The organism is Sphingopyxis sp. EU05-FHT14B03, from assembly GCF_058790875.1.
On sequence record NZ_JBYTDC010000003.1, the window covers coordinates 330,290 to 439,835 of the forward strand.

Here is a 109,546-nt window from a genome sequence, read left to right on the forward strand (position 1 = left end):
TCGACCCGTTCCGCAAGATGTGCCTGCTCGAAGGGCTCGACGAGATTTCGATCACCGAAAAGAGCGACGCCGCGATCGGCGACTATGAGAAAAAACTGGCGCAGGACCGGCCCTGGCTGCAACCTTCGCTGTAACACCCCCTGTGAGGAGAAGATGATGAAGGCTCTCTTGTCGACCGCCACCGGCGGCCCCGAAACGCTGGCCATCGGCGAACTGCCGCGCCCGACCGCCGGCGCCGGGCAGATCGTGATCGACGTGAAGGCCTGCGCGGTCAACTTTCCCGACGTGCTGATCATCGAGGACAAATATCAGTTCAAGCCCGAACGCCCCTTCGCGCCGGGCGGCGAGGTCGCAGGACTCGTGGCCGAGGTCGGCGAGGGCGTGACCGACTTCAAGGTCGGCGACCGCGTGATCGCGGGCTGCGGTAACGGCGGCATGGCCGAGGCGATCGCGGTTTCGGTGCATAATGTCTATCATTTGCCCGACGGGCATGACTTCGCCGAAGGGGCCTCGCTGCTGATGACCTATGGCACCAGCATCCACGCGCTGGTCGATCGCGGGCATATCAAGGAAGGCGACACCTTGCTCGTCCTCGGCGCCTCGGGCGGGGTCGGCATCGCGGCGGTGGAACTGGGCAAGGCGTTCGGCGCGCGCGTCGTCGCGGGGGTGTCGAGCGAGGACAAGGCCGAGATCGCACGGGCCGCCGGCGCCGACGAAGTCGTCGTCTATGGCCGCCAGCCGTTCGACAAGGACCAGTCGAAGGAGCTCGCGAACAAGTTCAAGGAGGTCGTGGGGCCGAACGGTGCGAACCTCGTCTATGACGCGGTCGGCGGCGACTATGCCGAACCCGCGCTGCGCTCGATCGCGTGGGAAGGCCGCTATCTCGTCGTCGGTTTCCCTGCAGGCATCCCGCGCCTGCCGCTCAACCTGACGCTGCTCAAGAGCTGCGACGTCGCCGGCGTCTTCTGGGGTGCCTTCGTCGCACGCGAACCCGTGCGCAACCGCGGCAATATCGCGCGGTTGTTCGCTTTGTGGGAGCAAGGCAAGATCCAGCCGCGCGTCACCGGCACCTATGCGCTGGCCGACGGCGGCCAGGCGATCGCCAAGCTCGGCGACCGCAGCGCGGTCGGTAAGCTGGTCGTGACCATCTGAAATATCGCCCCGACCCGGCGCTGACCGAAGCGCTGCGTGCGCTGGCGGCGAGCGGACGGCTTGCGGTGCGCGTCACCCCCGGCGCGAGCCGCGACACGGTGACGATCGCGGACGACACCGTGCACCTGCGCGTCACCGCGCCGCCCGCCGATGGCGCCGCGAACGCGGCGGTGCTGCGACTGCTCGCCGCCGCGCTCGACGTCGCGCCGCGCAACCTTTCGCTGCTGCGCGGCGCGAGCGCCCGGATCAAGCTGATCGGGATCGCGCCGGACTGATCGCGATCGATTTTTTGCGGGTTAACGCTTTGTCAGTGGCTCCCGGCTATTGAGCAGGGTGTGATACTAGCGCTTCGAGCGCGTTAGACAGGGCAGGGAAGATGGCGACTCGCCGTTCGATCGGGGAAGATACCGCCGCGGGCATCGCGAATATTTCGCGCACCCGCCGTGCGCAGCTCGTTGCCGAGTTCGAAGGCGATCTGGGCATCGACTACAAAGCCCGCGCCAAAGCGATCGCCGACGCGCACCGCTGGCAGGTGATCAAGACGATCATCGTGTGGACGATCGCGCTGATGTTCTTCCTGATCGCGTGCCAGAAGCTCTGGATCATGGGCCAGGCGGTCGACGAACCCTTCTCCGACCTTAATTTCTTCCATGGGTGGTTTGGGGGCTGACGCCCGGTCAGGATTTCCCTTCGCGGTTCGTTCAGAATCGATCGGGCGTACAAAATGCCGATCGCGTCAGGTCATCGCGATGCGGGTGCTTCGAACAGCGCAAAATGCTCTGGCGTCATGTCAACCTGACGTTCAAGCGGGACGAAGCTTCGCTCCAGCGATTCGGGCGTAAACATGGCGGCATCGGGCGATTCGCGGATGACCCCGGTTGCCCAGTTTCTTAACGTCGGCTCGCCCGGCCTATCGTCGGCGGCAACAAATTCCGACTGGATCAATATCCCCGCCGGATCGACCCAATAGCGGCGCGACAGGCCACCCTTCGTCAGCACGACGACATCAAGATCGCCATAGGGGCTGGGCAGGCGTCCGTCATAGGCCAGCGCCGGAGCGCCCATCATGTCGATCCCGCACGCGGTTTCGGCGGCTTCGCGGCCAGACAAGGTCTTTCCCGAAATCAGCGAGCGATGGTGCCCGGTCATCGCCTTGCAGTCGGCAACGATCCGGTCGAGCGGCGATTCGACGCGGTGCAGCGACCCGCGATGGAATTCGGCCGCCCACAAGGAATATATCCGGTCTTGCTGCCGGGATATCGTCCACAGGAAAAGCGAATAGTCGCTCGTCGGCGCCTTGGTGCGCGCGACGACTGCCTCTGCCGACGGTTCATCCTGCGCCTGCGCTGGCAGGGAGCAGAAAGCCAGGACAGCCGCGGTCCAAAGGCCTCCTGCGACCCGTGACATCAATAAACCCGCGCCTTCGGCTTGATATATTCGGCGTCGTCGGTGAGCGTATATTCGTGGACCGGGCGGTAATCGAGGCGGACGCCGCCGCCCTTGCCGCCCCAGCCGTCGAACCAGCTGATGCTGTGCTTCATCCAGTTCGGATCGTCGCGGTTCGGGAAATCCTCGTGCGCGTGGGCGCCGCGGCTTTCCTTGCGGTTGAACGCCGAGTGCATCGTCACCGTCGCCTGGCTGATCAGATTGTCGAGCTCGAGCGTTTCGATGAGGTCGGTGTTCCAGATCAGGCTGCGGTCGGTGACGCCAATGTCGTTCATCCGCTGATAGGTCTTGGCAAGCTTGTCCTTGCCCTCGGCCATCAGTTCGTCGGTGCGGAACACCGCGGCGTGCATCGACATCGCGCGCTGCATTTCGTCGCGGACAACCGCGGTCGGCGAGCCGCCATTGGCGTTGCGGAAATGATCGAGACGGCCGAGCGCGAGGTCGGCGCTGTCCTTGGGCAGCGCGGCCTGCGCGGCGCCGGGCTTGATGATGTCGCGCAGCCGGTGGCCGGTGGCGCGGCCGAACACGACAAGGTCGATCAGGCTGTTCGAGCCGAGGCGGTTCGCGCCGTGGACCGACACGCACGCCGCTTCGCCGACCGCGAACAGGCCGGGGACGACGGTATCGGGATTGCCGTCCTTCAGCGTCACGACTTCGCCATGATAGTTACAGGGAATGCCGCCCATATTGTAATGGACCGTCGGCACGACCGGCAGCGGCTGGCGCGTCAGGTCGACGCCGGCGAAAATCTTGCCGCTCTCGGTAATCCCGGGCAGGCGCTCGGCGAGCACCGCGGGATCGATATGGTCGAGGTGCAGGTAGATATGGTCCTTGTGCGGACCGACGCCGCGGCCTTCGCGGATTTCGAGCGCCATCGAACGCGACACGACGTCGCGGGACGCGAGGTCCTTCGCGGAAGGGGCATAGCGTTCCATGAAACGCTCGCCTTCGCTGTTGGTGAGGTACCCGCCCTCGCCGCGTGCGCCTTCGGTGATCAGGACGCCGGCGCCATAGATGCCGGTCGGGTGGAACTGGACAAATTCCATGTCCTGCAATGGCAGGCCGGCGCGCAGCACCATGCCGCCGCCGTCGCCGGTGCAGGTGTGCGCCGAGGTCGCGGTGAAATAGGCGCGGCCATAGCCGCCGGTCGCGAGCACGACGGCCTGCGAGCGGAAGCGGTGGATGCTGCCATCCTCCATGCACAGCGCGATCACGCCGCGGCACACGCCGTCTTCCATGATCAGGTCGAGCGCGAAATATTCGACGAAGAAGTCAGCGTCATATTTCAGCGACTGCTGATAGAGCGCGTGGAGCATTGCATGGCCGGTGCGGTCGGCCGCGGCGCAGGTGCGTTGCACCGGCGGGCCTTCGCCCATATTCTGCATATGGCCGCCGAACGGGCGCTGGTAGATGGTGCCGTCCTGGTTGCGCGAGAAGGGCACGCCGGCGTGCTCGAGTTCGTAGACCGCCTGCGGCGCTTCGCGAACCATATATTCGATCGCGTCCTGGTCACCCAGCCAGTCGGACCCCTTGACGGTGTCGTACATGTGCCAGGTCCAGTGGTCGGGCGAATTGTTGCCGAGGCTGGCGGCGATGCCGCCCTGCGCCGCGACGGTGTGGCTGCGCGTCGGGAACACCTTGGTGATGCAGGCGGTCTTGAGTCCCGCCTCGGCGCTGCCCATCGTGGCGCGCAGGCCCGACCCGCCGGCGCCGACGACGACGGTGTCATAGATATGGTCGATGATCTTGTAAGCTTCGGTCATGTCACATGCCCCCCGGGCCGAGCGCCATGGGCGCCAGTGCGATGCGGGCGATCGTGAAGATCCCGAATGCGGCGCCGCCGATGGCGTAGAAATTGAGCGCGACGAGCGCGAGCAGACGCGTCGCTTCGCCGTGGACATAGTCCTCGATCAGCACCTGCAGCCCGAGGCGCAGATGGACGAAGATGCTGACCACGAGCAGGATGAGCGCGAGCGCGACCATCGGCTGTGACGCCCAGCGATGCACCGCGGCGAAATCGCCGAGGTTCAGGCGCAGGAGCGAGACGACGAGGAAGCCGACGAGCAGCAGATTGCCGAGCGCGGTCAACCGCGCCTGCAGCCAGTGGTGCGAACCATGCTGGGCCGAGCCGAGGCCGCGAACCTTGCCGAGATGCGTGCCGTTGCCCATCAGAGTGCGCTCCCCAATATATAGAGCCATGTCGCGGCGGTCGCGAACACGCCCGCAGCGATCACCACGGTCGACCACAGCTTGTTGGTCTTGAGTTCATAACCCGCACCGGCGTCGAGGACGAAGTGGCGGAGGCCCGAAAACATATGCTGGAAAAAGGCCCAGGTCAGTCCGACCAGCACGACCTTGCCCAGGATGTTGGTGATCGTGTGGAAGATGCCGGCATCAGGGCTGGGGTCGTGCCAGACGCAGGCGACGAACGCCGCATAGGCCTCGGGCCCCGCCGCGATGGCGTAGAGCCACCAGAGGAACATGCTCGCGCCGACGATCGCCAACCCGTCCCCGCTCGCGCGGTGGAGGATCGAGACCGTCATCGCGGGTCCCCATTTATAAACCTGCAAATGCGGCGAGAGCGGCCTGCCGCTCGGTTCGTTGCCAGCCATATCAGCCCCGTTTCTGACTCTAATCGGTCGATGGGCGCCGGTTTAGCGCCATGGCCGCGATATGCAATTGCTTAGGAGCCTTTGTTGCACGGCGCGGGAATATTTGCGACCCGGCCGCCGTTAGAGCCGGAGAAACGGTGATCGGCAAGGGCAAAAAGGGGCCGATGTTCATCCAATCGCCAGCCCGCTCCGACGATTGACCGGAATCGAGCCATGTCAGGCAAAACGCGCCTGAGCACCCTTTGTGTCGAGCAAAGTCGGGACATCCATCAGTAGCGCACGGCCTCGGGGTGTCTCGACTTCGCTCGACACGAACGGGAATGGGAGACGGCCCTCTCCCAACCCGGCAGCAGAAGTCATATCTGAAGCTTGTTCAGCCCCGCCAAACGGACGGGCGCCTTACTTGATCTTCCCGCGGTTGGCGTAGAGCAGCGCGGCGAGCACCGCCGCCGACCCGATGCCGATGCCGGCGGCCGCTGCGGCGGTTTTCCAGCCGGCCTTCTTGCCGGTTCCTGTCGCTTCCTTGTCGGCGGCTTCGGTCGCCTCTGCGGCTTCCTTTTGCGCCTGAAGTTCGCGGGCGGCGCGCAGCACTTCATTTTCGCTTTCTTCGCCGGTGCCAGTTTCGGGGAGGTCTTCCTGGGGAGTCATGGCAGTCTTACGTCCTTGTTCTCACAGCAGTGCCTGCTCCACAGGCACATAGTCCGTCCCGACCGCTTCGGCTACGGCTTCGAACGTCACCTTACCATTCCAGACGTTGAGTCCCTGCGCAAGATGCACGTCGCGTTTCAGCGCCTCTTTCCAGCCCAGGTCGGCGATGCGCAGCGCGTGCGGCAGGGTGACGTTGTTGAGCGCATAGGTGCTGGTGCGCGCGACCGCGCCGGGCATGTTGGCGACCGCATAATGGACGATGCCGTCGACGACATAGGTCGGATCGGCGTGGGTCGTCGCATGGCTGGTTTCAAAGCAGCCGCCCTGGTCGATCGCGACGTCGACGAGCACCGAACCCGGGCGCATCGTGCCGAGCATGTCGCGGGTGACCAGCTTGGGCGCCTCGGCGCCGGGGATCAGCACCGCGCCGATGACAAGGTCGGCCTCGGCGACGCATTCGGCGAGGTTGGCGCGATTCGAGAAGCGCGTCTTGGCACGCGCCTCGAAAAAGGTGCCGACGCGTTCGAGCACTTCGGGATCGCGATCGAGGATGGTGACGTCGGCGCCGAGCCCCGCCGCCATCTGCGCCGCGTTGAAGCCGACGACGCCGCCGCCGATGATGCAGACCCTGCCCGGCGCCACACCCGGCACGCCGCCGAGCAGCACGCCGCGGCCGCCGTGCGCCTTTTCGAGCGCGGTCGCGCCGGCCTGGATCGACATGCGCCCCGCGACCTGGCTCATCGGTTTCAACAGCGGCAGGCCACCGTGCGGGCTGGTGACGGTTTCATAGGCGATACAGACGGCGCCCGACGCCATCAGGTCGCGCGTCTGGTCGGGGTCGGGGGCGAGATGGAGATAGGTGTAGAGAATCTGCCCGGGGCGCAGCATCGCGCGCTCGACGGGCTGGGGCTCCTTGACCTTCACGACCATGTCGCAGGTCGCGAAGATTTCCTCGGCGGTCTGGACGATCTCGGCACCCGCCTCGACATAATAGCGGTCGTGCGCGCCGATGCCTTCACCGGCGCCGGTCTGCACGAGCACGCGGTGACCGTGGACGTGGAGCTCGCGCGCGCTTTCGGGGGTCAGGCCGACGCGATATTCGTGATTCTTGATTTCCTTGGGGGTGCCGATGATCATGCGTCGCTCTCCAATACCGGGTGGCCGCCGATCGCGTCTCGCGTTGCCGACGACTCTCTGCCGCCGATATAGCAGCTTCGCCGCGCGAGGTGCTTGCATATCATGGTCCATTCCCCGACAAGCGCGCACAAATTGTGCGCGAAATCGCCTTGGAGCGCTTCATGTTGGATCGGATCGACCGCAAGCTTCTCGACCTGCTGCAGCGACAGGGGCCGCGTCCCGCGGTCGAGCTCGGCGAAAGCGTCGGCCTGTCGGCGTCGGCGTGCCACCGCCGCATCCGCGCGCTCGAGAGTGACGGGATCATCGCCGGCTATGCCGCGCGGCTCGACCCCGACAAGATCGGCCTCGGGCTCGACGTCTTCGTCGACATCAGCCTGACCTCGCAGAGCGAGGAAGCGCTGACCGCGTTCGAGAGCGCGGTGAAGAGCTTCGACGAGATCCTGGAGTGCCAATTGCTGTCGGGTGCATCGGATTACCGGCTGCGCGTCGCGGCGCGCAATGTCGCCGACTTCGACCGGCTGCACCGCCATTGCCTGTCGCGGCTGCCCGGCGTCGCCGCGATGCACAGTGCCTTCGCGCTGCGCACGATCAAGGCGTTCGAGGGCTATCCGGTGCGCGGCGAGGGCTGACGCGCATTTTTTTTCGCGGCGCTGGTTAACGCCGAATTTACCCCTTCCCCACATAGATCGGTCATGATTTTCGCCGGTGACAGCGGACGGCAGCGCCGCGCGCCACGAACGATGTGAGGGAAGCAGGATCATGGTGAAGGAAAATCCGATTCATAAGCAGCAGATTGATCCGATCCTGATGTCGGATCGCTTCCCCTTCTATGATCTCGATGGCCAGCTGGCGGCCGATGGCGCCGAAATCGCGGCGATCGTCACCGGGCACGAGCCCGAGATGGCGCGCGCTTACTGGGATGCCTTCAACGGCCTGTCGCTCGTCGAACGCAAGGTCGAGGGCGACCTGCTGACCAGCTATATCGCGGGCAGCGCGAAACATATGCGCGAGAAATATGCCCATGCCGACGGCCAGGCCGCGGCGACGATCGCGTGCCAGAACACCCATATGGCGCTGCGCGTCGGGGTGCCGCTGGCATCGGTCCTGTCGTGCATCGGCGAGAGCCAGCGGCTGGCCTATCATTATGTGGTCGAGGCCTGCGCCGGCGATGCCGCGCGGCTGACCCGGCTGTGCGCGGCGATCAACCGGCTCGCGCTGCTCGAATTCGACATCATGGAAACCTATGCCGAGAAGCTGAACCGCGCGGTCATTTCGGGCGAGCGATTGGCGCTGGCCGGCGATTTCGACCAGTCGATCGCCTCGCTGGTCCAGGAAACCGACGGCGTGCGCCGCGAACTCGCCAGGCAGGCAGCCTCGGCCGACCATGCCGCCAAGGGCATGATCGCCAAGACGAGCGAAGTCGCCGCGGCATCCGAACAATCGGCGATCGCGATGCGCGAAGCCGCCTCGACCGCCGCGGGGCTGATCCGCGCGATCGAGGATGCGCGCAGCGAGGTCGAAGCCAGCTCGCACGTCGCGATCCGCGCCTCCGAACAGGCGGGCGAAGCCGTCGCCATGTCCGAAGCGCTGTCGCACCACGCCGAATCGATCGAATCGATCCTCGGCCTGATCCGCGAGATCGCGGGCCAGACCAATTTGCTCGCGCTCAACGCCACGATCGAGGCGGCGCGCGCGGGCGAATCGGGTCGCGGCTTTGCCGTCGTCGCGCAGGAGGTGAAAAGCCTCGCCAACGAAACCGCGCGCGCGACCGACGATATCGCCGGCAAGATCACGGCGATCCAGCAGGCGACCAGGGGTTCGGTCGCCGCCAACCAGTCGATCCAGGCGACGATCGTCGAGGTCCAGCATTCGGCGCAGCGTATCCGCGACGCGATGGACGCGCAGGCGCAGACGGTCACCTCGATCACCGCCGCGGTCGACGAAACCGCGCTCGCCGCCGATTCGATGTCGTCGACGATCGCCAGCATCCGCAACGATTCGGGCATGGTCGCTGGCGAAATCAGCGTGCTCAGCGACGAATTCGCCAAGATGGGCGAGCGGCTGCAGTCGCTCGAACAGGCCGCGAGCGAGTTCAGCCGCCGCGTCGCCTGACCGGCGTGCCGCCCTCATGCTTGGCAAGGTGACGGGGTCCGCTTAAGGGCGGGCCATGCAAACCCATATCTTGATCAGCGGCGCGAGCCGCGGCATCGGCGCCGCGATCGCCGAAGCGCTGGTTTCCGACACGGCCAAGGTCGTCGCGCTGTCGAGCGCCGACGGCGACCTCGCCGACCCCGACGTGCCAGGGCGCATCTGGAACCGCGCGCTTGCAGAGCTCGATGGCCGCATCGACGTGCTGATCAACAACGCCGGGGTGTTCGAGGCGAACCCGATCGACTCGGACGACGCCGGCTGGCTCGCCAACTGGAACCGCACGCAGCAGATCAACCTGACCGCGAGCGCCTTATTCTGCCGTTTGGCGGTGCTGCACTGGCAGCAGCGGAAGTCCGAGGGCCGCATCGTCAATATCGCGAGCCGCGCCGCGCATCGTGGCGACAGCCCGGCGCACTGGCATTATGCCGCGTCGAAGGCGGGCATGGTCGCGATGACAAAAACGATCGCGCGCGCTTATGCGAAGGAGAATATCCTCGCCTTCGCCATATGTCCCGGCTTCACGATGACCGGCATGGCCGAGGAGTATCTGGAGAGCCGCGGCGGCGACCAATTGCTTGCCGACATTCCGCTCGGCCGCGTCGCGATGCCCGAGGAAGTGGGCGAAATGGCGCGCTGGTGCGCGATCGACGCGCCCGCATCGATGACCGGCGCGGTGCTCGACGTGAACGGAGCCAGCTATGTCCGCTAGAATCGCCATCCTCGCCGCGCTGGCGCTCGCCGGCTGCACGCCGCAGCGAACCCCTGCCCCCGCCGCGCCCGCTCCGACCGGCAAGGCGCTCGCGACCGCGTGCGAAGGACGCGACGGGTGGAGCGACGCCGCGCCGCCGGCGAAGATTTTCGGCAACACCTACTATGTCGGCACCTGCGGCATTACCGCGCTGCTGATCGCGACCCCCGACGGGCTGGTGCTGATCGACGGCGCGACCGCGGAGGCCGCACCGGGCATCCTCGCCAATATCCGCGCGCTCGGCTTCGACCCGAAGAATGTCCGCACTCTGCTCTCGAGCCACGAGCATCTCGACCATGTCGGCGGGTTGAAGGCGCTGCAGGATGCGACCGGCGCCGCGGTGCTGGCGCGGCACGAAGCGGTGGTGACGCTGACCAGCGGCGAGCCCGAGGCGATCGACCCGCAGCGCGGTGCGATCCCGCCCTTCGCCGGGGTCAAGGTATCGCGCGAACTCAAGGATGGCGAGCGCCTGCCGATCGGCGACATCGGGCTGACGATCCACGCGACCCCGGGGCATACGCCGGGCAGCACGAGCTGGACCTGGCGCGCGTGCGAGGCCGGCGAGTGCCGGACGATCGCCTATGTCGACAGCCTGTCGGCGGTGTCGGCGGACGATTATCGCTTTTCGGACCACCCCGACTATGTCGCGATGCTGCGCGCGACCTTTGCCAAGGTGCCGACGTTGCCGTGCGACCTGCTGATCACTCCGCATCCGTCGGCGAGCAACCTCTTCGATCGACTCGCGGGCGCGGCGCCGCTGGTCGACGCGAGTGCGTGCAAGACCTATGCCGAGGGCGCCGCGAAGCGGCTCGACGACCGGCTGGCGAAGGAAGCCGCGGCGAAATGAGCTGGATCGTCTCGCTCCCCTGCACCCGCGCCGAGGCCGAAGCGCTGTCGGGCGACATTCCCGAACTCGACACACGGCCCGATGCCCCCGTCGTGGTGACGCGCGAGATCGACGAGGATGCCGGGCAGTGGCAACTCGACGCCTATATGGACGAGCGGCCCGATGCGGCGCTGGTCGAATTGCTGCAGTCGCTGGCGCCGAGCGCCAAAGGCGCGAAGCCGGTGATCGAGGAACTGCCCGAGGAGGACTGGGTCACCCTCTCGCAACAAGGACTCGAGCCCGTGCAGGCGGGACGATTCTTCGTCCACACCAGCAGCTTTGCCGACCGCGTGCCACCGGGCAGTACATCCTTCCTGATCGACGCGAGCCAGGCGTTCGGCACCGGCGGGCACGACACCACCGCGGGTTGCCTCGCGATGCTCGACCTGATGGCGCGGGAGGGTGGCGTGCCACGTAACATCGCCGATATCGGCACCGGCACCGGCCTGCTCGCCTTTGCAGCCATGGCGCTGTGGCCGCGCGCACGGATGATCGCATCGGACATCGATCCGGCGAGCATCTTCGTCACCAAAGACAATGCCGGCATCAACGGCGTGCCGCTGGGCCGCGGCGGCGGGCGGCTGGCGGTCGCGGTCGCGCCCGGGACCGACCATCCCGCGATCAGGCATCGCGCGCCCTATGACCTCGTCATCGCGAACATCCTCGCGGGGCCGCTGATCACCCTCGCCCCCGATATCGCGAGCGTCACCGCGCCGGGCGGCCATGCGATCCTGGCCGGGCTGATCGCGCGGCAGATGGAACCGGTGCTGACCGCCTATCGCGCGCAAGGGTTTCGCCTCGCCGCGCGCGGCGGCAGCGCCGAATGGCCGTGCCTGCTGCTGGTCAAGCGCCGCCGTTACGGTTGGCGGCGCAAGGAGCGCGCCTTTCACCGCGCCAGCCCGTCGGACGCGAGTTTCGGGAGCTGGTAGGGCGCGTACTGGAAATCCCCGCGTAATTTGTTAGGCTTGGCACCGCGTTACCGGGAGACCTGCCATGAGCCTGATCGCCGCCCTCGCCCTGCTGGCCGCCGCCGGCAGCGATCCCGACCCTATCGTCGTGACGGGAACCCCGATCACCACAGCCAAGGAACGGAAACGCGCCGCCGAATTTGTGCGCCGCGCCGGTGTGGCCCGGCTCGAGCCGGTCGCGCGGTGGATCATGCCGATATGTCCGCGCACGGTCGGGGTCGATGACGCGGTCGCGGCGATCGTCGACAAGCGGATTCGTGCGGTCGCGGCATCGGCGGGCGCGCCCGTCGCATCGGGTGCGTGCGTCCCCAACATCGCCGTCATTTTCACCGACGATGGCGAGGGCCTGACCCGCGCGATCTTCGCCAAATCACCGCGACAGGCCGCAGCGCTGTCGCCCGTCGTCCGCGAACGGCTGGTCGAGGGCGATGGCGCGATCCGCTGGTGGTACAGCACCCGCGACGAGAGCCGCGACGGAATGCCCGCGGCGTCCGGGGTGGTGCGGCAATATAACAGCAGCATCGTCAGCACCCAGGTCGTGCGCGCGCTGCGGTCGGCGACGGTGATCATCGATGCCGAAAAGGCCGACGGGACCCTGCTCGACTCCGTCGCGTCCTATGCGGCGATGGTCGCGCTCGCCGAATTGAGCAGCAGGCCGCCGCCACCCGAGGATTCGATCATGGCACTGTTCGACGGCGAGGCGGGGCGCCGCGAATTATCGGACAACGACGCCGCGCTGCTGCGCGGCATTTACAGCCTGCCGCCCGACCGCGAAGCCTTTCAGCATCGCCGTCGGCTGGTATCGGAGGTCCGCAAGGACCGGGATTGAGAGTCAGCCGCTCTTGGCGAGCGCATAGTCCTGCGTGCCGCGCGTGATCACATCGTCCGCGACCAATATGTCGGCGATGGCGATCGGCGGCAGCGCGTCATTGGCGGCATAGAGCGGCGCGAAGTCGGTGTTCACCGTGGTATCGAGCAGCTGGTCGAGGCTGTCGATGACGAAATAATTCTGCTGGAAATCGTCGATCCGGTAGTCGGTGCGCATGACGCGGGCGAGGTCGAAGCCGATGCGGTTCGGGCTGTCCGAATCGAGCGCGAAGACGCTTTCGGCATAGCTCGACACGATGCCGGCGCCATAGATGCGCAAGCCCCCCGCTTCGCGGATCAACCCGAATTCGACGGTATACCAGTAAAGCCGCGCGAGCTGTTTGAGCGCGTCGAATTTCAGGCTGCGCAGCCCGCCCTCGCCATAAGCGACCATATAGTCGGCGAATATCGGGTCGGCGAGCATCGGGACATGGCCGAAGACGTCGTGGAAGACGTCGGGTTCCTCCAGATAGTCGAGCTGCTGCGGGGTGCGGATAAAATTGCCCGCGGGGAAGCGCCGGTTGGCGAGATGGTCGAAAAACACCTCGTCGGGGACGAGCCCTGGCACCGCGACGACCCGCCACCCCGTCGCCGCCATCAGCCGCGCGTTGAGTTCGCGATAGTCGGGGATGCCCGGTTTTTCGAGCCGCAGCACGTCGATACCGCGCAGAAAGGCTTCGGACGCGCGGCCGGGCAGCATCGCCGACTGGCGCGCGAAGAGGCGGTCCCACATCGCATGTTCGTCGGCGGTGAAGGCGTCCCAGTTCTGAGCGATCGTCCAGTCGGCCGCAGCGCCGGGCGGCGGGGTTTCATGGACGTGGGTGAAGCCGTCTTTCATGGGACACGCCTAGCATGAAAAGGTTTCAAATGAAACCGTCTCCGTCGAGCCGCAGCAGGCGGATATGGCCATAGCCGCGTTCGACCTGCCCGGCGCCCGCCAATATACGCAGCGCCGCGCCCAACGTCACGCGCGACACGCCGAGCAGGTCGGCGAGCTGCTGCTGGGTCGCGGTGATCCGATCGCCGCCGGCGCTGTCGGACGCCATCGCACGCAGCATCGCGAGCAACCGATCGGGGGTCGACAGCCGCCGTTCGGAATCGATGATGTCGAGCGTCGACGCTAGCTGCCGCGACAGACTGCGCAGCAGCAGCTCGGCCCAGCCGACGTCGGCGGCCATCAATTGCCGCAGCAACGGCCGGTCGACCGCGACGAGCCGCGCGCTGCCGCTGGCGAGCGCGTCGACCTGTCGCGGCACACCGGTAAAAAAGGCCAGTTCGCCGAACATGTCGCCGCGCCCCATCACCCCGAAATGGGTGAAACCACCGTCCTCGGCAAAGCGGCCGATCGTCACATGTCCGTCGACGACCGCCCAAAAGGCGTCGCCCGGATCGCCTTGATGCTGGACGAACTGGCCGTCGGCAAAATCGCGCACGCGCGCACTTGCGATCAGCTGAACCAGCTCGTGCGGCGACAGGGTCGATCGCTCGGCCATCGCAAAATGATAAGTTCTTTGCATTCCGGGTCGCGACACTGTGGCAAGGTCGGCGCCATGGCAAGCAACGACTTGCCGATGGCCATGGGAGTGCCGCGACATGCAGCTGACAAGCGCCCAATCGAGTCTGGTCGTGATGGCGATCTATCTGAGCTTCGCGCTGCTCGAACTCGCCTGCACCCGATTGTTCGCCAAGGACGAACAGACGCGCCACGACGGCATCCTCGAAGTCGTCAGCACCCTGATGCTGCTGGTGGTGACGCAGCCGCTGATCCTGTTCACGGTCGGTGCGATCGGCCAGGCGCTGGTCCCACAGTACGCCAATGCGCTGGCGGGCATTCCCTTCCTCGCCGCGCTCGCGCTGTTCCTCGTATTCGAGGATATGATGCAATATTGGTGGCACCGTGCGAGCCACGGCTTTTCCTGGCTCTACAACCTCCATCGCGCCCACCATAATGCGCGCTATATGAGCGTCCGGCTCGTCTATCGGAACAACATCCTCTATTATGCGATGATGCCGAGTATCTGGTTCGCGGGGATTCTGGTCTATCTTGGACTCGGCTGGTTCTATGCCGGCTATCTGGTCGTCAAGATGGCCGTGATCATCGGCGCGCACAGCGATTTCGCGTGGGACAGGCCGCTGTACCGGATCAAGGCGCTGTCGCCGCTAATGTGGGTCGTCGAGCGCGTCATCAGCACTCCGGCGACGCATCACGCCCACCACGGCCGCCACCTCAGCGACGGCGCGGTCCATTATAAGGGAAATTTCGGCAATTTGCTGTTCTTCTGGGACGTGCTGTTCGGCACCGCCAAGATCACCCGCAGCTATCCCGTCAGCTATGGCGTCGAAAACCTGCCCCCGGCGACGCTGGGCCAGCAACTGCTGTGGCCGATCTTTCCCGAGAACAAGGATATGGACGCCGATATCCCGGGCGCGGTGCCCCGGTCAGCCATTCCGCAGGTCGCGGCGGGCTGACCGGAGGTACCAAGCGGCGTGTCAGAAGCGCGCGCGGATGCCCGCCGACACGGCGCGCCGTTCGACGGGATAATAGATCGCCGAGGTCGGGGTGACGACGATCGCCGCGCTGATGTCGCCGATCGCCTTTTTGCCGGTGACATTGCGGACGTCGACAAAGGCGTCGATGCCCTCGGCCACGCGCGCGCCGCCGGTGAAGCCGAGCAGCGCATAGCCGGGCGTGCGCACCAGGTTGCGGTAATCGGCGAAGGGGCCGTCGGGAACCCATTCGAGGTTCGGCGCGATGTGCAGCGCATCGGTGCCGATCCGCAGTTCGGCGCGATAGACATGGTTCGGCACCACCGGCAGGCGATTGTTCCTGAACTGGCTGTCGCCCCGAAAACGGAAATCGCTGTAATTGTATATTTGCCGCAGCCGCAGCCATGGTGCGGGGTTGAGTTCGAGCGACGCCTCGATCCCCTGATGCAGCGTGCGGTCAGCGTTGAAGGTCGCGGCGGGGATATCGCTGCCGGTCGCGAACTGCAGCATTTCGCCCGTCAGCGTCGCGCGGTAGGCGGCGATGTCCCATGCCGCGAAACCGATCGTGCCGCGCGTGCCGACTTCCGCGGTCCAGGCGCGTTGCGGGCGGATGTCGGACACGACGGCGCTTGTCGGCGGGGATCCGACCGTCTGGAAAACCTCGCCGAAGCCCGGGAATTCGGCCGAGCGACTGTAGTTGGCGAAGACCTGGATGTGGTCGGCGGGTTCGAAGAGCAGGCCGAGTTTCGGCGAGAAGGCGTCGAAGTCGATCCGCCCGTCGGTCGCGGCGGTCGCCGAAAAATCAACCCGCCGCGCGCGCCAGCCGTCGGCATAGACGCCGCCCGCGACAAGCGTCAGCGCCTCCACCGGCCGCACGCGCAGCTCGCCATAGAGGGTTGCGGTCTGTGCCTTCTGGTCGGCGTCGAAGGTCAGCGCACCGCGCCGGCCGCCATTGTTGACGAACTGGCGGGCATCGGTGCGGCCACGCCGGATTTCGCCGCCGAGGGTGACCTCGACCGGCCCCGTCGCATAGTCGAGCCGCGCAAAGCTGCCGATATCGGTCGATTTCTGGTCGATGAGCTGGAAGATCGGGTGATGCAGCGACTTGGCGTTGACGAAGCCGCCGACGTCGAGCTTCACCGCGCCGAAATCTAGGCTGGTGCGGTTCTGGAGCCGCAGCGAGTCGATATCGCGGCCCTGATCGCCCGCGACGGCGCCCGCATTCGCCTTGCCCGGGGTGGTCAGCGCCTCGGCCTTCGTCAGCGCGCCGGGGAGTTGCTGGTTGATATTGTTGATGCTGGCATAGAAGCGCGTGCTCACGACGCGGCTCAGTTTCAACCCGACATTGCCCTGAAAGCGCAGACTGCGCCGCTTTGCATGGTCGCGGTCGCCATCCGAGGTGTCGGCGCTGATCGCGCCCCATGCGTCAACGCGCTCGCTGGCGACGCCCGCCGAGACGAGCCCGCGCACGCTGTCGAAGCTGCCGACATCGCCGCGCAGGTAAATCCCTTCGGCGGTGCGCCCGGTCGGGGTCACGCCATTGACCGCGCCGCCGAGCGTGCCCGAGCCGAAGCGCAGCGCGTTGGCGCCGCGATAGACCTCGAGATGGTCGAAGAAGATCGGTTCGAGTTCCTGGAAATCGCCATTGTCGTCGGCGAGGTTGATCGGCACCCCGTCCTGCAGCAGCGTCAGCCCGCGCATGTGGAAGCCGCGCGACAGCCCCGAGCCGCGGATCGAAATCCGTACCTCCTGCCCGTAACGCGGCTGGAGATAGACGCCCGGCGAGAAGGCGAGCGTGTCGCGCAGCGACATGATCGATTTGTCCGCATAGTCCCGATGCGTGACGACGTCGACGCCGCCGGGGGTGCGCGCGGCGCGTGCTTCGGCATCGTCGGTCAGTTCGGGCGCGGTGACGATGATCGTCTGGTCTTCGCCCGCCTCTTCGGCATGGCTGGCGGCGGGGACGAGCGAGAGGACGAGCGCCAGCAACGGCGCCGCCCGATGGGTACGGCTGTTCATGAAATTTCCTTCGCTTGGGATACAGGCACGCGCCGCGCCGCGCGGGATGCGCGGACGGCAATTCAGGCTGGATCAGACGAAGGCGGGTGGTCCGGTGCTCGGCGGCAGCGGCGAGGCGATGCCGGGGGCAAAGCCGAGCGACGGGATCGCGACGGGCGACGGCTCGAGCGCGACCGGCGCGGTCGGCAGCGCGGGTTCGGCGGGGACGATCGGTGCCACCGCGAGCGCGCCCCACGGGCAATGCTGCTGCGGCTCGCCGTCATGGCCGGCGATTTTCTCGATCGGGATCGTCATCGTCGCGCCCGGATTGGCCGGGTCCGAACAGACGCGCACGGTGATCGTCCCCGACGCGTCGGTCTCGATCATCCAGCCCGGCGCGACGATGATGCGCGCGGCGAGCGCGAGCAGCAGCGGCAGCAGGAGAAGGATGCCCGGACGGCGAAAGGCGGCGAGGAGGCCCATGCGGCGGGCCTTATGGCGACCGCTGTGCAGTGACAAGTGGCCTCGCATTATCAAGCGCGTCATTGCGAGCGGAGCGAGGCAATCCAGAGCAGTTGCCGCTCACTCGGGATTGCTTCGCTTCGCTCGCAATGACGAAGATTTATTCGGCCGGCGTCTCGTCGGTCTTCTTGCCCGTGCGCGTCCACGGGTAGAGCAGCTGGCCCCAATAGTTTTTCGGCACATCCTCGGGGATGCCGTAGTTTTCGGGCCAGCGGTCCTTGGGCAGATGAAAGGTGCCGAACAGCTTGTCGATCCACGGGAAATGGATCGCGAAATTGACGTCGAACGCCTCACGTTCGAGGCCGTGGTGCCAGTGGTGGAAGCGCGGGGTCGCGATCCAGTGTCCCAGCCGGTTGAAATTGCCGCCGACATTGGCGTGGAGCAGCGACGACCAGACATAGACGAAGCCGATATAGGCCTGCATCACCGACGGCGAGAAACCGAGGGTGAACAAAGGCAGCGAGGTGATCGCGCGGAGCAGGATGATTTCGATGAAATGCATCCGCGACCCCGCGAGCCAGTCCATCGATTTCGCGCTGTGATGGACGGCGTGGAAGCCCCAGAGGAAGGGGTAGCGATGGAAGGTGCGGTGGAAGAAATATTGCACCACATCCGACGCGATCAGGACGATGACGAATTGCACGGCCCACGGCAGCGAAGCGACCCCGGCGCGGAAGGCGTCCCAGCTGTTCGTATGCTCGTTGACGAACTGCTGCGGCGCGAGCGCGAGGAAGCCGAGGACCTGCACGAACATCGTGCTGACCAGGTAGTAGAAAAGATCCTCGCGCCATTCGGTGCGGAACAGGCGTTGCGCGCGGCGATGCGGGAAGGCGCGTTCGAGCGGCGCGAACATGAAGCCGGTGATCAGCAGGTTGACGACGAAGAAGTCGAGCCCGAAGAAAATCCCCCAGTCGCGGGTCTCGGCGGGCTGGACATTGGCGCCGCCGATCAGCGCGGCGGCGAGCGCGATCATCAACGCGGTGGCGCCGAGCACCTTGCGCGGGCGGAGCAACAGGCTGAGCAGCGCGAGGCCGTAGCTCGCAAGCAGGATCAGGTGGACGACCCCGCGAAACCCGCCCCAATTTTTGACGATCGCCAGTTCGGGGGTAGCGAACCAGTCGGGAAAACGCAGCGCGATCACCAAGCCGAATCCGACGACCGCGAACAGCAGCGCGAAAAAGCCCGACAGCCAGCCGCTGCCGAAGCGCCGCACCTCGGTATGCGATTCGAGATCGCGCATCAGGGCGTTCAGATAATCACGTTTGGCCATGTTTCCCCCTCACGGCATTTGGGCCGCGCCGTCTGTGATGCCGCGCACCGGTTAAATATCCTCCCTGTGGCGAAGCCATGGGGAGGTGGCAGTGCGAAGCGCTGACGGAGGGGCAGTGACACGACGTCGCTGGCCCCTCCACCACTTGCTTCGCAAGCGGTCCCCCTCCCCATCGCTGCGCGACAGGGAGGATCATTATCCCGCCGCCGCGACGATCGTCGCCCAGTCGGCTTCGTCGATCACGCGGATGCCGAGCGCCGCCGCCTGCTTGAGTTTCGATCCCGCGCCGGGGCCCGCGACGACGAGGTCGGTCTTGGCGCTGACGCTGCCTGCCGCCTTGGCGCCGAGCGCTTCGGCCTGCGCCTTCGCTTCGTCGCGGCTCATCGTCTCCAGCTTGCCGGTGAAGACGATTGTCATGCCCGACACCTCGCTCTCGCGCGTCTCGACGATGTAGGGCGGGGGCGACACTTCGCCGAGCAGGTCGTCCCACAGGTCGCGGTTGTGCGGTTCGTGGAAAAAATCGCCGAGCGCTTCGGCGACCGCGGGGCCGATGCCGTCGGCGCGCACCTCGAGGATCGCCTTGATCGCCTCGAGCTTGCGGGTGCCATATTTGCCGTCGGATTCGCCCTCGCCCTGCGGGTTCGCGTCGAGCCAGCCGTGCAATTCGGCGGCCTTTTCGGGCAGGCGCGCGATGTCGCCGAGCCCCTTGAGCAGGTCGCGCGCGGTCACCGCGCCGACGTGACGGATGCCGAGGCCGAAGAGCAATCGCGCCGCGTCGGGCTGCCGCTTCGCCTCGATCGCGGCGAAAAGATTGTCGACCGACTTTTCCTTCCACCCCTCGCGGGTGAGCAGTTCGGCGCGATGGTTTTTCAACCGGAAGATATCCGCCGGCCCCTTGTCGAGCCAGCCGAGGTCGAGAAATTCCTGGATGCTTTTTTCTCCCAGCCCCTCGATATCGAGCGCGCCGCGGCTGACGAAATGGCGCAGGCGCTCGAACTTCTGCGCGTTGCAGATGAGGCCGCCGGTGCAGCGCACATCGACCTCGCCCTCCTCGGCGACCGCTTCGCTGCCGCAGACCGGGCAATGGTCGGGGAAGATATACGCGGCGCGCTCTTCGGCGCGGGTGAGGTTCTCGACAACCTGCGGGATCACGTCGCCGGCGCGCTGGATGACCACGCGATCGCCAGGGCGCACGCCGAGGCGGCCGATCTCGTCGCGGTTGTGGAGCGTGACGTTCGACACGACGACGCCGCCGACGGTCACCGGCACCAGCCGCCCGACCGGGGTCAGCTTGCCGGTGCGCCCGACCTGGATGTCGATGGCTTCGAGCGTCGTCTGCGCGCGTTCGGCGGGGAATTTATGCGCGATCGCCCAACGCGGCGCCTTGGCGACGAAGCCCAGCCGCGCCTGCCAGTCGAGCCGGTCGACCTTGTAGACGACGCCGTCGATATCATAGGGCAGTTCGGCACGCTGGCGTTCGATATCGCGATAGTGGGCAAGCACGCCCTCGACGCCGTCGAAGCGTTTCAACAAGGGCGACACCGGGACACCCCAGCTTTCGATGAGCCGCATCATGTCGAATTGCGTGGCGGCGGGCACGGCACTGACCTCGCCCCAGCCGTGCGCGAGGAAGCGCAGCGGGCGCGAGGCGGTGACGCTCGCATCCTTCTGGCGCAGCGACCCCGCGGCGGCGTTGCGCGGGTTGGCGAACTGGCGGACGGTGGCGGGGTCGAACGCGACCTCGCGCTGCGCGGCGAGCGCCTGGCCTTCTTCCATCAGCCGCGCGTTGAGCGCGGCAAAGTCGGTCTTGGCCATATAGACCTCGCCGCGGATCTCGAAGACGTCGGGGACGTCGCCGTTCAGTTGCTGCGGGATATCTCCGATCGTAGCCACATTGGGCGTAACATCCTCGCCGACGCTGCCGTCGCCGCGCGTTGCCGCCTGCACGAGCTGGCCCTGTTCGTAGCGCAGCGAACAGGACAGGCCGTCGATCTTGTCCTCAGCGGTCAGCGCCACCGTTTCGCCTTCACCGAGGTTGAGGAAGCGCCGCACCCGCGCCGCGAACTCGTCAACGTCATCACCGCTGAACGCATTGTCGAGGCTCATCATGCGCTGGGCATGGGTGACCTTGGCGAGCGGCGACGCCTCGACCGCGGCGCCGACCGTGTTGTTCGGGCTGTCGGCGCGGACCAGATGCGGGAAGGCGGCTTCGAGTTCGGTGTTGCGGCGGACGAGCGCGTCATAATCGGCGTCCGAAATCTCGGGCGCATCCTCGGCATGATAACGTTTGCCATGATAGGCGATCGTTTTCGCGAGGCGCATCAGTTCGTTGGCGGCGTCGGCTTCGGTGGTCACGGCGATTTCAGGGCTTCCACAAAGGCAGGGTCGGAAAACACCTGCCGCACAAGCAGCGGGTAGAGCGCATTATACTGGCGGAAAGCCTCGGGTATAGCGAGGGCGCCGATAAAATCGCCCTTCCACGTCGTCTCGACGCGATAATCCTTCGCAAAGCGCTCGGTCCCCTCGCGTATCACCGAAACCCGCACGCCCAGCGCGGCGCGCGTTTCGCCGGCGCGGCTTTCGATGAGGCGACCGGCAATCGCAACCGGAGCGCCAGGATCGAAACGGTTCGCCGTCCGGAGCTCATTTTCGAAACTCAGTCCCAGAAATTCGGCGAAACTCGTCCCTTTCGGCGGGCTCATCGTCGAGCCGCGGATGACGACGGTGCGCGCGACCGGCGCGGCGCCGCCGGCATCGACGAAGGCCCCCACGGCCATCGGCGGCACGTTCGCCGCGCGCAATATCTTCAGCGTTTCGATCGACGGCGCCGTTTCATCGATCCGCGCATGGACGCAGCCCGCGAGCACCAGCATGATCGCGGCGACCCCGAGTGCCCGGACCGATCCCCTCGGCATGGCTATTGCGGAAACGCCGGGTCGGACACGAGGTTGTTGACGCCATGGTCGGTCGCCTGGCGGACGACGGTCTTCACCGCTTCGGTGACATTCTTGACCTGCGTCCCCGGAATCTCGACGTCCTTCTTGCCATATTTCATGTGTAGCGCGTGCTGGACGAGCGTCTTGATCGAGGATGCGCCCTCGCCGGGAAGATATTCGAAGGTGACGTCGTACCGGTCGGTCGCGACGACCCCGCCGAACAACCCGAAACCGAGCCCGGCGCCGAAAGCGTCCTTCTTCGCCTTGTCGAGTTCCTTCTGCGGCACGATGTTGTTGAAGGTGATGCTGAGCACCGCGCCGCCGGCGACGGGCGCCTCGGCGACTTCGCTGAACGCCCCGGTGCCCTTCAACGACTCGATGATCCACGGCTTGACCTCCTTGGTCGCGCGCGGATTGGGTTCGCCGTTGCGCTGAAACTCGAAGATCAGCTGAACCGGCTTCGGCGTCGCGGGGGTCTTTTTATCCTCGGCCTTCACATCGCCGAGCGTATTGTCGACAAACCATTTCGCCGCCTGCGCCGCCGTCGGCGCGATGAGCAGCATCAGCGCCGCGAACGCCGACAAGAGTTTGGCGCGCCCCGACAAAAAGCGATTCAGCATGATAGATCCCCTTCCCCAATACAGGATCGGATAGCAGCGCCGCCCAAATCGGCAAGCCGCTTCGCGCCCGCGCAACGCGGCAGCGTCAGGGCCGCGCGGACGTGACCGGTTTGAACTCGACCCGCTGGCCGAAACCCGCGATCATCGGGCGCGCCCGCTGGATCGCCGCCTGCGCCGCGGGAAGCCGCAACGACGCCGCGTGTGCCTCCCGGCTGTCCCACAGTTCGACGATCCAGATCGCGTCGGGGTTGGCGCTGTCCTCGCCGACCAGATAGGCGATGTTGCCCGGCATCGCGCCGGTCCCCTCGGACAGGATCGCGGCGAGCGCCGCGCGCTGGCCGGGCTGCGCGATCATCTGGCCGATCAGGCCATATTGCGGGTCGGCTTCTTCCATCATGGCCTCCAGGGCGCGCAGCTTCGTGATCGGCAACAGCGCCGCCGCCGCCGCGGCGAGCGCGATCAGATGCTGGCGCCGGTTCACCGCGCGATCGCCAGCACATGGATTTCGCGGCGGATGCGAAACCCCAGCGATTCATAGAGCGCGATCGCGCCCGCATTGTCGGCATAGCTGTGGAGGAAGGGCGTCTCGCCGCGCGCGACCATCGCGCGCATGACATGGCCGATCAGCGCACGCGCCAGCCCGCGGCCACGGCAATCCTCCCACGTCGACACGCCGCTGACCTCCGCCATGCCGGGCAAGAGGATGCGCTGGCCCGCCATCGCGAGCAGGCGGCCATTCTCGCGCACGCCGAAGAAGGGGCCGTAGAGATGCGTCTTCGGCCCCCATGGCCCGGGCTTGGCATGGTCGGCGAGCACCGCCATTTCGGCGGCGTCGGCGTCGCCGAGCGCGATGATCACAGGTTCGTTTTCGCGCCGGGCGGGCGGGGGCCCCTCGGCGACCATCTGCGTCAGGACGGCGCGCTTCTCTTCGCGCGTGCCGGGAGGCAGCGGCCAGGGCTCGCCATCGACGATCCACAATTCCTCGCCGACGGGACAGTGCGCGGCGAGTGCCGCCTGCGCGGCGGGACCAGTGTCGGCGGCGATGCCGAACACGCCATAGCCGCGGTCGATCCGCACCGCCGAACCGGGGTCGCCCTCGGCCAGATGCGCCTGCCGTCCGGTGAGCATGTTCCAGACGGGGCGGTCGAGGGGGTGGGTGATCGCCCTCATAAGGCAAAGCCGACCAAGGCCACCGACGCAGCAACAATCGCAAGCCCGATGAAAACCATAGCCTTCCCAACATCTTGCGACCGAAAACGCCAGAGCCCGATAAACAACGCCGCCGCGACCGCGATTACCAGTTCGGGGATGCTCGACAGCCAAAAGCGCTGCGGGTCGTAGGTCTCCGGATGATAAAAGGAATTAACGGCATCCCAGACATAGCGGAACAGGAAAAATGGCAGTGGAATCAGGAGCGCGAGGACTATTCTGCCCGACTGAATGAGGCGAAGGGCGTTCCCCCGCCGCGTCATGCAGCGACTTCCAGCAACCGCTCGGCCTGCGCCCTTGCCTCGTCAGTCACTTCCGCCCCCGACAGCATCCGTGCGATTTCCTCGCGCCGCGCCGCTTCGTCGAGCGCGCGGACGCCGGTGCGCGTCACCGTGCCCTCGCTCGATTTGGCGATCAGGAAGTGCGCCGCGCCCTTGGCCGCGACCTGCGGCGAGTGCGTGACCGCGAGCAGTTGCTTGCCGGCACCCGCGAGCCTTGCCAGCCGCTCGCCGATCGCGCTTGCCACCGCGCCGCCGACGCCGCGGTCGATTTCGTCGAAGATGATCGTGTCGGCGCCGCCCTCTTCGGCCAGCGCCACCTTCAAGGCGAGGATGAAGCGCGAGAGTTCGCCGCCGCTCGCGATCTTGATCAAGGGCGCGAAGGGTGCGCCGGGGTTGGTCGAGATCAGGAACTCCACGCGGTCCATGCCCTCGGCACCCCAGCGTTCGGCGGGCAGGCGCTCGACCAGCGTCTGGAAGCGCGCGGCATCAAGCTTGAGCGGCACCAGTTCGCCCGCGACCGCCTTGTCGAGCCGCGCCGCCGCCTTGCTCCGCGCGTCGGACAGCGCGGTCGCGGCATGGGTGTAGGCCGCGGCTTTCGCCGCAACCTCGGCCTCCAGCTTCGCGAGGCCCTCGCTGCCGCCCTCGATCGCGTCGAGCCGTGCCGCGAGGTCGCCCGCGAGGGTGGCGAGTTCGTCGGGCTGGACATGATGTTTGCGCGCCATCGCGCGCAGTTCGAACAATCGCGTTTCGGTCTCTTCGAGCCGCGCCGGGTCATATTCGAGCGCGCGCGCCGCCTCGTTCAGCCGTTGCTCGGCCTCGTCGGCCTCGATGATCGCGCGGTCGAGCCCGGCGAGCGCCTCAGCGAGCAAGGGATGATCACCCGCGAGCCGGTCGAGCCGCCGCGCCGCGGCGCGGAGTTGCGCCGGGCCGCTGTCGCTGCCCTCGAACGCCGCCATGATCGCGCCCATGTCGCCGGCGATCCGCTCGCCCTTCTGCATCGCGCCGCGCGCTTCGGCGAGTTCGGCCTCTTCGCCCGGCTGTGGCGCCAATGTCGCGAGTTCGGCGACGCAGTGGGTCAGCCAGTCGCGATCGCGCTCGGCCTCGTCGAGCGCGGCGCGAGCGGCGGCGAGACGCATTTCGGCGCTGCGCCATTCGCCATGCGCCGCAGCGACCGCCGCACTGTCGCAGCGACCATAGGTATCGAGCAGCGCGCGATGCCCCGCCGGCGCCAGCAGGCCGCGATCGTCGTGCTGGCCGTGGATTTCGACCAGATGCGCCCCGACTTCGCGCAGCAGCGCCGCCGAGCAGGGCTGGTCGTTGAGGAAGGCGCGGCTGCCGCCATCGGCGCGCAGCGTGCGGCGGACGAGCAAGGGTTCGCCGGGTTCGATCCCGATATCGTTTGCGGCGAGCAGCGCGGCAAGCGGGGTGCCGGGTGCCGGCGCGGCAAAGCTCGCGGTTACCTGCGCCTTGTCGCTGCCCTGGCGGACCAGCGCGCTGTCGGCGCGCGCGCCAAGCGCCAGTCCGAGCGCGTCGAGCAGGATCGACTTGCCCGCGCCGGTCTCACCGGTGAGCACGCCGAGCCCGGCCGCGAAATCGAGGTCGAGCCGTTCGATCAGGACGATATTGGCGATGGACAGGGCCGTCAGCATGACCCGCCCTTACATCAGAACAAAAAGCGAATCCACGCCCCGCGCGTCACGCGGAAGGCGCATTCTTTTGCATCAGCTGATAGGCGCGCTCATACCATTTGCTGCCCGGATAGTTGGCGCCGAGCACCGCGGCCGACTTCTTCGCCTCCGACGGCACGCCCAGGGCGAGATAGCATTCGGTCAGGCGATAGAGCGCCTCGGGGGTGTGGCTCGTCGACTGAAACTTCTCGGTCACTTCGCGGAAGCGGATCGACGCGGCGAGCCAGTTCGAGCTGCGCTGGTAGAACCGGCCGATTTCCATTTCCTTGCCCGCAAGATGGTCCTGCACCAGATCGACCTTGAGCCGCGCGTCGGCGGCGTAGCGGCTGTCGGGATAGCGCCGGATCACTTCGCCCAAGGCGGCGAGCGCCTGCTGGGTGATTTTCTGGTCGCGGGTGACGTCGCTGATCTGCTCATAATAGCTGAGCCCGATCAGATAATAGGCATAGGGTGCGTCCTTGTTGCCCGGGTGGATCGACAGGAACCGCTGCGAAGCCTCGATCGCCGGCGCATATTCGCGGTCCATATAATAGCTGAACGAGCTCATCAGCTGTGCGCGGCGCGCCCAGGGCGAATAGGGATGCTGGCGCTCGACCTCGTCGAACAGCGCGGCGGCGAGGCCATATTGGTTCCGGTCGAGCCGGTCCTGCGCCGCGCGGTACAGCGTATTGACGTCGCGCGCGACATAACGCGTGTCCTTTTTGACGCCGCTGCCCCCGGCACAAGCGGCCAGCAGGGGGGTGATCACAAGGGCGGCGGCGAGCAGGCGCGTCGAGGCGCGCAGGGTGGGACGCTGAGTCATGGGCGCGGTATAGCCACAGCGCGGATGAACGCAAAATAAATGATGGGGGTGTCGGCGCGGAATTACGGCGCTTTGACCACGCAACCCGCCGGCACGTCCGCGGGTGCCGGAACGCGGCGTGCGGTCTTGATCGTCACCATCGGGTCGAGCATCTGGCCCTGCATCACCCCCTCGCCCGCGGTCGGCGAGACCGGCGCGGCGAAAATCTTCTCCGCGACATCGGCGCCCGCGACGACTTCGCCGAACACCGCGAAGCCCGCGCCGTCGCCGCCGGGCGCATCGGCGTCGAAACCCTTGATGTCGCCGAGCAGCAGGAAGAAGTCGCTGGTCGCGTCGCCGGGGTAGAGCCGCGCCATCGACAGCGCGCCCTTGCAATTGGTGAGTCCGGTCGTCGTCGTCGGTTCGTGCGCGATCGGCGCGAAGTTGGTGCGCGGGTCGCCGCGGTTGCCCGCCTGGACCAGCTGGTTCGCCGGACCCCAGTTGCGCGTCGCACGATAGAATTTGAAACCGTCCATGCGCTTGCCGTCGACATAGCGCAGGAAATTGCCCGAGGTGATCGGCGCGCGCTTGTCCTCGAGCCGCACGACGATCGTGCCGAGGTCGGTGGTAAGTGCGACAAAGGGGCGCGTATCGACCTCGACCAGCGGTGCGGCCGGGCCGGCGATGGGCGGAATCGGCGGCGGCAATTGCGTCGTCTGGGTCGGGACCGTGGCGGGCTGGGCCGCAAGCGCGAGCGCCGGAAGGATCATCGTCAGCATCGCGCCAGCATAAGCGAAAAACCATCACGCTGGCGACCCCCTTCGCAACGGCGGGTGGTGCGCGGATCAACATATAAAGAAATCTTTATATGCGTATTGACAGCTCGCCGGTCGGAGCTATTCTAGGCCGGTCGAGGTTCCCCGCGTCCGGCAGGACATGGGGCTAAGACGGGAAGCCGGTGCGCCTTTCGGGGCAAGGCCGGCGCTGCCCCCGCAACTGTAAGCGGTGAGCGGTGGTCGATACGTGTCACTGGTTCGGCAAGGAACCGGGAAGGCCAGACCCCCGCGTCGATCCGTGAGCCAGGAGACCTGCCTCGTCAGATAACGTCCTCCGGCGGGGTGTCCGGTCTGGTCGCATGCATGGCTGCGCCCGGGCTTGTCCTGCCGGACGCATCGGCCGTTGCTTGTGGTCCGGCCCGTCCCTTGCCCAACGCAAGGTTTGAAGACATGGCCATCTCCGTCGCCACCCTCGGCTTCCCCCGCATCGGCCCGCGCCGCGAACTGAAATTCCTGCTCGAAGGCTATTGGGCGGGCAAGAAGGACGAAGAGGAATTGCGCGAAGGCGCCGCCGCGCTGCGCGCCGCGACCTGGGCGCGCCAGCACGCGCTGGGCGCCGATATCCTGCCCTCGGGCGATTTCTCGCTCTACGACCATGTGCTCGACACCTCGGCGATGGTCGGCGCGATTCCGGCGCGATACCGATGGGACGGCGCTGCGGTCGGGCTCGGCACCTATTTCACGATGGCGCGCGGCACGCAGGGCGGCGCCGGCCATCAAGGCTGCGCCCACAGCCTCGACGCGACCGCGCAGGAAATGACCAAATGGTTCGACACCAACTATCATTATATGGTGCCCGAACTCGAAGCGGGGCAGGTCTTTCGCCTGTCGTCGACACGGCTGGTCGATGAGTTTCTCGAGGCCAAGGCGCTCGGCTATCACACCCGCCCCGTATTGCTCGGGCCGGTCAGCTATCTGATGCTGGCGAAGGGGCGCGGGGTCGAGCCGCTGTCGCTGCTCCCCGCGCTGCTCCCCGTCTATGCCGAAATCCTGACCGCGCTTGCCGATGCCGGCGCCGACTGGGTCCAGGTCGACGAACCCTGCCTCGTCCTCGACCTCGACCATGCCCAGCATGCCGCCTTCGCCGACGCCTATGCGCGGCTGGCGGGCGCCGGGGTCAAGCTGATGCTCACCACCTATTTCGGCGGCCTCGGCGAGAATCTCGGGCTCGTCGCGGGACTGCCGGTCGACGGCCTGCACATCGACCTCGTCCGCGCGCCCGAACAGCTCGGCGCGATCTGCGCCCGCGTGCCGAAGGCGATGCTGCTGTCGCTGGGGGTGATCGACGGACGCAATATCTGGCGCGCCGATCTCGATATGATCTTGGCGCGCATCGCGCCGATCGCCGCGACGCGCGATATCATCGTCGCGCCGTCCTGCTCGCTGCTCCACACGCCCGTGGACCTCGCGCTCGAAAAGCGGCTCGATCCCGAAATCGCGCAATGGCTGGCCTTTGCGGTGCAGAAGATCGGCGAGCTGGCGACGATCGCCAGGGCGCTCAACGAAGGCGAGGACATAGTGGCCGAGGAGCTTGCCGCCGCGCGTGCCGCCGCCGGGACGCGCCGCAGTTCGCCGCGCATCCACGACCCGGCGGTACAGGAACGCATGGCGGCGATCGACGCGGCGATGGTCGAGCGCCGCTCGCCCTTCGCCGACCGCCGCGCGTTGCAGCACGACCGGCTCGCCCTGCCCGCCTTTCCGACGACGACGATCGGCTCCTTTCCCCAGACCCCCGAGGTTCGCAAGGCGCGATCGGCGCATAGCAAGGGCGAGATCGACGATGCCGCCTATGCCCAATATCTGCGCGTCGAAACGCGCGCCGCGATCAAGTGGCAGGAGGAAATCGGGATCGACGTGCTGGTCCATGGCGAATTCGAGCGCAACGACATGGTGCAATATTTCGGCGAGCAGCTGGCGGGATTCGCCTTCACCCAGAGTGGCTGGGTGCAAAGCTATGGCTCGCGCTGCGTGCGGCCGCCGATCCTCTATGGCGATGTGTCGCGCCCGGCGCCGATGACGGTCGAATGGTGGCGGTATGCGCAGGACCAGACCGACCGGCCGATGAAGGGCATGCTGACCGGTCCGGTGACGATCCTGAACTGGTCGTTCGTGCGCGACGACCAGCCGCGCGCGGTGAGTTGCCGCCAGATCGCGCTCGCGATCCGCGACGAGGTGCTCGACCTCGAGCGCGCAGGCGCGGCAGTGATCCAGATCGACGAAGCAGCCCTTCGCGAAGGCCTGCCGCTGCGCCGCGGCGAATGGCAGGCCTATCTCGACTGGGCGGTCGAGGCGTTCCGGCTGTCGGCGTCGGGGGTCGCCGACGACACCCAGATTCACACCCATATGTGCTATTCGGAGTTCAACGACATCATCGCGTCGATCGGCGCGATGGACGCCGACGTCATCTCGATCGAGACCGCGCGCTCGCAGATGGAGCTGCTCGACGTCTTCGCCGACTATGCCTATCCGAACGAGATCGGCCCGGGTGTCTATGACATTCATTCGCCGCGCACCCCCGCCGAGGGCGAGATGACGCAATTGCTGAAACTCGCGAGCCAGCGTCTGCCCGCCGAGCAGATCTGGGTGAACCCCGATTGCGGGCTCAAGACGCGCAAATGGGACGAGGTGCGCCCCGCCCTCATCGCGATGGTCGCCGCGGCGCAGCGGCTGCGCGTCAAGGGGGCCTATGATGCAGCCTGATGGTTCCCCTGCGGTCCGCGTCACCGCGATGCCCGCCAACGCCAATGTCTATGGCGATATCTTCGGCGGCTGGCTGATGGCGCAGATGGATCTCGCCGCCTCCTCGGTCGCGTCGCACCATGCGCGCGGTCGGGCGGTGACGATCGCGGTGGAGGGCATGACCTTCCACCGCCCCGTCTTCATCGGCGACGAGGTGTCGGTCTATGCCCGGCTGCTCAAGGTCGGGCGCACCTCGATGCAGGTCGCGGTCGAAGCCTGGGCGCGCGACCGCCATTCCGACGACGCGAACAAGGTCACCGAGGCCAATTTCGCCTTTGTCGCGATGGGTCCCGACCGGCGACCGCGCGCCGTGGCACCGCTCGGCTGAAGGCCATACCATTCCATATTCAACCAACAGGTTGACAATTGGGATCTGCGAATCATATTTAACCACATGGTTGAACATGATTCGCAGACTCTCGACACGATCTTTCACGCGCTCGGCGACGCGACGCGGCGCGCGATGCTGGGCGAACTCGCCACGGGCGAGCGCTCGGTCGGCGAACTCGCCGAACCCTTCGCCATGTCGCTCGCCGCGGCGTCGAAGCATATCAAGGTGCTCGAAGCCGCAGGGCTGATCTGCCGCGAGGTGCGCGGGCGGACGCATATGTGCAGCCTCGATCCGGCGCCGCTGATGAGTGCCGACCAGTGGCTCGGCATCTATCGCCGCTTCTGGACCAGCCAGCTCGATACTTTGGAAGCGCTGCTGCGCGCCGAAGATGCCGCCCCGCCCCCGCCGAAGAAACCCCTCCCCGGGAAAGAAGGAGACTGACGATGACCGACATGCTTGCCGACGCCCCCTATGGCGTGCTCACCGAACCCGCGACGCTGACGATCGTGCGCGTCCTGCCCGGTCCGATCGAGCGCGTCTGGTCCTATATCATCGATGGCGCGCTGCGCCGCCAATGGCTTGCGGCGGGCGCTATGGAGGAAAAGGTCGGTGCGCCGGTGACGCTGACCTGGCGCAACGACGAGCTGACCGATCCGCCGGGCGAGCGGCCCGAGGGCATGGGCGCCGAGCACAGCATGACGTGCGAGGTGATCGAGATCGACCCGCCGCGCAAGCTGGTCATCAGCTGGGGCAGCACCGGCGGGGTGACCTTCACCCTCTCCGAAAAGGGCGACGAGGTGCTGCTGACGTTGGTCCACAAGCGCGTCGAGGACCCGGCGGTGCTGCTCAACGTCAGCGCCGGCTGGCACGCGCATGTCGACGTGCTGGAGGCAAAGCTGCGCGGCACGGCGGCGAAACCGCATTGGGACAATTGGGCCCAGTTGCGCACCGCTTATGCCGAGCGCTTCGCGCGCTGATCCCCGCCTTCGCGAGATCGGAACGGGGCCGCCGCGTGCGGCCCCTTTTCTTCTGGCTATCCGTGCCGCCGATCCATATCCACAATAGAGCAACGGATAAGGGTCGATGATGAAGCGCAAATGGAAGATCATTTCGGCCGTCGTCGGCGCGCTTGTCGTGGTCGGCGGCGGCGGTTTCGCCTATATGCTCACCCGCGCACCGTCGCCCGCCAAGATCGCCGACGCCGGCGCGACCGGGCAGCGGATCAATGCGAACGGCATCTTCGCCAATTATTATCCCGCCGCCGGGGCGGCTCCGCACCCCGCGATCCTGTTGCTCGGCGGGTCCGAGGGCGGGCTGGGCAAGGACATGCAGGCGGCGGCGTTGCTGCTTCAGGCCCAAGGCTTCAGCACGCTCCAGCTTGCCTATCACAACGCGCCGGGCAAGCCCGCGAAGCTCAAGAATATCCCGCTCGAGGATTTCACGCGCGGTCTCGACTGGCTCAAGAACCAGCCCGGGGTCGATGCGTCGCGGCTGGGTATTATCGGCTATTCGAAGGGTGCCGAGGCGGGACTGCTCGTCGCGGCGCGCACCCCGGGCATCCGCGCCGCGGTGCTCGGCATGCCGTCGAGCGTCGTGTGGGACGGGATGTCGGGCGAGAATTACCTGCTCGGCTCGTTCAGTTCATCGTGGAGCGCCAACGGCAAACCCCTCCCCCACCTTGCCTATAAGGGCCAGCCCGATGCGCGCGGACTGATGCCGGTGTTCGAGAACGGCCTCAAGGACCTCGACAAGAATCCCGCCGCGATCATCCCGGTCGAGAATTTCAAGGGCAAGCTGATGCTGGTCTGCGGCGAGGCCGAGAAATTATGGCCGAGCTGCCCGATGACCGACCAGATCGTCGCGCGCGCGGCGAAGGCGGGCGGACCGCAGACCGTCGTGCTGCGCTACAAGGATGCCGGGCACGGCGTGATGGGGGCGCCCTTCACGGACGACGCCGCGCGCGCGAACTGGAGCCAGATGGGCGGGTCCAAGGAGGGCAATGCCGCGGCGCGCGCGGACAGCTGGCCGAAGATCGTCACGTTCCTGAAAACCGAACTCGAGATGCCCGCGCCGGCGCAATAAGCGCGTCAGGCAGCCCATTCGGCCGGGTCGGTCTCGTCACCGATCAGCGCGAGGCCGTGCGCGATGGAAGTCAGTTCGCCGCCGGTCGCGATGCGCTCGGCGCCGAAGCGGCGGTCGAAGATCGCGCGGATCGCGGGGATCAGCGACGAGCCCCCGGTGAGAAAGATGCGATCGACGGCAGCGGGTTCGACGCCCGCCTTGGCAAGCGCGCTATCCATCGCGGCTTCGATGCTGCGGAGGTCGCCCGCGATCCAGCTTTCGAAATCGGCGCGGCGGATCGCGGCGGTGATATCGACCCCGCCGCCCGCGAAATGAAACTCGGCCTCCTCCGCGCTCGACAGCGCGCGCTTGACCCGGCCCACCGCGTCGTAGAGCGGAAAGCCCTGCTCATGCTCGATCAGCGCGATCATCCGGTCGATCCGGTCGGGTTCGAGCGCGTCGCGCTGCAGGCGGCGCAGTTCGTCGATCGTGCGGCGGTTGCGCATCAGCGCGAGGCGCGACCAGTCGGCAAAGTCGGAGAAATAACCGCCGGGGATGTCGAGGATCTTGTCGAACGAACGATAATGGCTGCCCTTGCCGAGCAAAGGCAGCACCAGCCGGTCGACGATATGGCGGTCGAACCGGTCGCCGGCGATCGCGACCCCCGACGAGGCGAGCGGCACACAGCGCCGCGGCGCGCCCGGCTCCGCGATGCGGACGATCGAAAAGTCGGTGGTGCCGCCGCCGAAGTCGGCGACGAGGATCGTCGCGGGTTCGGTCAGCCGCGACGCATAGCTGTGCGCGGCGCCAAGCGGTTCGTGGACGTAGAAAAGCTCGACGCCGAACTCGGCGAGCATCGCGTCGTAGCGCTGGCGCGCGAGCGCCGGGTCGGCCCGGGCACCGGCATATTCGACCGGGCGGCCGACGATGACGCGGCGCGGGCGCTGGTCGAGCGCGCCGCCGGCATGGGCGACGAGCCGCTGGAGGAAGAGCCGCCCCATATCCTCGAAGCGAAACGGCTTGCCCCAGATCAGCGCGCGTTCGAACAAGGGACTCGCCGCGACGCTCTTGAACGACTGGACGAAGCGGCTGTCGAGCGGCGACTGGAGATATTCGGCGATCGCCCACGGCCCCGCCTCGGACGCGACCCCCTGCCAGGCGCGCTCTTCCTCCCAGAAACAGAGCGCCGAGCGGAACACGGGGCCGGTCGCCTCGTCGCCCGCAAAATCGACGAGCCGCGAACCACCCTGTCCGTCGGCGAGCGCGACGACGGTGTTGGTCGTACCGAAATCGAGGCCGAGCGCGGTCGCGGCCATATTGCTGTCCATGATCTATCCTGTGCAGGGTCGGGGATGTCGCAAGGGGCGGCGCCTATTGCACAGGCGGCCGGGTGGGGCAAGCTGCCGGCGTTCGCCGCTTCGGCGATTGAAAGGCCAAGCGCACCAGCATCGCGCGAGCGCGCGCCAGCTGTCGGGAACCTACAATTCTGCCAAGCGGAACAATGACAAGCGGGCGCCATCTTTTGAGGGAGTTTGTGCAATGATGCTTGGGGTTCTGCGTTCGACGATGCGAATGGCCGCGATACTGGTCCTGGCGGGATCGCCCGTGCTGGCCTCCGCCGCCGACAAGGCGGCGGGGTGGCGCAATTGGGCCGACCGCGGCGAGCGCATCGTCGCAGCGATCGGCGCGGTGAACCCCGGGCAGCTCGATGGCGCTTGCGACGGGGTGACGGGGACGGTGATCGGCCAGGGATTCCAATTCCCCTATTGGGGCCAGCAGTTGATCGGTGTGTGCCGCGTTTATCGCAGCCTGTTCAGCCACCTGAAGGACAATAGCACGACCCGCAGCGCCAAGAAGAGCGAGTGCAAGGAGCTGAAACAGGTGCGCGGCAATCTGGCCAAGGCCACCGATGTCGCCGAGGAGCCCCGCGCCCTGCCCGTAGCGCAGGAACTCGTGGTGCTGATCGAAGCGATGCAGGATGTATATTGCACCTGACGATCGGCGCTGCGAACCGACGCGACCGGCAAGAAAAAGGGGCCGCTCTCGCGGCCCCTTTCCTTGTTCCTGTTCCGAAGAACTTAGTCCTTCAGGAAGTCGGGCACATGCCCCTGATCTTCCGGACCTTCGCTGCGTTCGCGGCGCGGGCCCCGATCGCTGCGACCTTCGCCGCCGCCGTCGCGACGCGGACCACGGTCGCGACCGCCGCCACCGTCGCGGCGCGGGCCGCGATCGCCACGGTCGCCGCCGTCACGGCGCGGACCACGATCGCCGCGGGGCTCGCGGGGTTCGCGCGCCGGGCGGGTATCTTCGAGCTCGGCGCCGGTTTCCTGGTCGACAACGCGCATCGACAGGCGAACCTTGCCGCGCTGGTCGATCTCGAGGACCTTGACCTTGACTTCCTGGCCTTCGCTGAGGACGTCCGAGACCTTCTCGACGCGCTCGTTGGCGATTTCGCTGACGTGGACGAGACCGTCCTTGCCGCCCATGAAATTCACGAACGCCCCGAAATCGACGAGATTGACGACCTTGCCGTCATAGATCTTGCCGACTTCGGCTTCCTCGACGATGCCGCTGATCCACTTGCGGGCCGCCTCGATCTGGTCGAGGTCGCTCGACGAGATCTTGATCAGGCCTTCGTCGTCGATGTCGACCTTGGCGCCGGTGGTGGCGACGATCTCGCGGATCACCTTGCCGCCGGTGCCGATGATGTCGCGGATCTTCGACTTGTCGATCTGCATCGTTTCGATGCGCGGGGCGTGCGCCGACAGTTCGCTGCGGGTTTCGCCGAGCGCCTTGGCCATTTCACCGAGGATGTGCGCGCGGCCTTCCTTGGCCTGGTTCAGCGCGGCCTCGAAGATATCGCGGGTGATGCCCGCGATCTTGATGTCCATCTGCATCGTGGTGATGCCTTCGGACGTACCCGCGACCTTGAAGTCCATGTCGCCGAGATGATCTTCGTCGCCGAGGATGTCCGACAGGATCGCATAATCCTTGCCTTCGAGGATCAGGCCCATCGCGATGCCCGAGACGGGGCGCTTGATCGGCACGCCGGCGTCCATCATCGCGAGCGAACCACCACACACCGACGCCATCGACGACGAGCCGTTCGACTCGGTGATGTCGCTGGTGATGCGGATGGTGTAGGGGAATTCGTCCTTCGTCGGCAGCACCGCGTGCAGCGCACGCCAGGCCAGCTTGCCATGGCCGATGTCGCGGCGGCTGGGCGCCCCGAAACGGCCGACTTCGCCGACCGAATAGGGCGGAAAGTTATAGTGCAGCATGAAGTTCGAATAGGACAGGCCGTTGAGCCCGTCGATCATCTGCTCGCTTTCCTTGGTGCCCAAGGTGCAGGTCGCGATCGTCTGCGTTTCACCACGGGTGAACAGCGCCGAACCATGCGCGCGGGGCAGGAAGTGCGTTTCGGCGAGGATGGGACGGATCTGCGTCGTCGTGCGGCCGTCGATGCGCTTGCCGTCCTTGAGGATGGCACCGCGAACGATTTCGGCTTCGAGCTTCTTCATCAGCTTGCCGGCGGCCATCTGGTCCTGCGGCGCGGCGTCGGCGAAAGCGGCCTTGGCGGCGGCGCGCGCTTCGTTGAGCGCGCTCGAACGGGCCGATTTGTCGGTCAGCTTGTAAGCGGCGGCGATATCCTTGCCGATCAGCTTCTTCAGCTTGTCCTTCGCGGCCGACAGGTCGGCCTGCTCGGCCATGTCCCAGGGATCCTTGGCAGCCTGTTCGGCGAGCTTGACGATCGCCTTGACGACCTCCTTGCACGCGTCGTGTGCGAACAGGACGGCACCGAGCATGATTTCTTCCGACAGCTCATTGGCTTCGGACTCGACCATCATCACCGCGTCGTAGGTGGCGGCGACGACGAGGTCGAGATCGCCGGCGGCGACCTGTTCGTCGGTCGGGTTCAGAATATATTCGCCATCGACATAACCGACGCGCGCGGCGCCGATCGGGCCCATGAAGGGCACGCCCGAAATGGTGAGCGCGGCCGACGCGGCGACCATCGCGAGGATGTCGGGCTCGTTGTGGCCGTCATAGCTCAGAACCTGGGCAATGACGTTGATCTCGTTATAGAAACCTTCGGGGAACAGCGGACGAATCGGACGATCGGTCAAACGCGAAACCAAAGTTTCCTTTTCGGTCGCACCGCGTTCGCGCTTGAAGAAGCCGCCGGGAATGCGGCCCGCGCCCGAATATTTTTCCTGATAATGGACGGTGAGCGGGAAGAAATCCTGCCCTTCCTTGACCGTCTTGGCAGCGGTGACCGCGCACAGGACGACGGTTTCGCCAAGCGTCGCGACAACCGCGCCGTCGGCCTGACGGGCAACCTTGCCCGTTTCGAGGGTCAGCGTTTCACCGCCCCACTCGATCGATACTTTTTTCACGTCAAACATGTGATTTCCTTTGCCCGCCGGGCCCTATGCCGGGCGGGGCCTCTGTTCCGGGCAATCCGGCCCGGGGCGGTGCGGGGCGCTTTTATGCCCCAATGGCGGTCCCGCCGGATGCGGGAGCGGCCCAGTGGCGTCGCGCATTTTTGCGGACAGCCAATATGACAGCGGCCCCGGAAATCCGGGGCCGCCAGAAACTCTTATTTACGCAAGCCGAGCTTGGCGATGATCGCCTGATAGCGGGCCTCGTCCTTCTTCTTCAGATAGTCGAGGAGGCTGCGGCGCTTGTTGACCATCATCAGCAGCCCGCGGCGGCTGTGATTGTCCTTGTGGTTCGCCTTGAAGTGACCGGTCAGGTTGTTGATGCGGTCGGTCAGGATCGCGACCTGGACTTCCGGCGACCCGGTATCGCCCTTGGTGCGGGCATTGTCATTGATGACTTCGGTTTTACGCTCGGCGGTAATCGACATATATCTGTTCCTCGAACATCATGGCTTAAAGATTGAAGCCGCGCACGACCTTCAGCGTTCCCGCCAAAGCCTCGATCAGGGCGATCGGACGATTGTCGTCGTCGCGTCCCCAATAGAGCCCGTCGTCCGTAGCTACCCCGGTCCAGACACGACCCTGACGGATCGCCCCTGCCGCTTCCGGGGAAAGGTTCAGAGCCGGGATGTCGACCAGCCCTGCCTCGAGCGGCAGAATGACTTCTGATTGCGCGGCGCCTTGGCCGAACGCGTTCAATTTGTCCAGCGAAATCGCCTGTTCCAGATCGAACGGTCCGGCCTTGGTGCGGCGGAGCATCGTAACGTGGCCGACGGTGCCGACCGCATGCGCGATGTCGCGCGCCAGGCTGCGGATATAAGTGCCCTTGGAGACGTGCGCGGTGAGGGTGATTTCTTTAAGCCGCGCTCCCCCGTCATCGTCACCCCGGACTTCATCCGGGGTCCATGCTTCCGTCGCCGCAATGGATGCCGGATCAAGTCCGGCATGACGAAGGGAATAGATCGTAACGCCCCGCGCCTTCATCTCGACCGCTTCGCCCTTGCGCGCCAGGTCATAGGCCCGCTGGCCGTCGATCTTGATCGCGCTGTACGCTGGCGGCACCTGTTCGATCGGCCCGGTGAAGCGCGGCAACACCGCCGCGATGTCGGCCAGCGTCGGCCGCACGGCGCTCGTCGCGACGACTTCGCCCTCGGCATCGAGCCCGTCGGTCTGGACGCCGAAGCGGATCGTGAAGTCGTAGATCTTGCTCGCGTCGAGCATCCGCCCGCACAGCTTGGTCGCCTCACCGAGCGCGATCGGCAGCACCCCGGTAGCGAGCGGGTCGAGCGTCCCCCCATGGCCGACCTTGACCTTGCCCAGCCCAGCCTCGCGGCACACGCGCTTGACCGCGCCGACCGCCTGCGTCGAGCCGAGCCCCAGGGGTTTGTCGAGGATGATCCAGCCGTTCATCGCCGCGCTCTATGGCGCGGCGCCGCCAGCGTCAATTTGACTCGGCGGCTTTCGCGGCGGCCTTCGCTTCCTTGGCCAGCTTCAGCCGCTGCTTGCGCGGCAGCGGCTTTTCGGCGGTGACGAAGGAGGTGAAAGCGCAGCGTTGGCCGCCCACGATGATCGCGCCGAACTTGTCGAGCCGTGCGGTGCCGCGCGTGTCGATCGCGATCGCCTGAACGAAATCCAAATCGGGGCAATAGCCGGTGAGCTTGGCATAATACCAGTCGCGGCGCTGGTCCTCGATCCAGATGCCGTCGTCGCCGTCAGCCTCGAAATTGCGGACGGTGCCATAAGCGGGAAAGGCGATGCTGGCCTCGACGCCGATTTCGCGCGGCGCCTCCGGCTCGGCGGCCGCCGCTGCCGAAAGGGGGAGCAGCAAGGCGGCCAGGGAGAGTGCGAGTTTCTGTTTCATGATGGCATCCCCCTAACAGGCCGAGTCTGAACCGGTGCTGACCCTAGCGCACCACCCACTCATCCGCGAGCAGCGACCAGAGCGCGGTGTCGCGCACATATCCGGTCCAGGTGATGCGTTCCGAGCGCAGCGTACCCTCCTTGGTGCAGCCCAGTTTCGCGACGGCGGCCTGGCTGCGCGTGTTGCGCTCGTCGATGCGGAACTCGATGCGGCGGATGCCGACCGCGAAGGCATGGTCGAGCATCAATTGCTTCACCCGCCCGTTGAAACCCGTGCCGCGCGCATCGGGATGGATATAGGAGTTGCCGACCTCGACCGTCTGCGCGGACATGTCGGGGCGCAGCCAGGCGGTCATGCCGATGAGCCTGTCGCCGTCGAAGATCGCATAGGGCATGCGGCCGCCCTTGCCGATCAGCGCATCGAAGCTCGCATCGAAATGACCGGGGCCGAAGCTCGACGAATAGATCGGCCAGATATCGGCATCGGCGGCGCACGCTATGCGCAGCGCGTCGCGATGCTCCTCGGCCAGCTTGACGAGTTTGAGGTCGCCATCGGCGAGTTCGACATGGAGGCGGTCAAGCATCGGTCAGCTCCGCGGCCTCGCGCCGTTTCGCCATGAAATGGCGCCGGCACATCGCGACATAGCGGTCGTTGCCGCCGATCTCGGTCTGCGCGCCCGCGACCACCGCGCGGCCGGTTTCGTCGACGCGCAGGTTCATCGTCGCCTTGCGCCCGCATTCGCACACCGCCTTCAGCTCGACGAGCGCGTCGGCAATGCCGAGCAGGGCGGCAGACCCGGGGAAGAGCTCGGCCGAAAAATCGGTGCGCAGGCCGTAGCAGAGGATCGGGATATTGGCCTCGTCGGCGAGCGTCGCGAGCTGGAACACCTGCGCCTTGGTCAGGAATTGCGCCTCGTCGACGAGAACGCAGGCGAGCGGGCGCTGGCGGTTCTCGAACAGCACCGCGGCGGCGATGTCGCTGTCGGGATCGAATTTATGCGCCTCGGCCATCAAGCCGATGCGGCTCGTCACCTGCCCCGCGCCGTACCGGTCGTCGAGCGCCGCGGTCCACAGCATCGTTTCCATGCCGCGCTCGCGATAGTTAAAATCCGCCTGCAACAGCGTCGTCGATTTGCCGGCGTTCATGCTGGCATAGTAGAAATAGAGCTTGGCCATGGCGCCCAATAGCGCGGGCGCCGGCCTTGCACCAGTTGTCAGGATCTAAAGCGCGAGCCGCCAATGCTCGCTCTGTTCGGGCTTGCCGAATTCGTCGTGGGTCTCGACCTTTTCGATGACGAAACCAAGATCCGCATAGATGGCGCGCGCCGGTGCGAGGACCGTGTGCGTCCAGAGCACCAGTTCGGCATAGCCCGCGCCGCGCGCGAAAGCGATGCAGCGCCCGACGAGATCGCGGCCGAGACCATGGCCGCGCGCCGCGGCGTCGATATAGAGCAGGCGCAGCCGCGCCACGCTGTCCGACTCGGCGACGAGGAAGACGCTGCCGAGCAGTTCGCCATGCCGTTCGGCGACCCAGCATTGTTCGCGGCCGGCCTGAAAATCGCGAACGAAGCGGCTCGTGATCTCACCGACCAGCACCTCCATCGCATCGCCCCATCCATAGGCGTGGCGATAATAGACCGCCTGTTGCGCAGTGATCAGGCCCATGTCGCCCGGTCGCCACAGACGGACCGTCGGCGGCGGCAGCGGCGTACCCGCCAGCCGTGCCTCGATCCATGCCAGTCGCTCGGCAAGCCCGGCCTGCTCGTCGCGCGACAGATGCGCGAGCGTTGCCGATGTCGACGCCGCGGTGGTGCGATCGAGGTCCGAAAACAGCGCCTCGCCCGCGGCGGTCAGCCGGATCGGATGCTCGCGCGCGTCGGCACCGCGCGTCCGCGCGATCCAGCCCTGCTGGGCAAATCGGCGCAGGATGCGGCTGAGATAGCCGGGGTCGACCGACAGCGTCTCGACGATCTGCTTCGAGACGATCGGCTGCCCCGTCGCGATTTCATAGAGGATGCGCGCCTCGATCAGCGACAGCTCGCTGCCCATATAGCCGGGGCCAAGCACCCCGGCGAAGCGCGTGTAGAAGCGGTTGAAACGGCGCAGCGCGGCGGTGGCGGCGTCGGGTGCCGGCGCCTGATCGTCCGGCTGGGGGAGGTTGACCGATGGCATGGCGATTCGATGCGCCAGTTATTTGACGATGTCAACTAAATGGCGCGGACCACCCGCTTGACTCCCCCCGCCCCCCTGCCATGCTGCGCACAATTAACGCAGCACAATCAGTGGGGAGAGCTGCCGATGCGCCTGATGCCGATCAGCGATGCGATGTTTCTGGTGGGGGAAAGCCGGGAGATGCCGATGCACATCGGCGGCATCAACCTTTACACCCTGCCCGACGATGTCGACGAGACCGACTGGCTGAACGAACAGCTTGCGCTGCTCCGCCAGTCCGAAGGTCTGCGGCGGCCGTTCAGCGAAGTCTTGAAGCTGACCGCGCTCGGCCAATATGGGCCGATCCGGCTCGAACCCGATCGCGATATCGACATGCATTACCATGTCCGCGCCTCGGCGCTGCCCAAGCCCGGCCGCTATCGCGAGATGTTCGAGCTCGCCTCGCGGCTCCATTCGGGGCTGCTCGACCGCACCCGTCCTTTGTGGGAAATCACGCTGATCTCGGGCCTGCCCAACCGGCAGATCGCGACCTTCAAGAAAATCCACCACGCGCTGATGGACGGCGCGGCGAGCATCCATTTCTATAATTCGATGCTGTCGCCCGACCCCAAGGAACGCCGCACCGCCTCGCCGCTCTCGGTCGAGGCCTATGAAGCCTATAAGCGCAAATTCCCGCAGCCGAAAAAGGCGCCGCGCCCCAGCCTGACCGACATCGCCGCGATCGGCGATTTCCTGAAGGAGCAATGGGGCAACAGCGTCGGGGTGACCAAGGCGCTCAACCAATATGTCGCGGCGATGGTCGGGCTCGGCGGCGAGGGGCTGGTCACGCCGTTCGCGGGCGTGCCGCGCACCAGCTTCAACCGCAACATCACCGGCGCGCGCCGCTTCGTCGCGCAGAGCTGGTCGCTCGAACGCGTACGGCGGGTCGGCAAGGCCTATGACGGCACGATCAACGACGCGGTGCTCGGCATGTGCGCGGGGGCGATGCGCAAATATCTGCAGTCGCTGAACGAGCTGCCCGACAAGCCGCTGAAAGCCATGGCGCCGGTGTCGATCCGGCCCAAGGACGATATCGATTCGGGCAATTCGGTCGCGTCGGTGACCGCGAACCTCGCGACGCATATCGACGACCCGGCGACGCGCATGGCGGCGATCCAGGAATCGATGAACTCGGCGAAGGCGCAGCTGCGCGCGATGACCGCGTCGCAGATCCAGCTCTATACCGCGATCACCAGCTTTCCGATGATGCTCACCGCGCTGACCCGCACCGCCGACAAATTCCCGGCCTATTCGGTGACGATCTCGAACGTCCCCGGCCCGCGCGAGCAGATGTACTGGAACGGCGCGCGCCTCGACGGCATGTACCCCGCGAGCATCCCTGTCGACGGCATGGCGATGAACATCACCCAGGTGTCGAATTTCGAGAATATCGACTTCGGCATCACCGCGTGCCGCCGCAGCGTGCCGCACGCGCAGCGGATGATCGATTATCTGGAAGAAGCGCTGGTCGAGCTGGAGGCGGCGGCAGGGATCAAGGCGCCGAAGTCCAAAACCTAGACCGTTCGCATCGAGCGAAGTCGAGATGCCCCTCGGCTTGGCGCTGTCTTTCGGGGTGTCTCGACTTCGCTCGACACGAACGGAGATCAAGCGTCGCTGTGATCTTCAGGGGCAGCCAAATCCCGGGCCACCTTGGGATCGCGCAGCAATTTTTCGATGTGGCTCGCCTCGTCGAAGCTTTCGTCGCTCAGAAATTTCAGCTTCGCGGCATATTTCATGCGCATCTTTTCGGCGACGCTCTTTTGCAGCCAGGCGGTGTTGGTGCGCAACGCCTTGAGCACCGCCTCCTCCTCCTTGCCGAGCAAAGATTTGATGAACACCGTCGCGTGGCGCAGGTCGGGCGACATGCGGACTTCAGTGACGCTCACCGGATGCCGGGTGAGCACATCGTCATGGACGTCACCGCGCGCGAGGATTTCGCTGAGCAGGTGGCGCACCTGTTCGCCGACGCGCAGCGCGCGGACCGAGGGGCCTTTGTCCTTTTCGGTCTTCATCGCCTAACCCTTTGCCTCTTCGTCCAGTTTCGCGACGATCCGCGCGATCGAGCGCATGTTACGCGCGGTGCCTTTGCATCCCAAGCGCCTTTCGATGAAGGCGCCGGTCAGCTTGCTGTCGGCGACGCCGTCGCCATAGTCGAGGAACAGCATGCGCTTGCCGAGCGCCAGTTTCTCGCCCCCGCGGCCAAGATGATCGCCAACCAGCTGCTCGAACTGCGCCGGTGTCGGCTGATCACTCAGGAACATCGTATGGACGAACTTGTCCTCGTTCGTGCCCGCGAACGGATTGTCCGAAATCGCCGACGCCAGTTCGTCCCGGTCGCGCACGAGCACCGCGCTCGTCATGTCGAAACGGTCGTCGACCATCAAGCCAAGCTTTTCCTCAAGCCCGCGCGTCGGCCGCGCATCATGGTCGAACAGCACATTGCCGCTTGCCACGACGGTCTCGACATTGCTGAAGCCCTCGGCCTCGAACGCCGAGCGCAGGTCGACCATCTTCAGCCGGTTGCCGCCGACGTTGATGCTGCCGAACAAGGCGACGTAACGAGCGATATCGAGAGCCTCACACAAGGAAATAGGGATGCGCGGCCTGCCAAAGACCGTGCCCCGCCACCACAAACACCGCGCTCAGCCCCGCGCCGAGAGGAAGGCACCCGAACAAGCAGCCGTCGCCGAGGCATCCGAGAGCCTCGCGCTCCCACCCTGCCTCGTCGCCGTCCTGCTGGTCCCTGCCTTCCCCGGCCATGCCACCTCGCCGTTACAGCGTCCGTTCGCGCATCTCGACTTCGAACACTTCGAGGTTGTCGCCGGCCTTGATGTCGTTGGTATCCGACAGCACGACACCGCATTCCAGACCGGCGCGCACTTCGGCGACGTCGTCCTTGAAGCGGCGGAGCGACGCGATGGTCGTTGCCGAGACGATGACGTCGGCGCGCGTGAGGCGTGCGTGCAGCCCCTTGCGGATGACGCCTTCGAGCACGAGCAGGCCCGCAGCCTTGTCGCGCTTGCCGGCCGGGAAGACGTCCTTGACCTCGGCACGCCCAACGACGGTTTCGATCCGCTCCGGACCCAGCTCGCCCGCCATTTCCTTCCGGATCTCGTCGGTCAGGTGATAGATGACGTCGTGATAGAGGAAGCGCACTTTTTCGCGCTTGGCGATCTCGCGCGCCTTGGCGTTCGGACGGACGTTGAAGCCGATGATCGGCGCCTTGGTCGCCGCCGCCAGCGTCACATCGCTTTCGGTGATGGCGCCAGCACCCGAATGGAGCACGCGAACGCGGATCTCGTCGGTCGACAGCTTGTTGAGCGCATTGACGATCGCCTCGACGCTGCCCTGCACATCGCCTTTGATGACCACCGGATACTGGATGACATTGGTCTTGTCGGCCAGCGCCTCGAACATGCCCTCGAGGCTGACCGGTGCCTGAACGGTACGCTTGCGGGTCGCCTGTTCCTGGCGATAGGCCGCGACTTCGCGCGCGCGCGCCTCGTTCTCGACGACGGTGAGGATGTCGCCCGCCATCGGCACACCGCCGAGGCCGAGCACCTCGACCGGCATCGACGGACCGGCGGTCTTGATCTGCTGCCCCTTGTCGTCGATCAGCGCGCGAACGCGGCCGCTTTCGGCGCCGCAGACGAAGATGTCGCCGACCTTGAGCGTGCCGCGGCGAACGAGAATCGTCGCCACCGGACCGCGGCCCTTGTCGAGCTTGGCCTCGATCACCGTGCCTTCGGCGGCGCGGTCGGGATTGGCCTTGAGCTCCATGATCTCGGCCTGCACCGCGATCGCTTCGAGCAATTTGTCGAGGCCGGTCTTCTTGAGCGCCGACACTTCGACATTCTGCACGTCGCCGCCCATTTCCTCGACCACCAGCTCATGTTCGAGCAGGCGTTCGCGGACGCGTTGCGGGTTGGCGCCTTCCTTGTCGACCTTGTTGATCGCGACGATGATCGGCACGCCGGCCGCCTTCGCATGCTTGATCGCCTCGATCGACTGCGGCTTGAGCCCGTCGTCGGCGGCGACCACCAGGATGACGATGTCGGTGACGTTGGCGCCGCGCTGGCGCATTTCGGTGAACGCCTCGTGACCCGGGGTATCGAGGAAGGTCACCAGGCTGCCGTCGGGGGTCTTCACCTGGTAGGCGCCGATATGCTGGGTGATGCCGCCGGCTTCGCCGGCCTGCACATTGGCGCCGCGCAGCGCGTCGAGCAGCGAGGTCTTGCCGTGATCGACATGGCCCATGATCGTGACGACCGGTGCGCGCGGCTTCAGATGATCGGCATCGTCGACATCCTCATCGTGGCGGATGTCGATATCGCCTTCGCTGACGCGCGTGATCTCGTGCCCGAATTCGGTGACGAGCAGTTCGGCGGTGTCCTGGTCGATCGTGTCGGTACTGGCCGACGGGACGCCCATCTTGAACAGCGCCTTGATCAGGTCGCTGGTCTTTTCGGCCATGCGGTTGGCCAGTTCGGCGACCGTGATGCTTTCGGGCACGACGACTTCACGGACCTGCTTCTCGCGCGGGCCCGACGAGGTGGTGTGCGAGCGCTTTTCCTTTTCGCGGGCGCGCTTCAGCGCCGCGAGGCTGCGCGCGCGGGCGCCCTCGTCGTCGTTCAGCGCGCGGGTGACGGTCAGCTTGCCCGACTGGCGGCGGTTGTCGGCGCCGCGGTTCGCCTTGGGTTCGGGGCGCTTGGGTTCGGGACGCTTCGGCGCCTCGACCGGGGTGAAGCGGCGCGGCGCGGGGGCCGCGCTCGGCGCGGCGCGCGGCGCGGGCGCGGTTGCCGGTGCGGGTGCGGGTGCCGCTTCGACTTCCTCGGCCTTGGCGACGGGCGCTTCCACGGCGGGCGCCGCTTCGACCGCGGGCGCGGCGACGGGTTCGGCCACCGGCGCTTCGGCGCGGGCCTTTTGTTCCTCGGCGGCGCGGACGCGCGCGGCCTCTTCGCGGCGGCGCGTTTCTTCCTGCGAATTCATGCGCGCCTCTTCGGCCTCGCGCAGCAGCTGCGCCTGGCGTTCCTGGCGCGACATCAGGCTGTCGTTCTCGCTCGCACGCTTCGGCGCGGGGGGAGCTGGCGCAGGGGCCGGCGCAGGGGCGGGCGCAGGCGCCGGAGCGGCCTGAACCTCTTCGACCACCGGCTCGGGCGCGGCTTCGCCGGGACGACCGAGCACGCGGCGACGCTTCACCTCGACCACCACCGTATTGCGGCGGCCGTGGCTGAATTGCTGCTGCACCTGTCCGGCCTCGACCGTCCGCTTCAGCCCCAGGGGCTTGCGGGTAAGGGTCGGTTTGTCCTGTTCGTCACTCATCGAAAACCATCATTCCTTCAAAACGCGTCCGAAGCGGCGGTGCCATCTGGCCCCGCCCCAATTTCTGCCCCATCGTCGGACGACGGGTTGTGCGGGTCGGAATCGCGGTTGGCCGCGTCCCTACTCCATCCTGTGAAAAACTGCCAGCGGCTCAAATGCGCAAGCACACGCGCCGCAGCGCGGGCATCGGTTATCGCCAGATGCACCGCATTCTCGCGACCCAATGCCATAGATAGGGTGCCGCGGTCCACCGGCAAGACCCGCCCCTCGCGACCCGAGCCCTCATCGTCCTCGCCGACCCGCCACGCCTGCGCCAGTTTCTTGCGCCCGTCCTCGCCCGCATCGCTGGCATGGAGGAGCAGGCGAACCTGGCCCTTGCGTGCCGCGGTTTCGATCTTTTCATTGCCGCTCAGCAAGGTGCCCGAGCGCGATTCGAGCCCCAGCCGGTCGAGCGTCGCGCGTTCGAGCTGCGCCGCTATGCGCGCGCCGAGGTCGTCGGGGATGGTGAACTGGCCCTCGTGCAACGCACGCGCGAGCCCGCTTTTCAGCTTGCCCTTTGCCTGCGCCGCTTCGAGTTCAGCACGGGTGACGCCGATCCACGCGCCGCGCCCCGGCGCCTTGCCATGGACGTCGGGCGCGATGCTGCCGTCGGGACCGAGCGCGAGGCGCACGAGTTGCTCCGCCGGCGAAACCTCGCCGGTGATGACGCAGCGCCGCTCGGGCACATGCTGGCCGCGCCGACCAGCGCGGTCTGGTTCGCTCAGTTGATCATTGTGCGGGGTCCGCATCAGCGGCCTCCCCGGTTGCGGGTTCGTCTTCGAACCAGTGCGCGCGCGCCGCCATGATGATCTCGTTGCCCTGCTCTTCGGACAGGCCATATTCGCCGAGCACGCCGCCCTTGTCCTCGGTGCGCTCGCGCGCCGGACCGCGGCGATTGTCCTGACGCTTCTTGGCGATCAGTTCGTCGGTGGCGAGGTCGGCGAGGTCGTCGAGCGTCTTGATCCCGGCCTTGCCGAGCACGACGAGCATCGCTTCGGTCAGGTGCGGGATTTCGGCGAGATCGTCCTCGACACCCAGGCCGCGGCGTTCCTGGCGCGCGGCCTCTTCGCGGCGCTCAAGCGCTTCGGTGGCGCGGCTCTGCAGTTCCTGGCCGAGTTCGTCGTCGAAACCTTCGATGCTCGCCAGCTCGTCGAGCGACACATAGGCCACTTCCTCGAGCTCGCCGAAGCCTTCGGCGACGAGCAGCTGCGCGAGCGTTTCGTCGACGTCGAGCTCTTCCTGGAACATCGTCGAGCGTTCGACGAATTCGCGCTGGCGCTTTTCGCTCGCGTCGGCCTCGGTCATGATGTCGATCTGGCTGCCGGTCAGCTGGCTGGCGAGACGGACGTTCTGGCCGCGGCGGCCGATGGCGAGCGACAGCTGGTCGTCGGGAACGACGACTTCGATGCGGCCGTCGTCCTCGTCGATCACGACGCGCTGCACCGTCGCGGGCTGGAGCGCGTTGACGACGAAGGTCGCGGTGTCTTCGGACCAGGGGATGATGTCGATCTTTTCGCCCTGCATTTCCTGGACGACCGCCTGGACGCGGCTGCCCTTCATACCGACGCAGGCGCCGACGGGATCGATCGAGCCGTCATAGCTGATCACACCGATCTTGGCGCGCGAGCCCGGGTCACGGGCAGCGGCCTTGATCTCGATGATGCCATCGTAGATTTCGGGAACTTCCTGCGCGAACAGCTTTTTCATGAAGTCGGGGTGTGCGCGGCTGAGGAAAATCTGCGGGCCGCGGTTTTCGCGGCGCACCGACAGGATCAGCGCCCGAACGCGATCGCCGACGCGCATCAGTTCGCGCGGGATCTGCTGGTCGCGGCGGATGACACCTTCGGCGCGGCCGAGGTTGACGACGATGTGGCCGAATTCGACCGACTTGACGACGCCGGTGATCAGCTCGCTGGCGCGGTCCTTGAACTCTTCATACTGGCGTTCGCGGTCGGCTTCGCGGACCTTCTGGAAGATCACCTGCTTCGCCGACTGGGCGTCGATGCGGCCCAGATCGACTGCGGGCAGCGGGTCGACGATGAAGTCGCCGAGCTGGGCGTCCTTCTGCAGCTTCTGCCCGGCGGTGAGATCGACCTGCTTGAAATAATCCTCGACGGTCTCGACGACCTCGACGACGCGCCACAAACGAAGATCGCCGGTCTGGACGTCGAGCTTGGCGCGGATGTCGTTCTCGGCGCCGTAGCGGGCGCGCGCCGCGCGCTGGATCGCTTCCTCGATCGCCTCGATGACGATGCCCTTGTCGATCATCTTCTCGCTGGCCACCGAATTGGCAATGGCGAGCAGCTCGGCGCGGTTGGCGGAAATGGCAGTGGCCATCAGTCCTGTCCTTCTTCTTCCAGTTCGTCCGCGCCGTCGAGCGACAGCGGGATGGTTGCGGCAATCAATTTGTCGGTGAGGACGAGCTTCGCCGTGTCGATCGCGTCGAACGGCAGCTTGTGCTCGACCTCTTCCTTGTCGACGATGGTGACGAGGTCATCGCCATCGATCCCGGCGAGCAGCCCGTTGAAACGCTGACGCCCGTTCAATTTTTCCTTGAGCGTGACCTTCGCCTCATGCCCCGCCCAGTCGGCGAAGTCGCTGTTGCGGGTCAGCGGCCGGTCGATGCCGGGCGACGACACTTCGAGGCGGTACGCCACCTCGATCGGGTCTTTGCCCGCTTCCTCGAGCGCGTCGAGCTGGGCCGAGATGCGGCGCGACAATTCGGCGCAATCCTCGATCGTCAGCTGGCGCGTCTCCGGCCGTTCGGCCATCACCTGCAGCGTCGGATCGCTCTCGCCGCCAAAAAAGGCGACGCGCACCAGCGCAAGGCCGAGCGCTTCGGCTTCGGGGGCGATGATCGCATTGAGAACGTCGAGATCGGCCAAGCGGGTCTTTCAAAACGGTTGGGCGGAAAACCATGCGGGAATAGCCGCCGCGGCCCGCGGCCCCGACGTCCCAACTGGCTAACCATGTCAAGAAGTAGGGCGCATATAGGCGGTGCGGGGGATTCGGGCAAGGGGGGAATGCCGCCGGCTGTGGAGGCCCGGAGCCAACCCCGCATCGCCATACCAAATGGTGGCGCCCATCAACGCCTTCCCCCCTTGCCTTTTCGTAATTCCACCCAGCGACCGCGGCCCTTTTGGTACCGCCATTTTCATACTATTTTTCCGCGACTTCCTATGTCGCAAGCTGTTATGCTAACGACATGCAAGCCCAAAACGCCAGCTCGCCCGCGCCCCGGCCCTTTGCCGACCTGATCGATGGAGCCAGCGATTTCGGGCCGCTTCCGCCCAAGGCCAACCCGATGTCGGGGGTCTATATGGGGCGGGAAATCGTGATGACCCAATTGTGGACCGGGCATAGCTTTCTCGCGTCGACCCGCGACATGATCGTCACGCCCAACATCCTCCACTTCGGGATGGTCGAACCGCACAACAGCCGGCTGCTCGTTTCCTTGATCCAGCCCGGCGACGTCGTCGTCGACGTCGGGGCGAACACCGGTTTTTATTCGGTACTCGGCGCGTGGCGCGCGCAGCCGGGTGGCCAGATCTGGGCGTTCGAGCCAAATCCGACCGCCTATGCGCTGATGTCCGACAATCTGCACAACAATGGTTTTGGCGGTATCGCCCGCCGCCATCGCATCGCGCTATCGAACCGTCAGGGCGAGGCGATGCTGCGTGTCTTTCCGGGCTATGAGGCGACCTCGACGATCCGCGACATCTCCTCGGCCTTTGTCGAACATACCGAACGCGAAACGGGACGCGCCTCGCACGAAGTCGCGGTGCCGGTCGACACGCTCGACGCGGTCATGCACGGCTGCCCCGGGATCGATTTCATGAAAATGGACGCCGAGGGTCATGAACCCGAAATCATCGACGGCGCGCGCGAGATATTGGCGCGGTCGAAAAATCTGAAGATGCTGATGGAGTTCGTGCCCCCGATCCTGGACGCGGAAAAGGCGCGGGCAATGCTGAGAACGCTTCGCGAATTGGGGCTGATCATCTACCGGCTCGACACCGATGCGAATCTGACGCGATACGACAATGACGACGCGTTGATGGCAATCGATTTTTCGGATCTGGTCGTCGTCAGGCCCTGATCACGTCCGGCCAGCCCTCTGTTTCCACCACGATATGCGGCCACTGCCCCGCGAGCCGTTCGGCCCAGCGCTCATAAGGCCAGGGAATGACCTCGGCATCGAACCAGAACAACCGTTCGCCCTCGAGATCATAAAGCGACACCGCGTCATCGCTCTCGTCCTGCCGCACGATGCGGATCTTGCCGATGCGCGAGGGGTGGATGCGCCCTTCGTCGCCACTCGACGCGCCAACCCGTCCCTGCCACCAAACAAGATCGCCGGTCGCGGGATCGACGAAGCTGCCACGGTTCGGGTTGGCGAGCATGTTGAGCGCGGCGCCGAGTCCGACCAGCGCCCCGAAACCCTGCGCCAGCGGCACCAGCCAGGGCGCGCACTCGCGGCCGTCCGCGCTGCAGTTATCCGCCGGATCGATCGCCGACCCCGCCCAGAAAAAGGCGAGGCCGAAGGCGAGCAGCAGCCACATGCGGTAGTCGGTTCGCGCACTGCGCCGATAGCTGGGAATGGCGGTGCCGGTCATGGCGATGCCATAGCCCGCCGGCGTCAACGACCGCCTAACGGCCGGCAGCATTTCCCTTTTGGATGACGCTTGCTAAAAAACCGCAAGCGCGGCGAACGGAGGCTCCTATGACGGCGGCAAACAAACTCGAAGGCCAGTGCCTGTGCGGCGCGGTGACGGTGCGGACGACGCCGCCCGAACCGCATGTCGATGCCTGTCACTGCGGCATGTGCCGGCGCTGGGGCGGCAGCGCGCTGCTGTCGCTGCGCATGGTCACCGACCCCGAGATCGAGGGGGCCGAGCATATCGGCCGCTATGCCTCCTCCGAATGGGCCGAGCGCGGCTTTTGTCGCCAATGCGGAACGCACCTGTTCTTTTTCTATAAGCCGAAAGCGAGCTATTCCTTCACCGCCGGGCTGTTCGGCGGCACCGATGGCTTTGCCATGGTCGAAGAAATCTTCATCGACGAAAAACCGGCCTATTATGCGTTCACCGGGACGCGCGAACGGCTGACCGGAGCCGAGGTTATGGCGAAATTCGGGGTGGGCTAAAGCTAGGCCGGTGCGATTCTGTCCCCGTGCGGGACAGCCGCAGCGCCGCGCAACATTTTGTTCGCACCTCTTGGCATAAGGCAGACTGCCCGACCCCGCGCGAATCGGTCGCACGGAGCGGGCACGAGACGCATTTGACGCATGAAGCCCGAATTCAACCTCTCGGCGCGATCGCCCTGGCTCGACCCGGCGCGCGACGCCGCGCCGCGTGGACCCCGGCGACGCTGGTGGATCGGCCTCGCCTTTGCCAGCCTGCTCGCCTGCTTCGCGCTCGTCGCGACGACGGGGCAGCTGCGCGCCTATGTCCCCGGCCCCTATAGCGTCAGCGTCCCGCTGACTTTCAAAGTCTACGACCCCACTCGCTGGGCGATCATGAACGCCGGGGATTATGAGGACGCGCTAAAACTCGACCCGACGCTTCCCGATCCGGGCAGCGTCGGATGGGCCGACGCGACCGCAACCCCCGGGGTCGATCCGGCGACGCTGCGCCAGGAGGCCTTTGTCGGACCGCCCGCCAAACCCTATGTGTTTCGCGGCGTCACCGCGCTCGACCGCGAACGCGCCCATTATTGCCTGACCTCGGCGATCTATTACGAAGCCGCGTCGGAAAGCGACGACGGTATGCGCGGGGTCGCGCAGGTCATCGTCAACCGCGCCCGCCATCCGAGCTTTCCCAACACGATCTGCGGCGTCGTGTTCCAGGGATCGCAGCGCGCCGGGGTGTGTCAGTTCACCTTCAGTTGCGACGGCGCGATGGCGCGCGCGCCGAGCCGCGACAACTGGCTGCGCGCCAGCCGCATCGCGGCGGCGGCGCTCGGCGGCTATGTCTTTCCCGGCGTCGGCCTCGCCACCCATTATCATACGCAGGCGATCTGGCCGCGCTGGGGCAAGAGCCTGGTGATGACCAATATCGTCGGCGCGCATATCTTCCACCGCTGGCGCGGCCGCTGGGGCATGCCCGATGCATTTCGCGCGCCGTATCTCGGCCGCGAGCCGGTGCCCGGCCCCTATCTGCCGGTCGCCCAGCAACTCGCGATCCTAAAGGGCCAGGGCGCCGCGCCGACGGGCCTGCTTCCCGAAGGCAGCGGCACGCTCGCGCCGTTGCCCAACGTCGCCCCCGCGCCGACGCCGCAGGCGATGGCGCAAGGCGAACGCGCGATCGGTACCCCGGTGGCGACACCTGCCGCGCCCGCGAAAACCTACGCAGACCCGCGGCTCAACCAGTCGGGACAGGTCCGCGAGGAATATAACAAGAGCGGAGAGTGGATTCGCTGACCCGTTAGGCCTAGCCTGCCCCCATCACCGACAGGGAGGTTTGTCATGGGACATGTGAAGGGCATCGGCGGGCTGTTTTTCCGGTCGAACGACCCGGTCGCGCTCAAGACCTGGTATCGCGAGCGTCTGGGCATCGGCGGCGGTTGCAGCGCCGACGAGAGCGTCGCGCCCAACGAATGGGTGTGGAACGTCGCGGCAGGGCCGCTCGTCTTCGAACCCTTCAAGGCCGACAGCGACTATTTCCCAGCCGACCGGCAGCATATGATCAACCTGCGCGTCGACAACCTCGACGCCGTGCTCGCCCCGTTTCGCGCCGCGGGCGACGAGGTGATCACCAAACCCGAATGGGATGACCCGAGCCTCGGCCGCTTTGCGCGCGTTTTCGATCCTGAAGGCAATCCGATCGAATTGTGGGAACCCGCGGCGGGTTGATTTCCATGTCCGGCTAGCGCCGGACGCGGCACCGGCCCGCTCCCCCACCCGGCCTCCCATATCCTGTGAGAGGCCGGGTGGGGGAGCGGGCCGGTGCCACCTTCGCCGTCAGGCGAAGAAGATCAACGCCCCTGGCTGCGCCAGCGCTTGACGACGCGTTCGAGAATCTCGGCCTCGCCGCCGGTCTCGCGCCATAGTTTCGAGAAGAGCGGATCGCTCGACGCCGGGCGCTTGTCCTCTTCGAGGGTATCGAGATAGACGCGGATCGGAATCGACACGCCTTCGCCGCAGATGATGCATTCGCGGTTGCGCAGCGCCGGGATCGAATCGATGAAGCCGCGCGCGCCTTCGGGCATCGCCGCCTTGACGAAATGCTGGTCGCGTTCGTTGTTGAGGCGCATTGAGATGATCGTGCCGCACTGCGACAGCACGCCTTCGGCCAGATCCGACGGGCGCTGGGTGATCAGGCCCAGCGAGACACCATATTTGCGGCCTTCCTTGGCGATGCGTTCGAGGATCTTGCGCACCGCCTGGCCCTGGCCGACGTCCTTGGCGGGAATATAACGATGCGCCTCTTCGCAGACGAGCAGGATCGGGCGTTGCGGCTCGCCGCGCGACCAGATCGCATAGTCGAAGGTCAGGCGCGACAGCACCGCGACGACGACGGCGGTGATGTCCGAGGGGACCCCCGACACGTCGATGATCGAAATCGGCCGGCCGTCCGACGGCAGGCGAAAAATCTTGCCGATGAAATTGGCCATCGTGTCGGCGACGAGCATGCCCGAGAACATGAAATTATAACGCGGGTCGGCACGCATTTCCTCGATCTTGCCCTTGATCCGCATGAAGGGCGCGCTCGACGACGCCTTGTCGAGCCGGCCCATCTCGTTCTGCAATATGTTGAGCAGGTCGGACAACAGATAGGGGATCGGCGAATCGACGGTGAGCTTGGTCATGCCCTCGGCCAGCCGGTTCTTCTGCCGCGCCATCAGCAGGCACTTGGCGAGCACATCGCAGTCGCCCTGGCGATCGCGGCCCTCGCTGGTGACGAACACCTCGCAATGTTCTTCGAAGTTCATCAGCCAATAGGGCATGGCGAGATTGTCGACGTCGAACAGCGCGCCGGTGTTCTTGAACGCCGCCGAATATTCGCCGTGCGGGTCGATCATCACGATATGGCCCTGCGGCGATTGTTCGCAAATCTTGTGGAGGATCAGCGCGGCGCTGGTCGATTTGCCGGTGCCGGTCGATCCGAGCAGCGCGAAATGCTTGCCCAGCATCGCGTCGACATAGAGCGACCCGCGAATATCCTTGGTCGGATAGACGGTTCCGATCTCGACATGCGCGCGGTCGTCGGCGGCATAGATTTGCTTGAGGTCCGCGCTGGTCGCCGCATAGGCTTGGCTGCCGGGAATCGGATAGCGGGTGACGCCGCGGCGGAAATTGTGGATGCGGCCGGTCAGCTTTTCTTCGTCGCCTTCCCCCAGAAAGTCGATCGAGGCAAGGATCAGCCCTTCGCTGCGCTCGTGCAATTGCTGGTCGCGAATGCTGGCGAGCAGCCAGACATTGCCGACGCGAACCTTGATCTGCGCGCCGACCTGGCCCGCCATGGCGACCGCCGGATCGCCCGAATCCGACAGACGCTGCAGCGCCCCTACGTCGAGCAGAATGCGCGAAGCGGAGCCCGAAATATCAATAACTTCGCCGACCAACAGGTCGTCGCGATGATGTACGGCGGCGGGGTTGACCGGCGCTGCGGTCGCGACGCCGCCAGCCAGCCGGACGTGCTGCACCGGCGCAGCTTCCCCGGCCTTGTACCCGCCACCTTGCATATCCATCAAAACTGCCCCGCCCGTGTCGTTTCATGACCCCGGACACCGGTATCGCATCTGATGGTAAAGAAAGCGCTTATGATCGGCGAAATCGAGGGGTTAGCGCCGCTTGAAGGCTGCCGACGCCGCATAGCCGAGGAGCAGCGACAGCGCGACCGCGGCCAGCCCATAGAGAAAGCCATGGCGCTGCGCCGCGAGCGCCACGAAGCGTTCGAAACCCGCCTTGCGGATCTCGACGTTGCGCGACGCGACCGCGAGCACGCGCCCCTTGCTGATCAGGAAGGTCTCGGCGCGATAGGTTCCGACCGGCACCCGCGCCGGCACCGGAATGCGCGCGCGGTACAACACGCCTTCGCTGATTTCGACCGCCGCCGGATTCTCGTAAAAAAGCCCGAGACGGCGATAAAGGTCGATCAGCCCGTTTTCGAAACGCTCGAGTTTGGCAGCCTCCGAAAAGCCCGTCGGCGACATCGACAGGTTGGTAAGGCCGAGCTCGAAGATTGCCGCAGTGCGCTCGTCGACCAGCTGATCGATCGGCCGCGACGAGCCGATCGCGTAGAAGCCGGGCGAGGTACGCAGGCGGATGCTGTTCGCATTGACCCAGATGCCCGCGACGCGTTTCTTTTCGCGCAGGACGATCGGCCGCACCGGCCCCTTCAGCACGACGACGATGTCGGCGCGGTCGTCGGGCAGGCGCTGGCCGGGATAGAGGATCGCGCCGAAGAGTAGCAATTCCTCGCCGGTGAAACTGTACTGGATGTCGATCGCGCGGCTCGACACGTCGGGGACAAGACGCGGATCGTCGGCGCGCGCCGGGCCGGTCGCGAAGAAGGTCACAGCCAGCAACAGCAGCAAGGCGCAGACGCGGGTCACTGGACCGTGTAGATTTCTTCGGGGCGGATGAAGAGGTCGACCGCCATGCGCAGCGCGACGAGCAGCACGATCACCGCGAGCGCCATGCGCAGATATTCGGGCTTCACCTTTTGCGCGAAACGCGCGCCGACCTGCGCCCCGGTGACGCTGCCGATCAGCAGCAGCCCGGCGAGCACGATGTCGACCGCGCCGGTGGTCATCGCATGGACCATCGTCGTCGCGATCGTCACGAACAATATCTGGAACAGCGAGGTGCCGACAACGACCTGCGTCCCCATGCCGAGCAGAAAAATCATCGCCGGGACCATGATGAAGCCGCCGCCGACCCCGAGCAGCATCGTCAGCACCCCGACGGCCATGCCGAGCAGCAAGGGCGCGAGCGGCGAAATATAGAGGCCCGATCGATAGAAGCGCCAGCGCAGCGGCAGGTTGGCGACCATCGGATGGTGCCGCCGCTTGCGCGCCGGGGCCGGCACCCCCGCCTTCATCGCCCGCAGCGCCCCCCACGCCTCGCGCGCCATGAACGACCCGACCGAGCCGAGCAGCGCCACGTAAAGAATGTTGATCGTCGTATCGATCTGCCCCCAGGCGGTGAGCAGCTCGAACAGCGCCGCGCCGATCAGCGAGCCGATCAGCCCGCCCGCGACGAGCACCGCGCCCATGCGCAGGTCGACCCCGTCGCGTTCGAGATGCGCGAGCGCACCCGACACGCTGGCGCCGGTGACCTGCGTCGCCGCCGATGCCGCCGCGACCGTCGGCGGAATGCCGTAGAAGATCAGCAGCGGCGTGGTCAGGAAACCGCCGCCGACGCCGAACATGCCCGACAGGAAGCCCACCCCGCCGCCGAGCAGGATGATGACCAGCGCATTGACCGACAAATTGGCGACAGGAAGGTAGAGATCCATGGGCCCCGAATGCGAAAATGCGCCCCGGACGGAGCGGTTGCGCCGACCCTAGACCAGTTTCAGGCCATGGGGAATCGCCGCAGCGCGGAAAATCGGGAAAAATCAGAAGTCGGCGGCGAGCGTCAGCGCAAGGCCGCTGTCGGGCTTCGCATCGCCCGCGACGCGCTGCCGCCAGTCGAGCGCGAGGCGGCTGCCCTCGCCGACTTCGGGCAGGCGCAGCGTCAGCCGCGGGCCGACATCGACCCGCCCCGCGCCCGGCTGTACCGACCCCGCCGCGAGCGCGCCGAGATGCAGGCTGGCCTGCGGGTTCCGGGCGATTTCGCGGTCGACGACGACCGCCGCATCGGCAAAACCGTCGCGCCGACGTGCCCCGACGATTCCGGCCTGTCCATAGGCTTCGAGCCGGAAACGCCGCGGCAAGGCGACATCGCCGACCCCGCCGCTGACCATCGCCGCGAGCGCGGTGCGCCCGCCGCTTCCCGCCGCGACACGCTGCTCGATCGCGACATCGAGCGGCAGGTGCCGGGCCGGAGCGAAAGCGAGGCCGAAGGCGAGTTCGCGCTGGCGCGTTTCGGCGAGCGCGAGCGTCGCGCGGCCATAGGCGCGCACGCGCCCGCTGTCGCCGAAACCAAAAGCGAGCCGCGCGCCGGCTTGGCTGCCGCCGAGCTGGCTCGCCGCGGCGATGCCGCCGGGCGGCGCATCGCCCGACCCGCTGCGCATATAGGCCCAGCTGCCGAGCGACCAGCCGGCAAGCTGACGCTGCATCCAGAAGGGCTGGCCGCGGCCGGGCGGCGCGGCACGCGCCGGCAGCGGCGCGGTCACCCACGCCGATGCACCTACCGGAAAGGCGGCGGCCGAGGCGCCGCCGACTTGCGGCGGCAGCAATCGCGCCATCAGCGCGAGCCGCAGATGGTGGCGATCGCCGCCGCCCCATTCGCCAACGGCCGCGTCGGTATCCACGACCGGGGTTTGCGGCAGCGGGCGCGACATCCGTTCTTTCTGCTGTCCGCCCGCAGCGATCATCGAAGCCGGCACGGCGCGGGGCGTCGCTTCGGCGGTCGCCCATGGTGCAGGCATGGCCTCGCCCGCCCATGGCGGAGGCGGCATCCCGGGTGGCGACGACGGGATCGCTGGGTTCCAGTGCGCCATCACCCGCACCAGCGTCCAGCCGCCGAGCAGGAGCAACAGGAAACGCAGCGACCGCGCGTCGCGGCGCGTGTGGCGGGCGATGATGACACCCGTCACCCGCTGCGCCCCGGTGGCAGCGCCGGAACCGGCAGCGCGTCGCGCTCGCCATGCGGTGTCTTGTCCCATACCACCCGCCCCGACCGGAGCATGCGCCAATAGACCGCGACCGCGCGCCGCGCCGCGAGCATCGCGACGATGTTGGCGACAAAGGCGCGCGGGATCGACCGCAGCCCCTGCCGCCAGCCATAGGCGCGCGCCGCGAAATGGCCGCGCATGCCCAGCCGCCAGAGCAGCAATGTCGCCGACAGGCCCATCAGATATTGCAGTATCGCCCCCGGCGGACGCGCTTGCCAGCCGAGCAGCGCATGGCCGATCCAGCCCGCCGCGCCGACGACCAGCGCGGCATAGGCGGCGAGCAGGACAAGCGCCGCGAGCGGGGCACGGCGATCGCGCCACAGCATCCAGCGGGCACGCCAGCCGCCGTCCTGCGGCCCCGCCCAGCCGAGATGGTCCCATCCCGCGAGCGCGATCCCCGCGATCCAGCGCGATTTCTGGCGCACCGCGGTCTCGATCGTTTCGGGGAAAGCGCCGCGCGACACGATCCAGTCGCCCGCGTCGTCGATGGCCGCGACGAACGCGGTGCCAAGGCCATGGGTGCCGACGAGGATCCCGATCTCATAATCCTCGGTCAGGCTGTCGGCGCGAAAGGGCTGACCGCCGCGTTCGATCGACAACAGGGTCAGCGCGTGGCGCGTCAGCGCGCAGCCAACCCCGGCCGAGGGCAGCGGCGCACCGATCCGCGTGCGCAGCGCCAGATCCTTGCCATGCGCCTCGGCGAATTCGTCGGCATAATGGCCCGCGACCCATTGCTGCCCGAGCCCGAGCAGGGGCAGCACCGGAATCTGCACCATCGCATGGCGCGTCAGTTCGGCGCGGTAGAGCGCGAGCTCGCCGCGGTGGACGATATCCTCGGCGTCGTGGAGCACGATGCCCGCGAACCATATGCCCTCAACCCGCTCGTCGCTGCCCATCGCCGCCCACAACCGGTTGAGGTTGTCGCCCTTGGTCGTCGGCCCTTCGGCATCGCCGATCACCAGCCGGAGGCGCGGATCGCCCGCAACCAGCGGCGACACCGCGAACAGCGTCGCCGCATCGTTGGGATAACAGCCGAGATAGATGCGGAAATCCTCGCCCTGCCAGGCGGCGAGCGTCCGCCGGATCATCGCGGGCAGCACCTTCGCCTCGTCCCAGGCCGGAACGAAGATCGCGAGCGGCCCCGCGAGCGGCGCCCGCGGCCGATGATCGCGCAGATAGCGCGGCGCGGCATCGCGGTCGCGGGTGACGAACCACAATATGTCGAAGAACAGATCGTCGAAACCGATGACCAATATGCCGACCGACGCGAACAGCATCAGTTCGTGGCTGGCCAGCGCGACCAGCATTTCCAGCCCTGCGGTCGACAGCCCCATATGCCCCGCCCCCCTGTGGCGTCAGGCGCCACAAGCATCTGGAACTAGTCAAAAACACGCGGCGGGTAAAGGGTGACGCGACCGCCATCGCACGCTAGGAGAGGCCCCTCCAATCCACCGAAGAAGCCGCTCTCACCCTATGACCCGCCGCTCGACACGTCCCTCCGCCCTGCGCGATTTCCTCGAAAGCGAGAGCGCGGGCGGGATGTTGCTGATCTTCGCAGCGGCGCTGGCGATGCTGATCGCCAATTCGGCCTTCGGCGAGACATATTCCCACGCGATCCATGCGGTGACCGGCCCCGTGCTGTCCGACAAGCTCGGCCCGATGACGGTCCATCTGTGGATCAACGACGGACTGATGGCGATCTTCTTCCTGCTCGTCGGGCTCGAGATCAAGCGCGAGTTCGTCGACGGCCGGCTCGCCAGCTGGGACCGGCGGCGGTTGCCCTTCATCGCCGCGGCGGCGGGTATGGCGGTGCCGGCGCTGCTCTACATGGCCTTTGCCGGCGGCACGCCGGGCCTCGCGCAAGGCTGGGCGATCCCGGCGGCGACCGACATCGCCTTCGCGATCGGCGTGCTCGCGCTGCTCGGCAAGCGCGCGCCGACCTCGCTCAAGCTGTTCCTCGTCACCGTCGCGATCGTCGACGACATGGGCGCGGTCGCGATCATCGCGCTTTTCTATACCGCCAAGATCAACCTCGTCGCACTCGCGGCGGCGGGAGCGGTCTTCGCCCTGATGTTCGTCTGCAACCGGATGGGGATCAAAAGCCTGCTCGTCTATCTGCTGCTGTTCGTGCTGCTCTGGTACGCGATGCTGCTCTCGGGCGTGCATGCGACGATCGCCGGCGTCCTAGCCGCGATGGCGATCCCGTTCGAGCGGACGCCCGGGGCCCCCGACAGCGCGACCTCGCCGCTCCATCGCCTCGAACATGCGCTGCACCCGTGGGTCGCCTTCGCGATCGTGCCCTTGTTCGGCTTCGCCAATGCCGGGGTCGATATCTCGGGCCTCACCGCCGAACAGATTTTCGCTCCGCTCCCACTCGGGATCGCCGCAGGGCTGTTTTTGGGCAAGCAGATCGGCATCTTCGGCAGCGTCTGGCTGGCCGTGAAATTCGGCATCGCCGGCAAGCTGCGCGGCGCGACCTGGCTGCAAATCTATGGCGTGTCCTTGCTGTGCGGTATCGGCTTCACGATGAGCCTGTTCATCGGCGGCCTCGCCTTCCCCGGCGATGCGCTGCTCATCGAGGAAGCCAAGATCGGCATATTGATGGGTTCGCTGGTTGCCGCGCTCGCCGGTTATGCGGTACTGCGCTTCGCGCCGCTGCACCCGCAGCATGGCGCGGTCGAAGCCAGCTGCGATGACGAAATCGTCGGCGACGGCGACGTCCGCGATACCTCGGAGCCGATTTCCGCATGATGCACCGCCTGCGCTTACCTCTTGCCGTCATGCTGACCGCCTCGACGCTGTCGGGCTGCTATGCGCTCGACCCCGAGATGAAGCGCACGGTCGAGGCACGCAAGACGCAGGACAGCCCCGCCGGCCCGGAGCGCAACCCCGCGCTGCCCGACACTGCCGCGAAGGCCCCGGTGCCGGAAGCAGCGGTGCCCGAAGTCGACGTGCGCCGGGTCGAGATCGTGCGTGGCATGACCGCGCTGCCGCCGCCTTCGGGGGCGCCGACCGCCCGGCCCGACGCCAATGGCGAAGAACGGGCGACGATCATTCCGGGCCTCACCGCCCTGCCGCCGCCATCGGGATCGGCACCCGGGCTGCCCGCATCACCCGACCTGCCCCCGCCGCCCGCGCCCGCCGCCGATTGGCCGGTGCGCTCGGCCGCCACGGTCGACCCCGCCGCCGCGACGCTCGCGGGTCAGACGGTCGACGCCATCGCCACCGCCTATGTCTCGCTCAGCCTCGAAATCGGCACGCACGAGAAAGGCTATATCGACGCCTATTATGGCCCGCAGAGCCTGCTCGACGCATCGACCGCGGCGCCCCGCGACCAGAAGGCGCTGCTCGTCTCGACCCGCCAGCTGATCGCCAAGCTCGAAGAGATCGCACCCGACCTGTCCGACCCGATCGAGCGCCAGCGCCGCGCCTTCCTCGCGGCGCAGCTTCGCGCCGCCGAGACGCGGCTGATGATGATGGGCGGCGCACGTTTCTCCTTTGCCGAAGAGGCCGAGCGCCTGTTCGGGGTGCGCCCGGTTCTGAAGCCGCTCAAAAGCTATGACGCGGCGCTCGCCACGGTCGATACGCTCGTTCCCGGCGAAGGCGCGCTGGCGACGCGGGTCGAGGCCTATCTCGACCGCTTCACCATCCCCAAGGACAGGTTGCAGGGGGTTTTCGAGGCCGCCATCGCGCGCTGCCGCGGTCGCACCGTCGCGCATGTCGCGCTGGCGCCGGGCGACAGTTTCGAATTGCAGTTCGTCACCGGCAAGAGCTGGAGCGGCTATAATTATTACCAGGGCGGCTATCACAGCATCATCCAGGTCAACACCGACCTGCCGATCCGCCTGTCGCGCGCGCTCGACCTCGGTTGCCACGAGGGTTACCCCGGCCATCACCTCCTCAACATGAAGCTCGAGGAGCAGATGGTGAAAGGGCGCGGCTGGATCGAGTATAGCGTGTATCCGCTGTACAGCCCGCAGAGCCTGATCGCCGAGGGCACCGCGAACTACGGCATCGATCTCGCCTTCCCCGGCCAGACGCGCCCCGACACCGAGCGTGACGTTCTGATGCCGCTCGCGGGCATCGAGCCGCCGTCGGACGACCGCTATTGGCAATTGCTCGACGCGATGAAGGCGCTGACCGGGGCGCGGCTGACGATCGCCCAGCAATATCTCGACGGCGTCATCGACCGCGCCACGGCGGTCCAGCTCACCGAAAAATATCTGCTCGTCTCGCCGGCGCGCGCCGAACAGTCGGTCAGCTTCACCGACCAATATCGCAGCTATGTGATCAACTATGGCCTCGGCGAGGAAATCGTCCGCGCCTATATCGAACGCGGCGCACCCGACCGCGATGAGATCTGGCGCCGCTTCGCGCTGATCATCGGCGAGCCGACGCTGCCGTCGGACCTGCTGGCGCGGTGAGCCGGACGGCGCCCTTGCTGTGGCTCGGCCAGTCGGGGTCGCCGCGCCGTCCCCCGGCGGGGGTCGCGCCGCGCGGCTGAACACCTTCGGCGCGCCGCGACGCGCGCCGTCCGTTCCTCCGTGCCATTTTCGCAAGGGATAAGCCCATGCTCGACAAGACCGAAACCCACCGCCGCATCGAAACCCCCGACATGAAAGATTATGGGGTCTATCTCGCGGTCGACCGCCTGCTGCTCTGCCAGAAACCGCTCGCCGAACTTTGCACCCCCGACGAATTGCAGTTCCAGATCGTCCACCAGGTCGAGGAATTGTGGATGAAGCTGATGGCCTTCACCCTCACCGAGATCGACGGCCATATGGCCGCGGGCGAGACGATGCGCGTGCTCAGCCTGTTCGACCGGGTCAATCGCATCATGCGGATGATGACCGACCAGCTGGGGCTGCTCGAGACGATGAGTCCCTTCGACTATCAGTCGATCCGCCTCCAGCTCGGCAACGGGTCAGGGCAGGAAAGCCCGGGTTTCCAGCTGCTCCTCACTTTGCCACAGCCGTTATGGGCGCGCTACAAGGCCGCCTATCTCGACCCGACGGGCCGCAGCGTCGCCGACGTCTACGACACCGGCTACAAGCATGACGACGCTTATATGGTTGCCGAGGCGCTGGTCGAGTTCGACGAATTGTTCCAGCTGTTCCGTGCCCATCACATCACCCTGATCCACCGTTCGATCGGCATGGGGTCGAAGTCGCTGAAAGGCCGTCCGGTCGAACTGCTCAACGCCGGCGCGCGCCACCGTTTCTTCCCCGAGCTCTGGGACATCCGCGCCGAGATGACCGACCGCTGGGGCGCCGAATATGGCGTCAAGCGCGACAGCATCAGCGGCGGCGCGGCGGGGCACGGGAGCGGGCTGTGACGCCCGCGCTGCTTCAGCCCGCGGTCGCGGCGCGCTTCCACCTGCCGCCCGGCAGCGTCTATCTCAAAAGCCATAGCGTCGGCTGCCAGCCGCGCGCCGCAGCCGACGCGCTGCAGGCGCGGCTGCTCGATCCGTGGCGCGAGACCGGCGAGGCCTGGCCCGGCTGGCTCGCCGCGATCGACGACTGGCGTGCCGCACTTGGCGGCCTGATCGGCGTCGAAGCGCGCGACCTGTGCCCGGCAACCAATGTCAGCGCGGCGCTATCGCGTTACCTGTCGGCACTTGGGCAGGCCACCGACCGCCGCACGATCCTGCTCGCACCGAGCGCCTTCCCGACGATCGGCTATGTCGCGAGCGGGCTGGCGGCGGCGGGCTGGACGACGCGCTATTTGCCCGCCGATACCGATGTGCGCGACCCGGCGAGCTGGACCGCAGCGCTCGACGACAGCGTCGCGCTCGTCGTCGCGATGCATGTCAGTTCGAACAGCGGCGCGCTGACCGATATCGCGGCGGTGGCGCGCGCCGCCAAGGCGGCCGGCGCACGCTGCGTCGCCGACTGCGCACAGTCGGTCGGCATCGTCCCTGTGAACCCCGCCGCATGGGGCGCCGATGCCGTGATCGGCACCAGCGTCAAATGGCTGTGCGGCGGCCCCGGCGCGGCGTGGCTGTGGGTTGCCCCGCACGACCGGACGGCGCTCGACCCGATGGAGCGCGGCTGGTGGAGCCACGAAAATCCCTTCGAGATGGACATCGCCGACTTTCGCTACGCCCCCGACGCCCGGCGCTGGTGGGGCGGCACCCCCGATGTCGCGCCGTTCATCCTGTCGACGGCGGGGATCGGCGAGATCGCGGCGATCGGCGTCGATGCGATCGCTGCGCACAATCGCACGCTGCAAGCAATGCTGCGCGACGCACTCGAGGCGAAGCCCCCCGGGTGGCGCTGGCCCGAGGGCGCTGTCGGCGGGACGCTCTGCATCGATACCGGCACCGACCAGCCGCGCGTCGCCGAGGCGCTCGACCGGCACGATCTTCGCGCCGATTTCCGCGGCACGATCCTGCGTCTGTCGTTCCATGCCTATAATGGCGTCGCCGATGTGGAGCGGACGCTCGCGGCGCTCAGCTAGATATCGACGACAATCTTGCCGAAATGCGCGTTGGCGATCTGGTGGCGGAAGGCGTCGCCGAGCCGTTCCAGCGGGAAATGATCGCTGATCACCGGCCGGATGCCATTCGCCTCGACGCCCTCGATCATCGCGAGCTGCTGTGCGCGGCTGCCGACGGTCAGCCCCTGCACGCGCAGATTCTTGCTCATCAGCAGCGCGGTCTGCACCGGGCCGACGATGCCGGCGAGCACGCCGATCAGCGCGACATGGCCGCCGACGCGCGCCGCGACCATCGACTGGTCGAGCGTCCCGGCACCGCCGATTTCAACCACCGTGTCGACTCCGCGCCCGCCGGTCAGTTCGAGCGCCTTCGCGCCCCATTTCGGCTCTTCCTTGTAGTTGATCAGTTCGTCGGCGCCGAGCGCCTTCAGCTTTGCGAGCTTGGCGTCGGACGAGCTGGTCGCGATCACCTTCGCGCCCGCCGCCTTGGCGAATTGCAGCGCGAACACCGACACCCCGCCGCTGCCCTGGATCAGCACGGTCGAGCCCGGCCGGGTCGCCCCGTCGACGAACAGCGCGCGCCATGCGGTGAGGCCCGCGCAGGTCAGCGTCGCCGCCTCGGCCGCCGACCAGCCCTTGGGTACACGGGTGAACCAGTGCTGCGGCACCACCACCACCTCGCGCGCATAACCGTCGATGCCGTCGCCCGGCACTTTGGCAAAGGCACTGGCGGGCGGTGCGCCGTCATTCCATTCGGGGAAAAAGAGCGATACGACCGGGTCGCCGACCCGATAGTCGGTCACGCCCTCACCCACCGCCTCGACCGTCCCTGCGCCATCGGACATCGGGATGCGCCCGGCGGGGGTGGGGATCATCCCGGCGACGACGGCAAAGTCGTGGAAGTTCAGCGACGATGCCGCCAGTCGGACGCGGATCTCGCCCGGACCCGGATCGCCCGGATCGGCGAGGGTGGCGGCCGCCAGACTGTCGAGCGACGCGGGCGCGCCGAGGCGCATGGCCTTCACCATGAAGTATCTCCTGAAAAGCGGCTCCGCCGCGCTATTTCTGAAAGCAGCCGTAGCTCGCCGTACCGCTGCCGAGTGCGTCGGCGATCCGCACCGAGCAATCCCATTCCTCCGGCGCCGCGCCCTCGGCCTGGATCGTCGCCTTGCCTTCGAAGCTGCCATCGACCTGCGCGCTGAGGTCGGCCTTGAGCACCTTTTCGCCGACGGCCGCCTTGCGCTTGGTCAGATAGGCCTCGGCATCCTTGGCGGTCGGCGCCTTGTTGGCGGGCGCGGCATCACCGCCGCACGCGGATAGCAGCAGCGCGGCGGCGAGCGCCGCGCCTGCCCCGATCGACGCGCGCCTCATTCGGCGGCCATCGCCAGTTCGACGCGCTGCGGTCCGCGGATCACGCCGCCGGGGGTCGGCCCCTGCATCGCGCCATCGCGGAAGGTCACTTCGCCCGACTTGATCGTCGCGACATAGCCGTCGGCCTTTTGCAGCAGGCGCTTGCCGCCCGCGGGCAGGTCGAAGGCGAGCCAGGGCTTGCCCAGCTTGATCGCGTCCATGTCAATGACGTTGAGGTCGGCGAGATAGCCCGGCGCGAGCACCCCACGATCCTCCAGCCCGTACAGCACCGCGGTGTCGCGGCACTGACGCTTGATCGCATGTTCCAGCCCGATGCGGTTGCCGTTGCGGTCGCGCACCCAATGCTGGAGCATGAAGGTCGGCGACGCCGCGTCGCAGATCGTCCCGCAATGCGCGCCGCCGTCGGACAGGCTGTTCACCGTATCGTCGGCGGCCTGCAGGTCCTCGAGGAAATTGAGATTGCCGTCGCGGTAGTTCAAAATCGGGAAATAGATGAAGCCTTTGCCGTCGTCCTTCATTAGCAGGTCATAGGCATATTCGGACGGCGTCACGCCCGCCGCAGCAGCGCGATGCGCGATGCTTTCGTCCATCCGCGGCTCATAGTTGAAATCGGGGTCCATCTCGAAATGGACCGGCCAGCCCTCGGCGACGACCTTCAGAAAGTCGAGGATATCGCTTTCGGGCCAGATATTGGCTTCCTGCGTCATGCGGGTGCGGAACGCGGGGTCCTTCAGATGCGCGAGCTGCTGCTCCCACGGCAGGTCGATGATCTCGTTCCACGCCGGTTTGAAGCGGAAGGGATGCACGGTACCCTGCCACGCCATGATGACGCCGTTGCCGCGCAGCGCGATCTGCGCGACGATGTTCGCGCCGGTCGCGTTCTGCTTGCGCATTTCCGCAATCTGCTCCTCGAGCGGCAGTTCCTTGGCGATCGACTGGAGCGCGGCGAAGGTCACCGGGAGGCCGGTTTCGCGGCTCAAATCACCCATCCACTCGAACTCGTTCCACTCGCGCTTCATGTCGCTCGCCATTTCGAACACGCCGTAACCGACGCGCCCCATCGCGCGGCCGATCGCGACCAGTTCCTCTGCGGTCGCGGTGGTGCCGGGGACGAGTTCGCCGTCGATCGACTTGTGGAGCACGGTGCGGCTGGTCGAAAAGCCGAGCGCGCCGGCGCGCACGCCCTCCTCGACGATGCGCGACATTTCGGCGATGTCCGCCTCGGTCGGGATCGCGCCGGGCTTTTCGCGGTCGCCGAGCACATAGGCGCGCACCGCGCCGTGCGGAACGTGGCACGCGACGTCGACGGTGCGCGGCAGCTTTTCGAGCGCGTCCATATATTCGGGGAAGGTCTCCCAATCCCACGACATGCCTTCGGCGAGCGCGGTGCCCGGAATATCCTCGACGCCTTCCATCAGCGAGATCAGCCATTCGTGGCGGTCGGGCTTGGCAGGCGCGAAGCCGACGCCGCAATTGCCCATGACGACAGTGGTAACGCCGTGCCAGCTCGACGGCGCCATTTCGGCGTCCCAGGTCGCCTGCCCGTCATAATGGGTGTGAACATCGACGAAGCCCGGGGTGACGACCTTGCCGGCGGCGTCGATCTCGGTGCGACCGGCGCCCAGATTCTCGCCCACCGCGACGATCCGGTCGCCGTCGATCGCGATGTCCGCGACAAAGGCGTCACCGCCCGTTCCATCGACGACGGTGCCGCCGCGAATCACCAGATCATGCATGTCCACTCTCCCGATTTTTTCGTTTCAGGGAGAAACCTATCACGGATATTCGATATGCCAAGGCCTCGCGACCGGAGGACAATCAGCCGGGCGGCACATCGCGAAGGAAGGGTGAAAGCAGCTGCCGGTCCCAGCGGTCAGCATCGCGATCATGCGTGGGTCCCAGTCCCAGCGTCTCGACGCGTTCGACATGGGGATCGCGCCAGGTGCCGAAGAGGCGATCCCAGACGGTAAAGAGCGAGCCATAATTGCTGTCGGTCTGCACTTGCCGACTGCTGTGATGGATCAGGTGGACAGCGGGGGTCGCGAACAGCCAGGTGGCGGCGCGCCAGACACGCCCCTCGGCACGAATATTGGCGTGCTCGGCGATACCCGCGACGAGAAGCACGAGTTCAGCGATCGCGACCGCCGTCGGCGGCAGCGCGAACAGCCAGATCGCCGGCAGCGCGCACAGGAACGACACGAACTGCTCGACCGGATGATGGCGGAACCCCGTCGTCGCATCGACCCCGGTGTCGCTGTGATGGACGCGATGCAGCCGCCACAGCCAGCCGATGCGGTGCGAGGCGCGGTGCGCCCAATAGGCCGACAGGCTGCGCAGCAACACCGTCACAAGCACCGCGAGCGCGAGCGGCGCGGACGGTAGCGGCAGGGGCGCCGTCCCTTCCCGTCCGGCCCATGCGGCAAAGGCGATCAGGCTGACCGGCACGAGCGCGGCGAGCAACAGGCCGAGGATACCGAGCAGCAAATTGGTCGCCGGGCGCCGCAACCCCGCCCCCACATCGTCGCGCGTGCCGAACAGCGCCTCGGCGCAGGCAGCCGCAACGAAAGCGCCGGCCATCGCAAAGGGCGCCCACGCCATCACCTCCCGTGCGAATATCTGCTCCATCGTGCCAAGCGGTAAAGCCGCTTGCCGCCGTGGCAAGCGCTCGCTACGATTCCGGCACGACGTTATTTTTCCGAGGGGCTTCGATCATGCGCGCATTGGCCGTCACCATTCTTCTTGCCATCCCGACCGCCGCCTTTGCCGGCGTTGCCCCGACCCCCGGCCCCGAAGCCGGCGTCGGTGCCGCAGCGATGGCGGCCGTCGCCGCGGGCTATCTGTTCCTGAAGCGCCGTCGCAGCCGCTAAACCGGCGATGACCGCAGCGGCGGCGGTTTCGCCGCGACGAATCGAGCGCAGTGTCGTTTTCGCCGCCGCGCTGTTGATCGTCATCGCATCGGCGCTGACCACGCGCATCGGCGCGGCGATCGCGCATCGCGGCCTCGTCCCGTCGCTTTTCGAATTGTTCGGCGTCAGCGCGATCGTCTGGTTCGCCGCCTTCGCGATATGCGCGATCGCGCGCGACGATGATGGCCGATCGGCCTGGCGGCGCGGCGACGCGCCGGTCCTCGCCGCGATGGTCGGCGCGGCGCTGCTGCCGCTCCCTGCGCTCGGCGCGGCGGCGGTCTTTGGCGCAGGCGCATGGCTGGCGCTGCGCTCCGAACCGGCATCGGGCGCGCGGCGGATCGGACTGGTTGCACTGGCTCTCAGCGCCCATCTGCTCTGGGGTCCGCTGATCCTGAAGCTGCTCGGCAGCGAGTTGCTCGCCTTCGATGCGCAAATCGCCGCGCTGTTCGCGGGCGGCAATGCCGACGGCAACATCTTCGGCCAGGCGGGATCTCAGGCTTTCACGGTCGGCCAGAACTGCTCGTCGCTGACCAATCTCTCGCTCGCCGGGGTCCTCGCGGTGACGCTGGCGCAATTGTTCGAACTGCGCTTCGATCGCCGTCTCGTCATCGCCACGCTAATCGCGATGCTTGGCACGATCGTCGTCAACGGCATCCGCCTCGCGACGATCGCACGCCATCCCGACCTCTACGACTATCTGCACGGCGGCGCGGGGATGATGTTGTTCGGCTGGGCCTCGCTGCTGGTCACCGCCGCGATCGTCGGCACCGCCGTCGCGCGTCACCCCGATTTTGCGGCGCGCTGATCGCATCCTGATCGGCGCGGCGCTGCTCGCCGTGGCGCTTGTCGCGGCGAAATTGCTGTGGCTGCCGCGCAACGTCTACCCCGACCGCGAACGGCTGGCGGCGGCGATCGAGACGCGGCTCGCCACGGCGGGCCTGACGAGCAGCCGGCCGTGGGAAGCGGCACCCTTTCGTATCCGTGCCGCCGGCGGCGCCTGTACGATCATCGTCCAGCAACTCGACGTCGAGGCGGCGGAAAAGAGCATTTTCGCCGAACGCGCACGCGTCATCGGTCCGGTGCGCTATCTATATGGCGATGGCGTGCGGACCGACTTCCCGCGCACCGGCACGGTGCTGCGCGACCAATATCAGCGGCAGGCGGCGCGGCTCGGCCTGTCGGTCGCGATCGACCCGATCATCGGCGTCGCCGCGTCGCCCGGCTGTCCAGATCCGGCGGCGCTGCTCGCGGGCCTCAAGCTCCGGCCGCGCGCCGGACCGCCGGCGCTGCCCTGACCGATTTCGCGCGCCAGCATCCCGGCGAGCCGTTAGAGTCGCGCGATACCAGCAAGGAGTCGATGCCATGAACCGCAAGCTCGCCGTCCCCTTCGCCCTCGCCCTGCTGCTCGCGGGATGCACCGCCGACGGCGCCGCGCCGCCGCCCACCGCCAATTATGCCGCGACGCTTGCCGACCCCGCCCGCCCCGCGACCGATCGCGAGCGCGACGCGGCGCGCAAACCCGCCGAACTGCTTGCCTTCGCCCAGATCGCGCCGGGCGAGGCGGTCGGCGACTATGTGATGGGCGGCGGGTATGTCACGCGACTGCTCGCCGCCGCGGTCGGCCCCGAGGGCAAGGTCTATGCCTTCCAGCCCGCCGAATTCATCGCCTTCAAGAAACAGTATGGCGACGATCAGGCGGCGGTCGACGCCGCCTATGCCAATGTCGACGCGGTCGGCGGGGCGTTCGCCGCGCCCGCCTTTCCGGTGCCGCTCGACACGATCATCACGGTGCAGAATTTCCACGACCTCTACCTCAAACCCTTCCCCGAAGGGACCGGCGCCAGGGCGAGCGCGGCGCTGTTCGCGGCGCTCAAGCCGGGCGGGACGCTCGTCGTCGTCGATCACAGCGCCGCCGACGGCAGCGGCACGACCTTGTCCGACAGCCTGCACCGGATCGACCAGGCCGCGGTGATCGAAGCCCTGACCCGGGCGGGTTTCAGGCTTGATGCGACGAGCGACATCTATAAACGCCCCGAGGATCCGCGCACCACGAACGTCTTCGACCCCGCCATTCGCGGCAAGACCGACCAGTTCGCGCTACGCTTCCGCAAACCGAAATAGGGACCAACATGGCCGACGATGATTATGTCTATGACGAAGCGAGCGGCGAATGGATGTCCGCAAGCGATATCGCGGCGCGCGATGCTGCCGCATCGGCAGGTCCCGAGGTGCGCGACGCGGTCGGCAATCTGCTCGCCGACGGTGACAGCGTGGCGCTGATCAAGGATTTGACGGTCAAAGGCGCGGGCCAGACGCTCAAGGTCGGCACGGTGATCAAGTCGATCCGCCTGACCGGCGACGCGCAGGAAATCGACTGCCGCCACGACGGCATCAAGGGGCTGGTGCTGCGCGCGGAGTTCGTGCGCAAGCGCTGACGCGTCAGTGCTGCGACGGCGGCTTTTCGGCGCTCCAGTTCGGGCGCGCCGCATCCATGCCCGCGACGACCTTGTCCCAATAGGCCTCGGTCCGCCCCTGGAATTTCATGTCGAACGCATCGACGGTGCGGAACTCGAGCACCTCGACCCCCTCGGGTCCGGGCTTGTAGGTATAGGGGACGTCGCGCCCGACGAAGAAGCCGTCGCCCGCGCCCAGTTCCTCGGTGCCGAGTTTGAGCGATCCGGCGATGATATAATAGAGGCAGTCGGCGTCGTGGCTGTGCAGCGGCAGCGCGAAGCCGCTTTTGAACCAGGCATAGGTCAGGCTCATGTGCGGCAGCGCGAACAGCACCTTGGTGACATTGCCCTCGCCCACCCCGGCCGCGACCCAGCGGCCGATGCCCGCCTCGACGATCGGGGTCAGCCCGGCGAGCGTCATCTTCTCGGTCTCGTTGAGGTCGGGGGCATCGATGCCCCGATAGATGCGGAACGGCGCTGCGTCCGGCTTGCGATCGGCCTCGGCCATGGCTCTCTCCTCTTCCCGTTTTGATTTGCGACGTATCATGCCGCAACGGGAGGAGGAGAGTCCATAGCCCGGTCAGATTTTGCCCAGCGTTTCCCGGCGCGGTCCGAGATAGCCGAACAGATAGGCGCCAACCTTGCGCATCTGGATTTCCTCGGCGCCCTCGGTGATCCGGTAACGACGGTGGTGGCGATAGATATGCTCGAACGGCTTGTGGCGCGAATAGCCGATGCCGCCATGCACCTGCATCGCTCGATCGGCGGCTTCGCAGCACAGGCGGTTCGCCCAGTAATTGCACATGCTAACCTTGTCGCTGAGGTTCCGCTCGATTTCCTTGTGCGGCATATTGTCCATGTCCCACGCGGTCTTGCGGATCAGCAGACGCAGCATTTCGGCCTGCGTCGCCAGTTCGACGAGCGGGAACTGGATCGCCTGGTTCTTCGCCAGCGCCTCGCCGAACGGCTTGCGCTCGCGCGCATAGCGAACGCTTTCCTCGATGCAGAAGACCGCCGCACCCAGCGACGATGCCGCCTGCCGGATGCGGTTCTGGTGGACGAAGCTCTGCGCAATCGACAGCCCGCCGCCGACGGGGCCGAGCCGCGCGCTGTCGGGGACCCACACATCGGTGAAGGTCATGCGCGGGTGATCGGTCGGCATGTTGAAGGTCCACATATATTCATCGACCGTCATCCCCGGGGTGCCGGTGGGCACCAGCAGGCAGGAGATGCCTTTCGCATCGCCGTCCTCACCGTCGGTGCGGCAGAAGGTCGCGCAGTGGGTCGCGACATGCATGCCGGTGATCCACATCTTGCGCCCGTTGATCAGCCAGCCCTCGACCCCGTCGCGGGTCTCGCGCACCGCGCGGGTTTCCATATGCGTCGCGTCGGACCCGTGATCGGGTTCGGTCAGGCCGAAGGCAGTGCGGCGCTTGCCTTCGAACCCGCCGAGGATGAACTCCTGCTTCTGCTCCTCGCTCGTCGCGAATTGCTCGAACATCTGGACGAAGGGGAAATTGCCGACGATGCTGTGCTCGTTCTGCAGGTCGTTGTGGAGACCGAGGCCCTTCGCGGCGAAATGCTCGCGGATCACCGCCATCCACAGGTTCGACCCGTCCTTGCCGCCGTACTTCTTCGGCGCCGAAAAGCGCCAGTGGCCCGCGGCATCGGCCTTGCGCGTGGCCGCCTTCAGCAATTGTTCCCAGTCGTGGCGCGGCAGGCCCTGATTGTCCCAGTCGGTGCGCGCATGTTCACGGCGATGGTCGAAGAAACGGATATTGTCGTCGGCGAGTTCGAGCGGCTTGATCTCGGCCTCGATGAAGGCGTCGAGTTCGTCCAGATAGGCCTGCAAATCGGCCGGTACGGCAAAATCCATCTTGTTTCTCCCATGGCTGTCACCTCCGCCTTGCCAGCGTTCGGCGCGCGGCAAAAGGGCAATATGCTTCGTTAGCTAATCTTTTGGTCGCGCGACGGCGCGTCAATCTCCACCTCCGCCGCAACCGCTGCCGCATCCACTGTCGCCGCCGCAGCTGCTGCCGCAGCTGCCGCTCGAATTGGAGCCCGCGGGCGAGTTGTGCGGGTTGCGCAGCTGATAGAAGGCGGCGAGTTCCGATCCGGCGAGGACACCGGTGCCGAACAGCGCGACGGCGAGGTCGCTTTCGCGCCGCGTCGGTGCGCGCCGCAGCCGTTGATACGCGCGGCGCGCGTCCTTGACCGCCGCGCGGCCGGCGCGCGTCTGGTCGCTGACGAAGCGCCAGCGGATCGCCAGCGGGATCAGCGTCAGCAGCAGCAGCAGCAGCGACAGCACGAAAAGCGGGCCGCCCCGCGCGATGTCGGCGAGCAGTCGGATCGCGCCGAACAGCAACAGCACCGCATAGGGCGCGATCGCCAGCAGCCGCAGGCGACGGTGCTCGTCGGGATCGAGCAGCAGGCCTGCGGATTCGAGCCGGCGACGCAGGGCGACCGCTTCGGGCTGCAACGCCGCAACGATATGGTCCCAGCCGAATGGCGAGCGCAGCGCGAGGATCGCGCGCTCGGCGCCCGAGGACGCCGCCCCGTCCGCCGTGCGGAAAATCTTGCCCTCGACCGTGATCGCACCCGACGCGACGGCGCGCGTCGCGCCGGTGTCGGCAAAGCGCGCCTCGCGGCCGGCCAGATAGGCGAGGCTGTCTGGGTCGCGCAGTCGCTGCACCCGGCCCGCAGGACGAAGCAGCCGCGGCAGCAGCCAGGCGACCGGTCCGACGATCATCAACAACAGGAAATATATGCCGATAAAGGCCAGCGGGTCCCAATCGAGCGGATTCATCTCCGGCGCATCCTCATCCCCATGCCCACAGCGCGACCCCGGCCAGCGCTATCACAGCTGCGGCGGTGGCGCCAAGGCGAAGGGTGCGGCGCGGCACGATCCACACATCGGCGAGCGCGATGCGGCGCGCGTGCGGGTCGACATGAAAGCGCCGCCACGCCGAGGGCCAGATTTTTTCGGGCGGAAGGGCGCCGAACAGCCGCTCATAGCTCGCCAGCGTTTCGGCGTAATAATGGGCATAACGCCCGCCTTCCTCGGCGCCGCCGCTGGTCGGGCCATGGTGGAGCGGCGCCGCCAACACCTGACCGCACAAGCGATCCCAATAGTCGCGGCTATAGGTAAGGTGCAGGTGCCACGCCTGGTCGACCGCGTCGGACGGCACGACCATATGGCCCGCGGTCATGGCGAGGAACAGGAAGCGGCGATATTCGTCCATCACCGTTTCGGAAAAAGCGGCGGACCAGCCATTTTCCCGGGCCAGCCGCGCCTCGAAGGTCAGGGCGGCGTCGGCGGGACCGACGCGATACTCGCGAAGGACAATCCAGAGCGGATGCTCTGTGGCGATCATCCGCCCCAGAGGCTGCGCGCCGCGCCGAGCGCGGCATATTTGGGGCTGTCGACCGCGCATTTGTCGATCGCCGCGCGTCGCAACTTCGCAAGCAGGCCGGGTTCGGCGAGCGTCGTCGTCCCCGCCATCAAGGCGGCGGACAAGGCCGCATCCTCGGCGCGCGTCCCGGCATCGAGGTCGCGCATCACGATGCCCAGCGCGTTCATCGCGACCACCGCCTCGAACTTGGCATGGCCCTCGGCGCGCGGCTTGATCGCACCCTCGATCCAGTCGCGCACCGCCTGCACGATTTCGCGGTTGGTCGGCTCGCCCGCCGGTGCGGCGGCGGCGGGCGGCGATGCCGGCAGCGCGCGCGCGCGTTCGGCCTCGGGCGCTTCCTCTTCGAGCAGGAGCACGAGGTCGAGTTCCTGTTCGGCGGTGCGCCGCCCGACGACGACGCGCTCGACCGTGGTGTCGGCACCGCTGCGCCAGGCCTGCCCCATCTGCAAACAGCCGAGTGCCCACCACAACGTCCGATAGACCAGCCAGAAGCGAAAGCGGGTGCGGTCGACGGGGGTGCCGCCGGCGGCTTCATAGGCCGCGAAATATTCCTCGAGGCTGCCGACCCCGAAGGCGGGGTTTTCGAGCCGGCCGAAACGCCACACGGTCATGCAGCCGAAAGCGAGGTCCTCGTGCGCGTCGCCGCGATGCGCGAGCTCCCAGTCGAGCACGACCGCAAGGCCATCGGCATCGACCATGATATTGCCCATGCGATAGTCGGCATGGACGAGCACCGGCGGCGCCGGTTCGGGCAGATGATCCTCGCACCATTTGATCGCGAGCGCGATTGCCGGCCGGTCGCCGCCATAGGTCAGGAAGCGCGCCTTCAATTCGGCGAGCGCCGCGGCGGTGTCCATATGCGGGATCGCGTCGGGAATGGTTTCGGCGGGGATCGCATGGATGCGCGCGAGTTCGCGCCCCAGGTCGGCGACGAGCGATGGCGGCGGGCTCGCGAGAATCTTCGCCGGGTTCACCTCGGCGATCACGCGCTTCATCACATAGCCGGTGCCCATGCCGTCGCCGTCCGCCAGCACGCCGACGACTTCGGGCGCCTTCACCCCGGCGGCATGCGCGGCCATCACCAGCGCCGCTTCGGTGACATGGCCATAGGGGCGGTCCGCCATATATTCGGCCGACGGCGCGCGGCGCAGCACATAGGGTTCGCCCGCGAAATCGAACGCCCAGCTTTCCATGTTCGCGCCCCCCGACAGGCGGCCGAGGCCCGAGAGCGTTCCGGGGCCGACGGCGCGGGTCATGAAAGCGGCGAGCAGGGTGTCGAGATCGGTCATTACTTTCCGATGCTAAGCTTTTCGGATCATCGCAAGCCGTTTTCGGCTTTCAACGAACGAAGTGCGCCTACACGGGCGGTCAGAACTGGAACTGGACCGCGTTGACATAATAGGACGCCAGCGGCTGCCCGTCCTTGTCGAGCGCTGGCTCGAAGCGCGCACGGCGCATCACGCCCTTGCACACCGCATCGTCGAATGGCTTGCCGTTGGTCGAGCGCTGGATATGGCAAGCGGTGGGAACCCCATCGGCTCCGACCGACAGCCGGAAACGCACAAGGCCCGGTTGGCCCTTCGCGAGCATGGCGGGTGGATAGTCGTTGCTGTTCAACCATTTTCCCGGCGATCCGACCGGCATCGCCGACCGCGACCGTTCGCGGTGCCGCGCCGCGTCGATTCCCCAATGCTCGAGCAGCTCGTCGGTGCAGCTGTTCATCGCGGTAAAGGCGGCTTTCATCGGCCCCGTCTTCAACCGCACCGGCTGGCGCAGCGGCCGTCCGATCAGCAGGCTGGCCGCCGCGGCCTTGTCGGCCTCGCTGATGGGTCCCGCCGACTCGGGATAATAGCCATGCTTGGCGGCAAACCGGCCGTCGTCGGTCGAATAGGGGCGGATCCGGATGTTGCCGCTGAAAATCCAGGCCGGCATATCGTCGCCAACCGTCCCCGGGAAAAACTGGAGCTTCTGCTCGCCCAGCTCGCCGAATGTGATCGACGCTTCGTCCTTGCCGCCTGGCCCGTCGAGAATCGCCCCCGCCAGCGTCAACCGAAAGCCGTCGCCCGGCTCGCCCTGTTCCATCGACAGGATGACCCGCTGCTTGCCCTCGCCGAAAAAGCGCGCCAGCCGACAATAATCATCGGCATAATGCACATTCCACGGGGTCGTCGGCGCGAGTTCGACCGGCGCCTTTTCGGCCGCCATCGACGGCGCCGCCACGATCAGCGAGACAAGGCCCGCCATTCCCATCCTGCTTCCCATGGCGCGATGCTACACCGCTGTTTTGCCGCGCGCAATCCGGCGCGGAGGTCTAGCGCCGCAAGCGGCCCTTCGTCCGCCGATCATGCCATTTCGCCGCGAAGTGCAGCCCCCACGCCAGCGGCACCGCGGCGAGGAACCAGCCCCATTGGATGCTCTCGATCATCCCGTCGCCGCCCAGATGCCCGAACATCGCGAGCAGGATCACCGGCGCGATGACGACATAGACCCCGATCTGATACCAGTTATGGCCGCTCGCGATATTCTGCGGATCGATCGGCAGCGGCGCGCGCCCCGCGACCGCCGCCTCGATGGCGTCGCGCCGCTCGCGCCAGCCGCCGATATAATCCCACGCCTCGATCCCGATCGTGCCGGCCTCGACGATGAAGATCGCGAGGCCGATCGCGGGGCCATGAAAGCGCGGCTCGATCGCGAGCAGGTCGAGCAGCCAGCCGCCGAGGAAGACTACCGTCAGCAAGCCGCCGACCGCCCACATCGCCTGGAACGGCAGCCCCGCGATCATCGCGTCGATATGCTGCTCCAGGTCGGCGCGCCAGCGCGCGACCTCCTCGGCCTTCACCCCGCGCACCCGCCCGTCGCGGCCGCGATAGGCGGGGCCCATCGCGGTCTCGACGAACCAGCGGTCGAAGCGGCGCAGTTCACCGTCGCGGATCTGCCGCTGCTGATAGTCGCTCGTGAATGCCATGCATCGCCCTCCGCATGCCGCTTTAGCCAAATGCGGTTACCACCCGGATAACAGGCGCTTGACCTTTGCCCGGCGATGGCGAACATCGGGCCATGCGATCTATGCTCCTCACAATATTCGCCGCATCCGCTCTGGCCGTCACGGGCACCGCCACCGCGGCGCCAACAATGTGGCAGCCAGCCGGACCGGCGCGGCTCGACCAGCAGCCGACGCAATGCACGCTGTCGCGCGAATTCACGGTCGGCGAGGAACGGTTGCTCGTCCAGTTCCAGACGACCTTCTCGCTCGCGACCTATCGGGTCACGCTCGCCAGCGCGACGGCGCTGCGCGACGTCCGCCCCGGAAAAGTCGAGCTGGCGCTGGCGGGATCGGACGCCGCACGCGAATTCGATGCGCAAACCGGCACCGTACCGAACCGGAAAGAACGCTTGCTGCAATGGTACGCGCATGACTTTTACCTCCCGCCGCTCGTAAAGGATGACCAGAATTTCCGGTTTTCAAGCGGCAGGTTCGACGCCGAACTGAGTTGGTCCGGAGCGGGTGAGGCCTTTCGCCAACTCGGCGGCTGCCATGACGCAGTCCTCGCGCAGGCGGGCGTCGATACGTCGATCGTGCGCGCAGCGCCCGTGTCGGCAAAGCCCGCAAACGTACCGGGCTACTGGGCGACAAACGCAGACTATCCTTCATCGGCCATGCGCGCGCGGGAGGAAGGCGAGGTCGGCTTCCTCGTCACGATCGGAACCGACGGTAATGTCAGCGAGTGCCGAGTGGCGAGCAGCAGCGGTTTTGCCAATCTCGACGACGGCACCTGCCCGCTCATCCGGCGACGCGCCAAATTCGAGCCCGCGCGCGACGCAGCGGGTGCACCGGTGACGGGCTATTACCTCGGCCGCATCATGTGGAAAATTCCGCAGTAGAGGGCGTCACCCCGCGCGTTCGCGCCCGCGCTCCATCACCGCGATCCGCCGCGCCTCGACTTCGTCGGCGCTGACGCTGCGGTTCGCCGCCGACGAGCGCTCCTGCTCGAGCGCCATCGCCGCGCCGAAGGGCAGCGCATAGCCGTCGTCGATCAACGCCTTGTACGCGCGCACCATCGCCGGGTCGGCGCTCGCGATATCGCGCGCCAATGCCTGCGCGGCGGGCAGCAGGTCGTCGGGCGCGACCACCCGATTGACGAGGCCCCAGGTGCACGCGGTCTCCGCGTCGAGGAAATTGCCGGTCAGCGACAATTCCTTGGCGCGGCCAATGCCGATCAACCGCGACAGTTTCTGCGACAGCCCCCAGCCGGGCATGACCCCGACCCGCGCATGGGTGTCGGCAAAGCGCGCGTTGGTCGATGCGATACGAATGTCGCACGCCAGCGCGACCTCGAACCCGCCGGTGATCGCGACCCCGTTGATCGCGCCGATCACCGGCTGCGGGCACAGCTCGATCGCCTTCACCGGATTTTCGTCGGCGCCGGTCGCATTGGCGGCGCCGAGATTGCTGGTATCGGCACCGAGCTCCTTGAGGTCGAGTCCGGCGGTGAACGCGCGTGTCCCCGCCCCGGTCAACACGATCGCGCGGATGCTGTCGTCGCCGGCAACCTCGCGCATCGCGGCGGCGAGGTCGGCGCGCAGCGCCTTCGACAGCGCGTTCATCGCTTCGGGGCGGTTGAGGGTGACGGTGGCGACACCGTCGTCGCGAGTGATGAGGACGAGGGACATCAGGCTATTTCTCCATAGGATGCGTAATCCTCTACATGGACATTCGGCCGACGAAAGCTGGTAAAACTCATGCTCGCCGACAAATCGAGCGCCTCGACCTGATGCCACCAGCCGACGGGCAGGAAGATCGATTCGCTGGGTCCGATGATCGTTTCCAGCACCGGCGGCGTATCGGCATCGCCCGCCCCGGCGGGCAACGGCTCGTTGCCCCAGTCGGAGAAGCAGTGGCGACTGTTCTTCATCCGCGCAAAGGCCCAGGGCGGCGCCATCCGCACGCGCTTGCGGCCCAGCACCTGCACCAGCAGATTGTTGGTGAGGTCGTGGTGCCAGGGGGTGAGCGTGCCCCGGGGGCCGAGCCAGAAAAACCCGTCGCGGGTCCGACCGGTATCGAGCAGTTCGATCGGCGCCAAATCGTCCCACAACGGCCCGAGCGCCGCGGCGTTGGTGCCGCTGTTGTAGGCGGTCAGATAGATGTCGTTGCTCGCCTCGTCCTTGCGCAGCCAGTCGACGAATTCGCCGAAGCGTAGGAGGCGCCGATGGTCGTCCTTGGCGAGTTCGTAATCGGGGTCACGCTCGCGCTCGACCTGCGCCTCGACCACCGCATCGCCCGCGACGGCGGCAAAATGGTCGAGCGACCAGCGCGCCAGCGCGGGCCAATGGTTGATCAGTCCGGTCAGCTTCGCGGGACGCCCCGCCTCATAATGGTAGCGATAGAAGAAATCGGGGTCGGGCGCGGCGAGCGTATCGAGGACGAAGCCGCCCTCCCCCTCGCGCGCCAGCCGTTCCTGGTTCGCGAACAGCCAGCCCTGCTTCGCCATCCGCGCGGCTTGCCGCCGCAGCATCGCCGCCATCGGATCCTTGCCGAGCCGGTCGATTTCATATTTCGCCGATGCCGCCGACACCCCTGCGCCGACGAGCCGCGCCTGCAGCGCGGCATCATCGTCGCCGGCGGCGAGGCCTTCGGCGATCAACGCTCGCTTGTCGGATTGGGCCACGGCAGAATCTCCTTGGGTCCGCCCAACGTCATCTCGATGACAAAAGGATGACGATAACGCCGATCCTCCCTGTGGCGCAGCCATGGGGAGGTGGCAGCGCGAAGCGCTGACGGAGGGGCATTGGCGCGACGTTGCTGGCCCCTCCACCATTCGCTTCGCGAACGGTCCCCCTCCCCATCGCTTCGCCACAGGGAGGACCTCTCTCAGTCGCCCATGGGCCCCTTGTAAGCCGGCCCGTAGACCGCCGCGCGTAAATCGCGATGCAGCGTTCCGTCATAGGGCAAAGTCTGGACGAAGAAGACCGCGGTCAGCTTGTTCGCCGGATCGACCCAGAACAAGGTCGAGGCCATGCCGTCCCAGAAAAATTCGCCGGTCGCGCCGCGACTTTCCTCGGCGGTCAGTGGCTGGCCCTTGCGCACCGCGAAGTCGAAACCGAAACCGACATTGCCCTTGCTGGGGAGCCACGAGCGCTCCTTGATCGCCGGGTCGAGTTGGTCGCTCGCCATCAGCTTGACCGTCGAGGACTTGAGGATGTGCGCACCGTCGAGGCTACCGTCATTGAGCAGCATGCGCGCGAAACGCTGGTAATCGTCGAGCGTCGAGGCGAGGCCGAAGCCGCCGGGGGTCAGTTTGTGATCGCGAAAGTTCAGCACCTGCGCAGTCGCCGCATCCTGCTGCACCATCTTGCCGTCGCGCTTCTCGTACATGGCCGCAAAGCGCGGCAGTCGCGTGTCGGGCTGGCGCCAGGCGGTCTCGGTCATCTTCAGCGGTTCGAAGATATGGGTGCGGACATAGTCGGCGAAACGCTGGCCCGAGAGCTTCTCGACCAGCGCCGCCTGCACATCGACCGCGATACTATACTCCCACTGGCTGCCCGGCTGGTACAGCAAAGGCACGGTCGCGAGGCGGCGGTTCGCCTCGGAGAGGTCGATGTCGAGCGCGAGCGGCGCGGCGGCGACATAGGCGTCGTGCGCCGGAGTCGGCCCCGCGCCATAGGCAAAGCCAGCAGTGTGGCGGAGGATGTCGCGCACCGTGATCGGCCGTTCGGTGGCAACATAGCGCGGCTGCCCCGCATCGTCCTTGCCCGCATAGACACGCATGCTCGCATATTCGGGCAGATATTTGGACAGCGGGTCATCGAGGCGGACCTTGCCCGCCTCCCATAGCTGCATCAACGCGACGCCGGTCACCGGCTTGGTCATCGAATAGATTTGCGCGATCGTGTCGCGGCACATCGGACGGTTCGCGGCGCGGTCGGCCATGCCGGCGGTGCCGAAATAGACCTCGCGCCCGTCCTGCCAGATCAGCGCCGAGACGCCGCCCGCACGGTCGCTGGCGATCATCCGCTGGAGCGCCGCGTCGATCCGGGCCTTGTCGATGGCTAGCGATGGGGCCGCGGTCTGCGCCTGTGCGGGCAATATGGCGGGCGGCAGCGCGACCGCTGCCGCAGCCAGAGCCAGTGCTATTCGCGCGGTCCGCATAAAGCCATCTCCCACGGCCCTTCCTGGCGGGCCTTAGGCTCTACCTACCGGATTGAACCGCGTTCGTCAGCACGCGCCGCGGTTGAATAGGTCTGCAAGCCGATCAGGGCGCCGCCGCCGACTCTTCGGGCGTTTCGGCCTCGGTCAGCGCACCATTCTGGATCAGCCATTGCGGGTGTCCCGCCTGCACCGACGCCATGATGCGGTCGATCGCGGCGGCGACCTGTTCGCCTTCGGCCTCGCGGTCGCGCGCGACGACGACGCGGCGCGCCTGCGCGTCGATCAGCACCCGGTCTCGCGGCACCAGCTCACCGACGGTCAGCCCGGCCAGAATGTTGCGGCTGTCATCCTCGCGCTGCTCGAGTGCCGAAAGGCGGCGGTTGAGCTGTTCCTCGACCTGCGCCGCGGCATTGCTCTGCTGCCGGATCTGGACGATGCTGACGCGCACGTCACGTTTCAGCTTGGCGCGCACCTTCCGTGCGAGGTCGCTGTCGAGTTGCGAAGCATAGCGGTCGACAAGGACCACGCCGTCGATGGCGACCGCGTCATCCTCGATCCGCACGTTCAGGCTGTCGACCCGGTCGTCCTTTGCCAGCAGGCCGCCAAGTTCGCTCTGCACGGCATTACGCGCGCCGATCTCGCGAACGATCGAGTTGAGCGACAGCGCCAGCGGTATCGACAAAACCCCGAGCGCCCCGACGATACCGACCACCTGCATCGCCGTATGCTGCCGCGTCAGCGACGGACCGAAATGGTTGAGGCGGGCGACGATCGTCGCGGCGAAGGCGATCGCCAGCGTATTGGTCAGGAAAAGCAGCGACGCGCCGAGCGCGAAATCCATTCGTCCGGTGACCAGTCCGAACGCGACCGTCGACAGCGGCGGCACCAGCGCGGTCGCGATCGCGACGCCCACCATCACCCCCGACAGCTTGCGCATGATCGCATAGACGCCGGCGATACCGCCAACGACCGCAACGCCGAGGTCGAGCAGCGTCGGCTGGGTCCGCGCCCGCAGTTCGGGCGTAACGTCGGCGATCGGCGAGACCCAGATGATCAGCGCCGCGACGAGGATCGCCACCGCCATGCCTGCCGCGAGCGTGACCAGCGAGCGTTTGATCAAATGGCTTTCGATCGTCGCCAGGCCAAAGCCGAGGCCCATGATCGGCCCCATCAGCGGCGACACGAGCATCGCGCCGATGACCACGGCGGTCGAACTTTGCAGCAGGCCAAGCGTCGCGATCGCGGCAGCGAGGATGATCAGGAGCAGGAATTTCTTGTCGAGCCGTGCGTCGCGCGCGACGCTCGCCAGAATCAACGAGCGGTCGAGGGCATCGTCGCCCCCGACCGCTTCGTCATTCGCGTCATTCCGCGTTGCCCGTCGGCCGCCCGCGTTGAAGGGGGCATCGCCGAGACCGGGCACGCCGGGATGATCGCCGGTCATCGTCAGATCTTGCCGGTCAGCTCCGGAACGGCGCTGAACAGGTCGGCGACGAGGCCGAAGTCGGCGACCTGGAAGATCGGGGCGTCTTCGTCCTTGTTGATCGCGACGATCGTCTTGCTGTCCTTCATGCCGGCGAGATGCTGGATCGCGCCCGAGATGCCGATCGCGAAATAGACCTGCGGCGCGACGATCTTGCCGGTCTGGCCGACCTGATAGTCGTTGGGGACATAGCCCGCATCGACCGCGGCGCGCGATGCGCCGAGCGCGGCGCCGAGCTTGTCGGCGAGCGGAACGATGACTTCCTCATATTTCTCGCTCGAACCCAGCGCACGGCCGCCCGACACGATGATCTTGGCCGAGGTGAGTTCGGGGCGATCCTGCTTGGCGATTTCGGCGCCGACGAAGCTCGACAGGCCGGCGTCGCCGCCCGCCGCGACGGCTTCGATCGCACCCGAACCGCCCGAGGTCGCGGCCTTGTCGAACGCGGTGCCGCGCACGGTCAGGACCAGCTTGGCGTCGCTCGATTCGACGGTCGCGATCGCGTTGCCGGCGTAAATCGGACGGGTGAAGCTCTTGTCGCCCTCGACCGACAGGATTTCCGAAATCTGCATCACGTCGAGCAAAGCGGCGACGCGCGGCGCGATATTCTTGCCGGTCGTGGTCGCGGGGGCGAGGAACGCGTCATGGCTCGCCATCAGTTCGGCAACCAGCGGCGCGATATTTTCGGGCAGATTGTGACCGAAAGCGGCGTTGTCGGCGACATGCACCTTGCCAACGCCGGCGATCTGCGCGGCTTCCTTGGCGACGCCATCGACGCCGCTACCGGCGACCAGCAGATGGACTTCGCCAAGCTTCGATGCGGCAGTGACCACCGCGAGCGTGGCGTCCTTTACCGACGAACCGTCATGTTCGACCCAAACGAGCGTTTTCATGAGTGCACTCCCATGGCTTTCAACTTGGCAACCAGTTCATCGACATCGGCGACCTTGACGCCGGCCGAGCGAACCGGCGGTTCCGAAACCTTGACGACCTTGACGCGCGGCGTCGTGTCGACGCCGTAATCGGCCGGGGTCTTGGTATCGAGCGGCTTCGACTTCGCCTTCATGATGTTCGGCAGCGAGGCATAACGCGGCTCGTTGAGGCGAAGATCGGTGGTGACGATCGCGGGAAGCTTGAGCTTCACCGTTTCGAGACCGCCGTCGACTTCGCGCGTCACGTTGACGCTGTCACCGTCGACATTGACCGCGCTGGCGAAGGTGCCCTGCGCCCAGCCGGTGAGCGCGGCGAGCATCTGGCCCGTCTGGTTGTTGTCGTCGTCGATTGCCTGCTTGCCAAGGATGACAAGGCCGGGCTGCTCCGCGTCGGCGATGCCCTTCAGGATCTTGGCGATCGCGAGCGGTTCGACCGCATCGTCGGTCTGCACCAGGATCGCGCGATCGGCGCCCATCGCGAGCGCGGTGCGCAGCGTTTCCTGCGCCTTCTGCGGGCCGACGGAAACCGCGACGATCTCGGTCGCGACGCCCTTTTCCTTCAGGCGGATCGCTTCTTCGACCCCGATCTCGTCGAACGGGTTCATCGACATTTTGACATTGGCCAGGTCGACGCCGGTGCCGTCGGACTTGACCCGCGGCTTGACGTTATAATCGAGCACCCGCTTCACGGGGACGAGGATTTTCATGGCTCTTTCAGCTCCTCTCAAAAATTGTGCACTGCGCCATAATTGGCGTTTACGTAAACGTCAACCGGCAGTCCAGCACCCCCTCTTCGAGGAGGGGGTGCTGGTTATCACGCGACCGCGCGGACCTCGGCGACGATCTTCTGTGCGGCGTCGCCCAGATCGTTGGCCGCAACGATCGGCAGGCCCGAATTGGCGAGGATATCCTTGCCTTCCTGGACGTTCGTGCCTTCGAGGCGGACGACCAGCGGCACCGACAGATTCACTTCCTTCGCCGCCGCGACGATGCCGTCGGCGATGATGTCGCACTTCATGATGCCGCCGAAGATGTTGACGAGGATGCCCTTCACCGCCGGGTCCTTGAGGATGATCTTGAACGCCGCGGTGACCTTTTCCTTGCTCGCGCCGCCGCCGACGTCGAGGAAGTTGGCGGGGAATTCGCCGTTCAGCTTGATGATGTCCATCGTCGACATCGCGAGACCGGCGCCATTGACCATGCAGCCGATGTTGCCGTCGAGCTTGATGTAGGCGAGGTCATATTCCGACGCCTCGACCTCGGCCGGGTCTTCCTCGGTCAGATCGCGCAGCTCGGCGAGGTCCTTGTGGCGGAACATCGCATTGCCGTCGAACGCGACCTTGGCATCGAGGACGAGCAGTTCGTCGCCATTCGCGCCTTCGCACACCGCGAGCGGGTTGATTTCGATCTGCTCGGCGTCGGTCGCGAGGAAGGCGTCATAAAGCCCGGCGAGCACTTTCGCGGCCTGCTTGGCAAGGTCGCCCGACAGCCCGAGCGCCGCGGCGACGCTGCGGCCGTGGTGCGGCTGCAGGCCCGTGGCGGGGTCGATGGTGATGGTGTGGATCTTTTCCGGCGTGTCGTGCGCGACGGTTTCGATGTCCATGCCGCCCTCGGTCGAGGCGACGACCGCGACGCGGCTCGAGCCACGATCGACGAGCAGAGCAAGGTAGAATTCCTGCTTAATGTCGGCGCCGTCGGTGATGTACAGGCGGTTGACCTGCTTGCCGGCGTCGCCGGTCTGGATGGTCACCAGCGTGTTGCCGAGCATGTCTTTGGCGTGCGCTTCGACCTCTTCGATCGTCTTGGCGAGACGGACGCCGCCCTTCGCGTCGGGGCCGAGTTCCTTGAACTTGCCCTTGCCGCGGCCACCGGCGTGGATCTGCGATTTCACGACATAGAGCGGCCCGGGAAGCTGCTTCGCCGCGGCGACCGCTTCTTCAACGCTCATCGCGGCGATGCCCTTAGGGATGGCGACGCCAAATTTCGCGAGCAGTTCTTTCGCCTGATATTCGTGGATGTTCATGAGGTCTGCCGGGCCTTTCGAGTCTGGGGCGGGGAGAATTGGCGCCGCCTAAGCACAAGTTGGCAGGCAAGGCTACCCCTAGCTCCCGCTAGGGCGCCGACAGTTTTTCTTGATCAGCCAAAAGCGCACACCGCCGCCGAACTCGTCGTCACCGCCAATATCTCGGCATCCTTGAGCGCGCGGACCTTGTGCAGGAATTGATTGAGCGACAGGTCGCTGGCATTCTTGTCCTTGAGGCTGGCGAGCGAGCCGATCCGTCGCAGCTGAACCAGCGACAGCCGGTCGACCATGCGTTCGGCCATGCAGCCCGCGACGCGCTGCGACAGGCCGGCATCGACGAGCCCCGTGCGCAGCCGCGTCTCGGGGGTCGCGCAACCCGTCAGCGTCAGCGCCGCCAGCACTGGACCCAGCAACAGCTTTTTCATCGCTTTATCTTCCATGAAATTCGGCGACCGCGCGCGACACCGCCTGCATCGTCGCCATCCGCGCCGGGATCGGTGAACTCGCCTCGCCCATCATCACCACGATCGCATAGCGGGTGCCGTCGGGGGCGGTCGCGATGCCGATGTCGTTATACCCCACGGTCATGCCCTTGTAATCCTGCCCGGTACCGGTCTTGTGGAGGAAGGTCCAGCCGGCGGGCAGCCCGGCCTTCAAGCGCTGCGGCCCGCTCTTGGTGCGGCTCATCACGCCCAGCATATATTGGGTCGATTCGGGCGACAGCAAAGTGCCGCGCGCCAACCGAGTGAGCGCGCCCGCGATCGCAACGGGGCTGGCGCCGTCGGGCGGATTGGCGCGATAGGCATCCATCGCCGCCTTGCGCGTCGCCTCGGGCAAGGCCGCGCGCGCGGTCTGGAAATTGCGCGCGTTCGAATAGCTTTGCTGCCATTTGAGGCCCGCAGTGCCGGCCTGCAACAGCCGCTCACCGGGACCGAAGCGGATCGCGCCGAGATCCTTCTTGTCGATGAAGCGCCGGATCGCGTCGGGACCACCGACGGTGCGCAGCAGGCTGTCGTTCGCGGTGTTGTCGCTGTGGGTGATCGCGGTTTCGATGAGGTCGCGGACGGTCATCGTCACCGCCCCCTGCGACTGGACGCGCGCCGCGATCGGCTGGTGAAAGACGGTGAGATCCTCGGGGCCGATACGAACCTTCTGGTCGAGGCTGAGCCGGCCGTTGTCGACCGCGTCGAGGACGGTCAGCGTGACCCAGAATTTCGATACGCTCTGCTGGGGAAACAGTTCGGCGCCGCGCTGGGCGAGCGTCCATTCACCATCGATCCGCTGCACCGCGATTCCGGTCTTGCCGGGAAAGGCTTTCCAGATCTGGAAGATGCGGTCGTCGAGACCCGACGGTGCACGGCGGAAGCCCGGGTCGGCGGGAAGCTGCGGCGTCGGCGTCGAACTGCGCACCGGCGGCCCGATCGGCACGCTGACCGCGCCCGGGGGATTTTTGGCCGGCGGCACCGCGCGCGGCGTTGGCACCACGGCAGCACTGCTGACGCAACCCGCGAGCACCATGGCACCCATCAGAACCGCGAACGCCGGCTTGCCCGAAAAATCGACTTTCATTCAAACCCCGAAGCGACTGCGACCGTCATTCTATCCCGGCCTTTTTAGCCGGTTTCACCCGTCCCGCACCGGCTGTGCGGCGACCAGCGGTTTGCGACGAACGATTCCTTGCGCACGATGAGCGGCGGAACCTTTCGCTGGATCAGGGGGCTGGGGTGGCCCGCACGAGATTGGGATAGAGTCGCTTGAACGCCGCGAGCTTGGGGGCGTCCCAGCGGACGATGTAGCCGTTCGACGGATTCCGCTTCATGAAATCCTGATGACCGGCCTCGGCGCGATAGAAGGTCTTGTAGGACTCGACCGGCACGACGATCGGCTTGGCGAAAAATTTGCCCTTGCCGATCTGCGACAGATAGGCGGTCGCGACCTGGCGCTGGGTCGCGTCCATCGGCACGATCGCGGCGCGATATTGCGTGCCCGTGTCGGGACCCTGGCGATTCTTGAGCGTCGGGTCGGCGACGACCGAAAACAATATGCGCAGCAAGGTGCCATAGCTCACGTGCGTGGGGTCATAGACGATGCGCACCGCCTCGGCATGGCCCGACTTGCCGTCATGGGTCAGCTCATATTTCGCGGTTGCGGCGCTGCCGCCATGATAGCCCGATTCGACCGAGATCACGCCCTTGACGTTCGAAAACACGCCCTCGACGCCCCAGAAGCAGCCGCCGGCAAGTACCGCGGTCGCGCGCTTCGCCTTGACCGCCGGATCGACCGCCGCGGCGGGCAGCTTGACCACCGTTTCCGCCTGCGCCGGCCAGACATGGGTGAAGATGACGACCCCCGCCAGCGCCACGATGACGTGGCGGGCGAAATTCATCCGGATCGGTTTCACAGCGTCATCGCGAGCGCCGGCTGCTGCATCATCACGAGCAGCCCGCCGATGGCGAAGCCTGCGAGCATGGTCGGAAACCAGTCGGAGCGAATCATGGAGAGCATCGGTTTGTCCTGTCATATCTATCGTTCGTGGCCGAAGCCTTGTTGGTTACACCGAACGATATGACGCGCCCCGAGCCGTCGTGCAGTGACGGGAGTCACCTTTAGGCGGCAGGCCTTACTTTCCGGTGAACCGGCTGGTTGTCCGGGGTTCAGAAACAGCTGCCCCTCCCGCCTGCGGGAGGGGAGCAAAATCAGCTCAGCGCCGCGCACGCCTGCTGGATGCGCACGCAGGCCTCCTTCAGCACCGCTTCCGACGTCGCATAGGACACGCGGAACGCCGGCGACAGACCAAACGCGCCGCCGTGCACCGCCGCGACCTTGGCGCTGTCGAGGAAATAGTCGATCAGCGCCTCGTCGGTGTCGATCAGCTTGCCGTCGGGGGTCTTCTTTCCGATGCAGCCGCTGGCGTCGGGATAGACGTAAAAGGCGCCGTCGGGGGTCGGGCAGTTGAGGCCGGGCGCGTCGTTGAGCATCGCGACCACCATGTCGCGGCGCTTGCGGAACGCGGCGTTGCGGTCGTCGAGGAACTGCTGCGGCCCGCCGAGCGCGGCGGCGGCGGCGGCCTGCGCGATCGAGCAGGGATTCGACGTCGATTGCGACTGCAGCTTGGCCATCGCCTTGATGATCCACGCCGGACCGGCGGCATAGCCGATGCGCCAGCCGGTCATCGCATAGGCCTTCGAACAGCCGTTCACGGTCAGGATGCGATCGGCGAGATCGGGGCAACGCTGCGCGAAGGTGGTGAAGGCGAAGTCGGCGTACCAGACATGCTCGTACATATCGTCGGTCATCACCATGACGTGCGGGTGGCGACGGATCACCTCGCCGAGCGCGTCGAGTTCCTCGCCCGAATAGGCGGCGCCCGACGGGTTCGACGGCGAGTTGAACATCACCCAGCGCGTCTTTTTGGTGATCGCCTTGTCGAGCTGCTGCGGGGTGATCTTATAGTTTTGTGCCGCCGTTCCTTCGACGATCACCGGCGTGCCGCCGCAGAAGGCGACGATGTCGGGATAGCTGACCCAATAGGGCGCGGGGATGATCACCTCGTCGCCCGGATCGACCGTCGCGACGAGCGCGTTGAACAAAGTGTGCTTGCCGCCGACGTTGACCGAAATCTGGTCGAGTCCGAAATCGAGGCCGTTGTCGCGGCGGAACTTCCCGCGGATCGCGTCCTTCAGCGCGACGGTGCCATCGACCAGCGTATATTTGGTCTGGCCGTTGCGGATCGCCTCGATCGCGGCTTCCTTGACGAAATCGGGCGTGTCGAAATCGGGTTCGCCGGCGCTCAGGCCGATGACGTCGATGCCCTCCGCTTTCAGCTTGGTCACCCGCGCGGTCATCGCGAGCGTCGCCGAAGGCTGGATACGGCCGAGCGCGGCCGAGACATGGGGCGGAAAGGTCGACATGGAAAGCGTCCCCTGATTGGCACTGGAAGCGAGCGATTTGGCAGAAAATTGCGCGGGGCCGCGCCTAAAGCTTCCGCCCGAAAATCGCAAGGCGATGCGGGGATAATTTACCTATGCAGGCCTAAACTCCGCCCGTCATCCCGGCGACCGGGTTTGAGTCCCGTCGGCGAGCCGCGCCGGGATCAGCCCGCGCAAGCTGTTGCCAATGAAAAAGCCATCGGCAAGGTCCGCGAGGCGCAGATGCGATTCGACCGCGCGCCCTTTCTCGATCAGCTCAGCGCGCAGCACCCCGGGCAACAGCCCGAGCGACAGTGGCGGGGTGAGCAGTTGGCCGGCACGCTCGACGAAGATGCTGCTCCAGCTGCCCTCGGTGACGAAGCCAGGTTCGTCGACGAATACCACTTCCGCCGTTCCGGCCTCGCTTCGTGCGGCGTCGAAGGCGGCGCGCAGGCTGGTCTTGTGGACGAGGCGGAAATCGTCGACAGCCATCGGCGCCGGCCGTACCGCGACGGGGACCGGCAGTTCGGCAAGGCGCGGCAGCGGCGACACCTCGACCGCGAGCGCGCCCGACGGCGCCAGCCGCATCCGCACCCGCGCCGCACTGCGCAGGCGGAAAGTCGCCGATTGCAGGACGTTGCGCGCACCATGACGGTCGAAGGTAAAACCGAGCATGGCGGCGCTCGCCTTCATCCGCGCCAGATGCCCCTCAAGCCGCTGCACCCCCTCGACAGGATCGAAAAGCATCGTTTCGATCAGGTCGAAACTTTCGCGCGCTGCCCCCACAAATTCCCCCTTGGCCAGACACTCCCGCCATTCCTCCGACGGCAGGCTGTCGGCGACGATGCCCGATCCCAGTCCCAGCGTGGCGCGAATCGGCCCGTCCTGCAAGCCGGATAGCGGCGAGCAGGGTGCCGGAAACACAAGCGTGCGGATCGCGACGTTGAACGCCGCGTCACCGCCGGGCTCGATGAAGCCGATCGAGCCGGTATAAAGCCCGCGCGGACTCGCCTCCAGTTCGTCGATGACCTCCATCGCGCGCACCTTCGGCGCGCCCGTGATCGATCCACACGGGAAGGCGGCGCGCAGCACGTCGACCGCGCCCTTGTCGGCGGGCAAGGTCGCGGTGACGTCGGACACCAATTGGTGGATCGTCGGAAAGCTTTCGACGCGAAACAGGTCGGGCACCGCGACCGACCCCGGCCGCGCGACGCGCGACAGGTCGTTGCGGATCAGGTCGACGATCATCAGGTTTTCGGCGCGCTGCTTGGGATCGGTGGCAAGCAGTCGCGCCGCCGCCCCGTCGGCCTCGGCATCGGCCAGCCGCGCCGCCGTCCCCTTCATCGGCCGCGCGATCGCCTCGCGTCCGCGCAAGCCGAAGAACAGCTCGGGCGACAGCGACGCGATCGCCTGTTCGCCGGTCCAGATGAAGCCGCCATAGCCCGCCCGTGCCGTCCGCCGCAGCCGCGCATAGATGGCGAGCGGATTGCCGATGACCGGCACCGCGGCACGAAAGGTCAGGTTCGCCTGATAGATGTCGCCGGCGCGGATATAGCCCAGAACCGCTTCGACCGCGGCCTCGTAATCGGCGCGCGCGATTCCCGGTTCGACGGCGCCGATCCAGCTCGCCGCCGGATCGGGCAACCGCGCCGGCACGGCATCGGCGTCGATCCGCTCGACCCGCTCGAACAGGCCGAACCAGCCGAGCGGCGTGCCGTCGCCTGCGGGCGCACCGCCGCGCCACGCCGGCGCCAGCCCCTTGCCGCCTTCATAGGCGAGATAGCCCGCGACATGCAGCCCGCGCGCTGCCGCCGCCTCGACCGCGTCGAGCAGCGCGGGGATTTCGGCGGCGCCGTCGGCGTGCAAAATCTCGACCGGATCGGCGAACAGCCGCGCCGCCACGGCATCCTCGACGCGCGCATCGTCGAGCAGGACGAAGGGCGCGCATCCCGGGCCGGGGAGCGGCAAGGCGGCGGCGTCGGTCATCTCCGTCCCGGCGGGTCGCCCCCGCCGTCCGCCACGATCAGCGGTCGCGCTTCATGCGGATGGTGCGGCCGCCATCGATCGTCGCGAAATAGCTGCCCATCGTCGCGGTCTTGATCTTGACCTTCTGCCCCGGCTTCGGCTGGCGCGGCAGCTTGGTGGTGTCGATCTGCACCCACACCGCATCGTCCTCCATCACCAGCGTATATTTGCCCGACCGGTCGATGCTCGCCGAACGGATCGTCGTTTCGACTTCCCTGATCTCGTCCTCGTCGCCGCCGAAAATCCCGCCGAGCTTGGGGAAGGAGAAGCCGAACAGCCCGCGCCGCGTCTTCTTGGCGGTCTCGCGGTCGGTGAAGGTGATTTCCTTCGCCTGGTCGGCCGCCGACAGTTCGCCGACCTCGCGGTCGAAACAGGCAAGGCGCGCGGCGGCGTCGCCGATGTCGCGGCACGCGTAAAGTTCCTGAATCTGCGTCGGAAGCGGCGGCGGCGCCTTGTCCTTGGCGACGGCCGGAACCGCCGTGACGGTCGCGATAATGGCGAGCGGCGCGATCAGCCGGAAAGACGGATGCAGCATCGAAACCCCCTGAAATATGGCGTACGGACGATATCGCCCCTGCCTAGCCGCCGCGCCGCCGCGCCGCAAGCTGGCCCTGTTGCGACACTGGCTTGCTTACCCTAGTGTCAGGAAGCTTCCCCCCGAGCAAAAGGATCTGGCATAGAGATGGATAGCGGTTTTTCCTGGTCGACGAATTACAACCACCCCACGCCCTGGGACCAGGATTTCCCGCCGCTCTCGCTCCCCGACATGCTCGCCGCAAGCGTCGCGAAGCGCGGCGATGCGCCGATGCTCGATTTCATGGGACGCCATTTCAGCTACAACGAGGTCGCGCACGGGGTCGCCCGCGTCGCCAGGGGCCTGCAGGAACGCGGCATCGGCAAGGGCACGCGCATCGGCCTCTTCCTCCCCAACGTCCCGCATTATGTCGCGGCCTATTATGGCGCACTCGCCGCCGGGGCGACGGTGGTCAATTTCTCGCCGCTCTACACCGCGACCGAACTCGAGGCGCAGGTCGAGGATTCGGGTACCGAAATCCTCTTTACGATGAGCGCGACCGCGCTGCTGCCGACCGCCTTGAAGGTGCTCGACGGATCGAGCCTGAAACAGTTGATCGTCGGGTCGGTCGCTGGCGGATTGCCCGGCGCCAAGTCGCTGCTCTACCGGATGCTGCGCCGCAAGGAGGTCTCGGCGCTGCCCGACGACAGCCGCGTCACCCGCTTCTCGGCGCTGGTCGCCAATGACGGCCATTACGAACCCGCAACGATCGATCCCGAAACCGACGTCGCGCTGATCCAGTACACCGGCGGCACCACCGGCACGCCGAAGGGCGCGATGCTGACCCACCAGAATCTCACCGCCAACGCGCGGCAGGTCAACAGCATCGACCCCGATCACGACGCCGACGACCGCATCCTCGGCGTCCTCCCCTTCTTCCATGTCTTCGCCAACACCTGCGTCCTCAACCGCACGGTGCTCAACGGCGGCATGATCGCGATGCTGCCGCGTTTCGATGCCAAACAGGCGCTGGAGGCGATCACCCGCACAAAAACGACCGCGCTGCCCGGCGTGCCGACGATGTATCAGGCGCTGCTCGACCATCCCGACCTCGCGAAGACCGACTTCTCCAGCCTGCGCGTCTGCATTTCGGGGGGGGCGCCGATGCCCGCCGAGCTCCGCGAGAAATTCGTCGCCGCCACGGGCGCTTCGCTGGTCGAGGGCTATGGCCTCACCGAAAGTTCGGGCGTCGTCTCGACCAACCCCTATGCCGGCCCGGTCAAGGCGGGGACGATCGGCCAGCCGCTGCCCGCGACGCACATCCGTCTCGTCGACAAGGAAGACCCTATGAAGGACGCCCCGGCGGGCGAACCGGGGGAACTGGTCGTCAAGGGCCCGCAGATCATGCGCGGCTATTGGAACCGCGCCGACGCCGATGGCGACAGCTTCACCGAAGACGGCTGGCTGCGCACCGGCGACGTCGCGGTGATCGACGAAGACGGCTATGTCCGGATCGTCGACCGACTGAAGGACATGATCGCGGTCGGCGGCTTCAAGGTCTACCCCAGCGTCATCGAGGCGCATCTCTATGAACATCCCGCGGTCAAGGAAGCGATCGTCCTCGGCGTCCCCGACGCCTATCGCGGCGAGGCGCCCAAGGCGTTCGTGACGCTCGAGGACGGCTTCGACGTCTCCGGCGAAGCGCTCGCCGCCTGGCTCAACCCGCAGCTCGGCAAGCATGAGCGGGTGAACGCGGTCGAGGTGCGGCTGAATTTGCCCAAGACGATGATCGGGAAGCTCGATCGCAAGGCCTTGCGGGCGGAAGAGGGGGCGTGAATTTTGCCGCCACCCTTTTTCTTCGTCACCCCCGCGAAGGCGGGAGTGACGGGAGGGCGCGACTTGTGACAATGAGACATTGTAACCTTTGTCATGATATGCCATATCCACCATCGCAATTGCCCCAACGGAGAATCGGGTGACCCACGTCGCCAGCCACGACCATGCCACGACGCGCCTCGGCGCGCTGGTTCGGGCTGCGCGCGATTCGAAGCCGCTGACCTCGCTGTCGGGCGACCAGCTGGCGATGGGCCTGTCGGGGCTGTGCCTCGTCCACTGCCTCGCGACGACGGTCTTTTTCGCCTCGATCGCCTCGGTCGGCGGGGTGATGTTCGACAATCACCTGTTCCACGAAGTCGGCCTCGTCGTCGCGATCGGCTTCGCGCTGATCACGCTCGTCTCGGGTGTGCTCAGCCATGGCTATATGATGCCCTTCGCGGTCGGCAGTTTCGGGCTGGGCATGATGGGCGGCGCGCTGTCGCGGCCGCATGACGGCAGCGAAGTGCTGGCGACGATGATCGGCGTCGCGATCGTCGCGCTCGGCCACGACCTCAACCGGCGGGCGCGGCACTAGCGCGCCGAAACGGACCGGTCCGCCGCTTGCGGCACCCCTGCAAAGAGCCTACATTGTGCCCAGTTGGGCAGATTGGCGCGCGCCATTTCGGCCACGCGCATAAGGAAACGCCGATGGGCAAGCATGATCATCCGCACGTCGAGGCCAGTGGCGCCTCGCTCGCCAGTGCCGCGCAGACCGCGCTCGAGGCTGCGGGCGAAGCCTGGACCGACATGCGCGCGCAGATTTTTGACGCCGTCGCCGAGATCGGCAAGCCCGCCAGCGCCTATGAAATCGCCGACATCGTGTCGAAGAACCGCGGCAAGCGCGTCGCGCCGAACAGCGTCTATCGCATCCTCGACCTGTTCGTGGCGAACAACCTCGTCCGCCGGGTCGAAAGCGCCAATGCCTTTGTCGCCAACAGCCATCCCGGTTGCCTCCACGACTGCATCTTCCTGATCTGCGACAGCTGCGGGTCCGCCGTTCATATCGACAACGACAAATTGTCCGACGGCGTCCGCGCCGCCGCCGACGCGACCGGCTTTGCCGCCGAACGCCCGGTGATCGAAGTGCGCGGCAAATGCGCCGAGTGCCAATAGGGCGCCCCGATCGCACCCCGCCGGACCCGTAAATGGCTGGCGGGGGGCTCCATCGCTGGATCGAGGCGCAGCGCACGCGTCCGCCCGCCCCGACCCGCTGGTGGGTGCTGACCGTCGCGATCGGGATCGCCACATTGCTGTTCGGCCTTCACCTCGGGCAGGTCTTCCCGGCCGATGCCGCGGCGATCCACCCCGGCTATGGCGCGCCGGTCATCGCCTTTGAATTCGCACGCGGCGAGGCCGATCTGTTCGCGGTCTTCGGCACCAGCGCCGATCCGTTGCAGGTCGCCCGCCTCGCCGCGATGCGCGCGGGCAACGAGCAGGACTATCTGTTCATGCTGCTCTACGCCGCCTTCCTCGGCAGCGGCTGTTTCGCGCTGTGGCGCGAACTCCGGCTGCGCTGGCTGCTCGCCGCGGTCGCGCTGCCGATTTTCGCCGCGCTCTGCGACGCCTATGAAAACTGGCTGCTCTTCGACATCCAGGCGGCCTTCACGCTGGGCGACTATTCGCCCGCCATGGCCAGCCTGCCCTGGCCGGTCGCGGCCAAATTCCTCGCGCTCACCCTGACCAATGTCGCGATCGGCTATGCCATGGTGCAGATGGGGCGATGGTGGCAGTTCGCCGGCACGCTTGTCCTGATCCCCTGCCTCGCCACGATCATGGCGCTGATCGCCCCCGCCGGCTTTGGCTGGACGCTGACCGCGGTGATCGGCGCCGGCTGGTTCGCGCTGCTCGTCATGGCGGCGATCGGCGCGTGGTATGCGCTGGTTCGCCGCGAGCCGCTGGTCAATTTCGATCCCGAAACCCCGCACCGCCGCGCCGCCGATCGCGACGAACCCGAAATTTCGCTGGCGCCCGGCAAGCGCCGCCATTTCGGGCGCCGAAAGGAAGATATTTAGGGTCCGTACTCCCTTACAGCACCGTCGAGGTTTGAGGCAAAATGGCCCACTGCGAGGAGAGAAGGCGAAGACATATGTCAATATTTCGAGACTTCTCGACGAAGCAATGGGCCATTTTGGTCAAATCCCTTCGGGACGTCCAAATGGCTTCCATCTCGAACCGAAAGCCGCTTGGAAAGGCAACCAGCCTTCCCGGCGCACCTTTCGGTCCGACCTGTTCGCCATTTGGGCGCCTCGACGGTGCTGTAAGGGAGTACGGACCCTTAGCCTCTTTTCGTCGCGGCGCGGCGGGTCTAGGGACACGGGCGAATCCTGACACAGGGCAAAGGGGACTGCACCCATGAACACCGTCATCATCCGCGAGGACGACCTCGTCGAAACCATCGCCGACGCGCTCCAGTACATCAGCTATTTCCACCCGATGGACTATATCCGCGCGCTCGGTGCCGCTTATGAACGCGAAGTCTCGCCCGCCGCGAAGGACGCGATGGCGCAGATTCTGTCGAACAGCCGCATGTGCGCCGAAGGGCATCGCCCGATCTGCCAGGACACCGGCATCGTCACCGTGTTCATCAAATGGGGCATGGACTGCCGCCTCGACTCACCCCGCAGCCTGCAGCAGGTCGTCGATGAGGGCGTGCGCCGCGCCTATCTCCATCCCGAGAACAAACTGCGCGCCTCGATCCTCGCCGATCCCGCGTTCAGCCGCGTCAACACCAAGGACAACACGCCCTCTGTGCTCAATGTCGAAATGGTCCCCGGCGCCAAGGTCGTGATCGACGTCGCCGCGAAGGGCGGCGGCAGCGAGAACAAGTCGAAGTTCAAGATGCTGAACCCGTCCGACAGCATCGTCGACTGGGTGCTCGAAATGGTGCCGCAGATGGGCGCCGGCTGGTGCCCGCCAGGCATGCTCGGCATCGGCATCGGCGGCACCGCCGAAAAGGCGATGCTGCTGGCGAAGCAGTCGCTGATGGACCCGATCGATATGACCGAGCTGCTCGCGCGCGGTCCGTCGAACCCGACCGAGGAACTGCGCATCGAGCTGTATGAAAAGGTCAATGCGCTCGGCATCGGCGCGCAGGGCCTCGGCGGCCTCGCCACCGTGCTCGACGTCAAGATCGCCGACTGGCCGACCCACGCCGCGTCGAAGCCGGTGGCGATGATCCCCAACTGCGCCGCGACCCGCCACGCGCATGTCACGCTCGACGGCAGCGGCCCGGCGTTTCTCGAACCGCCGAAACTCGCCGATTATCCACAGATCGACTGGAAACCCGACCAGGCGGCGATCCGCGTCGACCTTGACAATCTCACGCCCGAAGTCGTCGCGAGCTGGAAGCAGGGCGACCGCCTGCTCCTCAACGGCAAGATGCTCACCGGCCGCGACGCCGCGCACAAACGCATCGCCGAGATGCTGGCGAAGGGCGAAGAGCTGCCCGTCGCGTTCAAGGACCGCGTCATCTATTATGTCGGCCCGGTCGATCCGGTCGGCGAGGAAATCGTCGGCCCCGCAGGTCCCACCACCGCGACGCGCATGGACAAGTTCATGGACATGATGCTCGATCAGGGCCTGCTCGCCTGCGTCGGCAAGGCCGAACGCGGCCCCGCCGCGACGCAGGCGATCGCGAAGCACAAGAGCGCCTATCTGATGGCGGTCGGCGGCGCCGCCTATCTCGTCGCGCGCGCGATCAAGGGCAGCAAGGTCGTCGGCTTCGCCGACCTCGGCATGGAGGCGATCTACGAATTCGAGGTGCAGGACTTCCCGGTGACCGTCGCGGTCGACAGCGAAGGCCAGAACGTCCACGTCAATGCCCCCGCGCTGTGGCAAAGGCGAATCAAGGACGAAGGGTTGCTGGAGAAGGCATAAGGTCCGGCGGCCATGAGCCGCTTCCCGATCTGGTTCACCGTCGCCATCGGCGTCGCGGCGCTGTTCTTCCTCGCCGTGCCCTTCGGCCCCGGCACCAGCAGCGGCGCGCGAGCGTTTTTCTCGATTCTGATGGGCGGCCTCATCACCGGCGGCGCGGCGGTGATCCTGTCATTCCTCCGCGACCTCGCCGGCCTGGCCCGTCGCCGCGCTGCACCGCAGCCGCCGATCGTGCCGCGCGCGCCGCCGCCCGACCTCTCGCCCGCGCGCAAGGCGGCGGTGCGCAAGACCGTGGCAGTCCTGGCCGAACATGGCCTCTTCGCGCCCGAAATCCCCGATCCCGCGCTCTTCTTTCCCGGCGTCGCCGACATGGACGAGAGCGTGAAGCCCGACACCATCCTCGCTGCGCTGGGTGAGCTCGGCCATTATCATCCCGGCACCGATCCCGCGCGCTTCATGGCCAATCTCGCGATACTCGATGCGAAGACCGAGCAGGATCCCGATTATCTGCGCGGACAGATCGCCGACCTCGAACGACTCGCGGGCGGCGCGTTGCAAATCGCCGACGTCGCCATCGACGCCGTCTGGCCGCCGGCCGAGCGGATCATGCCCGTCCGCATCGCCCTGACCGTGAACGGCGCGCCGCTCACCATCGCTTATGACGGCGACGTCAAATATGCGAGCAGCCACATCCAGCACGCGCTCGCGCTGCACCTCGATGCCGCCAAGGCCGGCCGCCGCTTCGCTTGGCTGTGGACCGATCAGGGCGCATGGATCGCGGCCCTGCCCGACGGCGCGGTCGAGGCGCTGAACGCCGCGCTCAAGCTGAAACCGCAGGGCCGCTGCGTCTGGGAATGGGTGAGCGACGCCAAACCCTTTGCGGCGGGTGGCACGCCCTAGTCGCGGCCTAGTCGCGGCGCTTCACCGCCGCGCCGCTTTCGATCACCATTTGCACGTCCATCGCTTCGTCGCCGTCCTCGCGCGGCGCATAATCGGCGAACGCCGCATAGGCCTCGGCCCAGCGCTCCTCCATCCGCACGACATTATAGGGGTGGCTGACGAGATAGAATTGCCCCGCCTCCATCTGCGGCACGATCCGCGCCGCAAAGGCATCGGCGTCCATCGCGGGCTCGGCATGACGCGTCATGTCGGACTTGACCCAGCCGGGGATGATCACGCCGACCTCGATCGCGGACGACACCTCGTTCCGCAGCATATCCATCAGCCCCAGCACCGCATGCTTGCTCGCGACATAGGCCCCGCCCTTCACGCGCACCGCGTTGAACAGCGCATTTTCTGACGCGGTGGCATAAATCCCGGCCGGAAGCCCGTCGGCCTGAAAACGGCGCCCGAAGCTGCGGATACAGTTCCACACCCCCCAGAAATTGACCTCGAACAAGGCGCGCGCCGCCGCCGGATCGCAATCGATCACCGATGCACGCGGCCCACCGACCCCAGCGTTGGCGATGATCGCATCGGCGCGGCCATGCGCCGCCCAGGCGAAGTCGGCGAGCGCCTCGACCGAAGCTGCATCGGTCACGTCGCCGACGAAGGCACGCGCATCGATGCCGAGCGCCGCCAGCGCCGCCACTGCCTCGGCCAGCTTCGCCTCGCGCGGTTCGCACAATATCAGCTTCGCCCCCGTGACCCCGAGCCGCTTCGCCAGTGCAAAACCGATCCCCGTCGCGCCGCCGGTGATCACGACGCATTTGCCAGCAAAATCCATCGCTCGGCCCTCCCTTGCGGATCAGGCTAGGCTCGCCCCGCGCCGATCGTCAATCGCCAGCTTGCCTTCCACGCCAGTTCGTCCAGACTTGCCCGGGGCCAAACCGCATAGGGGACGCAGCATGGATTTCCGCACCTTCGACCGCTTGAACCGCCGCGACGTGATTCGCGGCACCGCGATGCTCGGCGCCGGCGCCATGCTGATGCGCCCGCTGCCGTCGCTCGCCGCGACCGGCCCGATGGCCGAGATCCGTAAGGCAGCGGAGGCGGGCAAGGAAGCCTCGATCAAGCGACTACGCGACTGGATCGCTCTCCCCTCGATCGCCGCCGAGAACCGCAACATGCCCGAGGGCGCGGCCTATATGGCCGAACTCGCGCGCGACGCGGGCTTCAGCAATGTCGAGATCGTGCCGACCGACGGCCACCCCGGGGTGTTCGGCACGATCGACGTCGGCGCCAAGCGCACCCTCGGCATCTATTTCATGTACGACGTCAAACAGTTCGATCCCGCCGAATGGTCGTCGCCGCCGCTCGAGGGCAAGTTCGTCGCCAAGGAAGGCCTCGGAACCGCGATCGTCGGGCGCGGCGCGACCAACCAGAAGGGCCCGGAATCGACCTTCCTCGCCGCGCTCCACGCGATCCGCGCCGCCAAGGCGACGCTGCCGGTCAACATCGTGCTGATCTGCGAGGGCGAGGAAGAGATCGGCTCGCCGCATTTCCGCCAGGTCGCGACCAAGCCCAATGTCCTCGCCGCGCTCAAGAAATGCGACGGCATCTTCATTCCCTTCCCGTCGCAGGACAAGACCGGCGCGGTCGACGTCAACCTGGGATCGAAGGGAATCATCGAACTCGAACTGGTCGCGAGCGGCGAGAAATGGGGCCGCGGCCCCAAGGGCGACGTGCATAGCAGCCTCAAGGCGATGATCGACTCGCCCGCCTGGCGGCTGGTGCAGGCGCTACAGACGCTGGTCACTCCCGACGGCAACACCCCCGCGATCGACGGCTGGTTCGAAAATGTCCGCCCGCTCACCGAGCGTGAAAAGACGCTGATCCGCGAAGCCGCGAAGGGCGCCGACGAAGCGGCTGAAAAACAGGCGCTGGGGGTCCAGACCTGGATCGACAATCTCAGCTATGACGACGCGCTGATCCGCCTCGCGCAGGAACCGACGGTCAATATCGAGGGGCTGGTCGCGGGTTACACAGGCCCCGGCGGCAAGACCGTGCTGCCCGGCCGCGCGGTCGCCAAGCTCGACCTGCGCCTCGTCCCCAACCAGACCCGCGCCGAGGCCGAAAAGAAGCTGCGCGCGCATCTCGACAAACATGGCTTCACCGATGTCGAGATGAACGTGTCGGGCGGTTACGACCCGACCGAGGTCGCCGAGGACAGCCGGCTGATCCGCACCGAGCTCGCGACCTACAAAAAACTCGGCATCGCAACCAACATCAACGCGCGGCTCGCGGGCAGCTGGCCCGGCGCGACCTTCACCGCGCCGCCGGTGTCGATCCCGGCGGGCCATTTCGGCACCGGCCACGGTGGCGGCGCGCACGCGCCCAACGAATATTATCTGATCGATTCGACCAACCCCAAGGTCGCGGGGCTCGTCGACGCCACCATGGGCTTCGCCGAATTCCTCTACACCCTCGCCGCCATCAAATAGGGAGGGGCAAATGACCGACCTCAACGGCGTCGCGCACGTCATCCTGACCGCGGGCGATTTCGCCCGCTCGACGGCTTTCTGGCGCGACGTCATCACCTATCTCGATCTCAAGATCGTACTCGACAGCGACGCGATGCTCTATGGCGTCGGCGGGCGCACCGCGATCGGCATCCGCACCGGTAGCCCCGAGAACGCCGGCAAGCGTTTCGACCAGGGCGCCCCCGGCCTCCACCACGCCTGCTTCCGCCTGCGCGACCGCGCCGCGGTCGATGCGATCCATGAATTCCTCAAGAATCGCGGCGACATCGCCATGGTCCACGGCCCGCAGGAAGAACCCTGGGCGCCCGGCTATTATTCGATCCTGTTCGAGGACCCCGACGGCATCCGCATCGAGTTCAACCATGTGCCGGGGGTCGGGTTGCTGGCGGAGGGCGAGACGATCGGCGGGGCGGAGGTGTTCGACTAAAATCCTCCCTGTGGCCGCAGGCCATGGGGAGGGGGACCATCGCCGCAGGCGATGGTGGTGGGGCCAGCAACATCGGCGTTTTTGCCCCTCCGTCAGCGCTTCGCGCTGCCACCTCCCCATCGCTGCGCGACGGGGAGGATCGATCAGAACCCGTACACCAACGTGAATCGCGTCTGCGTATCGACGCTCTCCACCCCCGGCGGCGGGCTCGAATCGATCTGTGCCGAATAGGCGATCCGTGCCGACAATTTGCCGCTCAGCTTGGCGTTGAGCGAGGTCAGCGAACTGGTCGAGCTGTTCGCCTCGCCAACGACGGTCGACGCAACCTGCGTCAACCGCAGCGTCGGTGACAATTGCCAGCCGAAGTCGAGTCCGGCGAGCGCGGTCAGTTCATTGTCGATGTCGCCGCGCACAAAATCGGTGCGCCGCCATGCCGGCCCACCCTTCAGGCTGAGAGCCACCGACTTGCTGTCGATCAGCTTGTAACCGAGCCCGCCCGACAGGTTCCAGCGGCTGTCGTAGCCGAGGATGCGATCCTTCTCCCAGCGCCCCAGCCCATAGACGAAGCCGCGGTCGCTCAGCCGATATTGCGGCTCGACTTCGCCGAGATAACGTTCGATCGAGGTGCGGCCGTTGGTGCGCTGATAATCGGCCTGCAACCGCAATTTGTGCGTCCAGTCGATCCCCTTGCGCGCCAGCGCCAGCCCCGCGCTCAGCCCCGCCGATTTGGTGTTGCCAGTGCTCAGCGATCCGCCGATCTGCCCCTCGCCCTTCCAGTTTTCCCAGAATTTCGCCGCCGCCAATTTGGCGCGCACCGCCGCCGCCGCTTCGTCCTTCAGCCGCTGCCGCTCGGCGCGATAGGCGACGACTCGCGCGTCGATTTCCGCCGCATCGTCGGGATTGGCCGCTTTCGCTAGCTTGGCGACGGCTTCGACATCGGCGTCCTTGCCGCTCGCGATGGCCGCGGTCAGCATGTCGCTCACCGGATCGGGCGGCACCACCGCGGGGTTCGCGCTCCGGTAATAGGCGATCAGCGCGTCGATCTCGCCCCGGCTGCCCGGATTGGTCCTGCGGGCGAGCCTGACCACCGCTTCGACATCGCTGTCCTCGCCGCTCGCGAAGGCGGCGTCGATCATCGCGCGCACCGCATCGGGCAAGGGCGGGTCGGGGTCCATCAGCATCAGCGGGAGCGGATCGGCCAGCAACGGGTCGGCGAGCGCCGGGTCGGGCTGGAGCGGCATCGCGGGATCCTGTGCCGCATGCGCGGGCGGAATCGCAAGGGCGAGCGGCAGGCAAAGCGCGGCCAGTCGGGAGAGAGAGGTCACCGAAGACGTCCTTCGCTTGGGGGCAGAAGCCGGGTTCGTTCGACCGATCGCGCGGGCCTGCGCACGTTCGATGGCGCCCTATAACCCGAAAGTCGCTGGCATTTCCACCCCGGCTGTCCCATTTGCAGACTTATGTGGATCGCGATCATCGCCATTTTTGGCGCCGGCATCGGCAATTTCGCTATGCACCGCGCGTTCATGGAAAGCGACGACCCGCTGGTGCAGGAGATGCTCCGGCCGTTCACCGACAAGGTCGGGCCGAATATCACCTATGTCTTCGAGTTCCTGCTACTCGTCGGCGCGATGGCGATCGCGACGCGCAACTGGTTCACCGGGCTGCTGCTCTACGGCCTCTACACCATCTTCAACGCGATGGCGTTCAGCTGGGTGATGCACCGGCCGAAATAGGCGCGGTCCACGCCGGCCCGACGATCGGCAGGCCCTGCGCCCGCAGCCGGTCGAGCACCCCGTCGGGTTCGGCGAGCACCAGCAACGGCACCACCGCCAGCGTCACGCCGGGCTTCGCCGCCGCATCGTTGATCGCGCCGACCCACTGCTGGCGCAGCGCCGGGCCGAAGCCGTCGTTGGTCCATGGCCAGCAGCGCCCGAGCGCCCTTTCGAGCGGGTTGGCCATCACCGCCGGCACGTCGAACTCGGTCCACGCCTGCCCACGCGCGGCGACGATATCGCCGCCGGCCTCGGTCGCCGTCATCGCCGCGTCGAGGCAGGGGATATGCGTTTCGGGAGCCGCCGCGAACAGATTGTCGAGCATGTCCTCGCCGCGCATCTCGCCGACCGGCTGCGCCGGAATGTCGGCGCGGTTCGCCGCCTTGCGGACGATATCGGACGCGTCGTCGGTCGTGTCGCGGTTGAAGGCGAGTCGCTTGGCGAGCAGATCGAACGCGGTCATCAGGAAATTCTTCTGCGCATAATCCTGATCGAACCGCGCCTCGAGCGCCCGCAGCCGCGCGATCTGATGCACGTCGAGATAGTCGGCGGCGACGCGACCCTTGGGCAATTTGGTCAGTCCGCCACCCTTGAAGATCAGCCGCAATATGTCGCCCGGCGACACCTTCGCCTTGGTCCCCAGGATGACCCGCTGCGCGCGCTCGGTCGCGCCCTCCAGTCGCTCGGGACGCCATGGCGTCGCTTTCGGCACGTTGCGGATTTCGCCGACCAGGATCACCGCGCCCGTCGGCGTCTTGATCGTCCACATCGGGGCGCCCGACCGGCGCGCGGTGACGACGATCTCGTCGGTGGTTTCGCCTGTCGCGGCCGGGCCGGCGGCTGGGTCGGTCGCCATTACATGCGGCGTCGTCGCCGCCAGCAGCGCGGCGATCAGAACGCCGCGCGCGGTCACGCGACGCCGTGGTACCACCACACCCCGTCGCGATCCTCACGCCGGACGCGCCCTTCGACCTCGAGCCGCTTCAGATGTGCGAGCGCCTCGCCGGTCGCCATGCCCAGCTGGTCCGGGCCGATCGGGCGGTTGAACAGCAGCGGGAAGGACTCCACCGCGCGCATCGGCGCCTTCGCGATCGCCTCGGCCAGATTATAGAGCCGCATGCGATGCTCGTCGCGCAGCGCCATCAGCCGGACGTGCAATCCCTTGAACGGTTCGCCATGCGCGGGGCAGGTCAGGACGTCGCCGGGCACCGTCGCGATCAGCCTGTCGATCGAATCGAGCCATTCGCCCAGCGGATCGGCACCGGGTTCGGTGATATTGATCGACACGTTCGAACTGATCCGCGGCAGCACCTGGTCGCCCGACACCAGCACGCCCTCGCGCTCGTTCCACAGGCACGCATGTTCGGGGCTATGCCCCGACCCGACAACGACGCGCCACTGGTGCGCGCCCATGTCGAGGACATCGCCGTCCTTGATCCGCTGGTAGCTGCGCGGCAGCGGATAAACCATCAGGCCGAAGCGGCCCCAACCCTCGCTCTTCTGCCGCTCGATCGCCGCCTCGTCCCAACCGGCGGCGCGCGACTGCGCCAGCGCCTCGTCGGGCGCCGTGTCGCTGGTGTCGCCGACGATCATTCGCGCGGTCAGCATCTCGCCGCGCGTCATCCACAGCTGGACGCCCTTCTTCTTCGCGATCCAGCCGGCAAGGCCGATATGGTCGGGGTGCAGGTGGGTGCCGATAACGCGGGTGATCCGCGTGTCGGCAAGCGCGCCGGCGTAAAGCGCCTTCCACGCGTCCGAACAAATGGTCAGGCAAACGCCGGTGTCGACCACCGCGACGCCATCCTCCCCGTCACTGGCAGCATCGTCGAGCAGCCAGCTGTTGATATGGCCGAGCGAGCCGGGCATCGGGATGCGTGCCCAGCGGATTCCCGGCGCGATGCGGATCGTCTCGCCCACCCCCGGTGCGGCGTCGCCCCAGGGATAGGTCAACCCGGCGCGGCTCGTCGCGGTGAAACTGTCGTCCTGGGTCAGCGAGGCGTCCGGCGAACCGCTGGCCGCCGGAATACCCTCTTCGTCACTGACCGACGCCACGCCTTATGCCGCCGTTTCGTCGTTCGCGGCGGCAAGCGCGGCTTCGCTGGCTTCCTCGGCGGCGCGCAGCTCGTTCGCGGCGATGCGCTCGGCGCGCAGTTCCTCGAGCAGCGCCTCGCGGTCGCCCTCGAAACGATTGTCGGTCGGCGCGGCGATACCGGCCTTCTTCGCAGCCTTGGCGACCAGCGCGTCGAGTTCACGCTGCGAACAGAGGCCGAGCGTCACCGGGTCCTTGGCGACGATGTTCGCGCTGTTCCAGTGGCTGCGGTCGCGGATCGCGCCGATCGTGTTGCGGGTGGTGCCGATCAGCTTGCCGATCGCGCCGTCCGAAACCTCGGGATGGTTCTTCAGGATCCACGCGATGCCGTCGGGCTTGTCCTGGCGCTTGCTGACCGGGGTGTAGCGCGGGCCGCGGGTGCGGCGGATCGTGTCCTGCGCCTGCTTGCTCATCTTGAGCTTGTAGTTCGGGTCGTTCTGACCCTTTTCGATCTCGTCCATCGACAGTTCGTGCGCGCGAACCGGATCGCGACCGGTATATTTGGTCGCGGCGGTCTCGTCGGCGATCGCCTGCACTTCGAGGATGTGGATGCCGCAATAATCGGCGATCTGGACGAAGGTGAGGCCGGTGTTGTCGACCAGCCAGGCGGCGGTCGCATGCGGCATCAACGGGGTGGCGTCGGGGTTGACCATGACTGCTCTCCAAAAGCGCAAATAATAAGGGCCGCCCCTCGCGGGGCGGCCGGACATTGGCAGCGGCTATATGCCGGTTTCGAAAAAGGGGCAAGTGCGGGGATTGGCGGGGCAGATGTCGGACTTGGAGCGGTTTCCAGACCGCCCTCCATTTCCGTTCGTGTCGAACGGGATTTATCCGCAACCGTCCGATACGGCCTTCCCACTAAGTCCCCATCGCCACAAACCCCGGCTCGCCCTCGACCCGCGCGATCCACGCCCGCACCCCCGGATAGTCCGCCAGTGCGAAAAACCCGCTGTCCTCTGCGACATGGGTGTAGGCATAAAGCGCGATATCGGCGAGCGTCAGTCCCGCGCCAACCAGCCAGTCGCGCCCCGCCAGATACTCGTCCATCAACGCCAACGCCGCCGCCCCCGCTTCCTGCTTCACCGGCACCAATGCCCGCTGCACATCGCTCAAATTCGCTTCGCCGATCCATTTCATCCAGAAGCGCAGCGTCGCGACATTGGGCTCGTGATTATATTGCTCCCAGAACATCCAGTGCAGCATGTCGGCGCGCGCGAAGCGATCGTGCGGCACCAGATGTGTGCCGTCGGCGAGCCAGAAACAGGCGGCATTGCTTTCGGGCAGGAATTTGTCGCCGATCTGCAGCACCGGGATGCGCCCGTTCGGGTTGACCTCCGCCAGAAACGCAGGCGTCCGCGTCTCGCCCGCGATGATATCATATTCGCGCCGCTCGATCGGATAGGCAAGCAGCGCCGCGGTCAGCCGGATCTTGTAGCAATTGCCGCTCGCCGCATATTCGTGAAGGATCGGTCTCTCGCTCATAATGCCCCCAAGGCTTTCCGCGCGGCTAACTGGCCTGCCGCGCCGGTATCTGGATCAGGTTGACAAAGGACATCGCCACCGCGCCGTGCTGGTTGGTCACGGTCATCAACATGGTCAGGACCCCTCGGTCGGGTTTGCTGTCGGACCTGCGAACATCGATGATTTCGCGCCGGATCGACAGCAAATCGCCCGGCCGCACCGCGCTCCGCCACTGCAGGTCGTCGACCTTGAGGCCGAGCAGCGGCGTGTCGCCGAAGGGCGCCGAATCGACGAATTCGCGCATCACGACCGCAGCGACATGCCAGCCGCTGGCGATCAGGCCGCCAAAGCGTCCCCTGGCCGCTGCCTCGGCATCGACATGCATCGGCTGCGGGTCATATTCGCGGGCGAAGCGGATGATGTCCGCCTCGGTCATCTCGATCGGACCGCCAGTCCAGACCTGCCCGATTTCAAGGTCTTCGAGAAAGAGCGAATGCGCAGCCAAAATCACCTCCGGAACCGATACCCCCGCACCCGGAACGCCCGGTGATGGCTCTCGGCGCCTATGTCAACCACAGGCGCGGCGGCCTCATTCGACCGTCAGCACGATCTTCCCGACATGCGCGCCCGCCTGCATCCGCGCGTGCGCCGCGGCGGCTTCGGTGAGCGGGAAGGCTTGGTCCATCGCGGGCTTCCACGCGCCCTCCGCCAGGCGCGGCCACAATGTGCGGTGGATTTCGTCGGCCAGCGCCGCCTTGAAGTCGGCGCTGCGCGCGCGCAGCGTCGATCCGGTCATCGTCAGGCGGCGGCGCATCACCTGGCTGATGTCGATCTCGACCTTCGCCCCGCGCTGGAAAGCGATGGTGACATGGCGCCCGTCGTCGGCGAGGCATTCGAGATTACGCGGCACATAGTCGCCGCCGACCATGTCGAGCACGGCGTTGACGCCCTTGCCGTCGGTGAATGCCTTGACCGCCGCGACATAGTCGTCGTTCGAATAATCGACCGCGAGGGTCGCGCCGAGCGCGGTCGCCGCGGCGCATTTGTCGGCGCTGCCGCAGGTCACGATCACCTTGATGCCGAACAATTTACACAGCCCGATCGCGGTGGTGCCGATGCCGCTGGTGCCGCCATGGACCAGCACCGTCTCGCCCTCCATCACCCAGGCGCGTTCGAACAGATTGTGCCACACGGTGAACACCGTTTCGGGCAGCGCCGCCGCCTCGGCCATCGAAAAGCCGTTCGGCACCGGCAAACAGCTGCCCGCCGGCGCGGTGCAATATTCGGCATAGCCGCCGCCCGCGATCAGCGCGCACACCGCCTGCCCCAGTTGTTCGGGGTCGCCCCCCGGCCCGACCGCGACGATCGTCCCCGCGACCTCCAGCCCCGGCAGGTCCGATGCCCCCGGCGGCGGCGGATAAAAGCCCATACGCTGCAGCACGTCGGGGCGGTTGACCCCCGCTGCGGCGACGCGGATCAGCACCTCGCCCGGTCCCGGTCGCGGCACGGGGCGCGTTTCGGGCACCAAAACTTCGGGGCCGCCCGGCGCGCTTATCGCGATGGCGGTCATGCTTTCCGGCACGCTGATCACGTCTTGGTCCCCCTGCTTCCCACAGGCGCGCCTTATTGACAGCGCGGGGCGGCGGGTCAACAGTTTCGCCGCCAATCAAGAGGATGATGATAAAGAGGATCCGGGCGATGGACGACGACAACGAACCCCGCCGCCGCGACGATGTGCTGGCGGCGCTGACCAAGCAGCCGCTCGACCCCTTGTCGGTCGACGAACTGAACGACCGCATCGTCGTCTTGCAGGAAGAGATCGAACGGACGCGCGCGCGGATCAGCTTTGCGACGAGCCACAAGCTGAGCGCCGACGCCTTGTTCAAGAAAAGCTAGCCGCGCGGCCCGGACTCGCTCCATAAGGCGCCATGGATTTCAACGACCAGCTGACCCGCTATTTCGGCACCGCCGACCTTGCGGCGA

115 protein-coding genes and 1 riboswitch (2 of these 116 cut by a window edge) are annotated in these 109,546 nt (G+C 66.6%); of the genes, 43 read left to right on the forward strand and 72 right to left on the reverse strand.

Translation table 11 applies throughout. The features are described 5' to 3' along the window. The 4 genes from leuD to AC3WS4_RS18150 all read left to right on the forward strand — a co-directional run. Positions 1–134 carry the final stretch of a 3-isopropylmalate dehydratase small subunit gene (leuD, locus tag AC3WS4_RS18135; RefSeq protein ID WP_492737138.1) on the forward strand. The gene continues 457 nt to the left of window position 1, outside the view, so only the last 134 of its 591 coding nucleotides appear in the window; its start codon lies beyond the left edge, outside the window; its stop codon occupies positions 132–134. 22 nt (positions 135–156) lie between these two features. Further along, positions 157–1,152 (forward strand): NADPH:quinone oxidoreductase family protein, encoded by a 996-nt coding sequence (locus tag AC3WS4_RS18140; protein WP_492738063.1) that lies wholly within the window; start codon positions 157–159, stop codon positions 1,150–1,152. A gap of 65 nt (positions 1,153–1,217) precedes the next feature. Next, complete coding sequence (locus AC3WS4_RS18145) at positions 1,218–1,427, forward strand: DUF167 family protein (RefSeq protein ID WP_187141227.1); 210 nt, start codon at positions 1,218–1,220, stop codon at positions 1,425–1,427. A gap of 101 nt (positions 1,428–1,528) precedes the next feature. Further along, the gene (locus tag AC3WS4_RS18150; RefSeq protein ID WP_056345822.1) at positions 1,529–1,822 is read left to right on the forward strand and encodes a hypothetical protein; all 294 of its coding nucleotides are present in this window, start codon (positions 1,529–1,531) and stop codon (positions 1,820–1,822) included. Positions 1,823–1,893: 71 nt separating this feature from the next. On the opposite strand, the gene AC3WS4_RS18155 is transcribed toward AC3WS4_RS18150, so the two are convergent. The 6 genes from AC3WS4_RS18155 to ald all read right to left on the reverse strand — a co-directional run bounded on the left by AC3WS4_RS18155 (position 1,894) and on the right by ald (position 6,995). Then, on the reverse strand, positions 1,894–2,382 hold the full coding sequence (locus tag AC3WS4_RS18155; RefSeq protein ID WP_492742912.1) for a hypothetical protein: 489 nt from the start codon (positions 2,380–2,382) through the stop codon (positions 1,894–1,896). Positions 2,383–2,558: 176 nt separating this feature from the next. Then, positions 2,559–4,361: a succinate dehydrogenase flavoprotein subunit gene (gene sdhA, locus AC3WS4_RS18160; protein WP_056345816.1), complete on the reverse strand. Its 1,803-nt coding sequence runs from the start codon at positions 4,359–4,361 to the stop codon at positions 2,559–2,561. A 1-nt stretch (position 4,362) separates the two neighbouring features. Next, positions 4,363–4,767, reverse strand: a complete 405-nt coding sequence (sdhD, locus tag AC3WS4_RS18165) for a succinate dehydrogenase, hydrophobic membrane anchor protein (RefSeq protein WP_056345814.1) — start codon at positions 4,765–4,767, stop codon at positions 4,363–4,365. Further along, entirely contained in the window at positions 4,767–5,210 is a 444-nt protein-coding gene (gene sdhC, locus AC3WS4_RS18170) for a succinate dehydrogenase, cytochrome b556 subunit (RefSeq protein ID WP_492737143.1), read from the reverse strand. Before sdhC ends, sdhD begins: the two co-directional genes overlap by 1 nt. A 399-nt stretch (positions 5,211–5,609) precedes the next feature. Next, on the reverse strand, positions 5,610–5,858 hold the full coding sequence (locus AC3WS4_RS18175; RefSeq protein ID WP_492737145.1) for a hypothetical protein: 249 nt from the start codon (positions 5,856–5,858) through the stop codon (positions 5,610–5,612). A gap of 21 nt (positions 5,859–5,879) precedes the next feature. Further along, a complete protein-coding gene (gene ald / locus AC3WS4_RS18180) occupies positions 5,880–6,995 on the reverse strand; it encodes an alanine dehydrogenase (RefSeq protein ID WP_492737147.1) in 1,116 nt (371 codons plus the stop codon). 161 nt (positions 6,996–7,156) lie between these two features. Here ald and AC3WS4_RS18185 point away from each other — a divergent pair, with 161 nt between their 5' ends. The 6 genes from AC3WS4_RS18185 (at position 7,157) to AC3WS4_RS18210 (ending at position 12,577) form a co-directional block, all read left to right on the forward strand. Next, entirely contained in the window at positions 7,157–7,624 is a 468-nt protein-coding gene (locus AC3WS4_RS18185) for an Lrp/AsnC family transcriptional regulator (protein WP_187141175.1), read from the forward strand. Between the two features lie 130 nt (positions 7,625–7,754). Further along, a complete protein-coding gene (locus AC3WS4_RS18190) occupies positions 7,755–9,107 on the forward strand; it encodes a methyl-accepting chemotaxis protein (protein ID WP_056345803.1) in 1,353 nt (450 codons plus the stop codon). A 55-nt stretch (positions 9,108–9,162) separates the two neighbouring features. Beyond that, complete coding sequence (locus AC3WS4_RS18195; protein WP_492737150.1) at positions 9,163–9,855, forward strand: SDR family NAD(P)-dependent oxidoreductase; 693 nt, start codon at positions 9,163–9,165, stop codon at positions 9,853–9,855. Continuing rightward, a complete protein-coding gene (gene bla, locus AC3WS4_RS18200; protein ID WP_492737152.1) occupies positions 9,845–10,741 on the forward strand; it encodes a subclass B3 metallo-beta-lactamase in 897 nt (298 codons plus the stop codon). Before AC3WS4_RS18195 ends, bla begins: the two co-directional genes overlap by 11 nt. Further along, positions 10,738–11,709, forward strand: coding sequence for a 50S ribosomal protein L11 methyltransferase (locus tag AC3WS4_RS18205; RefSeq protein ID WP_492737154.1), 972 nt, complete (start codon positions 10,738–10,740; stop codon positions 11,707–11,709). The genes bla and AC3WS4_RS18205 overlap by 4 nt, the downstream gene beginning before the upstream one ends. A 64-nt stretch (positions 11,710–11,773) precedes the next feature. Continuing rightward, positions 11,774–12,577 (forward strand): hypothetical protein, encoded by an 804-nt coding sequence (locus AC3WS4_RS18210; protein ID WP_492737156.1) that lies wholly within the window; start codon positions 11,774–11,776, stop codon positions 12,575–12,577. A 3-nt stretch (positions 12,578–12,580) separates the two neighbouring features. Here AC3WS4_RS18210 and phhA read toward each other — a convergent pair whose 3' ends face one another. Both phhA and AC3WS4_RS18220 read right to left on the reverse strand, forming a co-directional pair. Beyond that, the gene (gene phhA / locus AC3WS4_RS18215) at positions 12,581–13,453 is read right to left on the reverse strand and encodes a phenylalanine 4-monooxygenase (protein ID WP_492737158.1); all 873 of its coding nucleotides are present in this window, start codon (positions 13,451–13,453) and stop codon (positions 12,581–12,583) included. A 25-nt stretch (positions 13,454–13,478) separates the two neighbouring features. Next, the gene (locus AC3WS4_RS18220; protein WP_492742915.1) at positions 13,479–14,132 is read right to left on the reverse strand and encodes a Crp/Fnr family transcriptional regulator; all 654 of its coding nucleotides are present in this window, start codon (positions 14,130–14,132) and stop codon (positions 13,479–13,481) included. 76 nt (positions 14,133–14,208) lie between these two features. On the opposite strand from AC3WS4_RS18220, the gene AC3WS4_RS18225 reads away from it, so the two are divergent. Further along, a complete protein-coding gene (locus AC3WS4_RS18225; RefSeq protein WP_492737162.1) occupies positions 14,209–15,084 on the forward strand; it encodes a sterol desaturase family protein in 876 nt (291 codons plus the stop codon). 21 nt (positions 15,085–15,105) lie between these two features. Here the strand turns inward: AC3WS4_RS18225 and AC3WS4_RS18230 are convergent, their stop codons facing one another. The 12 genes from AC3WS4_RS18230 to AC3WS4_RS18285 form a co-directional block, all read right to left on the reverse strand. Next, entirely contained in the window at positions 15,106–17,121 is a 2,016-nt protein-coding gene (locus AC3WS4_RS18230; protein WP_492737164.1) for a TonB-dependent receptor family protein, read from the reverse strand. A gap of 72 nt (positions 17,122–17,193) precedes the next feature. Continuing rightward, positions 17,194–17,583, reverse strand: a complete 390-nt coding sequence (locus tag AC3WS4_RS18235) for a hypothetical protein (RefSeq protein WP_187141166.1) — start codon at positions 17,581–17,583, stop codon at positions 17,194–17,196. Between the two features lie 139 nt (positions 17,584–17,722). Beyond that, complete coding sequence (locus tag AC3WS4_RS18240; protein WP_492737167.1) at positions 17,723–18,892, reverse strand: sterol desaturase family protein; 1,170 nt, start codon at positions 18,890–18,892, stop codon at positions 17,723–17,725. Between the two features lie 195 nt (positions 18,893–19,087). Then, a complete protein-coding gene (gene ligA, locus AC3WS4_RS18245) occupies positions 19,088–21,214 on the reverse strand; it encodes an NAD-dependent DNA ligase LigA (RefSeq protein WP_492738065.1) in 2,127 nt (708 codons plus the stop codon). A gap of 29 nt (positions 21,215–21,243) precedes the next feature. Continuing rightward, on the reverse strand, positions 21,244–21,807 hold the full coding sequence (locus AC3WS4_RS18250) for a hypothetical protein (protein ID WP_492737169.1): 564 nt from the start codon (positions 21,805–21,807) through the stop codon (positions 21,244–21,246). Positions 21,808–21,809: 2 nt separating this feature from the next. Then, positions 21,810–22,448 (reverse strand): hypothetical protein, encoded by a 639-nt coding sequence (locus AC3WS4_RS18255; RefSeq protein WP_492737171.1) that lies wholly within the window; start codon positions 22,446–22,448, stop codon positions 21,810–21,812. A gap of 85 nt (positions 22,449–22,533) precedes the next feature. Next, positions 22,534–22,929: a putative quinol monooxygenase gene (locus AC3WS4_RS18260; protein WP_492737173.1), complete on the reverse strand. Its 396-nt coding sequence runs from the start codon at positions 22,927–22,929 to the stop codon at positions 22,534–22,536. After that, the gene (locus AC3WS4_RS18265) at positions 22,926–23,618 is read right to left on the reverse strand and encodes a GNAT family N-acetyltransferase (RefSeq protein WP_492737175.1); all 693 of its coding nucleotides are present in this window, start codon (positions 23,616–23,618) and stop codon (positions 22,926–22,928) included. Before AC3WS4_RS18265 ends, AC3WS4_RS18260 begins: the two co-directional genes overlap by 4 nt. After that, entirely contained in the window at positions 23,615–23,920 is a 306-nt protein-coding gene (locus AC3WS4_RS18270) for a hypothetical protein (RefSeq protein ID WP_492737177.1), read from the reverse strand. Before AC3WS4_RS18270 ends, AC3WS4_RS18265 begins: the two co-directional genes overlap by 4 nt. Then, entirely contained in the window at positions 23,917–25,587 is a 1,671-nt protein-coding gene (gene recN / locus AC3WS4_RS18275; RefSeq protein ID WP_492737179.1) for a DNA repair protein RecN, read from the reverse strand. Before recN ends, AC3WS4_RS18270 begins: the two co-directional genes overlap by 4 nt. 46 nt (positions 25,588–25,633) lie before the next feature. Then, positions 25,634–26,428 (reverse strand): outer membrane protein assembly factor BamD, encoded by a 795-nt coding sequence (locus AC3WS4_RS18280; protein WP_056345771.1) that lies wholly within the window; start codon positions 26,426–26,428, stop codon positions 25,634–25,636. A gap of 62 nt (positions 26,429–26,490) precedes the next feature. Next, on the reverse strand, positions 26,491–27,186 hold the full coding sequence (locus AC3WS4_RS18285) for a peptidylprolyl isomerase (RefSeq protein ID WP_492737181.1): 696 nt from the start codon (positions 27,184–27,186) through the stop codon (positions 26,491–26,493). 117 nt (positions 27,187–27,303) lie between these two features. Beyond that, a riboswitch (cobalamin riboswitch) is annotated at positions 27,304–27,517 on the forward strand. 116 nt (positions 27,518–27,633) lie between these two features. Here AC3WS4_RS18285 and metE point away from each other — a divergent pair. The 5 genes from metE to AC3WS4_RS18310 all read left to right on the forward strand — a co-directional run bounded on the left by metE (position 27,634) and on the right by AC3WS4_RS18310 (position 32,395). Continuing rightward, positions 27,634–29,943 carry a 5-methyltetrahydropteroyltriglutamate--homocysteine S-methyltransferase gene (metE, locus tag AC3WS4_RS18290; protein WP_492737183.1) on the forward strand — a complete coding sequence of 770 codons (2,310 nt, stop codon included), beginning with the start codon at positions 27,634–27,636 and terminating at the stop codon, positions 29,941–29,943. Next, complete coding sequence (locus AC3WS4_RS18295; protein ID WP_492742917.1) at positions 29,933–30,310, forward strand: acyl-CoA thioesterase; 378 nt, start codon at positions 29,933–29,935, stop codon at positions 30,308–30,310. The genes metE and AC3WS4_RS18295 overlap by 11 nt, the downstream gene beginning before the upstream one ends. A 66-nt stretch (positions 30,311–30,376) precedes the next feature. Continuing rightward, positions 30,377–30,754 (forward strand): ArsR/SmtB family transcription factor, encoded by a 378-nt coding sequence (locus tag AC3WS4_RS18300; protein WP_492737186.1) that lies wholly within the window; start codon positions 30,377–30,379, stop codon positions 30,752–30,754. Between the two features lie 2 nt (positions 30,755–30,756). Beyond that, positions 30,757–31,290, forward strand: a complete 534-nt coding sequence (locus tag AC3WS4_RS18305; protein ID WP_056345761.1) for an SRPBCC family protein — start codon at positions 30,757–30,759, stop codon at positions 31,288–31,290. 106 nt (positions 31,291–31,396) lie between these two features. Continuing rightward, positions 31,397–32,395, forward strand: coding sequence for an acyl-CoA thioester hydrolase/BAAT C-terminal domain-containing protein (locus tag AC3WS4_RS18310; RefSeq protein ID WP_492737189.1), 999 nt, complete (start codon positions 31,397–31,399; stop codon positions 32,393–32,395). 5 nt (positions 32,396–32,400) lie between these two features. Here the strand turns inward: AC3WS4_RS18310 and AC3WS4_RS18315 are convergent, their stop codons facing one another. Beyond that, positions 32,401–33,702, reverse strand: a complete 1,302-nt coding sequence (locus AC3WS4_RS18315; RefSeq protein WP_492737191.1) for an Hsp70 family protein — start codon at positions 33,700–33,702, stop codon at positions 32,401–32,403. Positions 33,703–33,913: 211 nt separating this feature from the next. Between AC3WS4_RS18315 and AC3WS4_RS18320 the strand changes: the two genes are divergently transcribed. Continuing rightward, entirely contained in the window at positions 33,914–34,369 is a 456-nt protein-coding gene (locus AC3WS4_RS18320) for a hypothetical protein (RefSeq protein ID WP_056345756.1), read from the forward strand. Between the two features lie 83 nt (positions 34,370–34,452). Here AC3WS4_RS18320 and pnp read toward each other — a convergent pair whose 3' ends face one another. The 7 genes from pnp to AC3WS4_RS18355 form a co-directional block, all read right to left on the reverse strand. Then, complete coding sequence (gene pnp, locus AC3WS4_RS18325) at positions 34,453–36,780, reverse strand: polyribonucleotide nucleotidyltransferase (protein ID WP_492737193.1); 2,328 nt, start codon at positions 36,778–36,780, stop codon at positions 34,453–34,455. A gap of 194 nt (positions 36,781–36,974) precedes the next feature. Further along, positions 36,975–37,244 (reverse strand): 30S ribosomal protein S15, encoded by a 270-nt coding sequence (gene rpsO / locus AC3WS4_RS18330; RefSeq protein WP_056345752.1) that lies wholly within the window; start codon positions 37,242–37,244, stop codon positions 36,975–36,977. Between the two features lie 25 nt (positions 37,245–37,269). Continuing rightward, entirely contained in the window at positions 37,270–38,226 is a 957-nt protein-coding gene (gene truB / locus AC3WS4_RS18335; protein ID WP_492737195.1) for a tRNA pseudouridine(55) synthase TruB, read from the reverse strand. 31 nt (positions 38,227–38,257) lie between these two features. Then, positions 38,258–38,677, reverse strand: coding sequence for a DUF6491 family protein (locus AC3WS4_RS18340; RefSeq protein WP_492737197.1), 420 nt, complete (start codon positions 38,675–38,677; stop codon positions 38,258–38,260). 43 nt (positions 38,678–38,720) lie between these two features. Further along, positions 38,721–39,260 (reverse strand): GNAT family N-acetyltransferase, encoded by a 540-nt coding sequence (locus AC3WS4_RS18345; RefSeq protein ID WP_492737199.1) that lies wholly within the window; start codon positions 39,258–39,260, stop codon positions 38,721–38,723. Beyond that, positions 39,253–39,852, reverse strand: a complete 600-nt coding sequence (locus AC3WS4_RS18350) for a thymidine kinase (RefSeq protein WP_492737201.1) — start codon at positions 39,850–39,852, stop codon at positions 39,253–39,255. Before AC3WS4_RS18350 ends, AC3WS4_RS18345 begins: the two co-directional genes overlap by 8 nt. 45 nt (positions 39,853–39,897) lie before the next feature. Further along, positions 39,898–40,848, reverse strand: a complete 951-nt coding sequence (locus AC3WS4_RS18355) for a bifunctional helix-turn-helix transcriptional regulator/GNAT family N-acetyltransferase (protein ID WP_492737203.1) — start codon at positions 40,846–40,848, stop codon at positions 39,898–39,900. 126 nt (positions 40,849–40,974) lie between these two features. Here AC3WS4_RS18355 and AC3WS4_RS18360 point away from each other — a divergent pair, with 126 nt between their 5' ends. Continuing rightward, positions 40,975–42,405 (forward strand): WS/DGAT/MGAT family O-acyltransferase, encoded by a 1,431-nt coding sequence (locus tag AC3WS4_RS18360; protein ID WP_492737204.1) that lies wholly within the window; start codon positions 40,975–40,977, stop codon positions 42,403–42,405. An 86-nt stretch (positions 42,406–42,491) separates the two neighbouring features. On the opposite strand, the gene rbfA is transcribed toward AC3WS4_RS18360, so the two are convergent. From rbfA to rimP, 6 genes are all read right to left on the reverse strand, one after another. Then, positions 42,492–42,899 (reverse strand): 30S ribosome-binding factor RbfA, encoded by a 408-nt coding sequence (rbfA, locus tag AC3WS4_RS18365; RefSeq protein WP_492737206.1) that lies wholly within the window; start codon positions 42,897–42,899, stop codon positions 42,492–42,494. Positions 42,900–42,902: 3 nt separating this feature from the next. After that, the gene (locus AC3WS4_RS18370; RefSeq protein ID WP_492737208.1) at positions 42,903–43,472 is read right to left on the reverse strand and encodes a DUF1697 domain-containing protein; all 570 of its coding nucleotides are present in this window, start codon (positions 43,470–43,472) and stop codon (positions 42,903–42,905) included. Positions 43,473–43,659: 187 nt separating this feature from the next. Then, positions 43,660–46,209: a translation initiation factor IF-2 gene (infB, locus tag AC3WS4_RS18375; protein ID WP_492737210.1), complete on the reverse strand. Its 2,550-nt coding sequence runs from the start codon at positions 46,207–46,209 to the stop codon at positions 43,660–43,662. A 17-nt stretch (positions 46,210–46,226) separates the two neighbouring features. Next, complete coding sequence (locus AC3WS4_RS18380; RefSeq protein ID WP_492737212.1) at positions 46,227–46,997, reverse strand: DUF448 domain-containing protein; 771 nt, start codon at positions 46,995–46,997, stop codon at positions 46,227–46,229. Next, positions 46,978–48,585 (reverse strand): transcription termination factor NusA, encoded by a 1,608-nt coding sequence (gene nusA, locus AC3WS4_RS18385; protein WP_056345723.1) that lies wholly within the window; start codon positions 48,583–48,585, stop codon positions 46,978–46,980. Before nusA ends, AC3WS4_RS18380 begins: the two co-directional genes overlap by 20 nt. Then, positions 48,585–49,133, reverse strand: a complete 549-nt coding sequence (gene rimP / locus AC3WS4_RS18390; RefSeq protein WP_492737214.1) for a ribosome maturation protein RimP — start codon at positions 49,131–49,133, stop codon at positions 48,585–48,587. The genes nusA and rimP overlap by 1 nt, the downstream gene beginning before the upstream one ends. A 320-nt stretch (positions 49,134–49,453) precedes the next feature. On the opposite strand from rimP, the gene AC3WS4_RS18395 reads away from it, so the two are divergent. After that, positions 49,454–50,347 carry an FkbM family methyltransferase gene (locus AC3WS4_RS18395; RefSeq protein ID WP_492737216.1) on the forward strand — a complete coding sequence of 298 codons (894 nt, stop codon included), beginning with the start codon at positions 49,454–49,456 and terminating at the stop codon, positions 50,345–50,347. On the opposite strand, the gene AC3WS4_RS18400 is transcribed toward AC3WS4_RS18395, so the two are convergent. Next, a complete protein-coding gene (locus AC3WS4_RS18400) occupies positions 50,337–50,915 on the reverse strand; it encodes a hypothetical protein (RefSeq protein WP_492742919.1) in 579 nt (192 codons plus the stop codon). The genes AC3WS4_RS18395 and AC3WS4_RS18400 overlap by 11 nt on opposite strands. Positions 50,916–50,971: 56 nt before the next feature. On the opposite strand from AC3WS4_RS18400, the gene AC3WS4_RS18405 reads away from it, so the two are divergent. The 3 genes from AC3WS4_RS18405 (at position 50,972) to AC3WS4_RS18415 (ending at position 53,101) form a co-directional block, all read left to right on the forward strand. Then, positions 50,972–51,394 (forward strand): GFA family protein, encoded by a 423-nt coding sequence (locus AC3WS4_RS18405; RefSeq protein ID WP_492737220.1) that lies wholly within the window; start codon positions 50,972–50,974, stop codon positions 51,392–51,394. A 141-nt stretch (positions 51,395–51,535) separates the two neighbouring features. Further along, positions 51,536–52,669, forward strand: coding sequence for a cell wall hydrolase (locus tag AC3WS4_RS18410; protein ID WP_187141139.1), 1,134 nt, complete (start codon positions 51,536–51,538; stop codon positions 52,667–52,669). Positions 52,670–52,714: 45 nt separating this feature from the next. Further along, positions 52,715–53,101 (forward strand): VOC family protein, encoded by a 387-nt coding sequence (locus AC3WS4_RS18415; RefSeq protein WP_492737222.1) that lies wholly within the window; start codon positions 52,715–52,717, stop codon positions 53,099–53,101. A 122-nt stretch (positions 53,102–53,223) separates the two neighbouring features. Here the strand turns inward: AC3WS4_RS18415 and AC3WS4_RS18420 are convergent, their stop codons facing one another. From AC3WS4_RS18420 to AC3WS4_RS18440, 5 genes are all read right to left on the reverse strand, one after another. Continuing rightward, complete coding sequence (locus AC3WS4_RS18420) at positions 53,224–54,939, reverse strand: ATP-binding protein (RefSeq protein ID WP_492737224.1); 1,716 nt, start codon at positions 54,937–54,939, stop codon at positions 53,224–53,226. Between the two features lie 93 nt (positions 54,940–55,032). Next, on the reverse strand, positions 55,033–55,806 hold the full coding sequence (locus AC3WS4_RS18425) for a TIGR02186 family protein (RefSeq protein ID WP_492737226.1): 774 nt from the start codon (positions 55,804–55,806) through the stop codon (positions 55,033–55,035). Further along, positions 55,803–56,711, reverse strand: coding sequence for a sulfite exporter TauE/SafE family protein (locus AC3WS4_RS18430; protein WP_187141136.1), 909 nt, complete (start codon positions 56,709–56,711; stop codon positions 55,803–55,805). The genes AC3WS4_RS18425 and AC3WS4_RS18430 overlap by 4 nt, the downstream gene beginning before the upstream one ends. 102 nt (positions 56,712–56,813) lie before the next feature. Further along, positions 56,814–57,956 (reverse strand): hypothetical protein, encoded by a 1,143-nt coding sequence (locus AC3WS4_RS18435; protein WP_492737228.1) that lies wholly within the window; start codon positions 57,954–57,956, stop codon positions 56,814–56,816. Continuing rightward, entirely contained in the window at positions 57,953–59,368 is a 1,416-nt protein-coding gene (locus AC3WS4_RS18440) for a glycosyl transferase family protein (protein WP_492737230.1), read from the reverse strand. Before AC3WS4_RS18440 ends, AC3WS4_RS18435 begins: the two co-directional genes overlap by 4 nt. Positions 59,369–59,507: 139 nt before the next feature. Here AC3WS4_RS18440 and nhaA point away from each other — a divergent pair, with 139 nt between their 5' ends. The 4 genes from nhaA (at position 59,508) to AC3WS4_RS18460 (ending at position 64,493) form a co-directional block, all read left to right on the forward strand. After that, positions 59,508–60,785, forward strand: a complete 1,278-nt coding sequence (nhaA, locus tag AC3WS4_RS18445; RefSeq protein WP_492737232.1) for a Na+/H+ antiporter NhaA — start codon at positions 59,508–59,510, stop codon at positions 60,783–60,785. Further along, the gene (locus tag AC3WS4_RS18450; RefSeq protein ID WP_492737234.1) at positions 60,782–62,458 is read left to right on the forward strand and encodes a hypothetical protein; all 1,677 of its coding nucleotides are present in this window, start codon (positions 60,782–60,784) and stop codon (positions 62,456–62,458) included. Before nhaA ends, AC3WS4_RS18450 begins: the two co-directional genes overlap by 4 nt. Before the next feature lie 146 nt (positions 62,459–62,604). Continuing rightward, positions 62,605–63,369 carry a tryptophan 2,3-dioxygenase family protein gene (locus AC3WS4_RS18455; protein ID WP_492737236.1) on the forward strand — a complete coding sequence of 255 codons (765 nt, stop codon included), beginning with the start codon at positions 62,605–62,607 and terminating at the stop codon, positions 63,367–63,369. Further along, positions 63,366–64,493: an aminotransferase class V-fold PLP-dependent enzyme gene (locus AC3WS4_RS18460; RefSeq protein WP_492737238.1), complete on the forward strand. Its 1,128-nt coding sequence runs from the start codon at positions 63,366–63,368 to the stop codon at positions 64,491–64,493. Before AC3WS4_RS18455 ends, AC3WS4_RS18460 begins: the two co-directional genes overlap by 4 nt. Here the strand turns inward: AC3WS4_RS18460 and AC3WS4_RS18465 are convergent. From AC3WS4_RS18465 to AC3WS4_RS18480, 4 genes are all read right to left on the reverse strand, one after another. Beyond that, positions 64,490–65,497: a zinc-dependent alcohol dehydrogenase family protein gene (locus AC3WS4_RS18465; RefSeq protein WP_492738067.1), complete on the reverse strand. Its 1,008-nt coding sequence runs from the start codon at positions 65,495–65,497 to the stop codon at positions 64,490–64,492. The genes AC3WS4_RS18460 and AC3WS4_RS18465 overlap by 4 nt on opposite strands. A 34-nt stretch (positions 65,498–65,531) precedes the next feature. Beyond that, complete coding sequence (locus AC3WS4_RS18470; protein ID WP_492737240.1) at positions 65,532–65,843, reverse strand: hypothetical protein; 312 nt, start codon at positions 65,841–65,843, stop codon at positions 65,532–65,534. Continuing rightward, a complete protein-coding gene (locus AC3WS4_RS18475; protein ID WP_492737242.1) occupies positions 65,840–67,579 on the reverse strand; it encodes an N-acyl-D-amino-acid deacylase family protein in 1,740 nt (579 codons plus the stop codon). The genes AC3WS4_RS18470 and AC3WS4_RS18475 overlap by 4 nt, the downstream gene beginning before the upstream one ends. Positions 67,580–67,661: 82 nt before the next feature. Beyond that, a complete protein-coding gene (locus tag AC3WS4_RS18480; protein ID WP_492737244.1) occupies positions 67,662–68,468 on the reverse strand; it encodes a sterol desaturase family protein in 807 nt (268 codons plus the stop codon). A gap of 86 nt (positions 68,469–68,554) precedes the next feature. Here AC3WS4_RS18480 and AC3WS4_RS18485 point away from each other — a divergent pair, with 86 nt between their 5' ends. From AC3WS4_RS18485 to AC3WS4_RS18505, 5 genes are all read left to right on the forward strand, one after another. Further along, positions 68,555–68,710, forward strand: a complete 156-nt coding sequence (locus AC3WS4_RS18485) for a hypothetical protein (RefSeq protein WP_156377610.1) — start codon at positions 68,555–68,557, stop codon at positions 68,708–68,710. 7 nt (positions 68,711–68,717) lie between these two features. Next, on the forward strand, positions 68,718–69,554 hold the full coding sequence (locus AC3WS4_RS18490; protein ID WP_492737246.1) for a hypothetical protein: 837 nt from the start codon (positions 68,718–68,720) through the stop codon (positions 69,552–69,554). After that, complete coding sequence (locus tag AC3WS4_RS18495; RefSeq protein WP_492737247.1) at positions 69,541–70,044, forward strand: hypothetical protein; 504 nt, start codon at positions 69,541–69,543, stop codon at positions 70,042–70,044. Before AC3WS4_RS18490 ends, AC3WS4_RS18495 begins: the two co-directional genes overlap by 14 nt. A gap of 67 nt (positions 70,045–70,111) precedes the next feature. Then, a complete protein-coding gene (locus AC3WS4_RS18500) occupies positions 70,112–70,870 on the forward strand; it encodes a class I SAM-dependent methyltransferase (protein ID WP_492737249.1) in 759 nt (252 codons plus the stop codon). A gap of 8 nt (positions 70,871–70,878) precedes the next feature. Beyond that, entirely contained in the window at positions 70,879–71,184 is a 306-nt protein-coding gene (locus tag AC3WS4_RS18505) for an alkylphosphonate utilization protein (protein WP_056345667.1), read from the forward strand. Between the two features lie 4 nt (positions 71,185–71,188). Here the strand turns inward: AC3WS4_RS18505 and AC3WS4_RS18510 are convergent, their stop codons facing one another. From AC3WS4_RS18510 to AC3WS4_RS18540, 7 genes are all read right to left on the reverse strand, one after another. After that, a complete protein-coding gene (locus tag AC3WS4_RS18510) occupies positions 71,189–71,710 on the reverse strand; it encodes a cupin domain-containing protein (protein ID WP_492737251.1) in 522 nt (173 codons plus the stop codon). Between the two features lie 72 nt (positions 71,711–71,782). Beyond that, positions 71,783–73,078, reverse strand: a complete 1,296-nt coding sequence (locus tag AC3WS4_RS18515) for an acyl-CoA dehydrogenase family protein (RefSeq protein ID WP_187141027.1) — start codon at positions 73,076–73,078, stop codon at positions 71,783–71,785. A gap of 102 nt (positions 73,079–73,180) precedes the next feature. Beyond that, a complete protein-coding gene (locus AC3WS4_RS18520; RefSeq protein ID WP_492737253.1) occupies positions 73,181–74,008 on the reverse strand; it encodes a TIGR04222 domain-containing membrane protein in 828 nt (275 codons plus the stop codon). A gap of 13 nt (positions 74,009–74,021) precedes the next feature. Next, positions 74,022–74,576, reverse strand: a complete 555-nt coding sequence (locus tag AC3WS4_RS18525) for a glycine-rich domain-containing protein (protein WP_492737255.1) — start codon at positions 74,574–74,576, stop codon at positions 74,022–74,024. After that, the gene (locus AC3WS4_RS18530) at positions 74,573–75,904 is read right to left on the reverse strand and encodes a phosphotransferase family protein (RefSeq protein WP_492737257.1); all 1,332 of its coding nucleotides are present in this window, start codon (positions 75,902–75,904) and stop codon (positions 74,573–74,575) included. The genes AC3WS4_RS18525 and AC3WS4_RS18530 overlap by 4 nt, the downstream gene beginning before the upstream one ends. 79 nt (positions 75,905–75,983) lie before the next feature. Beyond that, a complete protein-coding gene (locus AC3WS4_RS18535; RefSeq protein WP_492742921.1) occupies positions 75,984–76,877 on the reverse strand; it encodes an energy transducer TonB in 894 nt (297 codons plus the stop codon). A gap of 49 nt (positions 76,878–76,926) precedes the next feature. Further along, a complete protein-coding gene (locus tag AC3WS4_RS18540) occupies positions 76,927–77,580 on the reverse strand; it encodes a hypothetical protein (RefSeq protein ID WP_492742923.1) in 654 nt (217 codons plus the stop codon). Positions 77,581–77,747: 167 nt separating this feature from the next. Between AC3WS4_RS18540 and AC3WS4_RS18545 the strand changes: the two genes are divergently transcribed. Further along, positions 77,748–78,497: an energy transducer TonB gene (locus AC3WS4_RS18545; protein WP_056345642.1), complete on the forward strand. Its 750-nt coding sequence runs from the start codon at positions 77,748–77,750 to the stop codon at positions 78,495–78,497. Positions 78,498–78,503: 6 nt separating this feature from the next. Here AC3WS4_RS18545 and AC3WS4_RS18550 read toward each other — a convergent pair whose 3' ends face one another. The 13 genes from AC3WS4_RS18550 to AC3WS4_RS18610 all read right to left on the reverse strand — a co-directional run bounded on the left by AC3WS4_RS18550 (position 78,504) and on the right by AC3WS4_RS18610 (position 92,665). After that, positions 78,504–79,286 carry an enoyl-CoA hydratase gene (locus tag AC3WS4_RS18550; RefSeq protein WP_056345639.1) on the reverse strand — a complete coding sequence of 261 codons (783 nt, stop codon included), beginning with the start codon at positions 79,284–79,286 and terminating at the stop codon, positions 78,504–78,506. Next, positions 79,286–80,281, reverse strand: a complete 996-nt coding sequence (locus AC3WS4_RS18555) for a cupin-like domain-containing protein (protein WP_492737263.1) — start codon at positions 80,279–80,281, stop codon at positions 79,286–79,288. The genes AC3WS4_RS18550 and AC3WS4_RS18555 overlap by 1 nt, the downstream gene beginning before the upstream one ends. Positions 80,282–80,484: 203 nt before the next feature. After that, complete coding sequence (locus AC3WS4_RS18560; RefSeq protein ID WP_492737265.1) at positions 80,485–81,762, reverse strand: serine hydrolase domain-containing protein; 1,278 nt, start codon at positions 81,760–81,762, stop codon at positions 80,485–80,487. Between the two features lie 103 nt (positions 81,763–81,865). Next, positions 81,866–83,203 carry a DUF389 domain-containing protein gene (locus AC3WS4_RS18565; RefSeq protein WP_492737267.1) on the reverse strand — a complete coding sequence of 446 codons (1,338 nt, stop codon included), beginning with the start codon at positions 83,201–83,203 and terminating at the stop codon, positions 81,866–81,868. Positions 83,204–83,205: 2 nt separating this feature from the next. Beyond that, positions 83,206–84,135, reverse strand: coding sequence for an electron transfer flavoprotein subunit alpha/FixB family protein (locus AC3WS4_RS18570; protein WP_492737269.1), 930 nt, complete (start codon positions 84,133–84,135; stop codon positions 83,206–83,208). Next, positions 84,132–84,881 (reverse strand): electron transfer flavoprotein subunit beta/FixA family protein, encoded by a 750-nt coding sequence (locus AC3WS4_RS18575; RefSeq protein WP_056345625.1) that lies wholly within the window; start codon positions 84,879–84,881, stop codon positions 84,132–84,134. The genes AC3WS4_RS18570 and AC3WS4_RS18575 overlap by 4 nt, the downstream gene beginning before the upstream one ends. A 107-nt stretch (positions 84,882–84,988) precedes the next feature. Then, complete coding sequence (gene sucC / locus AC3WS4_RS18580) at positions 84,989–86,197, reverse strand: ADP-forming succinate--CoA ligase subunit beta (RefSeq protein WP_492737271.1); 1,209 nt, start codon at positions 86,195–86,197, stop codon at positions 84,989–84,991. A 113-nt stretch (positions 86,198–86,310) separates the two neighbouring features. After that, positions 86,311–86,622, reverse strand: a complete 312-nt coding sequence (locus AC3WS4_RS18585; RefSeq protein WP_492737273.1) for a hypothetical protein — start codon at positions 86,620–86,622, stop codon at positions 86,311–86,313. Between the two features lie 4 nt (positions 86,623–86,626). Then, positions 86,627–87,766, reverse strand: a complete 1,140-nt coding sequence (locus tag AC3WS4_RS18590; RefSeq protein ID WP_492737275.1) for a serine hydrolase — start codon at positions 87,764–87,766, stop codon at positions 86,627–86,629. A gap of 142 nt (positions 87,767–87,908) precedes the next feature. Beyond that, on the reverse strand, positions 87,909–88,583 hold the full coding sequence (gene msrA, locus AC3WS4_RS18595) for a peptide-methionine (S)-S-oxide reductase MsrA (RefSeq protein ID WP_492737277.1): 675 nt from the start codon (positions 88,581–88,583) through the stop codon (positions 87,909–87,911). Between the two features lie 310 nt (positions 88,584–88,893). Next, a complete protein-coding gene (locus AC3WS4_RS18600; protein WP_492737279.1) occupies positions 88,894–90,108 on the reverse strand; it encodes a pyridoxal phosphate-dependent aminotransferase in 1,215 nt (404 codons plus the stop codon). A 135-nt stretch (positions 90,109–90,243) separates the two neighbouring features. Then, the gene (gene pabB, locus AC3WS4_RS18605) at positions 90,244–92,091 is read right to left on the reverse strand and encodes an aminodeoxychorismate synthase component I (protein WP_492737281.1); all 1,848 of its coding nucleotides are present in this window, start codon (positions 92,089–92,091) and stop codon (positions 90,244–90,246) included. A gap of 37 nt (positions 92,092–92,128) precedes the next feature. Further along, entirely contained in the window at positions 92,129–92,665 is a 537-nt protein-coding gene (locus tag AC3WS4_RS18610) for a hypothetical protein (RefSeq protein ID WP_492737283.1), read from the reverse strand. A 147-nt stretch (positions 92,666–92,812) separates the two neighbouring features. Here AC3WS4_RS18610 and AC3WS4_RS18615 point away from each other — a divergent pair, with 147 nt between their 5' ends. From AC3WS4_RS18615 to AC3WS4_RS18640, 6 genes are all read left to right on the forward strand, one after another. Beyond that, on the forward strand, positions 92,813–94,480 hold the full coding sequence (locus AC3WS4_RS18615; protein WP_492737285.1) for an AMP-binding protein: 1,668 nt from the start codon (positions 92,813–92,815) through the stop codon (positions 94,478–94,480). A gap of 139 nt (positions 94,481–94,619) precedes the next feature. Continuing rightward, positions 94,620–95,054: a MerC domain-containing protein gene (locus tag AC3WS4_RS18620; protein ID WP_082544899.1), complete on the forward strand. Its 435-nt coding sequence runs from the start codon at positions 94,620–94,622 to the stop codon at positions 95,052–95,054. Between the two features lie 113 nt (positions 95,055–95,167). After that, a complete protein-coding gene (locus tag AC3WS4_RS18625; RefSeq protein ID WP_056345603.1) occupies positions 95,168–95,632 on the forward strand; it encodes a Fur family transcriptional regulator in 465 nt (154 codons plus the stop codon). 32 nt (positions 95,633–95,664) lie between these two features. Beyond that, complete coding sequence (locus AC3WS4_RS18630) at positions 95,665–96,531, forward strand: hypothetical protein (RefSeq protein WP_492737287.1); 867 nt, start codon at positions 95,665–95,667, stop codon at positions 96,529–96,531. Between the two features lie 340 nt (positions 96,532–96,871). Next, positions 96,872–98,395: a fumarate hydratase gene (locus AC3WS4_RS18635; protein WP_492737289.1), complete on the forward strand. Its 1,524-nt coding sequence runs from the start codon at positions 96,872–96,874 to the stop codon at positions 98,393–98,395. A gap of 12 nt (positions 98,396–98,407) precedes the next feature. Then, on the forward strand, positions 98,408–99,292 hold the full coding sequence (locus tag AC3WS4_RS18640) for a hypothetical protein (RefSeq protein WP_492737291.1): 885 nt from the start codon (positions 98,408–98,410) through the stop codon (positions 99,290–99,292). Positions 99,293–99,299: 7 nt separating this feature from the next. On the opposite strand, the gene AC3WS4_RS18645 is transcribed toward AC3WS4_RS18640, so the two are convergent. Then, a complete protein-coding gene (locus AC3WS4_RS18645; RefSeq protein WP_492737293.1) occupies positions 99,300–100,118 on the reverse strand; it encodes an SDR family NAD(P)-dependent oxidoreductase in 819 nt (272 codons plus the stop codon). Between the two features lie 121 nt (positions 100,119–100,239). On the opposite strand from AC3WS4_RS18645, the gene AC3WS4_RS18650 reads away from it, so the two are divergent. Both AC3WS4_RS18650 and AC3WS4_RS18655 read left to right on the forward strand, forming a co-directional pair. Beyond that, positions 100,240–101,775 carry a M20/M25/M40 family metallo-hydrolase gene (locus tag AC3WS4_RS18650; protein ID WP_492737295.1) on the forward strand — a complete coding sequence of 512 codons (1,536 nt, stop codon included), beginning with the start codon at positions 100,240–100,242 and terminating at the stop codon, positions 101,773–101,775. A gap of 10 nt (positions 101,776–101,785) precedes the next feature. Next, positions 101,786–102,241 carry a VOC family protein gene (locus tag AC3WS4_RS18655; protein WP_492737297.1) on the forward strand — a complete coding sequence of 152 codons (456 nt, stop codon included), beginning with the start codon at positions 101,786–101,788 and terminating at the stop codon, positions 102,239–102,241. A gap of 143 nt (positions 102,242–102,384) precedes the next feature. On the opposite strand, the gene AC3WS4_RS18660 is transcribed toward AC3WS4_RS18655, so the two are convergent. Continuing rightward, positions 102,385–103,566 (reverse strand): DUF481 domain-containing protein, encoded by a 1,182-nt coding sequence (locus AC3WS4_RS18660; protein ID WP_492737299.1) that lies wholly within the window; start codon positions 103,564–103,566, stop codon positions 102,385–102,387. A 132-nt stretch (positions 103,567–103,698) separates the two neighbouring features. Here AC3WS4_RS18660 and AC3WS4_RS18665 point away from each other — a divergent pair, with 132 nt between their 5' ends. After that, complete coding sequence (locus tag AC3WS4_RS18665) at positions 103,699–103,974, forward strand: hypothetical protein (protein WP_056345586.1); 276 nt, start codon at positions 103,699–103,701, stop codon at positions 103,972–103,974. On the opposite strand, the gene AC3WS4_RS18670 is transcribed toward AC3WS4_RS18665, so the two are convergent. The 6 genes from AC3WS4_RS18670 to AC3WS4_RS18695 all read right to left on the reverse strand — a co-directional run bounded on the left by AC3WS4_RS18670 (position 103,946) and on the right by AC3WS4_RS18695 (position 109,133). Beyond that, positions 103,946–104,926, reverse strand: a complete 981-nt coding sequence (locus tag AC3WS4_RS18670) for a TraB/GumN family protein (RefSeq protein ID WP_492737301.1) — start codon at positions 104,924–104,926, stop codon at positions 103,946–103,948. The genes AC3WS4_RS18665 and AC3WS4_RS18670 overlap by 29 nt on opposite strands. Continuing rightward, a complete protein-coding gene (locus AC3WS4_RS18675) occupies positions 104,923–106,065 on the reverse strand; it encodes an MBL fold metallo-hydrolase (RefSeq protein WP_492737303.1) in 1,143 nt (380 codons plus the stop codon). Before AC3WS4_RS18675 ends, AC3WS4_RS18670 begins: the two co-directional genes overlap by 4 nt. 3 nt (positions 106,066–106,068) lie before the next feature. Further along, positions 106,069–106,728 carry a DUF1013 domain-containing protein gene (locus tag AC3WS4_RS18680; RefSeq protein WP_056347151.1) on the reverse strand — a complete coding sequence of 220 codons (660 nt, stop codon included), beginning with the start codon at positions 106,726–106,728 and terminating at the stop codon, positions 106,069–106,071. A 232-nt stretch (positions 106,729–106,960) separates the two neighbouring features. Next, complete coding sequence (locus AC3WS4_RS18685; protein ID WP_492737305.1) at positions 106,961–107,584, reverse strand: glutathione S-transferase family protein; 624 nt, start codon at positions 107,582–107,584, stop codon at positions 106,961–106,963. Between the two features lie 25 nt (positions 107,585–107,609). Next, positions 107,610–108,068 (reverse strand): MaoC family dehydratase, encoded by a 459-nt coding sequence (locus AC3WS4_RS18690; protein WP_222943099.1) that lies wholly within the window; start codon positions 108,066–108,068, stop codon positions 107,610–107,612. A gap of 84 nt (positions 108,069–108,152) precedes the next feature. Beyond that, positions 108,153–109,133 (reverse strand): NAD(P)H-quinone oxidoreductase, encoded by a 981-nt coding sequence (locus tag AC3WS4_RS18695; protein ID WP_492738070.1) that lies wholly within the window; start codon positions 109,131–109,133, stop codon positions 108,153–108,155. A 128-nt stretch (positions 109,134–109,261) separates the two neighbouring features. Between AC3WS4_RS18695 and AC3WS4_RS18700 the strand changes: the two genes are divergently transcribed. Together AC3WS4_RS18700 and AC3WS4_RS18705 are read left to right on the forward strand one after the other, a co-directional pair. Continuing rightward, positions 109,262–109,459, forward strand: coding sequence for a DUF1192 domain-containing protein (locus AC3WS4_RS18700; RefSeq protein ID WP_187140999.1), 198 nt, complete (start codon positions 109,262–109,264; stop codon positions 109,457–109,459). A 32-nt stretch (positions 109,460–109,491) separates the two neighbouring features. Beyond that, positions 109,492–109,546, forward strand: partial view of a hypothetical protein gene (locus AC3WS4_RS18705; protein WP_056345575.1) — the 5' end (the start) only. 212 nt of this gene lie beyond the right edge of the window; 55 of the gene's 267 nt are visible here — the first part of the coding sequence; its start codon is at positions 109,492–109,494; its stop codon lies beyond the right edge, outside the window.

What these genes read in the sequence shown, in the direction of transcription:
- AC3WS4_RS18140 (WP_492738063.1), top strand. Translation starts at nt 157, where the DNA reads ATGAAGGCTCTCTTGTCGACCGCCACCGGCGGCCCCGAAACGCTGGCC.
- AC3WS4_RS18150 (WP_056345822.1), top strand. Translation starts at nt 1,529, where the DNA reads ATGGCGACTCGCCGTTCGATCGGGGAAGATACCGCCGCGGGCATCGCG.
- sdhA (WP_056345816.1), bottom strand. Translation starts at nt 4,361, where the DNA reads ATGACCGAAGCTTACAAGATCATCGACCATATCTATGACACCGTCGTC.
- sdhD (WP_056345814.1), bottom strand. Translation starts at nt 4,767, where the DNA reads ATGGGCAACGGCACGCATCTCGGCAAGGTTCGCGGCCTCGGCTCGGCC.
- sdhC (WP_492737143.1), bottom strand. Translation starts at nt 5,210, where the DNA reads ATGGCTGGCAACGAACCGAGCGGCAGGCCGCTCTCGCCGCATTTGCAG.
- AC3WS4_RS18175 (WP_492737145.1), bottom strand. Translation starts at nt 5,858, where the DNA reads ATGACTCCCCAGGAAGACCTCCCCGAAACTGGCACCGGCGAAGAAAGC.
- ald (WP_492737147.1), bottom strand. Translation starts at nt 6,995, where the DNA reads ATGATCATCGGCACCCCCAAGGAAATCAAGAATCACGAATATCGCGTC.
- AC3WS4_RS18185 (WP_187141175.1), top strand. Translation starts at nt 7,157, where the DNA reads ATGTTGGATCGGATCGACCGCAAGCTTCTCGACCTGCTGCAGCGACAG.
- AC3WS4_RS18190 (WP_056345803.1), top strand. Translation starts at nt 7,755, where the DNA reads ATGGTGAAGGAAAATCCGATTCATAAGCAGCAGATTGATCCGATCCTG.
- AC3WS4_RS18195 (WP_492737150.1), top strand. Translation starts at nt 9,163, where the DNA reads ATGCAAACCCATATCTTGATCAGCGGCGCGAGCCGCGGCATCGGCGCC.
- bla (WP_492737152.1), top strand. Translation starts at nt 9,845, where the DNA reads ATGTCCGCTAGAATCGCCATCCTCGCCGCGCTGGCGCTCGCCGGCTGC.
- AC3WS4_RS18205 (WP_492737154.1), top strand. Translation starts at nt 10,738, where the DNA reads ATGAGCTGGATCGTCTCGCTCCCCTGCACCCGCGCCGAGGCCGAAGCG.
- AC3WS4_RS18210 (WP_492737156.1), top strand. Translation starts at nt 11,774, where the DNA reads ATGAGCCTGATCGCCGCCCTCGCCCTGCTGGCCGCCGCCGGCAGCGAT.
- phhA (WP_492737158.1), bottom strand. Translation starts at nt 13,453, where the DNA reads ATGAAAGACGGCTTCACCCACGTCCATGAAACCCCGCCGCCCGGCGCT.
- AC3WS4_RS18220 (WP_492742915.1), bottom strand. Translation starts at nt 14,132, where the DNA reads ATGCAAAGAACTTATCATTTTGCGATGGCCGAGCGATCGACCCTGTCG.
- AC3WS4_RS18225 (WP_492737162.1), top strand. Translation starts at nt 14,209, where the DNA reads ATGCAGCTGACAAGCGCCCAATCGAGTCTGGTCGTGATGGCGATCTAT.
- AC3WS4_RS18230 (WP_492737164.1), bottom strand. Translation starts at nt 17,121, where the DNA reads ATGAACAGCCGTACCCATCGGGCGGCGCCGTTGCTGGCGCTCGTCCTC.
- AC3WS4_RS18235 (WP_187141166.1), bottom strand. Translation starts at nt 17,583, where the DNA reads ATGGGCCTCCTCGCCGCCTTTCGCCGTCCGGGCATCCTTCTCCTGCTG.
- AC3WS4_RS18240 (WP_492737167.1), bottom strand. Translation starts at nt 18,892, where the DNA reads ATGGCCAAACGTGATTATCTGAACGCCCTGATGCGCGATCTCGAATCG.
- ligA (WP_492738065.1), bottom strand. Translation starts at nt 21,214, where the DNA reads ATGCGCCTCGCGAAAACGATCGCCTATCATGGCAAACGTTATCATGCC.
- AC3WS4_RS18250 (WP_492737169.1), bottom strand. Translation starts at nt 21,807, where the DNA reads ATGCCGAGGGGATCGGTCCGGGCACTCGGGGTCGCCGCGATCATGCTG.
- AC3WS4_RS18255 (WP_492737171.1), bottom strand. Translation starts at nt 22,448, where the DNA reads ATGCTGAATCGCTTTTTGTCGGGGCGCGCCAAACTCTTGTCGGCGTTC.
- AC3WS4_RS18265 (WP_492737175.1), bottom strand. Translation starts at nt 23,618, where the DNA reads ATGAGGGCGATCACCCACCCCCTCGACCGCCCCGTCTGGAACATGCTC.
- AC3WS4_RS18270 (WP_492737177.1), bottom strand. Translation starts at nt 23,920, where the DNA reads ATGACGCGGCGGGGGAACGCCCTTCGCCTCATTCAGTCGGGCAGAATA.
- recN (WP_492737179.1), bottom strand. Translation starts at nt 25,587, where the DNA reads ATGCTGACGGCCCTGTCCATCGCCAATATCGTCCTGATCGAACGGCTC.
- AC3WS4_RS18280 (WP_056345771.1), bottom strand. Translation starts at nt 26,428, where the DNA reads ATGACTCAGCGTCCCACCCTGCGCGCCTCGACGCGCCTGCTCGCCGCC.
- AC3WS4_RS18285 (WP_492737181.1), bottom strand. Translation starts at nt 27,186, where the DNA reads ATGCTGACGATGATCCTTCCGGCGCTCGCGCTTGCGGCCCAGCCCGCC.
- metE (WP_492737183.1), top strand. Translation starts at nt 27,634, where the DNA reads ATGGCCATCTCCGTCGCCACCCTCGGCTTCCCCCGCATCGGCCCGCGC.
- AC3WS4_RS18295 (WP_492742917.1), top strand. Translation starts at nt 29,933, where the DNA reads ATGCAGCCTGATGGTTCCCCTGCGGTCCGCGTCACCGCGATGCCCGCC.
- AC3WS4_RS18300 (WP_492737186.1), top strand. Translation starts at nt 30,377, where the DNA reads ATGGTTGAACATGATTCGCAGACTCTCGACACGATCTTTCACGCGCTC.
- AC3WS4_RS18305 (WP_056345761.1), top strand. Translation starts at nt 30,757, where the DNA reads ATGACCGACATGCTTGCCGACGCCCCCTATGGCGTGCTCACCGAACCC.
- AC3WS4_RS18310 (WP_492737189.1), top strand. Translation starts at nt 31,397, where the DNA reads ATGATGAAGCGCAAATGGAAGATCATTTCGGCCGTCGTCGGCGCGCTT.
- AC3WS4_RS18315 (WP_492737191.1), bottom strand. Translation starts at nt 33,702, where the DNA reads ATGGACAGCAATATGGCCGCGACCGCGCTCGGCCTCGATTTCGGTACG.
- AC3WS4_RS18320 (WP_056345756.1), top strand. Translation starts at nt 33,914, where the DNA reads ATGATGCTTGGGGTTCTGCGTTCGACGATGCGAATGGCCGCGATACTG.
- pnp (WP_492737193.1), bottom strand. Translation starts at nt 36,780, where the DNA reads ATGTTTGACGTGAAAAAAGTATCGATCGAGTGGGGCGGTGAAACGCTG.
- rpsO (WP_056345752.1), bottom strand. Translation starts at nt 37,244, where the DNA reads ATGTCGATTACCGCCGAGCGTAAAACCGAAGTCATCAATGACAATGCC.
- truB (WP_492737195.1), bottom strand. Translation starts at nt 38,226, where the DNA reads ATGAACGGCTGGATCATCCTCGACAAACCCCTGGGGCTCGGCTCGACG.
- AC3WS4_RS18340 (WP_492737197.1), bottom strand. Translation starts at nt 38,677, where the DNA reads ATGAAACAGAAACTCGCACTCTCCCTGGCCGCCTTGCTGCTCCCCCTT.
- AC3WS4_RS18345 (WP_492737199.1), bottom strand. Translation starts at nt 39,260, where the DNA reads ATGCTTGACCGCCTCCATGTCGAACTCGCCGATGGCGACCTCAAACTC.
- AC3WS4_RS18350 (WP_492737201.1), bottom strand. Translation starts at nt 39,852, where the DNA reads ATGGCCAAGCTCTATTTCTACTATGCCAGCATGAACGCCGGCAAATCG.
- AC3WS4_RS18355 (WP_492737203.1), bottom strand. Translation starts at nt 40,848, where the DNA reads ATGCCATCGGTCAACCTCCCCCAGCCGGACGATCAGGCGCCGGCACCC.
- AC3WS4_RS18360 (WP_492737204.1), top strand. Translation starts at nt 40,975, where the DNA reads ATGCGCCTGATGCCGATCAGCGATGCGATGTTTCTGGTGGGGGAAAGC.
- rbfA (WP_492737206.1), bottom strand. Translation starts at nt 42,899, where the DNA reads ATGAAGACCGAAAAGGACAAAGGCCCCTCGGTCCGCGCGCTGCGCGTC.
- infB (WP_492737210.1), bottom strand. Translation starts at nt 46,209, where the DNA reads ATGAGTGACGAACAGGACAAACCGACCCTTACCCGCAAGCCCCTGGGG.
- AC3WS4_RS18380 (WP_492737212.1), bottom strand. Translation starts at nt 46,997, where the DNA reads ATGCGGACCCCGCACAATGATCAACTGAGCGAACCAGACCGCGCTGGT.
- nusA (WP_056345723.1), bottom strand. Translation starts at nt 48,585, where the DNA reads ATGGCCACTGCCATTTCCGCCAACCGCGCCGAGCTGCTCGCCATTGCC.
- AC3WS4_RS18395 (WP_492737216.1), top strand. Translation starts at nt 49,454, where the DNA reads ATGCAAGCCCAAAACGCCAGCTCGCCCGCGCCCCGGCCCTTTGCCGAC.
- AC3WS4_RS18400 (WP_492742919.1), bottom strand. Translation starts at nt 50,915, where the DNA reads ATGCTGCCGGCCGTTAGGCGGTCGTTGACGCCGGCGGGCTATGGCATC.
- AC3WS4_RS18405 (WP_492737220.1), top strand. Translation starts at nt 50,972, where the DNA reads ATGACGGCGGCAAACAAACTCGAAGGCCAGTGCCTGTGCGGCGCGGTG.
- AC3WS4_RS18410 (WP_187141139.1), top strand. Translation starts at nt 51,536, where the DNA reads ATGAAGCCCGAATTCAACCTCTCGGCGCGATCGCCCTGGCTCGACCCG.
- AC3WS4_RS18415 (WP_492737222.1), top strand. Translation starts at nt 52,715, where the DNA reads ATGGGACATGTGAAGGGCATCGGCGGGCTGTTTTTCCGGTCGAACGAC.
- AC3WS4_RS18420 (WP_492737224.1), bottom strand. Translation starts at nt 54,939, where the DNA reads ATGGATATGCAAGGTGGCGGGTACAAGGCCGGGGAAGCTGCGCCGGTG.
- AC3WS4_RS18430 (WP_187141136.1), bottom strand. Translation starts at nt 56,711, where the DNA reads ATGGATCTCTACCTTCCTGTCGCCAATTTGTCGGTCAATGCGCTGGTC.
- AC3WS4_RS18440 (WP_492737230.1), bottom strand. Translation starts at nt 59,368, where the DNA reads ATGGGGCTGTCGACCGCAGGGCTGGAAATGCTGGTCGCGCTGGCCAGC.
- nhaA (WP_492737232.1), top strand. Translation starts at nt 59,508, where the DNA reads ATGACCCGCCGCTCGACACGTCCCTCCGCCCTGCGCGATTTCCTCGAA.
- AC3WS4_RS18450 (WP_492737234.1), top strand. Translation starts at nt 60,782, where the DNA reads ATGATGCACCGCCTGCGCTTACCTCTTGCCGTCATGCTGACCGCCTCG.
- AC3WS4_RS18455 (WP_492737236.1), top strand. Translation starts at nt 62,605, where the DNA reads ATGCTCGACAAGACCGAAACCCACCGCCGCATCGAAACCCCCGACATG.
- AC3WS4_RS18470 (WP_492737240.1), bottom strand. Translation starts at nt 65,843, where the DNA reads ATGAGGCGCGCGTCGATCGGGGCAGGCGCGGCGCTCGCCGCCGCGCTG.
- AC3WS4_RS18475 (WP_492737242.1), bottom strand. Translation starts at nt 67,579, where the DNA reads ATGCATGATCTGGTGATTCGCGGCGGCACCGTCGTCGATGGAACGGGC.
- AC3WS4_RS18480 (WP_492737244.1), bottom strand. Translation starts at nt 68,468, where the DNA reads ATGGAGCAGATATTCGCACGGGAGGTGATGGCGTGGGCGCCCTTTGCG.
- AC3WS4_RS18485 (WP_156377610.1), top strand. Translation starts at nt 68,555, where the DNA reads ATGCGCGCATTGGCCGTCACCATTCTTCTTGCCATCCCGACCGCCGCC.
- AC3WS4_RS18490 (WP_492737246.1), top strand. Translation starts at nt 68,718, where the DNA reads ATGACCGCAGCGGCGGCGGTTTCGCCGCGACGAATCGAGCGCAGTGTC.
- AC3WS4_RS18500 (WP_492737249.1), top strand. Translation starts at nt 70,112, where the DNA reads ATGAACCGCAAGCTCGCCGTCCCCTTCGCCCTCGCCCTGCTGCTCGCG.
- AC3WS4_RS18505 (WP_056345667.1), top strand. Translation starts at nt 70,879, where the DNA reads ATGGCCGACGATGATTATGTCTATGACGAAGCGAGCGGCGAATGGATG.
- AC3WS4_RS18510 (WP_492737251.1), bottom strand. Translation starts at nt 71,710, where the DNA reads ATGGCCGAGGCCGATCGCAAGCCGGACGCAGCGCCGTTCCGCATCTAT.
- AC3WS4_RS18515 (WP_187141027.1), bottom strand. Translation starts at nt 73,078, where the DNA reads ATGGATTTTGCCGTACCGGCCGATTTGCAGGCCTATCTGGACGAACTC.
- AC3WS4_RS18520 (WP_492737253.1), bottom strand. Translation starts at nt 74,008, where the DNA reads ATGAATCCGCTCGATTGGGACCCGCTGGCCTTTATCGGCATATATTTC.
- AC3WS4_RS18525 (WP_492737255.1), bottom strand. Translation starts at nt 74,576, where the DNA reads ATGATCGCCACAGAGCATCCGCTCTGGATTGTCCTTCGCGAGTATCGC.
- AC3WS4_RS18530 (WP_492737257.1), bottom strand. Translation starts at nt 75,904, where the DNA reads ATGACCGATCTCGACACCCTGCTCGCCGCTTTCATGACCCGCGCCGTC.
- AC3WS4_RS18535 (WP_492742921.1), bottom strand. Translation starts at nt 76,877, where the DNA reads ATGGGAAGCAGGATGGGAATGGCGGGCCTTGTCTCGCTGATCGTGGCG.
- AC3WS4_RS18540 (WP_492742923.1), bottom strand. Translation starts at nt 77,580, where the DNA reads ATGGCATTCACGAGCGACTATCAGCAGCGGCAGATCCGCGACGGTGAA.
- AC3WS4_RS18545 (WP_056345642.1), top strand. Translation starts at nt 77,748, where the DNA reads ATGTGGCAGCCAGCCGGACCGGCGCGGCTCGACCAGCAGCCGACGCAA.
- AC3WS4_RS18550 (WP_056345639.1), bottom strand. Translation starts at nt 79,286, where the DNA reads ATGTCCCTCGTCCTCATCACTCGCGACGACGGTGTCGCCACCGTCACC.
- AC3WS4_RS18560 (WP_492737265.1), bottom strand. Translation starts at nt 81,762, where the DNA reads ATGCGGACCGCGCGAATAGCACTGGCTCTGGCTGCGGCAGCGGTCGCG.
- AC3WS4_RS18565 (WP_492737267.1), bottom strand. Translation starts at nt 83,203, where the DNA reads ATGACCGGCGATCATCCCGGCGTGCCCGGTCTCGGCGATGCCCCCTTC.
- AC3WS4_RS18570 (WP_492737269.1), bottom strand. Translation starts at nt 84,135, where the DNA reads ATGAAAACGCTCGTTTGGGTCGAACATGACGGTTCGTCGGTAAAGGAC.
- AC3WS4_RS18575 (WP_056345625.1), bottom strand. Translation starts at nt 84,881, where the DNA reads ATGAAAATCCTCGTCCCCGTGAAGCGGGTGCTCGATTATAACGTCAAG.
- sucC (WP_492737271.1), bottom strand. Translation starts at nt 86,197, where the DNA reads ATGAACATCCACGAATATCAGGCGAAAGAACTGCTCGCGAAATTTGGC.
- AC3WS4_RS18585 (WP_492737273.1), bottom strand. Translation starts at nt 86,622, where the DNA reads ATGAAAAAGCTGTTGCTGGGTCCAGTGCTGGCGGCGCTGACGCTGACG.
- AC3WS4_RS18590 (WP_492737275.1), bottom strand. Translation starts at nt 87,766, where the DNA reads ATGAAAGTCGATTTTTCGGGCAAGCCGGCGTTCGCGGTTCTGATGGGT.
- msrA (WP_492737277.1), bottom strand. Translation starts at nt 88,583, where the DNA reads ATGAATTTCGCCCGCCACGTCATCGTGGCGCTGGCGGGGGTCGTCATC.
- AC3WS4_RS18600 (WP_492737279.1), bottom strand. Translation starts at nt 90,108, where the DNA reads ATGTCGACCTTTCCGCCCCATGTCTCGGCCGCGCTCGGCCGTATCCAG.
- pabB (WP_492737281.1), bottom strand. Translation starts at nt 92,091, where the DNA reads ATGACCGACGCCGCCGCCTTGCCGCTCCCCGGCCCGGGATGCGCGCCC.
- AC3WS4_RS18610 (WP_492737283.1), bottom strand. Translation starts at nt 92,665, where the DNA reads ATGCTGCATCCGTCTTTCCGGCTGATCGCGCCGCTCGCCATTATCGCG.
- AC3WS4_RS18615 (WP_492737285.1), top strand. Translation starts at nt 92,813, where the DNA reads ATGGATAGCGGTTTTTCCTGGTCGACGAATTACAACCACCCCACGCCC.
- AC3WS4_RS18625 (WP_056345603.1), top strand. Translation starts at nt 95,168, where the DNA reads ATGGGCAAGCATGATCATCCGCACGTCGAGGCCAGTGGCGCCTCGCTC.
- AC3WS4_RS18630 (WP_492737287.1), top strand. Translation starts at nt 95,665, where the DNA reads ATGGCTGGCGGGGGGCTCCATCGCTGGATCGAGGCGCAGCGCACGCGT.
- AC3WS4_RS18635 (WP_492737289.1), top strand. Translation starts at nt 96,872, where the DNA reads ATGAACACCGTCATCATCCGCGAGGACGACCTCGTCGAAACCATCGCC.
- AC3WS4_RS18640 (WP_492737291.1), top strand. Translation starts at nt 98,408, where the DNA reads ATGAGCCGCTTCCCGATCTGGTTCACCGTCGCCATCGGCGTCGCGGCG.
- AC3WS4_RS18645 (WP_492737293.1), bottom strand. Translation starts at nt 100,118, where the DNA reads ATGGATTTTGCTGGCAAATGCGTCGTGATCACCGGCGGCGCGACGGGG.
- AC3WS4_RS18650 (WP_492737295.1), top strand. Translation starts at nt 100,240, where the DNA reads ATGGATTTCCGCACCTTCGACCGCTTGAACCGCCGCGACGTGATTCGC.
- AC3WS4_RS18655 (WP_492737297.1), top strand. Translation starts at nt 101,786, where the DNA reads ATGACCGACCTCAACGGCGTCGCGCACGTCATCCTGACCGCGGGCGAT.
- AC3WS4_RS18665 (WP_056345586.1), top strand. Translation starts at nt 103,699, where the DNA reads ATGTGGATCGCGATCATCGCCATTTTTGGCGCCGGCATCGGCAATTTC.
- AC3WS4_RS18680 (WP_056347151.1), bottom strand. Translation starts at nt 106,728, where the DNA reads ATGCCGCATGCGACCGCCGCCTGGCTGGTCGACAACACCGGCCTCACC.
- AC3WS4_RS18685 (WP_492737305.1), bottom strand. Translation starts at nt 107,584, where the DNA reads ATGAGCGAGAGACCGATCCTTCACGAATATGCGGCGAGCGGCAATTGC.
- AC3WS4_RS18695 (WP_492738070.1), bottom strand. Translation starts at nt 109,133, where the DNA reads ATGACCGCCATCGCGATAAGCGCGCCGGGCGGCCCCGAAGTTTTGGTG.
- AC3WS4_RS18700 (WP_187140999.1), top strand. Translation starts at nt 109,262, where the DNA reads ATGGACGACGACAACGAACCCCGCCGCCGCGACGATGTGCTGGCGGCG.